At 65.4% G+C, this 113,833-nt stretch carries 104 protein-coding genes and 2 pseudogenes (2 of these 106 running past the window's edge); 63 read left to right on the top strand and 43 right to left on the bottom strand.

Features of this window, described 5'->3' with window-relative positions:
- Positions 1–2,041, bottom strand: partial view of a DNA topoisomerase IV subunit A gene (gene parC / locus GGQ64_RS20090; RefSeq protein ID WP_183807101.1) — the 5' portion only. 239 nt of this gene lie to the left of the window's left edge; the window shows 2,041 of its 2,280 coding nt (coding positions 1–2,041); its start codon is at positions 2,039–2,041; its stop codon lies off the left edge, out of view.
- 213 nt (positions 2,042–2,254) lie between these two features.
- Between parC and GGQ64_RS20085 the strand changes: the two genes are divergently transcribed.
- On the top strand, positions 2,255–3,442 hold the full coding sequence (locus tag GGQ64_RS20085) for a hypothetical protein (protein ID WP_183807100.1): 1,188 nt from the start codon (positions 2,255–2,257) through the stop codon (positions 3,440–3,442).
- A gap of 97 nt (positions 3,443–3,539) precedes the next feature.
- Here GGQ64_RS20085 and GGQ64_RS20080 read toward each other — a convergent pair whose 3' ends face one another.
- The 4 genes from GGQ64_RS20080 to GGQ64_RS20065 all read right to left on the bottom strand — a co-directional run bounded on the left by GGQ64_RS20080 (position 3,540) and on the right by GGQ64_RS20065 (position 9,427).
- A complete protein-coding gene (locus GGQ64_RS20080; protein ID WP_183807099.1) occupies positions 3,540–5,675 on the bottom strand; it encodes a methyl-accepting chemotaxis protein in 2,136 nt (711 codons plus the stop codon).
- Between the two features lie 109 nt (positions 5,676–5,784).
- Positions 5,785–6,261, bottom strand: a complete 477-nt coding sequence (locus GGQ64_RS20075; protein WP_183807098.1) for an FUSC family protein — start codon at positions 6,259–6,261, stop codon at positions 5,785–5,787.
- A 5-nt stretch (positions 6,262–6,266) separates the two neighbouring features.
- Positions 6,267–8,057: an aspartate--tRNA ligase gene (gene aspS / locus GGQ64_RS20070; protein WP_183807097.1), complete on the bottom strand. Its 1,791-nt coding sequence runs from the start codon at positions 8,055–8,057 to the stop codon at positions 6,267–6,269.
- Positions 8,058–9,082: 1,025 nt separating this feature from the next.
- Positions 9,083–9,427: a hypothetical protein gene (locus tag GGQ64_RS20065; RefSeq protein WP_183807096.1), complete on the bottom strand. Its 345-nt coding sequence runs from the start codon at positions 9,425–9,427 to the stop codon at positions 9,083–9,085.
- A gap of 277 nt (positions 9,428–9,704) precedes the next feature.
- Here GGQ64_RS20065 and GGQ64_RS20060 point away from each other — a divergent pair, with 277 nt between their 5' ends.
- The 4 genes from GGQ64_RS20060 to GGQ64_RS28120 all read left to right on the top strand — a co-directional run bounded on the left by GGQ64_RS20060 (position 9,705) and on the right by GGQ64_RS28120 (position 13,872).
- Positions 9,705–10,955 carry an MFS transporter gene (locus tag GGQ64_RS20060; protein ID WP_183807095.1) on the top strand — a complete coding sequence of 417 codons (1,251 nt, stop codon included), beginning with the start codon at positions 9,705–9,707 and terminating at the stop codon, positions 10,953–10,955.
- 88 nt (positions 10,956–11,043) lie between these two features.
- The gene (locus tag GGQ64_RS20055) at positions 11,044–12,441 is read left to right on the top strand and encodes a multicopper oxidase family protein (RefSeq protein WP_183807094.1); all 1,398 of its coding nucleotides are present in this window, start codon (positions 11,044–11,046) and stop codon (positions 12,439–12,441) included.
- Positions 12,442–12,534: 93 nt separating this feature from the next.
- A complete protein-coding gene (gene rnd, locus GGQ64_RS20050; protein WP_183807161.1) occupies positions 12,535–13,680 on the top strand; it encodes a ribonuclease D in 1,146 nt (381 codons plus the stop codon).
- Between the two features lie 66 nt (positions 13,681–13,746).
- A complete protein-coding gene (locus tag GGQ64_RS28120) occupies positions 13,747–13,872 on the top strand; it encodes a hypothetical protein (RefSeq protein WP_281380568.1) in 126 nt (41 codons plus the stop codon).
- A 78-nt stretch (positions 13,873–13,950) separates the two neighbouring features.
- On the opposite strand, the gene GGQ64_RS20045 is transcribed toward GGQ64_RS28120, so the two are convergent.
- Complete coding sequence (locus GGQ64_RS20045) at positions 13,951–14,544, bottom strand: M10 family metallopeptidase C-terminal domain-containing protein (protein WP_343059524.1); 594 nt, start codon at positions 14,542–14,544, stop codon at positions 13,951–13,953.
- Positions 14,545–14,728: 184 nt separating this feature from the next.
- On the opposite strand from GGQ64_RS20045, the gene GGQ64_RS20040 reads away from it, so the two are divergent.
- The 4 genes from GGQ64_RS20040 to GGQ64_RS20025 all read left to right on the top strand — a co-directional run bounded on the left by GGQ64_RS20040 (position 14,729) and on the right by GGQ64_RS20025 (position 17,455).
- The gene (locus tag GGQ64_RS20040) at positions 14,729–15,229 is read left to right on the top strand and encodes a phosphatase domain-containing putative toxin (protein WP_183807092.1); all 501 of its coding nucleotides are present in this window, start codon (positions 14,729–14,731) and stop codon (positions 15,227–15,229) included.
- 150 nt (positions 15,230–15,379) lie between these two features.
- Positions 15,380–16,738 carry an esterase-like activity of phytase family protein gene (locus GGQ64_RS20035; RefSeq protein ID WP_183807091.1) on the top strand — a complete coding sequence of 453 codons (1,359 nt, stop codon included), beginning with the start codon at positions 15,380–15,382 and terminating at the stop codon, positions 16,736–16,738.
- Positions 16,739–16,898: 160 nt separating this feature from the next.
- Positions 16,899–17,144, top strand: coding sequence for a BrnT family toxin (locus GGQ64_RS20030; RefSeq protein WP_183807090.1), 246 nt, complete (start codon positions 16,899–16,901; stop codon positions 17,142–17,144).
- Positions 17,144–17,455 (top strand): BrnA antitoxin family protein, encoded by a 312-nt coding sequence (locus tag GGQ64_RS20025; protein WP_183807089.1) that lies wholly within the window; start codon positions 17,144–17,146, stop codon positions 17,453–17,455. Before GGQ64_RS20030 ends, GGQ64_RS20025 begins: the two co-directional genes overlap by 1 nt.
- A gap of 36 nt (positions 17,456–17,491) precedes the next feature.
- Here GGQ64_RS20025 and ppx read toward each other — a convergent pair whose 3' ends face one another.
- The 4 genes from ppx to GGQ64_RS20005 all read right to left on the bottom strand — a co-directional run bounded on the left by ppx (position 17,492) and on the right by GGQ64_RS20005 (position 23,139).
- A complete protein-coding gene (gene ppx / locus GGQ64_RS20020) occupies positions 17,492–19,012 on the bottom strand; it encodes an exopolyphosphatase (protein ID WP_183807088.1) in 1,521 nt (506 codons plus the stop codon).
- A 12-nt stretch (positions 19,013–19,024) separates the two neighbouring features.
- Positions 19,025–21,226 (bottom strand): RNA degradosome polyphosphate kinase, encoded by a 2,202-nt coding sequence (locus GGQ64_RS20015; protein ID WP_183807087.1) that lies wholly within the window; start codon positions 21,224–21,226, stop codon positions 19,025–19,027.
- 66 nt (positions 21,227–21,292) lie between these two features.
- Positions 21,293–21,994, bottom strand: a complete 702-nt coding sequence (gene hdaA, locus GGQ64_RS20010; protein WP_183807086.1) for a DnaA regulatory inactivator HdaA — start codon at positions 21,992–21,994, stop codon at positions 21,293–21,295.
- Positions 21,995–22,005: 11 nt separating this feature from the next.
- Positions 22,006–23,139 carry an AI-2E family transporter gene (locus tag GGQ64_RS20005; protein ID WP_343059526.1) on the bottom strand — a complete coding sequence of 378 codons (1,134 nt, stop codon included), beginning with the start codon at positions 23,137–23,139 and terminating at the stop codon, positions 22,006–22,008.
- A gap of 314 nt (positions 23,140–23,453) precedes the next feature.
- On the opposite strand from GGQ64_RS20005, the gene purM reads away from it, so the two are divergent.
- The 3 genes from purM (at position 23,454) to GGQ64_RS19990 (ending at position 26,878) form a co-directional block, all read left to right on the top strand.
- Positions 23,454–24,527, top strand: a complete 1,074-nt coding sequence (purM, locus tag GGQ64_RS20000; protein WP_183807084.1) for a phosphoribosylformylglycinamidine cyclo-ligase — start codon at positions 23,454–23,456, stop codon at positions 24,525–24,527.
- On the top strand, positions 24,524–25,237 hold the full coding sequence (gene purN / locus GGQ64_RS19995; RefSeq protein WP_183807083.1) for a phosphoribosylglycinamide formyltransferase: 714 nt from the start codon (positions 24,524–24,526) through the stop codon (positions 25,235–25,237). The genes purM and purN overlap by 4 nt, the downstream gene beginning before the upstream one ends.
- Before the next feature lie 324 nt (positions 25,238–25,561).
- On the top strand, positions 25,562–26,878 hold the full coding sequence (locus tag GGQ64_RS19990) for a phospholipase D-like domain-containing protein (RefSeq protein WP_183807082.1): 1,317 nt from the start codon (positions 25,562–25,564) through the stop codon (positions 26,876–26,878).
- A 194-nt stretch (positions 26,879–27,072) separates the two neighbouring features.
- On the opposite strand, the gene GGQ64_RS19985 is transcribed toward GGQ64_RS19990, so the two are convergent.
- Positions 27,073–27,657, bottom strand: coding sequence for an NUDIX domain-containing protein (locus GGQ64_RS19985; protein ID WP_183807081.1), 585 nt, complete (start codon positions 27,655–27,657; stop codon positions 27,073–27,075).
- Positions 27,654–29,774 (bottom strand): molybdopterin-containing oxidoreductase family protein, encoded by a 2,121-nt coding sequence (locus GGQ64_RS19980; protein ID WP_183807080.1) that lies wholly within the window; start codon positions 29,772–29,774, stop codon positions 27,654–27,656. Before GGQ64_RS19980 ends, GGQ64_RS19985 begins: the two co-directional genes overlap by 4 nt.
- Positions 29,775–29,877: 103 nt before the next feature.
- Between GGQ64_RS19980 and GGQ64_RS19975 the strand changes: the two genes are divergently transcribed.
- The 5 genes from GGQ64_RS19975 to GGQ64_RS19955 all read left to right on the top strand — a co-directional run bounded on the left by GGQ64_RS19975 (position 29,878) and on the right by GGQ64_RS19955 (position 33,179).
- A complete protein-coding gene (locus tag GGQ64_RS19975) occupies positions 29,878–30,741 on the top strand; it encodes a 23S rRNA (adenine(2030)-N(6))-methyltransferase RlmJ (RefSeq protein WP_183807079.1) in 864 nt (287 codons plus the stop codon).
- Positions 30,742–30,862: 121 nt separating this feature from the next.
- On the top strand, positions 30,863–31,333 hold the full coding sequence (locus GGQ64_RS19970) for a hypothetical protein (RefSeq protein WP_183807078.1): 471 nt from the start codon (positions 30,863–30,865) through the stop codon (positions 31,331–31,333).
- Positions 31,334–31,335: 2 nt separating this feature from the next.
- Positions 31,336–32,127, top strand: a complete 792-nt coding sequence (locus GGQ64_RS19965) for a ribonuclease T2 family protein (RefSeq protein ID WP_343059523.1) — start codon at positions 31,336–31,338, stop codon at positions 32,125–32,127.
- A gap of 34 nt (positions 32,128–32,161) precedes the next feature.
- On the top strand, positions 32,162–32,752 hold the full coding sequence (locus tag GGQ64_RS19960) for a glutathione S-transferase N-terminal domain-containing protein (RefSeq protein ID WP_183807077.1): 591 nt from the start codon (positions 32,162–32,164) through the stop codon (positions 32,750–32,752).
- A 136-nt stretch (positions 32,753–32,888) separates the two neighbouring features.
- Entirely contained in the window at positions 32,889–33,179 is a 291-nt protein-coding gene (locus GGQ64_RS19955) for a GIY-YIG nuclease family protein (protein WP_183807076.1), read from the top strand.
- A gap of 217 nt (positions 33,180–33,396) precedes the next feature.
- Here the strand turns inward: GGQ64_RS19955 and GGQ64_RS19950 are convergent, their stop codons facing one another.
- Positions 33,397–34,038 carry an outer membrane protein gene (locus GGQ64_RS19950; RefSeq protein ID WP_183807075.1) on the bottom strand — a complete coding sequence of 214 codons (642 nt, stop codon included), beginning with the start codon at positions 34,036–34,038 and terminating at the stop codon, positions 33,397–33,399.
- 364 nt (positions 34,039–34,402) lie between these two features.
- Between GGQ64_RS19950 and GGQ64_RS19945 the strand changes: the two genes are divergently transcribed.
- Together GGQ64_RS19945 and uvrC are read left to right on the top strand one after the other, a co-directional pair.
- The gene (locus GGQ64_RS19945; protein WP_183807074.1) at positions 34,403–35,167 is read left to right on the top strand and encodes an SDR family oxidoreductase; all 765 of its coding nucleotides are present in this window, start codon (positions 34,403–34,405) and stop codon (positions 35,165–35,167) included.
- 140 nt (positions 35,168–35,307) lie between these two features.
- Positions 35,308–37,209: pseudogene (gene uvrC, locus GGQ64_RS19940) on the top strand (excinuclease ABC subunit UvrC); the annotation flags it as partial.
- Positions 37,210–37,213: 4 nt separating this feature from the next.
- On the opposite strand, the gene GGQ64_RS19935 reads toward uvrC, so the two are convergent.
- Positions 37,214–40,363 (bottom strand): cadherin-like domain-containing protein, encoded by a 3,150-nt coding sequence (locus GGQ64_RS19935; protein ID WP_183807072.1) that lies wholly within the window; start codon positions 40,361–40,363, stop codon positions 37,214–37,216.
- Positions 40,364–40,711: 348 nt separating this feature from the next.
- Between GGQ64_RS19935 and pgsA the strand changes: the two genes are divergently transcribed.
- Genes pgsA through GGQ64_RS19920 form a run of 3 tightly spaced genes read left to right on the top strand, consistent with a single transcriptional unit; the run spans position 40,712 to position 42,045 of the window.
- Positions 40,712–41,296, top strand: coding sequence for a CDP-diacylglycerol--glycerol-3-phosphate 3-phosphatidyltransferase (gene pgsA / locus GGQ64_RS19930; RefSeq protein ID WP_183807071.1), 585 nt, complete (start codon positions 40,712–40,714; stop codon positions 41,294–41,296).
- Complete coding sequence (moaD, locus tag GGQ64_RS19925; protein ID WP_183807070.1) at positions 41,293–41,553, top strand: molybdopterin converting factor subunit 1; 261 nt, start codon at positions 41,293–41,295, stop codon at positions 41,551–41,553. The genes pgsA and moaD overlap by 4 nt, the downstream gene beginning before the upstream one ends.
- A 3-nt stretch (positions 41,554–41,556) precedes the next feature.
- Positions 41,557–42,045, top strand: coding sequence for a molybdenum cofactor biosynthesis protein MoaE (locus GGQ64_RS19920; protein ID WP_183807069.1), 489 nt, complete (start codon positions 41,557–41,559; stop codon positions 42,043–42,045).
- Between the two features lie 17 nt (positions 42,046–42,062).
- Here the strand turns inward: GGQ64_RS19920 and GGQ64_RS19915 are convergent, their stop codons facing one another.
- Entirely contained in the window at positions 42,063–42,959 is an 897-nt protein-coding gene (locus tag GGQ64_RS19915) for a branched-chain amino acid ABC transporter permease (protein WP_183807068.1), read from the bottom strand.
- A gap of 66 nt (positions 42,960–43,025) precedes the next feature.
- Between GGQ64_RS19915 and GGQ64_RS19910 the strand changes: the two genes are divergently transcribed.
- Both GGQ64_RS19910 and GGQ64_RS19905 read left to right on the top strand, forming a co-directional pair.
- On the top strand, positions 43,026–43,595 hold the full coding sequence (locus GGQ64_RS19910; protein ID WP_183807067.1) for a CGNR zinc finger domain-containing protein: 570 nt from the start codon (positions 43,026–43,028) through the stop codon (positions 43,593–43,595).
- Positions 43,592–44,158, top strand: a complete 567-nt coding sequence (locus tag GGQ64_RS19905) for a hypothetical protein (RefSeq protein ID WP_425488527.1) — start codon at positions 43,592–43,594, stop codon at positions 44,156–44,158. The genes GGQ64_RS19910 and GGQ64_RS19905 overlap by 4 nt, the downstream gene beginning before the upstream one ends.
- A gap of 10 nt (positions 44,159–44,168) precedes the next feature.
- On the opposite strand, the gene pdxR is transcribed toward GGQ64_RS19905, so the two are convergent.
- Positions 44,169–45,617 carry a MocR-like pyridoxine biosynthesis transcription factor PdxR gene (gene pdxR, locus GGQ64_RS19900; RefSeq protein WP_183807066.1) on the bottom strand — a complete coding sequence of 483 codons (1,449 nt, stop codon included), beginning with the start codon at positions 45,615–45,617 and terminating at the stop codon, positions 44,169–44,171.
- 38 nt (positions 45,618–45,655) lie between these two features.
- Between pdxR and GGQ64_RS19895 the strand changes: the two genes are divergently transcribed.
- Entirely contained in the window at positions 45,656–46,390 is a 735-nt protein-coding gene (locus GGQ64_RS19895) for a pyridoxamine 5'-phosphate oxidase family protein (RefSeq protein WP_183807065.1), read from the top strand.
- A 134-nt stretch (positions 46,391–46,524) separates the two neighbouring features.
- On the opposite strand, the gene ndk is transcribed toward GGQ64_RS19895, so the two are convergent.
- Complete coding sequence (gene ndk / locus GGQ64_RS19890; protein ID WP_183807064.1) at positions 46,525–46,947, bottom strand: nucleoside-diphosphate kinase; 423 nt, start codon at positions 46,945–46,947, stop codon at positions 46,525–46,527.
- 240 nt (positions 46,948–47,187) lie between these two features.
- On the opposite strand from ndk, the gene GGQ64_RS19885 reads away from it, so the two are divergent.
- From GGQ64_RS19885 to GGQ64_RS19865, 5 genes are all read left to right on the top strand, one after another.
- Complete coding sequence (locus tag GGQ64_RS19885) at positions 47,188–47,703, top strand: DinB family protein (RefSeq protein WP_183807063.1); 516 nt, start codon at positions 47,188–47,190, stop codon at positions 47,701–47,703.
- A gap of 126 nt (positions 47,704–47,829) precedes the next feature.
- On the top strand, positions 47,830–48,099 hold the full coding sequence (locus tag GGQ64_RS19880) for a hypothetical protein (RefSeq protein ID WP_183807062.1): 270 nt from the start codon (positions 47,830–47,832) through the stop codon (positions 48,097–48,099).
- Between the two features lie 229 nt (positions 48,100–48,328).
- Entirely contained in the window at positions 48,329–49,396 is a 1,068-nt protein-coding gene (locus GGQ64_RS19875; RefSeq protein ID WP_183807061.1) for a GGDEF domain-containing protein, read from the top strand.
- An 87-nt stretch (positions 49,397–49,483) separates the two neighbouring features.
- Positions 49,484–51,373 (top strand): ABC-F family ATP-binding cassette domain-containing protein, encoded by a 1,890-nt coding sequence (locus GGQ64_RS19870; protein WP_183807060.1) that lies wholly within the window; start codon positions 49,484–49,486, stop codon positions 51,371–51,373.
- Positions 51,374–51,653: 280 nt separating this feature from the next.
- On the top strand, positions 51,654–52,760 hold the full coding sequence (locus GGQ64_RS19865) for a TRAP transporter substrate-binding protein (RefSeq protein WP_183807059.1): 1,107 nt from the start codon (positions 51,654–51,656) through the stop codon (positions 52,758–52,760).
- 253 nt (positions 52,761–53,013) lie between these two features.
- On the opposite strand, the gene GGQ64_RS19860 is transcribed toward GGQ64_RS19865, so the two are convergent.
- On the bottom strand, positions 53,014–54,810 hold the full coding sequence (locus GGQ64_RS19860) for a TRAP transporter large permease (RefSeq protein WP_183807058.1): 1,797 nt from the start codon (positions 54,808–54,810) through the stop codon (positions 53,014–53,016).
- Positions 54,807–55,385, bottom strand: a complete 579-nt coding sequence (locus GGQ64_RS19855) for a TRAP transporter small permease subunit (RefSeq protein WP_183807057.1) — start codon at positions 55,383–55,385, stop codon at positions 54,807–54,809. The genes GGQ64_RS19860 and GGQ64_RS19855 overlap by 4 nt, the downstream gene beginning before the upstream one ends.
- Before the next feature lie 249 nt (positions 55,386–55,634).
- On the opposite strand from GGQ64_RS19855, the gene GGQ64_RS19850 reads away from it, so the two are divergent.
- The gene (locus GGQ64_RS19850; protein WP_183807056.1) at positions 55,635–56,561 is read left to right on the top strand and encodes a Gfo/Idh/MocA family protein; all 927 of its coding nucleotides are present in this window, start codon (positions 55,635–55,637) and stop codon (positions 56,559–56,561) included.
- 7 nt (positions 56,562–56,568) lie between these two features.
- Here the strand turns inward: GGQ64_RS19850 and GGQ64_RS19845 are convergent.
- Positions 56,569–58,014 (bottom strand): annotated as a pseudogene (locus GGQ64_RS19845) (aminotransferase-like domain-containing protein).
- Positions 58,015–58,132: 118 nt separating this feature from the next.
- Here GGQ64_RS19845 and GGQ64_RS19840 point away from each other — a divergent pair.
- Positions 58,133–58,996, top strand: coding sequence for a DMT family transporter (locus GGQ64_RS19840; protein WP_183807055.1), 864 nt, complete (start codon positions 58,133–58,135; stop codon positions 58,994–58,996).
- 10 nt (positions 58,997–59,006) lie between these two features.
- On the opposite strand, the gene GGQ64_RS19835 is transcribed toward GGQ64_RS19840, so the two are convergent.
- The 3 genes from GGQ64_RS19835 to GGQ64_RS19825 are packed head-to-tail and all read right to left on the bottom strand — an operon-like array spanning position 59,007 to position 61,208.
- Positions 59,007–59,456, bottom strand: a complete 450-nt coding sequence (locus GGQ64_RS19835; protein ID WP_183807054.1) for a DNA polymerase III subunit chi — start codon at positions 59,454–59,456, stop codon at positions 59,007–59,009.
- Between the two features lie 6 nt (positions 59,457–59,462).
- Positions 59,463–60,953, bottom strand: a complete 1,491-nt coding sequence (locus GGQ64_RS19830) for a leucyl aminopeptidase (RefSeq protein ID WP_183807053.1) — start codon at positions 60,951–60,953, stop codon at positions 59,463–59,465.
- A gap of 54 nt (positions 60,954–61,007) precedes the next feature.
- Positions 61,008–61,208, bottom strand: coding sequence for a hypothetical protein (locus GGQ64_RS19825; protein ID WP_183807052.1), 201 nt, complete (start codon positions 61,206–61,208; stop codon positions 61,008–61,010).
- Positions 61,209–61,264: 56 nt separating this feature from the next.
- Between GGQ64_RS19825 and lptF the strand changes: the two genes are divergently transcribed.
- The 6 genes from lptF (at position 61,265) to rsmA (ending at position 68,968) form a co-directional block, all read left to right on the top strand.
- Positions 61,265–62,452 (top strand): LPS export ABC transporter permease LptF, encoded by a 1,188-nt coding sequence (gene lptF / locus GGQ64_RS19820; protein ID WP_183807051.1) that lies wholly within the window; start codon positions 61,265–61,267, stop codon positions 62,450–62,452.
- Positions 62,449–63,528, top strand: a complete 1,080-nt coding sequence (gene lptG, locus GGQ64_RS19815; protein WP_183807050.1) for an LPS export ABC transporter permease LptG — start codon at positions 62,449–62,451, stop codon at positions 63,526–63,528. Before lptF ends, lptG begins: the two co-directional genes overlap by 4 nt.
- Positions 63,528–65,870, top strand: a complete 2,343-nt coding sequence (locus tag GGQ64_RS19810; protein ID WP_183807049.1) for an LPS assembly protein LptD — start codon at positions 63,528–63,530, stop codon at positions 65,868–65,870. Before lptG ends, GGQ64_RS19810 begins: the two co-directional genes overlap by 1 nt.
- Positions 65,871–66,093: 223 nt before the next feature.
- Positions 66,094–67,038: a SurA N-terminal domain-containing protein gene (locus GGQ64_RS19805; protein ID WP_183807048.1), complete on the top strand. Its 945-nt coding sequence runs from the start codon at positions 66,094–66,096 to the stop codon at positions 67,036–67,038.
- Between the two features lie 59 nt (positions 67,039–67,097).
- A complete protein-coding gene (gene pdxA, locus GGQ64_RS19800; RefSeq protein ID WP_183807047.1) occupies positions 67,098–68,138 on the top strand; it encodes a 4-hydroxythreonine-4-phosphate dehydrogenase PdxA in 1,041 nt (346 codons plus the stop codon).
- The gene (rsmA, locus tag GGQ64_RS19795; protein WP_183807046.1) at positions 68,138–68,968 is read left to right on the top strand and encodes a 16S rRNA (adenine(1518)-N(6)/adenine(1519)-N(6))-dimethyltransferase RsmA; all 831 of its coding nucleotides are present in this window, start codon (positions 68,138–68,140) and stop codon (positions 68,966–68,968) included. Before pdxA ends, rsmA begins: the two co-directional genes overlap by 1 nt.
- Before the next feature lie 51 nt (positions 68,969–69,019).
- On the opposite strand, the gene gmk is transcribed toward rsmA, so the two are convergent.
- From gmk to fabD, 7 genes are all read right to left on the bottom strand, one after another.
- The gene (gene gmk / locus GGQ64_RS19790; RefSeq protein ID WP_183807045.1) at positions 69,020–69,685 is read right to left on the bottom strand and encodes a guanylate kinase; all 666 of its coding nucleotides are present in this window, start codon (positions 69,683–69,685) and stop codon (positions 69,020–69,022) included.
- Positions 69,686–69,688: 3 nt separating this feature from the next.
- Positions 69,689–70,576 carry a YicC/YloC family endoribonuclease gene (locus GGQ64_RS19785; protein WP_183807044.1) on the bottom strand — a complete coding sequence of 296 codons (888 nt, stop codon included), beginning with the start codon at positions 70,574–70,576 and terminating at the stop codon, positions 69,689–69,691.
- Between the two features lie 154 nt (positions 70,577–70,730).
- A complete protein-coding gene (gene mltG / locus GGQ64_RS19780) occupies positions 70,731–71,915 on the bottom strand; it encodes an endolytic transglycosylase MltG (RefSeq protein ID WP_183807043.1) in 1,185 nt (394 codons plus the stop codon).
- A gap of 317 nt (positions 71,916–72,232) precedes the next feature.
- Positions 72,233–73,492 carry a beta-ketoacyl-ACP synthase II gene (gene fabF / locus GGQ64_RS19775; RefSeq protein ID WP_183807042.1) on the bottom strand — a complete coding sequence of 420 codons (1,260 nt, stop codon included), beginning with the start codon at positions 73,490–73,492 and terminating at the stop codon, positions 72,233–72,235.
- Positions 73,493–73,598: 106 nt separating this feature from the next.
- Positions 73,599–73,835, bottom strand: coding sequence for an acyl carrier protein (locus tag GGQ64_RS19770; protein ID WP_097139127.1), 237 nt, complete (start codon positions 73,833–73,835; stop codon positions 73,599–73,601).
- A 278-nt stretch (positions 73,836–74,113) separates the two neighbouring features.
- Positions 74,114–74,851, bottom strand: coding sequence for a 3-oxoacyl-[acyl-carrier-protein] reductase (gene fabG, locus GGQ64_RS19765; protein ID WP_183807041.1), 738 nt, complete (start codon positions 74,849–74,851; stop codon positions 74,114–74,116).
- 54 nt (positions 74,852–74,905) lie between these two features.
- Positions 74,906–75,850, bottom strand: a complete 945-nt coding sequence (fabD, locus tag GGQ64_RS19760) for an ACP S-malonyltransferase (RefSeq protein WP_183807040.1) — start codon at positions 75,848–75,850, stop codon at positions 74,906–74,908.
- Positions 75,851–76,070: 220 nt separating this feature from the next.
- On the opposite strand from fabD, the gene GGQ64_RS19755 reads away from it, so the two are divergent.
- The gene (locus GGQ64_RS19755) at positions 76,071–77,462 is read left to right on the top strand and encodes a tetratricopeptide repeat protein (protein ID WP_183807039.1); all 1,392 of its coding nucleotides are present in this window, start codon (positions 76,071–76,073) and stop codon (positions 77,460–77,462) included.
- 263 nt (positions 77,463–77,725) lie between these two features.
- Positions 77,726–78,769, top strand: coding sequence for an aldo/keto reductase (locus GGQ64_RS19750; protein ID WP_183807038.1), 1,044 nt, complete (start codon positions 77,726–77,728; stop codon positions 78,767–78,769).
- Between the two features lie 49 nt (positions 78,770–78,818).
- On the opposite strand, the gene GGQ64_RS19745 is transcribed toward GGQ64_RS19750, so the two are convergent.
- Together GGQ64_RS19745 and GGQ64_RS19740 are read right to left on the bottom strand one after the other, a co-directional pair.
- Complete coding sequence (locus GGQ64_RS19745) at positions 78,819–80,510, bottom strand: peroxidase family protein (protein ID WP_183807037.1); 1,692 nt, start codon at positions 80,508–80,510, stop codon at positions 78,819–78,821.
- Positions 80,511–80,845: 335 nt separating this feature from the next.
- On the bottom strand, positions 80,846–81,181 hold the full coding sequence (locus GGQ64_RS19740; protein WP_183807036.1) for a hypothetical protein: 336 nt from the start codon (positions 81,179–81,181) through the stop codon (positions 80,846–80,848).
- Between the two features lie 368 nt (positions 81,182–81,549).
- Here GGQ64_RS19740 and rpsF point away from each other — a divergent pair, with 368 nt between their 5' ends.
- From rpsF to GGQ64_RS19710, 6 genes are all read left to right on the top strand, one after another.
- A complete protein-coding gene (gene rpsF, locus GGQ64_RS19735) occupies positions 81,550–82,005 on the top strand; it encodes a 30S ribosomal protein S6 (protein WP_183807035.1) in 456 nt (151 codons plus the stop codon).
- Between the two features lie 24 nt (positions 82,006–82,029).
- Complete coding sequence (rpsR, locus tag GGQ64_RS19730) at positions 82,030–82,278, top strand: 30S ribosomal protein S18 (protein ID WP_097139135.1); 249 nt, start codon at positions 82,030–82,032, stop codon at positions 82,276–82,278.
- 222 nt (positions 82,279–82,500) lie between these two features.
- The gene (locus GGQ64_RS19725; RefSeq protein ID WP_183807034.1) at positions 82,501–83,478 is read left to right on the top strand and encodes a DUF2232 domain-containing protein; all 978 of its coding nucleotides are present in this window, start codon (positions 82,501–82,503) and stop codon (positions 83,476–83,478) included.
- Positions 83,479–83,500: 22 nt separating this feature from the next.
- Positions 83,501–84,079 carry a 50S ribosomal protein L9 gene (rplI, locus tag GGQ64_RS19720; RefSeq protein ID WP_183807033.1) on the top strand — a complete coding sequence of 193 codons (579 nt, stop codon included), beginning with the start codon at positions 83,501–83,503 and terminating at the stop codon, positions 84,077–84,079.
- 174 nt (positions 84,080–84,253) lie between these two features.
- Positions 84,254–85,540, top strand: a complete 1,287-nt coding sequence (locus GGQ64_RS19715) for a cyclopropane fatty acid synthase (protein ID WP_183807032.1) — start codon at positions 84,254–84,256, stop codon at positions 85,538–85,540.
- A gap of 312 nt (positions 85,541–85,852) precedes the next feature.
- A complete protein-coding gene (locus GGQ64_RS19710) occupies positions 85,853–87,355 on the top strand; it encodes a replicative DNA helicase (protein ID WP_183807031.1) in 1,503 nt (500 codons plus the stop codon).
- A gap of 38 nt (positions 87,356–87,393) precedes the next feature.
- On the opposite strand, the gene GGQ64_RS19705 is transcribed toward GGQ64_RS19710, so the two are convergent.
- The 4 genes from GGQ64_RS19705 to GGQ64_RS19690 all read right to left on the bottom strand — a co-directional run bounded on the left by GGQ64_RS19705 (position 87,394) and on the right by GGQ64_RS19690 (position 90,010).
- Positions 87,394–87,699 carry an AzlD family protein gene (locus tag GGQ64_RS19705; RefSeq protein WP_183807030.1) on the bottom strand — a complete coding sequence of 102 codons (306 nt, stop codon included), beginning with the start codon at positions 87,697–87,699 and terminating at the stop codon, positions 87,394–87,396.
- Positions 87,696–88,349, bottom strand: a complete 654-nt coding sequence (locus tag GGQ64_RS19700; RefSeq protein ID WP_425488529.1) for an AzlC family ABC transporter permease — start codon at positions 88,347–88,349, stop codon at positions 87,696–87,698. Before GGQ64_RS19700 ends, GGQ64_RS19705 begins: the two co-directional genes overlap by 4 nt.
- Before the next feature lie 124 nt (positions 88,350–88,473).
- Complete coding sequence (locus GGQ64_RS19695) at positions 88,474–89,331, bottom strand: AraC family transcriptional regulator (protein WP_183807028.1); 858 nt, start codon at positions 89,329–89,331, stop codon at positions 88,474–88,476.
- A 73-nt stretch (positions 89,332–89,404) separates the two neighbouring features.
- Positions 89,405–90,010 carry a hypothetical protein gene (locus GGQ64_RS19690; protein ID WP_183807027.1) on the bottom strand — a complete coding sequence of 202 codons (606 nt, stop codon included), beginning with the start codon at positions 90,008–90,010 and terminating at the stop codon, positions 89,405–89,407.
- Between the two features lie 170 nt (positions 90,011–90,180).
- Here GGQ64_RS19690 and alr point away from each other — a divergent pair, with 170 nt between their 5' ends.
- From alr to GGQ64_RS19655, 7 genes are all read left to right on the top strand, one after another.
- Entirely contained in the window at positions 90,181–91,359 is a 1,179-nt protein-coding gene (alr, locus tag GGQ64_RS19685) for an alanine racemase (protein WP_183807026.1), read from the top strand.
- Between the two features lie 49 nt (positions 91,360–91,408).
- Positions 91,409–91,675 carry a type II toxin-antitoxin system ParD family antitoxin gene (locus GGQ64_RS19680; RefSeq protein ID WP_183807025.1) on the top strand — a complete coding sequence of 89 codons (267 nt, stop codon included), beginning with the start codon at positions 91,409–91,411 and terminating at the stop codon, positions 91,673–91,675.
- Positions 91,581–91,988, top strand: a complete 408-nt coding sequence (locus tag GGQ64_RS19675) for a type II toxin-antitoxin system RelE/ParE family toxin (RefSeq protein WP_183807024.1) — start codon at positions 91,581–91,583, stop codon at positions 91,986–91,988. The genes GGQ64_RS19680 and GGQ64_RS19675 overlap by 95 nt, the downstream gene beginning before the upstream one ends.
- Complete coding sequence (radA, locus tag GGQ64_RS19670; RefSeq protein WP_183807023.1) at positions 91,988–93,391, top strand: DNA repair protein RadA; 1,404 nt, start codon at positions 91,988–91,990, stop codon at positions 93,389–93,391. The genes GGQ64_RS19675 and radA overlap by 1 nt, the downstream gene beginning before the upstream one ends.
- A gap of 192 nt (positions 93,392–93,583) precedes the next feature.
- Positions 93,584–94,210 carry a CvpA family protein gene (locus GGQ64_RS19665; protein ID WP_183807022.1) on the top strand — a complete coding sequence of 209 codons (627 nt, stop codon included), beginning with the start codon at positions 93,584–93,586 and terminating at the stop codon, positions 94,208–94,210.
- Between the two features lie 258 nt (positions 94,211–94,468).
- Positions 94,469–95,965 carry an amidophosphoribosyltransferase gene (gene purF / locus GGQ64_RS19660; RefSeq protein WP_183807021.1) on the top strand — a complete coding sequence of 499 codons (1,497 nt, stop codon included), beginning with the start codon at positions 94,469–94,471 and terminating at the stop codon, positions 95,963–95,965.
- 95 nt (positions 95,966–96,060) lie between these two features.
- Positions 96,061–96,801 carry an SDR family NAD(P)-dependent oxidoreductase gene (locus GGQ64_RS19655; protein WP_183807020.1) on the top strand — a complete coding sequence of 247 codons (741 nt, stop codon included), beginning with the start codon at positions 96,061–96,063 and terminating at the stop codon, positions 96,799–96,801.
- Between the two features lie 301 nt (positions 96,802–97,102).
- Here GGQ64_RS19655 and GGQ64_RS19650 read toward each other — a convergent pair whose 3' ends face one another.
- From GGQ64_RS19650 to GGQ64_RS19640, 3 genes are read right to left on the bottom strand one after another with little or no spacing between them, the layout of a single operon-like run.
- On the bottom strand, positions 97,103–98,182 hold the full coding sequence (locus GGQ64_RS19650) for an HlyD family secretion protein (RefSeq protein ID WP_183807019.1): 1,080 nt from the start codon (positions 98,180–98,182) through the stop codon (positions 97,103–97,105).
- Positions 98,183–98,220: 38 nt separating this feature from the next.
- Positions 98,221–99,972 carry an MFS transporter gene (locus GGQ64_RS19645; protein ID WP_183807018.1) on the bottom strand — a complete coding sequence of 584 codons (1,752 nt, stop codon included), beginning with the start codon at positions 99,970–99,972 and terminating at the stop codon, positions 98,221–98,223.
- A 2-nt stretch (positions 99,973–99,974) separates the two neighbouring features.
- Entirely contained in the window at positions 99,975–100,424 is a 450-nt protein-coding gene (locus GGQ64_RS19640) for a MarR family winged helix-turn-helix transcriptional regulator (protein WP_183807017.1), read from the bottom strand.
- A 185-nt stretch (positions 100,425–100,609) separates the two neighbouring features.
- On the opposite strand from GGQ64_RS19640, the gene GGQ64_RS19635 reads away from it, so the two are divergent.
- On the top strand, positions 100,610–102,079 hold the full coding sequence (locus tag GGQ64_RS19635) for a DUF1254 domain-containing protein (RefSeq protein ID WP_246422793.1): 1,470 nt from the start codon (positions 100,610–100,612) through the stop codon (positions 102,077–102,079).
- Positions 102,080–102,130: 51 nt separating this feature from the next.
- On the opposite strand, the gene GGQ64_RS19630 is transcribed toward GGQ64_RS19635, so the two are convergent.
- The 4 genes from GGQ64_RS19630 to GGQ64_RS19615 form a co-directional block, all read right to left on the bottom strand.
- Entirely contained in the window at positions 102,131–103,003 is an 873-nt protein-coding gene (locus GGQ64_RS19630; RefSeq protein ID WP_183807016.1) for a CDP-alcohol phosphatidyltransferase family protein, read from the bottom strand.
- A gap of 133 nt (positions 103,004–103,136) precedes the next feature.
- Positions 103,137–103,835, bottom strand: coding sequence for a phosphatidylserine decarboxylase (locus GGQ64_RS19625; protein ID WP_183807015.1), 699 nt, complete (start codon positions 103,833–103,835; stop codon positions 103,137–103,139).
- A gap of 296 nt (positions 103,836–104,131) precedes the next feature.
- A complete protein-coding gene (locus GGQ64_RS19620; protein WP_183807014.1) occupies positions 104,132–105,208 on the bottom strand; it encodes an NAD/NADP-dependent octopine/nopaline dehydrogenase family protein in 1,077 nt (358 codons plus the stop codon).
- 51 nt (positions 105,209–105,259) lie between these two features.
- A complete protein-coding gene (locus GGQ64_RS19615; protein ID WP_246422792.1) occupies positions 105,260–105,736 on the bottom strand; it encodes an Lrp/AsnC family transcriptional regulator in 477 nt (158 codons plus the stop codon).
- Between the two features lie 354 nt (positions 105,737–106,090).
- Between GGQ64_RS19615 and GGQ64_RS19610 the strand changes: the two genes are divergently transcribed.
- The 9 genes from GGQ64_RS19610 to GGQ64_RS19570 form a co-directional block, all read left to right on the top strand.
- Entirely contained in the window at positions 106,091–106,831 is a 741-nt protein-coding gene (locus GGQ64_RS19610) for an aspartate/glutamate racemase family protein (protein WP_183807012.1), read from the top strand.
- 65 nt (positions 106,832–106,896) lie between these two features.
- The gene (locus GGQ64_RS19605) at positions 106,897–107,997 is read left to right on the top strand and encodes an extracellular solute-binding protein (protein WP_183807011.1); all 1,101 of its coding nucleotides are present in this window, start codon (positions 106,897–106,899) and stop codon (positions 107,995–107,997) included.
- An 84-nt stretch (positions 107,998–108,081) separates the two neighbouring features.
- On the top strand, positions 108,082–109,065 hold the full coding sequence (locus GGQ64_RS19600; RefSeq protein WP_183807010.1) for an ABC transporter permease: 984 nt from the start codon (positions 108,082–108,084) through the stop codon (positions 109,063–109,065).
- 11 nt (positions 109,066–109,076) lie between these two features.
- Complete coding sequence (locus tag GGQ64_RS19595) at positions 109,077–109,868, top strand: ABC transporter permease (RefSeq protein ID WP_183807009.1); 792 nt, start codon at positions 109,077–109,079, stop codon at positions 109,866–109,868.
- A 2-nt stretch (positions 109,869–109,870) separates the two neighbouring features.
- Positions 109,871–110,941 carry an ABC transporter ATP-binding protein gene (locus tag GGQ64_RS19590; protein WP_183807008.1) on the top strand — a complete coding sequence of 357 codons (1,071 nt, stop codon included), beginning with the start codon at positions 109,871–109,873 and terminating at the stop codon, positions 110,939–110,941.
- 84 nt (positions 110,942–111,025) lie between these two features.
- A complete protein-coding gene (locus GGQ64_RS19585) occupies positions 111,026–112,489 on the top strand; it encodes an NAD(P)-binding domain-containing protein (protein WP_183807007.1) in 1,464 nt (487 codons plus the stop codon).
- A gap of 9 nt (positions 112,490–112,498) precedes the next feature.
- Positions 112,499–113,089 (top strand): 2-hydroxychromene-2-carboxylate isomerase, encoded by a 591-nt coding sequence (locus GGQ64_RS19580; RefSeq protein WP_183807006.1) that lies wholly within the window; start codon positions 112,499–112,501, stop codon positions 113,087–113,089.
- Positions 113,090–113,093: 4 nt separating this feature from the next.
- Positions 113,094–113,600, top strand: a complete 507-nt coding sequence (locus GGQ64_RS19575) for a CMD domain protein (protein WP_183807005.1) — start codon at positions 113,094–113,096, stop codon at positions 113,598–113,600.
- 1 nt (position 113,601) lies between these two features.
- A protein-coding gene (locus GGQ64_RS19570) for a peroxidase-related enzyme (protein ID WP_183807004.1) crosses the window boundary here: on the top strand, positions 113,602–113,833 show its start. 344 nt of this gene lie beyond the right edge of the window; the window shows 232 of its 576 coding nt (coding positions 1–232); it begins with the start codon at positions 113,602–113,604; its stop codon lies beyond the right edge, outside the window.

Below are 113,833 nucleotides of genomic sequence, written 5' to 3'. Positions count from 1 at the left end.
GGAAGATCAGCATCTTGCGGTTCTCGCCGACGACGGCGACGTGATCGCCGCGCACCGGCACCACGAGTTTGGCCTCGTCCGGCATGCCGACGTTCATGACCTGCTTGCCCTTGCGGGTATTGGCGACCATCTCCGTCTCGGCGATGACGAAGCCGTTGCCGGCCTGCGAGGCGAGGATCACTTTGCGGGCCGAGTCGTGCACGAAGGCCGTCAGCACGTCCTGGTCGTTTTCCATGTCGACCATGATGCGCAGCGGCTCGCCGTGCCCGCGCCCGCCCGGCAGCTTGTCGGCGCCGAGCGTGTAGGCCTTGCCGCCGGTGGTGACGATCAGGATCTTGTCCGTCGTCTGCGCCGGGAAGGCGACGTTGAGCGCATCGCCCTCCTTGAACTGCAGGCCGGACGTATCGGCCATGTGGCCCTTGAGCGCGCGGATCCAGCCCTTCTCGGAGATGACGACGGTCACCGGCTCCTTCTCGATCATCGCCTGCTGGATGGCCTCGATGTCGGTCTCGGGCGCGTCCGAGAACTGGCTGCGGCGACGGCCGATCTCGGTCGCCTTGGCGAATTTCTTCTTCACCTCGCCGATCTGCCAGGCGACGGTCTGCCACTGCTTGGCTTCCGACTCCAGCAGCGACTGGATCTCCGCTTTCTCCTTGGTCAAACCGTCGAACTCGGTGCGGATCTCGAATTCCTCGAGCTTGCGCAGCGAGCGCAGCCGCATGTTGAGGATCGATTCAGCCTGCAGGTCCGTGAGCGTGAAGCGCACCATCAGGGCGGGCTTCGGCTCGTCCTCCTCGCGGATGATGCGGATGACCTCATCGATGTTGAGATAGGCGACGAGGTAGCCGCCGAGGATCTCCAGCCGGCGCTCGATCGCGGCGAGCCGGTGGCGCGAACGGCGCAGCAGCACCTCGCGGCGATGCGCCAGCCATTCCGACAGCACCTCGTTCACCGCCATCACGCGCGGTACACGCCCCATGGAAAGCACGTTCATATTGAGCGGAATGCGGCTTTCCAGCTCCGACAGCCTGAACAGCGATTCCATCAAGAGCGCAGCGTCGACGCTGCGGCTCTTCGGCACGAGCACGATGCGCACGTCCTCTGCGGATTCGTCGCGGATATCCTCCAGCAGCGGAACTTTCCGCGCCAGCAACAACTCGGCGATCTTCTCGATCAGCCGCGACTTCTGCACCTGGTAGGGAATTTCGGTGACGACGATCTGGTAGCCGCCGCGGCCGAGATCCTCGATCTCCCACTTCGCCCGCACGCGGAATCCGCCGCGGCCGGTGCGATAGGATTCCAGCATGCTGGCGCGGCTCTCGACGATCACGCCGCCGGTCGGGAAATCCGGGCCCTCGATGCCGCCCTTCTGCGGGTTGGCCGGGTCGAACATCAGTTCATCGACCGTCGCGTCCGGGTTCTTGATCAGGTAGAGGGCCGCGTCGCAGAGCTCGTGCGCGTTGTGCGGCGGGATCGAGGTGGCCATGCCGACCGCGATGCCGGACGCGCCGTTGGCGAGCAGGTTGGGGAAGGAGCCCGGCAGCACGACCGGCTCGTCGTCCTCCTCGTTGTAGGTCGGGCGAAAATCGACCGCATCCTCGTCGATCCCTTCCAGGATCAGCGTGGCGACGTCGGTCATGCGCGCTTCGGTGTAACGCATCGCAGCCGCGTTATCGCCGTCGATGTTGCCGAAGTTGCCCTGCCCGTCCACGAGCGGATAGCGGATGGCGAAATCCTGCGACAGGCGCACCAGCGCGTCGTAGATCGAGGCATCGCCGTGCGGGTGGAACTTACCCATCACGTCGCCGACGATACGAGCGCATTTCTTGTAGGCCTGTCCCGGATCGAGCCTAAGCGCGCGCATGGCGTGGACGATGCGGCGGTGGACCGGCTTGAGGCCGTCGCGAACGTCGGGCAAGGCCCGGTGCATGATGGTCGACAGCGCATAGGCGAGATAGCGCTCTTCGAGCGCCGCCTTGAGGTCGACCGGAAGGATATTGTCGTCGTCTCCGCCACCGGGCGGCAAAATCTCTTGTCCCATGGGACTTGACTAGCGAACAAGCCGATTCGCAGCAAGAAATCCGGGCGATTGCGCTGTGGATAGCCGCCCGGTCCTGGTCACATTTCCGGGCCCTTCGCCCTCTAGATTGGCCCTGCACAGATGCTTAACCGCGCGCGAATATTGTCCGCACGCCACACGTTTAAGTGCGGGAGACGGCACCCGTCATCATATTGCCAGACAAGAGGAATTCCGATGTTTCATTACCGCACTCTCCGCACGATGCTGACAGGCGTTGCGCTTGCAGCCCTCGCAAGCCCCGCCTTCGCGCTCGACGGCGCCGACCTCGTCGCCAAGCTGAACGCGGCGAACGGCGCAAGCGGGCTGACCGTCTCCTTCGGCAGCATCGTCACCGACGGCGACAACCTCACCCTGCAGGGCACGAAGGTGACGCCGACCGGCGGCGAGCCGACGGAGATCGGCGACGTCAGGCTCGAGGGCGTGGCAGAGGACGGCGACGGCGGCTACACGGTCGAGACGGTCCGCTTTGCCGACGTCAACCGCACCGAGGGCGACATGACCATCACGGCGAGCGACATGCAGCTCGGCGGGCTGGTCATCCCGGCGAATGCCGATGGCAAGTCGCTCGACACCATGCTCTTCTACGAGCGCGCCAGCTCCGGCCCAGTCACGGTCGCAAGCAAGGGCACCGAGGTCTTCTCCCTGTCGGGCATGGAGGGCAATGTCGTGCGCCGCGCCGACAATGCCGGGCTCGATTATGACGGCACCGTCTCCGGCATCAAGGCGGACCTCAGCCAGGTCGAGGACCCGAAGAGCCGCGAGACCATCCAGAAGCTGGGCCTGACCACGATCAGCGGCAAGGCCAGCATGAAGGGCGGCTGGGCGCTCGACACCGGCCTGATGTCGGTCGACGAGTACGCGCTAGACTTCGCCGATATCGGCAGGCTCGACCTCTCCTTCGCCATTTCCGGCTACACGCTGGATTTCATCAACGCGATGCGCGAGGCGGTCGAGGCGAGCCAGGCCAATCCCAACAAGGATGAAGCCAACAACGCGCTCGGCATGTCGATGATGGGGCTAATGCAGCAGCTGACCTTCAACAACGCCAAGATCAGCTTTGCCGACGCCTCGCTGACCAAGAAGGTGCTGGACGTCGTCGGCGCCGAACAGGGCGTCAGCGGCGAGCAGATGGCGCAGTCGCTGAAGGGTCTGGCGCCGCTGATGATCGCGCAGCTCAACATGCCCGAATTGCAGAACCAGATCGCGCAGGCGGTCAACACCTATCTCGACGACCCCAGGAGCCTGACGATTATCGCCGCACCGGCAGCCCCGGTCCCCTTCCCGATGATCATGGGCGCCGCCATGGGCGCACCGAACACGATCCCGCAGGTGCTGGGCGTGACGGTGAAGGCGAACGAGTAAATCGGGCGGCTCAAGAACCCGAAATTGAACGACCCGGCGGCGATCCCGCCGGGTTTTTCTGTGCAGGCTCCGTCCGCTATCCGGGGCGACACGCCCCTCAGCGGCCCTGGCCGCCGAAGCGCAAGACCTGCCCCGGCCGGGTTGTGGCTACCTCCCGGATCTCGACTGCTGCCGGCAGCCGGAAGCCGGCGACGAGGTCGCGCAACCGCTCCGCCTGGGCGGCGAGAACGGCGCTGGCGGCCGTGTTCTCCTCGACCATGGCGGCGTTCTGCTGGGTGCCCTGATCCATCTGGTTGACGGCCTGATTGACCTCCTTCAGGCCCAGCGACTGCTCGCGGGCGGAAACGGCGATCGCCTCCATGAGGGCGTGGATCGCCTTGACCTCGCTGCCGATCGCTTCCAGCGCCGTGCCGGTGTTGCGGACGATGCCGACGCCGTCCTCGACCTCGGTGCTCGATTGGCGGATCAGTTCCTTGATTTCCCTCGCGGCCACCGCGGAACGCTGGGCGAGTTCGCGTACTTCCTGGGCCACGACGGCGAAGCCCCTGCCCGCTTCGCCGGCGCGTGCGGCCTCGACGCCGGCGTTGAGCGCCAACAGGTTGGTCTGGAAGGCGATCTCGTCGATGACGCCGATGATGCTCGATATCCGCCGTGACGACTGCTCGATCCGCTCCATCGCGCCGACGGTGCCGCCGACGAGCTCTGCCGTGCGCTCGGCATTGGCGTTGGCGCGGGTGGCGACGTCGCGGGCCTCCTGTGCCCGTTCCGCGGCCTGGGTGACGTTGGCCGTAATCTCGTCGAGCGCGGCCGCCGTCTCCTCCAGTGCTGCCGCCTGCCGCTCAGTGCGGCCCGACAGCGTCTCGGCGCTGGCGCTGATCTCGCGGCTGCCGCCGTCGATGGTGATGCCGGCGGTGGCGATCTGCGCCAGCGTCCCGCCGAGTTGCCCGAGCGCCTGGTTCAGATCGTGGCGCAGTCCCTCGAATTCGGGGGAGAACGGCTCCGCCAGCGCAAAGTCGAGGTCGCCGTCGGCGAGACGCCGCAGGCCGGTGGCCAAGCCGCCGGTCGCCTGCATCAGCCGCTCGTTCGCCTCGGCCTCGGCCGCCGCCTGGATGGCGATGCGCTCGGCTTCGGCTTTGCCGCGTTCGGCCTCCGCCTGCTCCTCGAGCCGCCGGTTGTCGATTGCCGCCTTCCGGAACACCTCCAGCGCGGCCGCCATGGCGCCGATCTCGTCGCGCCGCTCCAGTCCCGGTACGGCGATCTCGGTCCGGCCGCCGGCGAGCGCGCGCATGGCCGCCGTCATCCGCCCTATCGGGCGCACGATCGACCGGCCGACCAGCCAGACGGCCAGCAGCAATGCCATCGCGGCGCCGGCGATGAGTGCCGCGACCACCTTGATCGTCCGGGCCGCCGACGCGTCGGTTGCGGCAACGTGGCCGGTGCGCTCGGCCGCAAAAAGCACCGTCGCGCGCTCCTTCGCCGGCTCGATGGCCGCATGGGCGGCGGTCACCGCCGCACGGGCAGCGGTCTCCTTCAGGCTCGCCTCGGCATAGAGGCGGAAGGCGTTTCTATAGACGTCGAACCGCTCCATCACCCGCTGGCGCTGGGCGCCGGGCCGGTAGAGCTTGCGCACCAGGCCGGTGAAGATCTCGGCCTCGCCGGCGTGGCGGTCGATGTATTCCGGATCGCGGCGCAGGATGAAGTCCTTCTCGTGGCGGCGCAACATCAGCATGCTGGCGACTACGCCGGTATCGTCCACGCCCTGCAACTGCTCCTCGATGTCGTGCACGGCGGAGCGCATCGCGCCTTCCAGCCCCGTGGACTGGTCGAGACCCAGTTCCTCGTTGATCGCGACGAGCCCGGCAAAGGCGGTGCGATAGGCCGCAAAGCGCGCCTCGATCTCCTCGAGCTCGGCCGATAGCGTCGGGGCGGCCGCGGCGCGGAGGTTTTCGAGGCGGGTCGTCGCCGCATCGGCGGTCGCCTCGAAAGCGGCACTTGCGGCCATCTCGCGGGCGAGCAGGAAATCCTTTTCGTTCAGCCGGGCGGCCAGGAAATCGGCAGAGAGGCTGACGAACTCGGCCTCGCGGGCGGCGAGCCGGTAACCGACCTCGCGACTTTGCGCCTCGACCTGCCGCTGGACGAGCAGGATCCCGGCAATCACCGCGATGCCGGTCACCGCAAGTGCGCCGAGCAACATCACGCGGTGGGCGATTTTAAGTTTTGACAACAGGAACATGGGACGCGCCATCGAAACGGGAACGGAGCCTGACCTATGACCGTAAGATATTTAACGTAAACTCAATCGCTTATGAACGTTTTGTGACAATTCACACGAGCAAGCTCGTTCAGTCCTCCCGCTTGGCCCTAAAGAACACGACGGCCACCGTGACGCCGATCACCACGCCCAGGATGACGTCGAGGAAACGGGCGAGCCCTGCGGATTGCGGGCCCATCAGGAGGACGAGCATGGCGGAGACGCCGGCCTGGATGGGGACGACCGGCGCGAGGCCGAACAGCGAGGCGAGGATCATCGCCAGGAACGTGGCGCTGGCGAGCCTGACTTCGCCCCATTCGTAGGGGATCAGGAACGCCAGTTCGCCGACGAGGATGCCGACCGTCACGCCGACAAGCAGGTTGGCGCCCTGGCGCAGGTGGTCGGGGATGCCGGGCGCCAGGCAGATCAGCGCGCTGATCGCGGCGAAGAGCGGCTGCGGCTGGCCGAACAGCAGATGCGCCAGCCAGTAGGCCAGGGCGGCGGACAGAGCCGCCGCCAGGGCACGGGAGAAAGCTGCGCGGCCGCGTTCGAGCAGCGTCTGCAGCAAGGCCCTTAGTCCTTCTTCGGCGTCGGGGTCACGCGCAACGCCAGTTCGCGTAGCTGTGCCGGGGTTGCCGGGGACGGCGCGCCCATCAGCAGGTCCTGCGCCTGCTGGTTCATCGGGAACAGCGAGATCTCGCGCAGGTTCTTGGCGCCGACCAGCAGCATGACCACGCGGTCGATGCCGGCCGCCATCCCGCCATGCGGCGGCGCGCCGTACTGGAAGGCGCGGTAGAGGCCGCCGAAGCGCTCTTCCACGTCCGCCTGGCTGAGGCCCACCTTCTCGAACGCCTTGACCATCAGTTCCGGCGACTGGTTACGGATCGAGCCCGAGGCGATCTCGAAGCCGTTGCAGACCATGTCGTACTGGTAGGCCTTGATCGTCAGCGGATCCTGGTTCTCGAGTGCCTCGAGGCCGCCCTGCGGCATGGAGAACGGATTGTGGGCGAAGTCGATCTTCTTCTCGTCCTCGTTATACTCGAAGAACGGGAAATCGACGATCCAGCAGAGCTCGAAGCGGTCGCGGTCGACGAGGTTCAGTTCCTCGCCGGCCCGCGTGCGGGCCTCGCCTGCGAACTTGTAGAACTTGGCCGGGTCGCCGGCAACGAAGAAGCAGGCGTCGCCCGCTTCGAGACCCAGCTGGGTGCGCAGGGCTTCGGTCCGCTCTTCGCCGATGTTCTTGGCGAGCGGCCCAGAGCCTGCGATGTTGCCGTCCTCTTCCTTCCAGAAGATGTAGCCGAGCCCCGGCTGGCCGGTCGACTGCGCCCAGGCATTCATGCGGTCGCAGAAGGCGCGGCTGCCGCCGGTCCTGGCCGGGATCGCCCAGACCTCGACCTTCGGGTTCGAGGCGATCATGTTGGCGAACACCTTGAAGCCGGAACCGGCGAAGTGATCGGTGACGGTCTGCATCTCGATCGGGTTGCGCAGGTCCGGCTTGTCGGAGCCGTAGGCGCGGATGGCGTCGTCATAGGCGATGCGGCGGAAGGTCTGGGTGACCGGCTTGCCGTTCGAAAACTCCTCGAAGATGCCGCGGATCACCGGTTCCATCGTGTTCCAGACGTCTTCCTGCTCGACGAAGCTCATCTCCAGGTCGAGCTGGTAGAACTCGCCCGGCAGGCGGTCGGCGCGCGGATCCTCGTCGCGGAAGCAGGGGGCGATCTGGAAGTAGCGGTCGAAACCGGCGACCATCAAAAGCTGCTTGTACTGTTGCGGCGCCTGCGGCAGGGCGTAGAACGTGCCCTCGTGGATACGGCTCGGCACCAGGAAGTCGCGCGCGCCTTCCGGCGAGGACGCCGTCAGGATCGGCGTCGAATATTCCGTGAAGCCGACATTGTTCATCTCGCGGCGCATGGAAGCGATGATCTGCGTACGCTTGACGATGTTCTTGTGCAGCGTCTCGCGGCGCAGGTCGAGGAAGCGGTACTTCAGGCGCACGTCTTCGGGATAGTCCGGCTCGCCGAACACCGGCAGCGGCAGTTCCCTGGCGGCCGAGAGCACTTCGATCTCGTGGGCATAGAGCTCGATCTCGCCGGTGGGCATGTTCTTGTTGACCGTCTCGTCCGTGCGCGCCTTGACGAGCCCGTCGATGCGGATGACCCACTCGCCGCGAACGGTCTCGGCGACCTTGAAGGCGGGGCTGTCCGGATCGGCGACGACCTGGGTGATGCCGTAGTGGTCGCGCAGGTCGATGAAGAGCACGCCGCCATGGTCGCGGACGCGGTGGACCCAGCCGGAAAGACGGACCGTCTGGCCGACGTCGGACTTGCGGAGGGCGGCGCAGGTATGGCTGCGGTAACGGTGCATTGTTCTATCCTGGAATGCGGCGCGGCCAGATCGGGAAAGCGGGGCCGCGCGTCTTCAAAATCGGGCGGAAAAGCGCATGACCGGTCCGATTTGTCAAGGCTTGCGGCGGGAACGCCCGGGGCAATCGCATAGGAATGAAGACCCCACCCCACCCTCCCCACAAGGGGGAGGGCTTAACCCGGACGCTTGGCCGAGGCTCCATTTGAGCAGCGCGTGCGGCGGGTCCTCTCCGGCAGGCGTGGTGAAAAAGGACACAGGACCTGCAAAACAGTATGTGAACAACTTCTTGAGGACTTGCCCGCCGGCCGGAGAGCGAGCATGAAGACTTCATTAACCCTGTCTGCGCCGCGCCGCGATCCGAACGGCGGCGCGGAAACGCCCGCCAGTCCCAGAGCGATCTCATGCCTGAACTCGTCCCTATGTGGCCCCTGCTCGTCACCTCGGTCGCGATCTATTATTTCTACCGCTGGGTCGTCACCGACCTGAACGGCCGATAGGCCGGCAGCTTATCCGTCTTTCCCGGGAGCTTCTCCGCGATCACCTCGTGGCCATCGGACAGCAATGGGCGTGCGCGCGACGGAAGCTCCGCCCGCGTTGTGTGCCCTGGGTCATGTGTCATGCGCATGGTTCGGACGGGGCGCTGGAAGCTGCCTCATCTGAGTATAGTTGTGTGGCACCTTTCAGCGCCCCGTTCGACGGTTTTTGTCCGCAACTCCGCCAATCTGCTCCAGCCGCAGGCGGTTTGCGCCGGCAACTGACCTGTGTGCCACCCGGACACGTCCGGAGCGCAACTCGGGATTATCCCGCCGTCTCCAGAGGAAGGCCTTTCTGCGGACCCCTCCATGCGAGGAAACGCGTCCCTCCCTCGCACAAGGCGTCGGCTCCGCCTCGCCGCGACGCCTCGCGGTGTATCCGTGACGGAACGGCCATCAGTATGACCCGGCGGTGGCTTGCGGGCATGGCCGGCGGCGCCAGCCTTTGAATCGATTGCCGAAATTCCATCCGTCGTCCCGACGGTCAGCGCTTCATCTCCGACCTGCTGCAAGCAGGACAGTGAGAACGGCATGAAAGACGACGGCGGGCCACAGGAAGACGCCGACGAAGGTGCCGGCAAGGCCGAGCCAGGCCAGGTAGAGCGTGGCGGCGGCATTGTAGAAGAGCATGGCCTGCAGCGGCGAACCGCGCCAGCTGGCGATCGCCAGCGCAATCAGGGCGATACCGGCCACCCGCGCCGCCGGAACGCCCGCACCGCCGATCTCCGCACCGAACAGGAACCGCCCGACAGTCGACGGTGCGGCCAGAAATGCCAGCCCGGTCGCCGCTTCCGCTGCGGCTGCGACCGCCAGTGTCCAGTGCCTCGACAGGATCATCGCTTGCCTTTCATCCTGCCCCGTTGGCCGTATCCGTCCGGGGCCCCGGCGACCCCCTGCCATCGACCGGGATCGTTGCAGCCGATACTCGTGCCTAAATCTCCCGAAGGCAAGGACCCGTCGCTCTTGGTCCATGCCAATATCAGGTTCGTTGCCGAGCCTGGCCGGCCTCAAATATTTCTCCGCTGTCCCGAATTGCCCTGTCGCCGGGTCAGTTTCGCCTGTAGACATCACTATCCATTGCGCGGCGCCCCCGATTCCCCTCCCCGGCAGCAGAATGAGCCATATCCGCCCCCTCGTCCCCCTGCTGATCACTGCCGGAATCCTGATCGGCGGCAACGGGCTGCAGGGGACCTTCATCTCGCTGCGCGCCTCGCACGAGGGGTTTTCGACCTCGCTGATCGGCCTCGTCGGCGCCGGCTACAACATCGGCTTTGCGGTCGGCTGCATCTACGTGACCCGGGTGCTGAGAGCGATCGGGCATATCCGCACGTTTTCGGCAATGGCGGCGATCGCATCGGCCTCGGCGATCGCGATGCTGCTCGTGATCGACCCGACCTTCTGGTTCTTCATGCGCCTGCTCGCGGGGCTCTGCTTCGCCTGCCTGTTTGCAACCGTCGAGAGCTGGCTGAACGCCAGCGTCACCAATGCCAACCGGGCGCGCACGCTCTCCCTCTACCGCCTCGTCGACCTCGGCTCGGTGACGGCGGCGCAGTATCTGATCCCGGGCGTCGGCATCGGCGGCTTCCAGCTGTTTGCCATCGTCTCGATGGCGCTGTCCTTGTCGCTCGTCCCGATTTCGCTCGCCGACCGGTCCGCACCGGTCGCGCCCGAGGCGATCCGCTTCGACGTGAAGAAGCTCTGGAACATCTCGCCGCTGGCGACGATCGGCTGCATTGTCGTCGGCCTGACCAATGCCGCCTTCCGCTCGCTCGGGCCGATCTACGGCGAGCAGATCGGACTGTCGGTGACGGAGATCGCAAGCTTCATGAGCGCCGGCATCATCGGCGGCGTGGTGCTGCAATATCCGCTCGGGCTCTATTCGGACAGGTTCGACCGGCGCGTGATCATCCTGGTCGCGACCCTCGGGGCCACGCTCGCCGCCCTGTTCCTGGCGATCTTCGCCGGCGGCGACGAGTGGATGAACCTCGCCGGCATCTTCGTCTTCGGTGCCTTTGCCATGCCGCTCTACTCGCTCTGCTCGGCGCATGCCAACGACCATGCGGGCGAAGGCGAACATGCGCTGGTCTCCGCCGGCATGCTGTTCTTCTGGTCGATCGGCGCGATCATCGGCCCGCTGTTCGCCTCGGTGCTGCTCGACATCTTCGGACCGGACGCGATGTTCATCTACACGGCCGTCATCATGGTGATGTTCATGGCCTACACGGTGCTGCGCATGGGCGCACGGCCGGGCGTGCCTGCGGAGCAGCGGCACGGACGCTTCCGCAACCTGCTGCGCACCTCGGCCTTCTTCAACAAGCTCGCCGGCGCGGAGCGCAACGGCAAGGGACCCGACGGGGGGCGATGAGCCTGCGACATCAGGTTCCGATCCGCCGTATTGATGAGTGCGACGATCAGGATTATGCAGGGGCGTCGTTTCAGACCGGGACCCGCCCATGCCGATCAGCCGCCGTACGCTTCTGAAGAGTTCCGCGATTGCCGCCAGTGCTTACGGGGCAGAACTGGCCTTGCCCTCGGTGGGCCGGGCGCTCGCCGGTGCGCCGAAAGAACTCATAGCCTATGAGGGCAACGCGCTGCTGACCGGGGAGACCGCGACCGGGGGGATGATGTCCTATCGCCTCGGCACGGCGGGCGAAGGCGCGCCGCCGGTGCTGCGGATGCGCAAGGGCGAGGAATTTTCGGCAAGGCTGGTGAACCGGCTGAAGGAGCCGACGACCGTGCACTGGCACGGCTTGCGGATCGCCAACGCCATGGACGGCGTCCCGGAGATGACGCAGCCCTATGTCTATCCCGGCGACACGTTCGACTACCGCTTCACCCCGCCCGACGCAGGCACCTTCTGGTATCACCCCCACTGCAACACGCTGACGCAGATGGGCCGCGGCCTGACCGGCGTCATCGTCGTCGAGGACCCGGCCGATCCGGTGTTCGACGCGGAGATCGTGCTCAACCTGCGCGACTTCCGGCTCGGCGGCGACGGGCAGTTCATCGCCCCATTCAAGCCGCGCGACGCCGCCCGCAGCGGCACCTTCGGCACGGTGCGCACCACCAACTGGCGCGCCGCACCCGCCTATGACGCGCCGGCGGGCGGATTGGTCCGCGTCCGCATCGCCGCCACGGACGTGACCCGCGTCTACCGGCTCGCTCTCGAAGGCGGAGCGGGCAAGGTCATCGCCCTGGACGGCAATCCGCTGCAGGCGCCCATCCCGCTCGACCTGCAGGACGTCGGCCCCGGCCAGCGGCTGGACTTCGTGCTGCGCATGCCCGACACCGAGGGCGAGATCGCCACGCTCACCAACGTCAAGGGCAGCACGCCCTGGACCGTCGCCAGTTTCCGCGCAGTCGGCGCGAGCGCCGGGCGGTCGCTGGAGGACGTCGGGCCGCTGCCGGCAAACCCGATACCGGTGGCCGACCTGAAGGCTGCCGAGATCATCCCGATGGACTTCACCGCCACCGCCGAGCACGGGGCGAAGGAGAGCATCTGCGGCTCGCTCGGCTACACGTTCTGGGCGATCAACCGGGTCGCCTGGCCGGGCGACACGGCCGACGGCGTCGCTCCGCTCGCCGAACTGAAACGCGGCAGGAGCTACATCTTCCGGGTCGCCAACCGCACGCCGCATACCCACCCGGTCCACCTGCACGGGATGAGTTTCCACATCGTCGCCTCCAACCAGCCGCGGCTGATCGGCCATGCCACCGACACGATCCTGCTGCAGCCTGACGAGACGGCCGACCTTGCGCTCGTCGCCGACAATCCCGGCGCCTGGATGCTGCATTGCCACATCATCGAGCACCAGAAGACCGGCATGAGCAGTTACGTTACGGTAACCTGAGCGCCATCCGCAGTTTTTGATTGTGGCAAAATGGTGGAGCAGGTAAATCATCTGATCTTTGAAACCAGCCGTCGCTTGAGCACATTGATGCAAATCATCGAAACAACCGCAGCCCTGGCCGAAGCCTGTGCGCTGCTCGCAAAGTCCGACTACCTGACCATCGATACGGAATTCCTGCGCGAGACCACCTTCTGGCCGGTGCTCTGCCTGGTCCAGCTGGCAGGCCCGGAGACGGCTGTGATCGTCGATCCGATGGCCAAGGGCATCGACCTTTCGCCGTTCTTCGCACTGATGGCCGATACGAGCGTGGTCAAGGTGTTCCATGCCGCCCGGCAGGACCTCGAGATCATCTACAATCTCGGCAAGCTGATCCCGCACCCGATCTTCGACACGCAGGTCGCCGCCATGGTCTGCGGCTTCGGCGACAGCGTCTCCTACGACCAGCTCGTGCAGAAGACCAAGGGCGTGCAGATCGACAAGTCGTCGCGCTTCACCGACTGGAGCCGACGGCCGCTGACGGACAAGCAACTCGAGTATGCGCTTGCCGACGTCACCCACCTGCGCGACGTCTACCAGTTCCTGAACGCCAAGCTGGAACAGGAAGGGCGCAACCTCTGGGTCGCCGAAGAGATGGCCGTGCTGGAGGCGCCCGGCACCTACGACATCCACCCGGACGACGCCTGGAAGCGGTTGAAGATGCGGGTGAAGAAACCGGTGGAACTGCTTGTCCTGCAAAAGGTCGCGGCCTGGCGCGAACGCGAGGCGCGCGCGCGCAACGTGCCGCGCTCGCGCATCCTCAAGGACGACACGATCTACGAGATCGCCCAGCAGCAGCCGGCCGATGCCGAGGCGCTCGGACGGCTTCGCACGATCCCCAAGGGCTGGGAACGCTCGCAGTCGGGCACGGCCCTGCTGGAGGCGATCCGGGAGGCGTTGGACACGCCGAAGACGGACCTTCCCCGCCTGCCCCGCCAGCCACACGTGCCCGAGGGCGCTGCCGCCGCAAGCGAGATGCTCAAGGTCCTGTTGAAGCTCGTCTCGGAGAAGCAGGGCGTCGCCGCCAAGATCATCGCCAACAGCGACGACCTGGAAAAGATCGCCATCGACGGCGAGGAAGCCGACGTTCCCGCCCTGCACGGCTGGCGGCGGGAACTGTTCGGCGCCGTCGCCCTCGACCTGATCGGTGGCAAGGTGGGCCTGCGCTTCGTCAACAAGAAGATCGAGGCCGTCGAACTCTAAGCGCTACCCTTGGATAGCGGGATGAATGGGGGTAATGCTTGTTCATCAACCAGAGGAGTTCAGGTGATGGCTAAGGGTCAGGTACGCAGCAACAAGGAGGCTCGCAAGCCGAAGAAGGACAAGGCCGATAAAACGGCACCAACCCTCGGCTCGCAGGTGAAGAGCAGCGAGAGCACGATCAAGAAGAAGTGACGCTGTCGAATAGAACCCCACCTCCCGGGGACGGGGGACGTGCTCTAGTGGGGCCGGAGGTCCGGCCCCTCCTCTTCGTCAGAGAAGGAAATCGCCCGACTTGAGTGTGAGGCTCGCGTCGATGGTGATGGTGAAATCGGCAGCGCCGTCGCCGTTGATGTCACCCTGGATGCGGGTGTCGCCCGACTTCACCTCGTAGCGCAACTCGCCCGCCTTGTCGTGGAAAGCCGCCTTGCCGATGAAGGCAAAGGCCTGACCGCCGCCCGCCTTCGTGTTGGCGTCGATGGCGGAGAGGTCGATCCGGTCCTTTTCGGTCTGGCTGAAGTCCAGGATCCTGTCACCATTGGCAGCGGTTCTCGTTTCGAACACGAACGTATCAGCGCCCTCGTCACCGGACAGGACGTTGACGTCGCCACTCGCGATGATCGTGTCCTTGCCTGACCCGCCCATGGCGTTTTCGAAGTTGCGGATGTGGAAGTCGCCGCTTCCCGTCTTCACCGCGTGCTGGCCGTTCAGGTCGATGGTGAGGGCCTTGGTGAAGGCGGCAAAGACGATGCTGTCGGAATCCTTGCCCGTGGAATCGGTGACGCCCTCGCCGCCATTCAGAACCACCTGCTGGTATTTGTCGGCGAGCAGCGCGACCTTGATCCAGTTCGCGTTAAGCAGACCCACCGGACGACCGGCTTCAGAGGCTGGATGCCCACTACATTCCATTTCCCCCCCACCCATGCTTCCGCCAGGGGGCGGACCGCAATCGCGGACCTGGAATGGCACAGTCCCGGTAGCGCCCATCCCCGCCCGATCGGCGTAGGCGAAGGGGGATGAATTTATCCGGCTCCAGGCATAAAATGCCGCCATGGACACGCTGGAACCCTTCAGGATCGCGACCATAGCGCTTGCGGGCGGCGGGCGGATCGGCATCAGCCGCATCCCGGGCCGCAACGATTCCTATGACGGCGACCTGCAGGCGATCTCGGACTGGGGCGCACACACAGTCGTCTCGATGACCGACCGCAGCGAGATGGTGGCGCGGGGCTGCGAGGACCTCGGGCTGAGACTCGCGGCCCGCGGCATCGGCTGGTTCCACTTCCCGATCCGCGACTTCGGCGGCCCGACCGGCGGCGGGCTCGTGGAATGGCCTGGCCTCTCGGCGCAGTTGCACGAGATCCTCGACGACCGCGGCGCGGTGCTCGTCCATTGCCATGGTGGCCACGGCCGCGCCGGCATGGTGGCGCTGCGGCTCCTGGTCGAGCGCAGCGAGGCCCCCGAGGCGGCGCTGAAGCGCATCCGCGCGGTTCGGCCGGGTGCCGTGCAGACCGACGCGCAGTATCGCTGGGCGGCTTCCGCGGCCGAGTGAGAAGCGCCGGCCGGTCAAGGCCCGGTGCGGCCAGCCTGTCACTGCCCGGTTTTGGGGACGGTCATGAAAGCTTCAACCAACTGTCAAGCCGCGTTCACGCGGCCCTCCTATCGGGTTGCTCGCAATGCCAACCCATGGGGGATCATTTCGATGACCAGAACCTTGCTGACCACCGCTGCCCTTTCGCTTCTGATGGCGGGCGCCGCCCTTGCCGACGAGAAGGAATTTCCGGCCACGCTGAAAGCCCACGCGATCCTGCCGGCCAACACGATCATTGCCGCCCCGGTGGACGCCGCCGACTACCTGAAGACGTCCGGCAAGTTCTCCACCGCCGACCGCAAGCGCGCAGACGCGCTCGGCACCGTCATGGGCAAGGACGGCGTGCGCGAGACGGGTCTTGCACTGCCCTTCGACGGCCAGCCGATGCAGGGCTTCTCCGGCATCAAGACCATGGACGACGGCACCTTCTGGTCGCTGTCGGACAACGGCTTCGGCAGCAAGATCAACTCCACCGACGCCATGCTGATGATCCACAACATCCGCCTCGACTGGGACAAGGGCACGCTGGAGCCGGTCAAGACCGTCTTCCTCTCCGACCCGGACAAGAAGGCGCCCTTCCCGATCGTCATGGAAGGTGCGGCAACGCGCTACCTGACGGGCGCAGACTTCGACGTGGAATCGATCCAGCCGGTCGCGGACGGCTTCTGGATCGGCGAGGAATTCGGCCCCTACATCCTCAAGTTCGACCTCGACGGCAAGCTGACCGACGTGATCGCCACGGAAGTCGACGGCAAGCCGGTGACCTCGCCTGACAATCCGACGCTCACGGTCCAGGCCGATCCGTCCAAGAAGATGCCGGCCTTCAACGTCAAGCGTTCCGGCGGCTATGAGGGCCTCGCGCTGTCGAAGGACGGTTCGAAGCTCTACGGCCTGCTTGAAGGCCCGCTCTGGGTGGACAACGAGAGCGTCGAGCAGGCAGACGGCCGCCCGGCGCTGCGCATCATCGAGCTCGACGTCGCCTCCAAGGCCTGGACCGGCCGCAGCTGGCTGTATCCGCTGGCCGAAGGCGGCGAGGCGATCGGCGACTTCAACATGCTGGACGAGACGACGGCGCTGGTGATCGAGCGCGACAACGGTGTCGGTACGGCCGACAAGGCCTGCGCCGATCCGAAGGACCCGAAGCCCGACTGCTTCGCCGTCGCCTCCAAGGTGAAGCGGATCTACAAGATCGCCATGACCGAGGAGAACGTCGGCAAGGCCGTGCGCAAGATCGGCTACATCGACCTCCTCAAGATCGCCGACCCCGACAACAAGAAGCGCCAGGGCGGCGGCGACGGCTTCTACGACATGCCGTTCGTCACGATCGAGAACGTCGACCGGGTGGACGAGACCCACATCGTCGTCGGCAACGACAACAACCTGCCCTTCTCCGCCGGCCGTGCGCTCGACAAGGCTGACGACAACGAGTTCGTGCTGATCGAAGCGGGCGAGTTGCTGAAGGCGGAGTGACGGTGACAGCAGGCCCCTGCGCCTGTCGCCGGGGCCTCTTCCTCATGCCGGGAAGCGCAAATGTGTGCCGTGGTTTTGCGCGACATGCTTCAAGTACGAAACAAATCCCGTACATACAAATATTCATTGCTCGATGGCATGAATTATCGTACATACATTTATGAAGATCGTATGGGACGAACCGAAGCGCATTGCCAACTTCGAAAAGCACGGCCTCGACTTCGCCGAACTGTCCTTCGAGTTCTTCCTTGCCTCGGTCGTGATCCCGGCAAAAGACGGGCGCTCCAAGGCGATCGGCCGTCTACGGGACGGCACCGTTGTCGTGATCTTCCTGACTCTCGGCACTGAGGCGCTTTCCGTCATTTCGATGCGCCCTGCCCGCAAGGACGAAAGGAGCCTGCTCTGATGGCCAGCAAAGACCAGACCCAAAAGGAATTCCAGCCTGGACGAGGCTACGCGAGAGAGGACTGGGATGCCGTCTCCGACAATCCGCCACTGACGGAGGAGGAGATGAAGCGGGCGCGGCCCTTCAAGGATGTCTTCCCCGAAATCGCGGAGAAGATGGAGCGGGCGATCCGCGGCCGCCCCAAAGCAGAGCAGACGAAGACGCCTGTCACGATCCGGCTCGACCCTGATATTGTCGACCACTACAAAGCCACCGGAAAAGGCTGGCAGAGCCGGATGAACGACGATCTGCGCAAGGTGGCCGGACTCTGAAGCACGTCAAGGCTCAGCAGGAACAGGTCCGCACCTTCACTCGAACCGGAACGCCAGCTTCAGCCCGGTGAGCTTGGCCAGTTGCTGCAGGCGGCCCTCGATGCGCTCGCCGGAAAAATCCGCGTATTCGGCCGGGACGACGAAGTCGAGGTCGGTGTCCTGGGCGGTCGACGGGCGGACTTGCAATCTCGGGACGACGCCGGGCATGGAGGCGGAGAACAGATAGACGATGCGCAGAAGGCCGCCGAGCAGCTTGGCCAGCATCAGCATGCGCGGTGTGGCGATCGCCGCCAGCGGGCTCGTGGCGCCGTCGTCGTAGAGACCCTCGAAGCGGTAGTAGTTGGCCAGCGCGATATAGGCGCGGCCGGAATGGGTGATGCCGGTGAAGGTGCCGTGCGAGATGATGTTGAGCGCCTGCAGGCCGCGGTAGTCGGGATGGGCGCGCCAGCTGATGTCGGCGAGCAGGCAGGCGGCCTGGCGATAGCGCGCCTCCTGCGCGGTTTCCTCGATGCCGAATTGCGGCATGACCCGGCCGGTCCAGTCCGCGAGTTCGCGCGCGTGCTCGGGCGAGCGGGCGCGCAATATCGCCAGTTCCTCGGCGGCAGCCAAGAGCGGATCGCGCTGCTTCTCCCGTTCGGGCAGCAGCGAATAGAGATAGCCCTCGCGCACGCCCTGCGAGGAAAACGATACTTTCGACGGGCGCATCAGCGCGATCGTCTCCTGCATGGCGACGGCGCCATAGGGCAGCAGGTTGCGGCGGTTCTTGGAAATGGTGGCGTAGGCCGGATCCTTCGTGTCCTTGGTGGTGACGACATAGGTGAGGAAGTCCATCGCCTGGTCGTAGGAGATCTCGTAGCCCTGCATCATGTGCAGGGGATAGTTGTTCAGCTCCATATGCAGCTTGGCGAGCGAGCGCCAGGTGCCGCCGACGGCATAGAAAGTGCGCCCCTGACCGCGCTTGAGCAGGCCCGCCGTCTTCAGGTGCCTGCGGGCGATGACGCGCGCCTGCGCGACCGAGCCGCCCGAGCTTTCCGACAGGCGGATGCCGCCGAGCGGCAGGGTCATTCCGGTGCCGATCGTGTCTCCCGAGACGTCGACCACCTCCAGCGAGCCGCCGCCGAGGTCGCCGACGATGCCGTCGGGATCGTGAAAGCCGCTGATGATGCCGAGCGCGGAGAAATAGGCTTCCTCGTCGCCGGAAAGCACGCGCACCTTGTGCTCGAGGATCTCCTCGGCGCGCTCGATGAAGGCCGGGCCGTTTTCCGCCTCGCGGGCGGCGGCGGTCGCAAGCGCATACATCCTCGTCGCCCGCGCCTGGTGCGACAGCGCCTTGAAGCGATGCAGCGCAGCCAGCGCCCGCTCGACGCTGGCGTCATCCATGCGGCCGGTCTTCGCGAGCCCCTTGCCGAGGCCGCACATCACCTTTTCGTTGAAGAGAATGGCCGGCGCGCGGCTCATCCCCTCGTAGATGACGAGCCGGATGGAGTTGGACCCGATATCGACGACAGACACCGGGGCGATCCCAGGCAGACGCCCCTGCGCTTCAGATTCAACCATGCAAATCCAATTTTACCGTTTGCGCTGGCTCTTCCAGCCGGCGATCGCCTTGGGCGCGCTCGACTTGAGAGCTTCCCCCCGCCCCGAAAGGCTGGGGTTCGTCATGAAATATTGCTGCGCATTGAACGGTTCGGCCCCCTGCTGCACCTGCATTCGCCGCGAGGTGCCGTCGGAGAGAATCTCGTAGCTCTGCTGATTGTCGATCAGATTGCCCAGCATGATCTGCGATAGAACCTGTTCGTGCACAGTATGATTGGTCAGCGGAACGAGCGTCTCGACACGCCGGTCCAGGTTGCGCGGCATCAAATCCGCGGAGCCTATATAGACGAGCGCCTTGTCGGAGGGAAGCCCGTGACCATTGCCGAAGCAGAAGATGCGGGAATGTTCCAGGAAGCGGCCGACGATGGACTTGACGCGGATGTTGTCCGACAGGCCCGGAACCTGGGGACGCAGGCAGCAGATGCCGCGCACGACGAGATCGACCTCCACGCCCGCCTGGCTGGCGCGGTAGAGCGCATCGATGATGTCGGGGTCCACCAACGAGTTCATCTTCATCCAGATCGATGCGGGCATGCCGCCTTCCGCATGCGCGATCTCCTCCTCGATGTGCTGGAGGATGCGCGGGCGCAACGTATGCGGGGAGACGGCGATCTCCATGTCACGCTCGGGCTCGCCGTAGCCGGTGATGAAGTTGAAGATGTTGGCCATGTTGTGGGCGATCGACGGGCTGCAGGTGAAGAAGGACAGGTCCGTGTAGATCTTCGCCGTGACCGGGTGGTAGTTGCCGGTGCCGAGGTGGCAGTAGCTGCGCAGCCTCCCCTCTTCGCGGCGGACGACGAGCGACATCTTGGCGTGCGTCTTGAGCTCGATGAAGCCAAAGACGACCTGGACGCCGGCGCGCTCCAGATCGCGCGCCCAGCGGATGTTGGCTTCTTCGTCGAAGCGGGCCTTGAGCTCCACCAGGGCCGTTACCGACTTTCCGGCTTCCGCCGCGTCGATCAGGGCGCGCACGATCGGGCTGTCGTTGGAGGTGCGGTAGAGGGTCTGCTTTATCGCCACGACCTCAGGATCGCGCGCAGCCTGGAGCAGGAACTGGACCACCACGTCGAAGGACTCGTAGGGGTGATGGACCACCATGTCCTTTTCGCGGATGGCGGCGAAGCAGTCGCCGGCGTGCTCGCGGACGCGCTCGGGAAATCGGGCATTGTAGGGCTCGAACCGAAGGTCGTTGCGCGGGGCCTTGGTGATTTCCGACAGCGTGTTGAGCGCCAGCAGGCCCGGCAGCACCGCCACGCGGTTCTCCGGGACGCCGAGTTCGTTGACGACGAACTGGCGCAGTGACGCCGGCATCTCCGAATCGGTCTCGATGCGGATCACCGACCCGCGGCGGCGGCGCTTCAGCGCCGTCTCGAAGAAGCGCACGAGATCCTCGGCCTCTTCCTCGACCTCGATATCACTGTCGCGGATGATGCGGAACGTGCCCGAGCCCTGCACCTCGTAGCCCGGAAACAGCCGGTCGATGTGGAGGCTCACCGCGTCTTCCAGCGTGATGTAGCGGATCGTCGCGCCGTCATCGGGCAGGCGGATGAAGCGATCCAGCGCAGGCGGCAGGCGCAGCAGCGCCGTCATCGGCTCGCGCTCGCTCTTGCTTATGAGCTGCAGCCCCATCGAGAAGCCCAGATTGGGGATGAACGGGAACGGATGGGCCGGATCGATCGACAGCGGCGTCAGGACCGGGAAGATCGACTGCTCGAACTCCTGGGCGAGCCAGCGGCGATCGTCGCCCTTCAGCGCCGAGGGCCGCACGATGACGATATCTTCCTTGGCGAGGTACTGCTGCAGCACGGCGAGCGAGGCCTGCTGTTCCATCTGCAGATTGTCGATTTCCTTGAGGATACTGTCCAGCTGCTCGGCGGACGTCTTGCCGTCCGGGCTGCGGACGGCGATGCCCTGGCGGACCTGGCCCTCCAGCCCGGCGACGCGCACCATGAAGAACTCGTCGAGATTCGCAGCCGAGATCGACAGGAAGCGGACGCGCTCGAGCAGCGGGTGGGCCGTGTTCAGCGTTTCCTCCAGGACGCGCCGATTGAACTGGAGCCAGGAGAACTCGCGGTTCACGAAGCGCTCGGGGCTTTTCATCAGCTCCGCGACGGCGACAGAAAGGTCGTCCGCCTTCTGCTCCAGCTCTTGTGCTTCCGAGATAACTGCATCCATTTCGACCACCGCCCTGTTGTTTTTGTTTGTGGCTCGTAAAGCAGTTTGACGACGCTTCTATGACAGTCAATCCCCGGGGTCAGACGTGGCGGCCCCGGTCATCTCTCCGAGGACCTCCTGGGCGAGCGTGCGGGTGATGCGGCTGCCGCGCGAAAGCGCCAGCCGGTCGAGCCGGTCGACCGCCTTCTGGGCGGCATCGAGCGAGCGTTCCATCCGGGCAACCATGTAGGCGACGAGGCGGTCGTCGACGAAGAGCTGGCGGTCGGCGAAGAGCTTGACGATCACCTGCGACAGCAGTTCGTCGTCGGGTTCGCCGATCTCGACGACGGTCGCCGCCTTCAGCCGCGAGCGCAGGTCGGGCAGCGTCACCGGCCAGGACATCGGCCACAGCCGCGAGGTCATCAGCAGCGTGTGGCCGTTCTGGCGGACGTAGTTGATGACGTGGAAGAGCGTGCGGTCGTCGAAGCCGACACGGTCGACGTCCTCGAACAGCACCGGACCGGCCTCGGCCGCCGCCTCCGCCCCCCTGCCTTCGAGCGCGTGGATTTCCGAAGCCCCCGAGCGTTCCCGCCAGATGGCGGCAAGGTGCGTCTTGCCCGAGCCGATGGGGCCTGCGAGGATCACCACCGGAGAGGGCCAGTTCGGCCAGGAATCGACCACCGATATCGCCGCGCTCAGCGGATCCGATACCAGGAGGTCGTCCCGCCCGGACGAGGGGACGTGCTGGAACTCCAGCGGCAGCTGTTCTGCGGGCTTCGGCGGTTTCATGCGGCTACTCGTTACGGCTTGCGCCCGGTTGCCGCTTCCTTCTTGCGGATGGCGGGCTTGCGGACGACGGGCGGACTGCCCTGACCGTGATAGAGGTCGCTGTCAAGGTACCGCCGCAGGCCGAAGCGGACAAGCACGCCGATCGCGGCCGAGGCGGGGACGGCGACAAGCAGGCCGACGAAGCCGAACAGTGCACCGAAGGCAAACAGCGCGAACATCAGCCAGACCGGATGCAGCCCCACCTGCGAGCCGACCAGCTTCGGCTGCAGGATGTTGCCCTCGATGAACTGGCCGGAGAAGAAGATCGCCAGAACCGCGCCGATCCACAGGTAATCGGGCCAGAACTGGACGATGGCGACGCCGACGGACAGCACCAGGCCGACCATGGACCCGACATAGGGGATGAAGCTGATGAGGCCGGCGAAGAGACCGATCAGCAGGCCGAAGTTCAGTCCCACCCCAGTCAGCCCGACGCCATAATACAGGCCGAGGATGATGCAGATCGAGCCCTGGCCGCGCACGAAGCCGGCGATCGCCGTGTTCATCTCGGTCGCGAGCTCGCGCACGGTTGCGACGTGCTCGCGGGGTATCCAGCTGTCGACCTTGGCGATCATGCGATCCCAGTCGAGCAGCAGGTAGAAGGCGACGACGGGCGTGACGACCAGCAGCGAGGCGATGTCGACCAGCGCCAGGCCGGAGTTCCAGATCTGCTTGAACACCGTACCGAGCAGGCCGGCGCCTTCGGCGAGCACGCTGCCGAACCCTTCCTTGATCGTGCCCATCTGGCTGTTGATCCAGGGCGGCAGGATCTCGGGGTTGAAGCTCGTCACCAGCGACTGCAGCTGCGTGATGTATTGCGGCAGCTTGGAGAGAAAGTCCGAGGCCTGCGTCGCCAGAAGCGGGATGATGATCATCAGCGACAGGGCGAAGATGATGACGAAGGCGATCAGGATGACGACCGTGGCCATGGTGCGGCTGAGACCGAAGCGCTCCAGCCGGTCGGCGACGGGATCGAGGAAATAGGCGAGCGCCATGCCGGCCACGAAGGGCAGCAGGATCGAGCTGAACACCATCAGGAAGACAACGACGGCGGCCAGCGCCAGCAGCCAGAAGATCACCTGCCGCTTCAGCCCGGCGCCGCTGATGTGGCCCGCGCCGGAACGGACAGTCTCCGCAGGCGCTGCCTCGACGGGTACGACCTTGCTCTTCTGCCGCGCGCTTTCGTAAGCCTTCACCGTGCCGTCTTCCCTTGCATGAGATCTTTTGTCGTACTGAGATAGGCCGTTGCGCAGAGCATGGTCAAGCTTGCGGCGGCCGGGAACGGCTGCGGGCCGGTTTCGCGAACGGCCGGCAGCATGCCGCAAAACCGTGAAAAAGGCCGTCGGCCCGGGCATTGCGCTTGCACTTGTCGCCCCGACGTGCCAATCGGGCGCAATTGCCAGAAAGCGGAGAGCGGACGATGAGCCAGTCTGACAAAAACGGCCTGACCTACAGCGATGCGGGCGTCGACATCGACGCGGGCAACCTGCTGGTCGAGAAGATCAAGCCGGCCGTCCGCTCCACCCGCCGCCCCGGCGCCGACGGCGAAATCGGCGGCTTCGGCGGCCTGTTCGACCTCAAGGCGGCAGGCTTCACCGATCCGGTCCTCGTCGCCGCCAATGACGGCGTCGGCACCAAGCTGAAGATCGCGATCGACGCCGACAGGCACGACACCGTCGGCATCGACCTCGTCGCCATGTGCGTCAACGACCTCGTCGTGCAGGGCGCCGAACCGCTGTTCTTCTTGGACTACTTCGCCACCGGCAAGCTCGATCCCGACCAGGGCGCTGCGATCGTCGGCGGCATTGCCGAGGGCTGCCGCCAGGCCGGCTGCGCGCTGATCGGCGGCGAGACGGCCGAGATGCCCGGCATGTATGCCGGCGGCGACTACGACCTTGCGGGCTTTGCCGTGGGTGCAGCCGAACGCGGAAAACTGCTGCCGGCCGGCGACATCGCCGAGGGCGACGTGATCCTCGGGCTTTCCTCTTCCGGCGTGCACTCCAACGGCTATTCGCTGGTGCGCAAGATCGTGGCGCTCTCCGGCCTTGCCTGGGACGCCCCTGCCCCATTTGCCAAAGGCGAGACGCTGGCCGAGGCGCTGATGACGCCGACGAAGATCTACGTGAAGCCGCTGCTGAAGGCGATCCGCGAGACCGGTGCGATCAAGGCGCTGGCCCACATCACCGGCGGCGGCTTTCCCGAAAACATTCCGCGCGTGCTGCCGAAGCACCTCGCAGCCGAGATCGACCTCGACGCGGTCAAGCCGCCGGCGGTGTTCTCCTGGCTCGCCAGGACTGGCGGCGTGGCGGCCAACGAGATGCTGCGCACCTTCAACTGCGGCGTCGGCATGATCGCCGTCGTGCAGGCCTCCGACGTTGAACGGGTGAGCGCCGTGCTTTCGGCCGAGGGCGAGAGCGTCTTCACGCTCGGCCGCATGGTCGCGCGTGAAGACGGCGCGTCCGGCACCAGCTACAAGGGCACGCTCGCCCTATGAACGCAGGCGCTGTCAGTCCGGCCGCATCGGGTGCCGCACCCGCCGGCGAACGCAGGCTGCGCAAGCGCGTCGTGGCCTTCATCTCCGGCAGCGGCTCCAACATGGTCAGGCTCGCGGAGGCCTGCGCCGATCCGGACTTCCCGGCCGAGATCGTCGCCGTCTTCTCCGACAAGCCGGAGGCGGGTGGGCTCACCAAGGCTGAAGCCTTCGGCATCCCCACCTTCGTCTTTCCGCGCAAGAACTACACCTCGAAAGACGCGCACGAAGAGGCGATCCTCGACGAGCTCGAACGGCAGCAGCCGGACATCGTCTGCCTCGCCGGCTACATGCGGCTGCTTTCGGGACGGTTCATTTCGCGCTACGAGGGCAAGATCCTCAACATCCACCCCTCGCTGTTGCCGCTGTTCCCCGGCCTCGACACCCATCGCCGCGCCATCGAAGCCGGCATGAAGATCGCCGGCTGCACAGTCCACTTCGTCACCGAGGGCATGGACGAGGGCCCGCAGATCGTCCAGGCGGCCGTGCCGGTGCTGGCCGGCGACACCCCGGCGGACCTCGCTGCGCGGGTACTGACGGTGGAGCACCGGGCCTATCCGCTGGCGCTGCGGCTGTTTGCGGAGGGCAAGGTGCGGATGGAGGACGGCCGGGCTGTGGTGGTTGGCGCTGCGGTGGGTAAGACCGTGGGCTCGCTGATTTCGCCGGGCATTTGAGGCACCGGCCACATACGCAGCGTGAGAGAATTTACAGTCTTGCGCCGCAGAGACTACCAACGGCGGAAATGGGGCCGGGGACGGACTGGCGGGTTTGGGTTTGCTGTTCCGCTGAAGTGGACGTTGATCAGCGTTGTGCCTTGCTGTGGGCACGGCGAGAGGCAGCCCTTTGCTGACCTTGGCGTTCGGCGCGGCAAAGCCCAAGAGCATCCGAAAAATGCCAATCGGTCAACGTCTCGCCGCGCTATAGAAAGCCGTTCCACCGCCTACGGTAGTTAAGTAGTTTAGCGACGACATTTCACATATACGGAGATTGATTCTGCAATGGCGCTTTCAGAATTATACGCGAACACTGGCGCAACAGGTTTCACCATCAATTTCTTTATGAACGCAGGGCCATACCCCAGGTTGGGGCTGCTAGCTGCGCCGTTCTTCACGACAAATGACCCCATAAAGGCTCTGACCGACAAAGGATGTGATGTCCGGCTGATCGTCCGGTTTTCGCCGATTACAACGCCGGAAGCGCTACGGCAGGCCCTTGAGAATCCCCGGGTCAAAACCCGCTATTTCACCGACGCCAAGTTTCACACGAAGCTCTATATCATCGACGATAGCGCGCTCGTCGGCTCCGCCAACCTCACCGATAGCGGCCTGAAAGCAAATCGGGAACTTTCTGTCCTATTGAAGCAGGAACGCGATGAGGCCTTCTACGCGCTGCCCGGCCTATTTGACGAGTTGTGGAACGACGCAGACGTTTTGAACGAAGAAGTGCTCCGCGAATATGGAAAGGCGTTCAAATCCAAAGAGAAGCCGCAGGATGAGGACGCCTTCGAGAAGTTCATCCACAAATTTGTAAAGCCTGCCGCCCCCAAGAGCATCGTCGTTGGCAGCGAAAAGAAATCGAAAGAGCGTGCCTTCATCCAAGGGTTTCGCAGAAAATATGATGAAATTCTGGTGCCTGCGCACCATGAGGTCCTCGAAGTCGCCCAACAGCACGGCTTTGGGCGGCCAGAATATGCCGGGCAGGATCCCCAGATCGAGATGGCAAGGTTCCTCGGGTGGCTGCGTCTGACACAAGGCAGCGGTGATGGTTGGCGTGAGACATCGTTGCTCAGCGACTCGAAGGACCGGGCCGCGCGGATTGCCGAATATGTGCAGATCTGGCAGTCCACAGACGATACCGTAAAAGGCGATATGTATCACGCTTCGGCAGAGATCGAGAATATCGCGAACATACGGACTTACCTCTGTGATCCGAACGAGTTGGACCGGCTGAGTTTTGACGAACTGTTCCGACACCTCACGGGCTGCCACGCCTTTCTCGAACGCTTGCCCTTTGTTTCCAAGGATATCGGGGATAACCTGTCCGGCCTTGAACGACTGCGCATCGACTTCCAAAAGAAAAATACGCTCGAGGCCGTTGTGCGAACCGTTCGCTACCTGCTGGCAGGCTCCGGCGATGCGATTGAGCGTGCCTATGACTGCGTATACGGCAGCTATAAGCTCAAAGGCTTCGGTGAAGCGTGTGTAATGGAGTTGCTCGGCTGGGGAGACACCAAACGTCCTCCGTTCAATAATCGCTCCATTCGAGGCATCCGCTTGTTAGGGTTTGACGTGGAGCACTTGGTCGCTGGTGAGTAGCGAAAATCTATGTGGCGGCTTGCTGCACATAGGTGACAATGCGCCACAACAAAAATCATGTCCACGTTGAGGAAAGGATGAAGGCGACACAATGTCCGAAATGGCGGCGCGAAGCGGACATGGTTGCGCTCCTACCGCACCGGCGTGTCGACCGCACAATTCGGAAGCTTCAACCTGCGCCGCCGCGCCCCTGGCTACCGCCGCCGCGCCAGCGCCCATTGCACCAGCATGATCGTCTTGCCGTCGCAGATCTCGCCGGTCTCGATCATGCGGGCGGCCTCGTCGAGGGCGAGTTCGACGACCTCGATGTCCTCGTGCTCGTGGTCGGCGCCGCCGCCGTTGCCCTCGCGGACGGAGGCGTCGATCTCGGCTGCGAAGAAATGGACGAGTTCGGTGACGGCGCCGGGGCTCATGAAGGCGCGGAACAGCGACTTCACCTCGCCGATGCGGTAGCCCGTCTCCTCCGTCACCTCGCGGCGGATAGCGTCGGCCGGATGGTCGCCGTCGAGCAGGCCTGCCGGCGTCTCCAGCAGCCAGCCGGAATGGCCGTTCTGGAAGGCCGGCATGCGGAACTGGCGCACGAGGATGATCGTGTCGCGCTTCGGATCGTGCAACAGGATCGTCGCGCCGTTGCCGCGGTCGTAGACCTCCCGCTCCAGGCGGGCGGTGTGCCCGTCGGAGCCGGTATAGTCGAAGGTGACCTTGCGCAGGTGGTACCAGTTGTCGGAGAGCGTCTCGTCGGAGACGACCTCGATCTTCGCGTCACGGAACTTCGTCATGCAATCTCTTTCCTGAGCCAGACGCGGTTGTCGTGCACGGCAGCACCTCCATAGGGGGCGACCGGATCGGCGCCTGTGAGGACATTGATGCCCTCGCCGTCGAGATGGGCGTCGTTCGGCCAGATTCCCTCGGCGATCAGCACGCCCGCCTTGGCCTCCCCGGTCACCTTCGCATGCAGGCGGATCTCGCCGCGCGTGTTGCCGAGCCGGACGATGTCGCCGCCGGCGATTCCGCGGGTCGCTGCGTCATCCGGATGGATCATCACCTCCGGCCGGCCCTCGCGCTCCCGCGACCACTTCATCTCGGTGAAGCTCGAATTCAGGTAGGTGCGCGCCGGCGGGGTGGCCAGGCGGAAGGGGTGGTCGGCATCCACCGCCTCGATCACCTCGACATAGTCGGGGAAGTCCGGCAGCGACTGGTGCGGGCCGAGCGGCCCGACGGAGACCGGCGGCCGGTTCGGCGCGGGCGTCGTCGTCCAGCCGGGGCGGAAGCGGAATTTTCCGTCCGGGTGGCCGAAACCGTTGCGATAGTGGGCGGTCTCGAAATCCGGCTGGCAATCGATCCATTTGGCCTCGGCCAACCCGTCGTAGTCGATCCCGTAGTGCGGCAACATGCGGGTGATGTGCTCGCGTTCCGACAGGCCGAAGCCCGGCAGGTTGGAGACGCCGAGACGCCGGGCGAGTTCGTCGATGACGAAGAGATTGGTGCGCACGGTCGCAGGCGGCTCGACGAGCTTGGGGCCGAGCAGGATGTGCTGGTGGCCGCCGGCGCGATAGAGGTCGTCGTGCTCGACGAACATGGTGGCGGGCAGGACGATGTCGGCGAGCTTGGCCGTATCGGTCATGAACTGCTCGTGCACGGCAACGAACAGGTCGTCGCGCATAAAACCCTGCTTCACCAGCCGCTGCTCGGGGGCGATGCTGACCGGGTTGGTGTTCTGGATCAGCATGGCCGTCACCGGCCCGCGATGGCGCAACGCGACGGGATCGCCGGTCAGCACGCGGCCGATCTGCGACTGGTCGAGCTCGCGGATGTCGGGATCGACCATGTCGAGGCCCATCAGCTCGCGCTTGTCGAGCCGGAAGATGCCGCCGTTGTTATGAAAGGCGCCGCCGCCCTCGTACTGCCAGGAGCCGAGCACGGTCGCGACCGAGCAGGCGGCGTGCATGGAGACCGAACCGTTGCGGCTGCGGGTGAAGCCGTAGCCCAGGCGGAAGAAGGTTCGTTTCGTCTCGCCGACAAGGCGGGCGAAGGCCTCGATCTCCTCGACCGAAAGCCCGGTGATGGCTGCGGCCCATTCCGGCCCGCGGGTGACAAGATGCGCCTCGAGGCCGGCCGGATCGTCGGCGAACTCGGCCATATAGGCGCGGTCAGCATGGCCGTCGCGGAAGGCTACGTGCATGACGGCGCAGGCAAGGGCCGCATCCGTGCCGGGGCGCAGCTTCAGCGCCATGTCGGCCTGCTTCATCGTCGGGTTGTCGTAGATGTCGATGACGACGAGCTTGGCGCCGCGCTCCTTGCGCGCCTTGACCGCATGGGCCATCACGTTGACCTGGGTGGCAACCGCATTGGTGCCCCAGATGACGACGCAGTCGGCTTTCGCCATCTCACGCGGATCGGGGCCGCTGAGACTGCCGGTGCCCATCACGTAGCCGGTCCAGGCGGTGTTGGTGCAGATACTGTCGAAGAAGCCGGAATAGCGCTTGGCATGGCGCAGGCGATCGATGCTGTCGCGCTGCACCTGGCCCATCGTGCCGGCATAGTAATAGGGCCAGACGGCTTCGGTGCCATGGGTCTGCTCGGCCTTGACGAAGGCGTTCGCGATCTCGTCGAGCGCGTCCTCCCAGGAGACCTCCTGCCAGCCCCCCTCGCCCTTGCCACCCTTGCGGCGGAGCGGCTTCATCAGCCGGTCGGGGTGATAGAGCCGGTCGGCATAGCGGGCGACCTTGGCGCAGATGACGCCGGCCGTGTAGCTGTTGTCGGCGCTGCCGCGCACCTTGCCGATGCGCCCGTCGGCGCCGATCTCGATGTCGAGCGCGCAGGCGGAGGGACAGTCGTGCGGACAGACGGAGTGGCCGGTCCGGGATTTGCCGAGAAGGGGGGTCGCAACGTTCATGGCATTTGTATATTGCAGAGGCGAAGCGCCAAGAAGGCAAAAATTTCTCCCATCGCAACAATTCATCGGCCCATCACGCAAACGCAGGGTCAGGACCCGAGATATGAATTACCGCCACATCTATCATGCGGGCAATTTCGCCGACGTGCTCAAGCATGCCGTGCTGGCGCGGCTCGTCACCTACATGCAGGGCAAGGACAAGGCGTTCCGCGTGCTCGACACTCATGCAGGGACCGGTCTCTACGACCTCTCCAGTGAGGAGGCGCAGAAGACCGGCGAGTGGCTGGACGGGATTGGCCGGCTGCTCGAGGGCGAGTTGCCGGCGGACATGGCCGAGCTGCTCGCGCCCTATCTCGACACTGTGAAGGCGCTCAATCCGGACGGCGGCGTTCGGCTCTATCCCGGCTCGCCGAAGCTTGCACGCATGCTGTTCCGGCCGCAGGATCGCCTGTCGGCGATGGAACTGCATCCGGACGACTACGAGAGCCTGCACCGGCTGTTCGACGGCGATTTCCAGAGCCGCATCACCCATCTCGACGGCTGGCTTTCGCTCGGCGCCCACCTGCCGCCGAAGGAGAAGCGCGGGATCGTGCTGGTCGACCCGCCCTTCGAGGAGGAGGGCGAGTACGAGCGGCTCGCCGATGGCCTGGCACGGGCCTGGCGGCGCTTCCCCGGCGGCGTCTACTGCCTCTGGTACCCGCTGAAGAAGGGCACGCCGATCGCCGATTTCCACAAGGCGCTGAAGGATCTCGGCATTCCCAAGATGCTGTGTGCAGAGCTTGCCGTGAAGAGCGACCGGGAGACGACGGGGCTGACCGGCTCCGGCCTGATCGTCGTCAATCCGCCCTTCACGCTGAAGGCGGAACTCGGCCGGCTGCTGCCGTTCCTGAAAGAGAAACTGCGGCAGGACCGCTTCGCCTCGTCGCGCTGCTTCTGGATCTCCGGCGAGACACAACTCGCCTCTTGACCGCAGGCCCCTGCGGGACGCAATCTCGACTGTACGGCGCGACCCGCAACCTTGCGGATTCGCGACCGGATTGGATGCGCCCGGTCGCCTGTCGGACCGGACCACGCCGCCGGAGGGGATCATGACCGTCGCCAGAGTCACAAGGAGGGCCGCAAGCACGGCTTTCTGCCTTCTCGCCGCCGCGCTGTTTGCCGCGCCGGCGCCGGCCGCCGACTACGAGCGCGGTGCCGCGGCCGGCCCGGCCCATGTCGAAGGCGTGCCCGCCGGTGCCTGCGCCGATCCGGGCGTGCTCCGTTTCATCACCAACCGCTTCGAATACAAGGCCGCCAACTACATCCGCCGCGACCTGTCGATCTACGAGATCGGCCGGATGCGGCTCAGCCGCTACGAGCCTTTCAACGAATACATGTCCTCCGTCCAGCGCGAGTACTGCCTCGCCTATGCGACGCTCACCGACGGCAGCCGCCGCCCGCTCGTCTACCTCATCGAGACACCCTTCGGCTTCGCCGGCGTCGGCCGCAGCATCGAGTTCTGCATTCCGGACCTCGATCCCTGGTATGTCTACGGGGCTGCCTGCGCTTCGCTTCGCTAGACGTGACCGCCCGAACCTCCCCTGCCCGGCGCCGCGCCGCCCGCCTTGCCGCGCTCCTGCTTGCCGCATCGCTGCCGCTTGCGGTTTCCGGCTGCGGCGAGGAGCAGACGGGGGCGGGCGACGGCAAGACCGTTCAGCAGGGTGAAGCGCCAACCGCCCCGGCACCGACGGCCGGCGGACAGCGAACCGCTTCGCCTGCGGCCAGACCAACCTCCGTGCCGATCGGGCACGGCTTCGATTTCTACGTCCTTTCGCTCTCCTGGTCGCCGACCTGGTGCATGGACAACGACGCCTCCGGCCGGAGCGAGCAGTGCCGCACGGGGCGCAACGCCGGCTTCATCGTGCACGGCCTCTGGCCGCAGAACGAGCGCGGCCATCCGGAATTCTGCCGCGCGCGCGAACCCGACCGGGTGCCGTCGTCGCTCGGAAGAAGCTATCTCGACATCATTCCTTCCATGGGCCTGATCGGCCACCAGTGGCGCAAGCACGGCAGTTGCTCCGGGCTATCGCAGGGCGACTATCTCGCCGTGACGCGCGCGGCGTTCGAGCGTATCGAGCTGCCGGACGAGATCGAGGATGCCGGCGGCGGACGTATCGGCGCGGCCGAGACCGAGGCGGCGCTGGTTGCGGCCAATCCGGGCTTAAGCGAGCGCGGCATCGCGGTCACCTGCGACGACGGCCGGCTCGACGAGATCCGCATCTGCATGACGCCCGGCCTCGGCTTTCGCGATTGCCCCGAGGTGGACCGCGCCGCCTGCCGGACCAAGACCATCACCCAGCCGCCGATCCGATGAACCGGACCCGGCTGCACCAGACAGGAGAACATGCGTGAAGATTTTCTATTCCTCGTCGTCGCCCTATTCCACCAAGGTGCGCATGGCCGCCCACTATGCGGGGCTCGACGCCGAACATGTCGCCACCGACACCAATGCCGATCCGGCCGAGCTGATCGGCGCCAATCCACTCGGCAAGATCCCGACGCTCCTGACCGACGCGGGGCTCGCGGTCTATGACAGCCGCGCCATCATGCATTTCATCGACCGCGAGACCGGCCGCAAGCTCTATCCGCGCAGCCCCGCCAAGCGCACCGAGGCGGACGTGCTGGAGGCGACCGCCGACGGCGTCTGCGACTGCCTGCTCGCCATCGTCTACGAGCGCCGCTTCCGGCCGGAAGAGAAGGTCCACCAGGCCTGGATCGACCGGCAGTGGTCGAAGGTCGAGCGCACCCTCGACCACCTGGAAAAGACGCTGCCCCGCCTCGGCAAGAAGCCCCACGGCGGCCACTTCGCCCTCGCCGCCATGCTGCGCTACATCGAGCTGCGCTTTGCCGGAAAATGGCAGAAGGGCCGGCCGAAGCTGAAGCGCTATCTTTCGCGCTTCGAGGCAGTGTTCCCGGACTATGCGAAGTTCAAGGACTGAGGAACACGGCCAAATGGCTTTCTTTCACCGCGCCGACGCGCGGTGACTGGATGCCGGATCAAGTCCGGCATGATGGCTGATTGGGGAATCGGCTATCGCTTCTTGCAATTCCAGATTGCGACGTCACAATTACAGAATGAAAGGCTATGTCTACATTCTCGCGTCAGGACGCAATGGGACGCTCTACACCGGCGTGACCAGCAACCTTTCCCGACGACTGTTTGAGCACCAGAACAACCTGACACCCGGATTTACCAGCCGATATAACGTGAAGACATTGGTGTGGTTCGAGGAATACGATCTCGTGACCGATGCCATTGCTAAGGAAAAGATGATCAAGAACTGGCCGCGAAAGTGGAAGCTGGAGTTGATCGAGGCATTCAATGCGGACTGGGCAGATATTGCCCACTATCTACACGGCATATGAGGTACCTGCGGCGTTAGTCGCTTCGATGCGCGTGCATGCCATTCTGGCGTGGGCGCCCTCCCCGAATCCGTCATGCCGGACTTGATCCGGCATCCAGCCACCGCGCGTCCGCGCGGTGAACGATGACCTCTTCAACATTTGGAGTACCTGCACGCACCACGCAAAAGGCCGGGCACTTGCGCGCCCGGCCTTTTCTTCACTCAGCTGATCGGGAGGATCAGAACTTCACGCCCATACCGACGCGGACGCTCTGTTCGTCCTGGCCGGCGGAGACCTTGCCGCTGTCCAGGCTGAAGTCCTTGCTGCCGTAGTCGGTGTAGCGGTATTCGACGCGGGCGGTGATGTTGTTGGTGACGAAGGTTTCGGCACCGACACCGGCTGTCCAGCCGAGCATCGTCTTCTTGTCGGACGAGGTCGAGTCCTCCATCTTGGCGCGCGATGCGGCGACACCGCCGGTGCCGTAGAGCAGGACCGGGTTCAGGTCGACACCCACGCGGGCACGCAGCGAACCGTTGACGCCCTGCTTGGCCTCGCGGGTGGAGTTCTCCGAATCGATGCCCGAGTAGTTGACGTCGGCTTCACCACCGTAGACCAGCTGGCCGCTCTGCATGTTGTAGCCGCCGTAGACGCCGCCGCCGAAGCCGTTGGCGCCGTTGCCGCTCTGCTTTTCGAAATTCCCGTGCTGCCAGGTCACGGTACCACCGGCATAGCCGCCGGCCCAGCTGCCGCTTGCGACCGGCTCGGCGTATTCGGCCGCCGGGGCCTGGGGGATCTGATCGACGGCGTCGGCCGCATGAGCGGACTGGAAGGCTGCGAACGACATGGCAGAGGCCATCAGGGTGAGGATCAGGGTACGCATATGAATTCTCCTTTGCATTTCATGCCGCCGGCAAATGCACGCGCCAACTCGGCATCACTAAGTCACGGATCAGATCGCCCGGTTGCGTTGAAATTGAATAAAGATTGAGGATTTGGAAGAGCCAAAATGTGAAATCTTTGTGGCCGCTGCGTGACTGGATTGAGATGTTGCTTTTGGACAACATGGTATTTGTTAACCATATTTTCAAACAACGCAAATATACTTCTCTGCCGGCGAAAAACTACACGGACAGCACGCATCTGTTAATTATTCCGAAAACTTTTGCGGGACCCAGTTTAAGGCCCGGCGTTAATCTCTATATCTGTGGGAGGTTAAGCAAAGGCAACGCGACGCGGGCATATCATTGAGAATTCTTCATCGAACAGCGCTGGTGACGGGGGCGGCACAGAGGATCGGCCGCGCGATCGCGGAGGACTTGGCCGCGCATGGTTTTTCCGTCGCCATCCATGCCAATTCGTCGATCGATACCGCCCGGCAGATCGCGGCCGAAATCACCGGCAACGGCGGAAAGGCGACGGCGCTGGACTGCGATCTGACCGATGCCGCCGCCACCGCCCTGCTCGTCGGGCGCGCGGTCGAGGCCCTCGGCCCGCTCGGCGTGGTCGTCAACAACGCCTCCCTGTTCAAGCCGGACAACCTGCGGCGATTCGACAGCGCGCTCTGGGACCGGCATTTCGATGTCCACGTCCGCGCGCCGTCGATCCTGGCGCGCGACTTCGACCGGCAGCTGCCGGCCGATTCGGGAGGGCTGATCGTCAACATCATCGACCAGCGCGTCTGGAACCCGACGCCGCGCTACTATTCCTACACCCTGTCGAAATCGGCCCTGTGGATGGCGACCCGCACCATGGCGCAGGCCCTGGCGCCGCGCATCCGCGTCAACGCCATCGGTCCCGGGCCGACGCTGCCGAACGAGCGGCAGAGCGAGGCGGACTTCAAGGCCCAGACCGAGGCGCTGCTGCTGCACTCCGGGCCGGGGCTGGACGAATTCGGCCGGACGATCCGTTTTCTGGTCGACACGCCTTCGATTACGGGGCAGATGATCGCGCTTGACGGCGGCCAGCATCTCGCCTGGGAAACGCCGGATGTCGCGGAGAACACGGAATGACCACCGGCCGGCCGGTGCAGGATGGCGGCATCCTGTATGACGAAACGGAACGGGACGACGAGGACGAGGTTGCCGAGGCTTCCCCCGCCCCCGCATCCCTGCCGGCGATCGAGTGGTCGGAGACGATCGAGCGCAACGACGGACTGCGCGGGACCGAACTGATCCAGGCCTTCGTCAAGCGGCTGCCGAACAGCCCCGGCGTCTACCGCATGTTCAACGAGGCGGGCGACGTGCTCTATGTCGGCAAGGCCCGCAGCCTGAAGAAGCGCGTCAACAACTACGCGCTCGGACGCGGCCATTCCAACCGCATCGGCAAGATGATCCGCGAGACGGCGAACATGGAGTTCGTCACCACCCGCACCGAGACCGAGGCGCTGCTTCTGGAAGCCAACCTTATCAAGCGCTTGCGCCCGCGCTTCAACGTACAGCTTCGCGACGACAAGTCGTTTCCCTATATCCTGGTGACCGCCGACACCCGCGCGCCGGCGATCTTCAAGCATCGCGGCGCGCGCAGCCGCAAGGGCGCCTATTTCGGCCCCTTCGCCTCTGCCGGCGCCGTCGGGCGGACGATCAATTCGCTGCAGCGCGCCTTCCTGCTGCGCACCTGCACCGACAGCGTCTTCGAGAGCCGCACGCGGCCGTGCCTGCTCTACCAGATCAAGCGCTGTTCGGCGCCCTGCACGCACGAGATCAGCGACGACGGCTATGCGGAACTGGTGGCCGAGGCGAAGGACTTCCTGTCCGGCAAGAGCCAGAACGTGAAGGGCCAGATCGCAGCCGCGATGAACGAGGCGGCGGAAGACCTCGATTTCGAACGCGCGGCCGTCTATCGCGACCGGCTGGCCGCGCTCTCCCACGTCCAGAGCCACCAGGGGATCAACCCGGCCGGCGTGGAGGAGGCGGACGTCTTCGCGGTCCACCACGAGGGCGGCATCTCCTGCATCCAGGTGTTCTTCTTCCGCACCGGGCAGAACTGGGGCAACCGCGCCTATTTCCCCAAGGCCGACCCGCAGCTTTCAGGGGCTGAGGTGCTGAACGCCTTCCTCGCCCAGTTCTACGACGACAAGCCCTGTCCCCGGCAGATCCTTCTTTCGGAGAAGATCGAGGAACTGGACCTGCTTTCCGATGCGCTGAGCGAGAAATCGGGGCACCGGGTCGCGATTCTGGTGCCGCAGCGTGGCGAGAAGAAGGATCTCACCGACCAGGTGCTGCAGAACGCCCGCGAGGCGCACGGGCGCAAGCTCGCCGAGACGGCCTCGCAGTCGCGGCTGCTGGAGGGCTTCGCCGGGACCTTCAAGCTTGCTTATGTGCCACGCCGCATCGAGATCTATGACAACTCGCACATCATGGGCACCAATGCGGTGGGCGGCATGGTGGTCGCGGGGCCGGAGGGCTTCGTCAAGGGGCAGTATCGAAAGTTCAACATCAAGTCGACCGAGATCACCCCGGGCGACGACTTCGGCATGATGCGGGAAGTGATGACGCGCCGCTTCTCGCGGCTGCTCAAGGAGGACGGGTTGCCCGACCGCACCGTCGAGGCCAATGCCGAGGCGGGCGCGGATGCGGCGGACCTGCCCTTCCCCGCCTGGCCGGACGTGATCCTGATCGACGGCGGCCAGGGGCAGATGACGGCGGTGCGGGCGATCCTGGCCGAACTCGGCATCACCGACCACGTCGTCGCCATCGGTGTCGCCAAGGGCGCCGACCGCGAGGCGGGACGCGAGCGCTTCTTCGCCGCCGGCACGCCGGATTTCTCGCTGCCGCCGCGCGATCCGGTTCTCTACTTCATCCAGCGCCTGCGCGACGAGGCCCACCGCTTCGCCATCGGCTCGCACCGGGCCCGGCGCAAGAAGGAGATGGTGAAGAACCCCCTGGACGAGATTGCCGGCATCGGCCCGACGCGCAAGCGCGCGCTGCTGCAGCACTTCGGCACGGCCAAGGCGGTCTCCCGCGCCGGCATCTCCGACCTGATGGCCGTGGAGGGCATTTCGGAGAGCGTCGCCCGGCTCGTCTACAACCACTTCCACGAGGACGCGCGATAGGCGCTCAGAGCAGGAAATCGCCCTTCTGCAGCCCGACATGGCCGGAAAACAGGATGGCGAAGTCCGCCTTGCCGTCGCCGTCCGTATCTCCCGAGAGCAGCGTATTGGCGCCGGACTTCGTATAGCGCAGTTCGCCGGCGTGCTTGCCGAAGCCCGACGTGCCGATGAAGACGAAGGCGTTGTCGGCGCTGCTCGCCTCGCGCGCATCGATGCCGCGCAGGTCGATCACGTCGCCTGCGGTACGGGAGAAGTCGGAGATGGTGTCGCGGCCGGAACTCCAGGCCGTGCTGTCCGACACGTCGCGGAAAACGAACACGTCGCGTCCGGAGCCGCCCGTCAGCTTGTCCGCACCGGCGCCGCCATCCAGCACGTCGTTGCCCCAGCCGCCGGAAAGCGTGTCGTTGCCCTTTCCACCGTCCAGCGTGTCGTTGCCCTCGTTGCCGCGCAAGGTGTTGTTGCCCGTATTCCCGGTCAGGCGGTTCGAAGACGCGTTTCCGGTGCCCCATGCGTTCGCCGAACCGGTCAGGATCAGCCGCTCGACATGGTCGGACAGCGTGTGGCTGTGGCTGGAGTAGACGGTATCGGTCCCGCCGCCGGCATATTCGATCACCTTGTCGGAACTGCTGCCCACCATGTAGACATCGTTGCCGGCGCCGCCGTAGAGCCGGTTCGTGCCGCTGCCGCCATCCAGCGTGTCGTTGCCGTTGCCGCCGTTGAGCGTGTCGTTGCCGGTCCCCCCTTCCAGCTTGTCGTTGCCGTCGCCACCGGAGAGGCTGTCGTTGCCGGCGCCGCCGTAAAGCTTGTCGTTGCCGCCCATGCCCTTCAGCGAATTGGCGCCGGCGTTGCCGGTGATGGTGTTGGCGAGCGCGTTGCCGGTGCCGCTGTAGCCGGCCGCACCCAGCAGGGTCAACTTCTCGATGTTGGCTGTCAGGGTGTAGCTGCAGCCGGCCTGCACGATGTCCGTTCCGCCGTTGACGCCTTCGGTCACCTTGTCGCTGGAGCAGTCGACCACGTAGGTGTCGTTTCCGCCCTCGCCCTTCATCGTGTCGGTGCCCGTTCCGCCGTCGAGCAGGTCGTCGCCGCCGCTTCCGGCCAGCGTATCGTTGCCGGCCCTGCCGTACATCAGGTCGCCATGGGCGCTGCCGGAGAGTCGATCGCTGCCGTTGGTCCCCGAGAAAACGTCGGCCGACACGCCCTTGACGGTCAACGTGATCGTCGCCGTCGTCGTGCCGCCCCTACCGTCGGACACGGTGTAGCTGATCACGACCTTGCGGCTTTCGCCGTCGCCGATGTTCGGGTTGGGGCCGGCCATCGGGTTGTAGATCAGCATCTTCTTCGCATCGATCATCACCGAGCCGAAGCCGGAGACGATCTTCGCATTGATCATCGCCAGCTTGTCGTCGTCGACGTCGACGGCTGCGTCCTTCAACTCGACGCGGTAGACTGCGTTCTCATAGGTCGTGCCGCGGATCTCCCTGGCATCGGGCCTGTCGTTGACGGCGTCGACGTTCAGCGTGATCTTGCGGGTGATCGGATCTGTGTTCTTGCCGCCGAAGTCGGTGCCCCCGTCGTCGATGACGTTGAAGGACAGGGCGCCGACCGCCGTGCCGTTCAGGTTGGCGGCCGCCTTCCAGACGAGCTTGCCGTCGGCGATGTGCGACGCCTTGACCTCCTGGCCGGGCACGACCGGCACTCCGTCGAGGGTAAGGGTGCCGTTTACCGGGACTGCGCTGACACGAATCGCCTGCATCTCGTCGCCGTTGACGTCGGAGAAGCCGAAGTCGCCCACCTTGAAGGCGTAGCTGCCGTCCTCCTGCAGGTAGCGCGTGGCGCTTTGCCCCGTGGGGGCGTCGTTGACCGTATGGAAGACCTTTTCATAGAGGTGGACGCCGTCCTCCTCCTCGGCCTGCCAGGTCAACGCCAGCCCGCCGTTTTCGAGTGCGGCGATCTTCGGCGCACTCTGCGGCAGGGCGGTGGTGCCGGTGACATATTCTTCGGCCACCATGCGGGGCGTGCCGTCCGCATTGAAGAGGCGGAGCGCGATGGCGTAGCCTGCCGTGCTCTTCGTGGTCCAGGCGACCGCGAAACCGCCGCCGGCAAGGGCTGCCACGTGCGGGTCACCCTGGATGCCGTCGATGGCGAGATTGACCGGGATGTCGCCCGATACGCGGGTCTTGCCGTCCGGGTTGTAGACCTGCATGGCCAGGCCGTCTTCGTCATGCCAGGCGTTGCCACTCCACAGGACGACGAACCCGCCATCCTTCAGCGCTGTCACCATCGGGCTGCGCTGCTCGCCACTCGTATGGATGTTCACGGCGAAATCTGTGTTGGCGCGGGCCTTGCCGCCGGCGTCGTAGATCTGCATAGCGACACCGGCTGTGTCTCCCTGCCGCTCCCCGTCCCAGGCGACGACGAAGCCGCCGTCGGCGAGCGCGGTGACTACCGGATGGTGCTGGACGGCGTCCTTGTCCGCGCCGATCGCAACAATGGCGTCCTCTACGAGCGATCCCCTGGCGTCGTAGATCCGCATGCGCACGGGTCCGTCGGTCCCCTCGCCTTCGGAGACGCCGTTGTGAACGAGCACGAAGCCGCCGCCGGTGAGTGCGGTGATCTCGAAGGCCCCGGTCGAAACGTCGATGCGGATGTCGGTGGGGCCTGAACGGAGGGTACCGTCCTTTTCGAAGACCCGCAGCGCCAGAGCGGTCTGCGCGCCGGCGCCGACGCGCCAGGCAGCAACGAGGCCGCCGTCGGCCAGCGTCGTGATCATGGCCGAGGACTGGACACCGGCGGTCTGCGCATTCGCCGGCAGGTCGAAGGCGACGCGCGGCGTGCCGTCGGCCTCAAACAGCCGGAAGGCGACCCCCTGGTCGTCGGAGGCGGTCGCGCCGCTCCAGGCAACAGCAAAGCCGCCATCGGCAAGTGCGGTCACCTGCGGTGCCGCCTGGTCGCCCCTGGCATCGGCGGCAACCGGGATCTCGACCGACGCGCGAAGGCTGCCGTCCGCGTTGAACACGCGCATGGTGACATCGGTCGTGCCGTCGGCCGCGCCGGCGCTCCAGACGAGCACGAAGCCGCCGTCCGCCAGCGTGACGATATCGGACTGAACCGGCCCCTTTGCCCGGTAGCCGTTCAACGGCAACAAATCTCCACCCATGATCCCCATCTGGAGGACCCGCCTTTCCCAACTACAGATTTGAATTTTGCATACGCACCAATGGCGGCCTTGCAACTGCAGGTCGCCGGAATGCGGCTGGCGGTACGCGATTTCTGTTTCAATACGAACAAAAAAGGCGTTCTATTCGTCAGAAATGAAAATTTTTATTCACCCTGTGTCGGGCAGGTTACAGACTGGGTACTGGACTGCGCGGTAGCGCACGCAACCCTCTTTTCATGACAGCGATCCGAATATTGCCTTGTTCGCGTAGAAAAGCTCTCGCAAACGGTTGACGGACCTGTCACAAAGACCGCAACTACCCGCAAACACAGCAGAGACTGCGAATCCATGGCCCGCCGCGCTTACAGCATCCCGAACCTCCTCACCTACGGCCGCATCCTTGCCGTTCCGGTCATCGTCCTCTGCTTCTTCGTCGAGGGCCGGTTGCAGTCTTCGGACTTCGCCCGATGGACCGCGCTCGGCCTGTTCGTCGTCGCCTCGATCACCGATTTCCTCGACGGTTATCTCGCCCGTATCTGGAAGCAGACCTCCAACATCGGCCGCATGCTCGATCCGATCGCCGACAAGCTGCTGGTGGCTTCGGTGCTGCTTCTGATGGCCGCCGACGGCACGATCGCCGGCTGGACCATCTGGGCGGCGATCATCATCCTGTGCCGCGAGATCCTGGTCTCGGGCCTGCGCGAATATCTCGCCGAACTGAAGGTCAGCGTGCCGGTGACGCGCATTGCCAAGTGGAAGACGACGATCCAGATGCTCGCGATCGCCTTCCTGCTCGCCGGTCCGGCCGGCGACAAGGTACTGCCCTACACGACCGAATTCGGCATCGGCCTGCTGTGGATCGCCGCCGCGATCACCATGTATACGGGGTATGACTACTTCCGGGCCGGCCTGAGGCATATCGTGGACGAATGATGACGACCAAGCTTGTCTACTTCGCGTGGGTGCGCGAGCGGATCGGACGGGGCGAGGAAGAGATCGAGCTTCCCGGCCACGTCAGGACTGCCGGCGACCTTTTGCGGCATCTGAAGACGCTCGGCGAGGAATACGAGATCGCGCTCGAGCACGAGAACGTCATCCGGGTCGCTGTGAACCAGGAGCATGTGGAACACGACGAGTCGATCGCGGGTGCGCGCGAGATCGCGCTGTTCCCGCCGATGACCGGAGGCTGAGCCATGGCTGCCGCCGCCTCTCCCGTCGCCCCCTCTCCCGTCACCGTGCGCATCCAGCGCGAGGATTTCGACGTGGCGGCCGAGACTGCGGCCCTTGTCGCCGGGCGCACCGCCATCGGCGCGATCGTCACCTTCACCGGGCTTTGCCGCGACGAGGGCGGCGCACTTTCGGCGCTGGAGCTCGAGCACTATCCCGGCATGGCGGAGGCCGAGATCCGGCGCATCTGCGACGAGGCCGTCACGCGGTTCTCGCTGCAGGGAGTTGCTGCGATCCACCGGTTCGGCAGGATGGCGCCGGGCGAAAACATCGTGCTCGTCATCGCCTCCGCCCCGCATCGCCACGCAGCCTTCGACGGCGCCTCCTTCGTGATGGACTACCTGAAGACCTCCGCCCCCTTCTGGAAGAAGGAACACCGGGCCGACGGGACCGACGGCGGCTGGATCGCGGCGAAGGATGCCGACGACCGGGCCCGGGACAAGTGGAAGCCGTAGGTCTGCGGCCTGGCCGTTCAGGGGATTGCGCGCTCGCGGCGGAAGACGACGAGCAGCAGCACCAGCGCGGAATAGATGACGAGGTCGCGCCAGAGGAAATCGCCATAGGCGTTCCAGAGCGTCTCCGCGGTGCCCAGGGCCGCCCCGCCGAGCGCAGAGAGGGCCGGGCTGGCGTAGCCGCCGATCGCGGCGATGAAGAGGATCTTGACCCCGAAGTTGAGCCCCGCGCCGAAGTCCATGTTGCCGTAGTAGCCGGAGGCCAGGATGCCGGCGATGCAGGCGATGAGGGCTGCCAGCGCGAAGGCTGTGAGGAAGACGCGGGCGCCGTCGATGCCGCAGAGCTCGGCGGCCTGCCTGTCGTCGCAGACCGCCCGCCAGCGGCGCCCCCACTGCGAACGTGCCAGATAGACATGACCCGCGGCGACGATTGCGACCATCAGTGCGGAATTGACCATCTGCAGCACGGTCAGCGTCACCGGGAATGACGGATCCCCCCAGAGCTCGACCGGCCGGCTGAGTAGCGGCGGCAGCCAGAGGCTGCGCGTATCCGAGGCGAGCCGCGCCGTCTCCATCAGCACCAGCACGACGCCGAGGGCGGCGACGACCACAGTATTGTCGGAGGAGAACGCGAGCGGGCGCATGACATGGCGGCCGACGACCAGACCCACCCCCATGCCGTAGACCAGCGCCATGACCGCGCCGAAGCCGAGGGCAGCCGGCAGGACAAGCCAGAGCCGGTTCCAGCCGATATCGGCGAACAGGATGAACATCTGCCCGGCGAAGGCGAAGATCGCGCCATAGCTGATATCGGCCCGCCGCGTCACCGAGAACGCGATCGCATAGCCAAAGGCGAGCACGGCATAGAGAGCCGCGACCGGGACGGCATTGGCGATCTGCTGCAGGAAATAGGCCATCGTCTTCCAACTGGTGATCCGGATATCATAACTGGTAAAATTGCTTTTACCAGTTAGTATGGGTTCATGATCTTTGCCTGGACCCCGCATCGTTTCGCCGGCGGCGCGCTCGCGCTGGACGTCGCCAATTCCGTCGTTCTGCGGGGCGCCCCGGAGCGCCGGATCGACCGCTATGCGGACCCGAAGACGATGGACGCGTTTGCCGCCGGGGCCAACGCGCACTGTGCGGAGCGCGCGCAGACGGGCCCGCTCGCCGCTGTTGTTCCGGAACGCCGCGCGGCCTTCATTGAGCTCCGCGAGGCAATCGACGGCCACTTCCGTGCCGAGGCGTCGGGCGAAGGGACACCCGCGCTGCTGGCACGACTGCTGGAGGCGATCGCCGGCACGCTGCGCCAGTCCGGCCAGGTGCAGCACGCGCTGGATACCGCCACCGCGCATTCGGCGCTGCGGCTCACCGTCCATGCCGAACCGGAACGGCTGAAGATCTGCCCCAATTGCGGCTGGCTGTTCCTGGACAAGAGCCGCAACCGCTCGCGCGCGTGGTGCGACATGGCGGTTTGCGGCAATCGCGTCAAGGCGAGCCGGCACTACCGTCGCCGCAGGCCGGAAGGCATCGCAACGGAGGATACGCCATGAGATGGCCGCTCCCGATGTTCCAGGCCTCGATATCCAGGGCCTCGAAATTCCACGGCTGCCGGGTTGCCACGGCATCCCTCGCGGTCGTCCTCGCCCTTTCGCTTGCCGCCTGCCAGCGCGAGACCGGCCCCGATCCGCTGCAACTGACCGGCAAGATGTTCGTGTTCAACTACCGCCTCGCCTATGCCACCTATGTCGTCACGCTGAACCGGACGGAGCCGCTGCCGGACGGAGCGACGGTGACCGCCGAGTTCGAGAACCCGGCCGGCGGGGCGCCGCTGGTGACGACGCGCAAGCTCTTCCCGAAGCTGGAAAAGGTGGTGCTGGAAAGCCCGGAGATCGCCTGCGTGAAGAAGGCGAGGCCCTATCGCGTGGCGATCCGGGTCAACGGGCCCGACGGCACGCAGTTGCAGGCGCTGGAAACGACCGTCGTCTCCGATCTCGACCAGAGCGTGCTTCCCGCGCAGGCGCTGGTGGTCGGCCCGGCCTACGACAAGAACCCGGAGATGTTCAAGGACGGCAAAGCGCCTGCGCGGTTCGAGACGGCGAAGTGCCCAGTGTGAACCGAGGTTTTCAGCCTTGGACATGGCGCTCCAGCAAAGCCCGGAAAGCGCTGGCCGCCTCGAAGAGCACATCCGGCGTAAAACCGGAGAAGCCGATCACCAGGCCCTGCCGCGGCGGCTCGGACACCGCCATGGACGACAGCGAGCGCACGCCGAGCCCGGCCGAGGCCGCAAGCTCGACAAGTGCGGTGTCGCGCATCCCCGGCGCCAGTCCGGCCAGCAGATGCAGGCCCTGCTCGGGAACATCGACGCCAAGCCCGCGGCCGCCCTCAAGGCCTGCGACCAGCGCATCGCGGGCGGCCGCCATCCGGCGGCGGGCGCGGCGCAGGTGGGCGGCGAGATGGCCCTCGCGGATGAACTCGGTCAGGGCCGCCTCCGCCAGCGTGGCCGGAAAGCGGTCGGTGCGGGCGCGCAGCGCCACCACCTTTTCCATGATCGCCTCCGGCAGCACCGCATAACCGATGCGGAGGCCCGGCAGCAGCACCTTGGAGAAGGTGCCGAGATAGACGACGCGGCCGGTGGCATCGAGACCCTGCATGGCGGTCAGCGGCGGGCCGGCATAGCGGAACTCGCTGTCGTAGTCGTCCTCGACGATCCAGGCATCGTTTCGGCGCGCCCAGTCGATCAGCGCCAGCCGGCGGCGCATGCTCATGGCCACGCCGAGCGGGAACTGGTGCGACGGCGTGACGTAGACGGCCCGGGCATCGGGCATCAGCGCCTCGCCGCGCTCCGTATCCAGCCCCTCGGCATCCACCGGCACGCCTTGCAGCCTGATGCCGTTGCCAGCGAAGGCGGCACGGGCGCTGGGATAGCATGGATCCTCGATCCAGGCGCCGTCGCCGGGGTTCAGCATGGCGCGAACGAAGAGGTCGAGGCCCTGCTGGGTACCGGCGGTGACGACGATCTGCGCCGCGTCGCAGCGCACGCCGCGCGCGGTGCGCAGGTAGGCGGCGATGGCCTCGCGCAGCGCCTCCCCGCCGCGCGGGTCGCCATACTGGAAGTGCTCCGGTCCCGGCCGAGCCAGGTGCCGCGACAACAGCGCGCGAAAGATCTTCAGCGAACGGGCGTCGGCGGTCGCGACCCCGAGCGTACCCGGCAGCGGCATCGCCGGCTGCTGGCGGCGACCCTGAAGGACCGGGCGGGCGCCGACCAGCGGCACCGCGTCGCTGACGAAGGTGCCGGCGCCGACGCACGCGACAGTGAAGCCATCGGCTGCGAGGCGCTCGAAGGCGGCGACCACGGCGATGCGCGACATGCGCAGCCGCGTCGCCAGATCGCGCGTCGGCGGCAGCTTGGCGCCCGGCGGCACCGTTCCCGTCTCGATCAGCTGGCGGATCGCCGCGTAGAGCGCCTGTGTGTGCGGTCCCTCGCCCGGCAATACCGGAACGAGCGCCGACCAGTCGGGCAGATTGGCCTTCTTTTTTAGGATTGAATTGGAGCTATTTCGAACCAATGGCATGACGCATGTAAGCGCTGCACCAGACGAAAGGCAAGCCCGTGACCGTCCATCCGCAGCAACCAGACCCATCGCACATCTATCCGGTGTCGGACCGCAACAGGCTGAAACGCCGGCACGACCGGGGAAGCTACGATCATGCCTCGGTGCATGCGATCCTCGACGCGTCCATGCTCTGTCACATCAGCTATGTCATCGACGGCCAGCCCTACTGCACGCCGACGCTGTTCTGGCGCGAGGGCAACCGGCTCTACTGGCACGGTTCGTCGGCAAGCCGGATGCTGCGGCATCTGAAGGCGGGGACGCCGGCCTGCCTGACCGTCGCCCATCTCGACGGACTGGTTCTTGCCCGCGCCGGCTTCAATCATTCGGCCAACTACCGCTCGGCCATGTGCTTCGGCACCGCCCGGATCATCGACGATCCGGAAGAAAAGGCGGCCGCGCTCGTCGCCGTCGTCGACCGGTTCTATCCCGGCCGCTCCGCAGGCTTGCGGCCGATCACGGCGCAGGAGATCAAGGCGACCACCGTCATCGGCATGGAGATCGAGCAGGCCTCGGCCAAGGTGCGGGCCAAGGGCGTCGCCGACGACGAGGAGGACTACACGCTGCCGATCTGGGCCGGCGTCGTCCCGGTCACGACGGTTCTCGGCGAAGTCGAGCCCTGTCCGCGGCTGATGGACGGGGTGGAGGTACCGGTGGAACTCGGGCTCTATGCAGCGGGCAACGCGCTGGACCGGAGCCTGACCGATGCCCAGAGGGCCTACGAGGAGGGCTGACGTCCGCCCGAAGCCCTTCGGAAAACAAAAACGCCCGGGGCGTAGGCCTCGGGCGATCTTTGGTTTCAGGTCCGTTGCGGTTCCGCTTTACCGAGTCCCATCAGGGGCCTGGCTGCGGAACCTGCCAGACTGAATCAGCCGACGATTTCGGTGTCGGAGAACCAGTACCTGATTTCCTCGGCAGCGGTTTCCGGGGCGTCGGAGCCGTGGACGGAGTTTTCGCCGATGGAAAGGGCGTGGACCTTGCGGATCGTGCCTTCGTCGGCGTTGGCCGGGTTGGTCGCGCCCATGATCTCGCGGTTCTTCAGGATGGCGTTGTCGCCTTCCAGCACCTGGACGATGGTCGGGCCGGAGGTCATGCCCTCGACGAGTTCGCCGAAGAACGGGCGCTCCTTGTGGACGGCGTAGAAGCCTTCGGCTTCGCGGCGGCTCATCCAGACGCGCTTGGAGGCGACGACGCGCAGGCCGGCATCCTCGAGCATCTTGGTGATAGCGCCGGTCAGGTTGCGCTTCGTCGCATCCGGCTTGATCATCGAAAAGGTGCGTTCAATCGCCATAGTCTCGTTTCCCTTGGTGTACGGTGTGGCGGTTCCTTACCCGCCAACGCGCCGCAAAACAAGGGGGCCGGCTCAAGGCGATCGATGCGGTGAGCGCTCAGGCGATGCCTCCATTCGCGACGAGACGGCCTGCGGGATCAAATCAGAAAAATTCATGCGACCCATCACCGCACCTCCGGTAAGGGAGTGCTAGACTTGCCACCCACTTGCCACCCTTCGCAACACCATCCGGAATCCGACATGCTCGATCACTACAGGAACCTGGCCGCCTACAATGCCTGGGCCAATCGCGTCGTCTATGCCGAGGCCGCCTCGCTCTCGCCGCAGGCCTATCGCGAAAACCGCGGCGCCTATTTCGGCTCGCTGCACGGAACGCTCAACCACCTGCTCGTCGCCGACCGCATCTGGATGAGCCGCTTCACCGGCTCGAGCGATGCGCCGACCCGGCTCGATGCGATCCTGCACGAGGACGTCGACAGCCTGCGCCAGGCCCGGGTCGCCGAGGACCAGCGGATCATCGACTGGCTCGGTTCGCTCGACGAGGCCAGGCTCCGCCAGGAGGTCACCTACAGCCCGATCACGCATCCGACCCCGGTAAAACACCCGCTCAGCATGGGGCTTGCACATTTCTTCAACCACCAGACCCACCATCGCGGCCAGTGCCATGCGATCCTGACCTCGATGGGCAGGCCGAGCCTCTCGCTGGATCTCGTCTTCTTCATGCGCAACGAGGGCGCGAGCCTGCCCCGCGTCTGACATCCGCCGCGCGGGTCGGTTCTCTCCCTGTTACCCAAGTGACAGAGTTGCCCCGGTTGTGGTGCCATAATCGTTTCGCCGGAAAGCCGAAAGGCGCTTCCCCCACCCCGGCGATGAGGACGTGACATGGCGAGAAAAAGCGAAGAGTGGAGCGCGCTGCTGGGCAGCACGCTGTCGAAGATGGCGCTCGTGCGGGGCACGGACAGCCCGGACGCCTACCTGCCGGACGACTGCTTCGACGTGATCGAGAAGCTGCTTGCGGTGGCGATGGAAGAGGCGCGCGCGGAAGGCTATGCCGCAGCGGTCCGCGACACGCAGCAGGCGCGGGCGCGCGCCAAGGACGGCACCATCCGGCAGATAATCCGGGCCCTGCCGACGGTGCGGCTGTTCGCCTGATCCATGCGCGGCACCGGCGCGGCAGGCGACCGGTGCCCGCGGCCCTTCTCGGCCTAGCGAGTGTCGTCGCCGTCCCCTGTGATCGCGCAGGCGGGCGAGGATAGTGCCCGCGGCCATGGCAAGCAGGGCCGCAAGCAACGGGTTCTTAAGGCTTATCAGCTAGTGATTGTAGACGCCGGCCCTGATAAGGATCGGCGCGCCCCGCACGCTGCCCAAACACTGGTGAGCCATGACCGCAAAGGCGAATGCACCGGATACGCTTGCCCGATCGGCCGCCGTTTTGGCGAAGATCGCGCAGTTGATGACGCGGCTGGAGATCCCCGCGATCCCGCGCAACTACTCGCTGCTGCACGAGGCGCTGACGGGAAGCAACACAGCACTCGGCCGCGAGATCACAGCGCTCGGCAAGGCGCCGACGCAGGAGGCGCTGGACGCCATCGGCGTGCGCAACGGCCTGCCGGACCACAATTCGCTCGTGCTCGGCCACAGCGCCACCGACCTGATGCGCACCATCGCAGCCCTTGCGAGCGAGGCGGAGAGCGAGCGCCAGAAGCGCTCCAATGCGGTGACGCAGATCAACCAGTTGCTCGGACGCCTCAGGGCCGATCCGGTGATGGCCATGACGGATTTCGCAAGCCAGGCCGGCCTGCTCGTCACCTCCGTCGAAGCGCTGATCGGCAGCGAGAGCGTTCATTGCCAGCGGCTGGATGCGCTTGTCGCCCGGCTGGAGAACGTGGCAGCGGGTGCTGCGGCCAGCGAAACCGCGCTGCTGCACGACCCGATCACCGGACTTGCCAACCGCACCGCGCTGATGAACCGGCTGGTGGCGGCCTACGACGCCGAGGACAGCTCCGGCAGCGCGCTGCTCCTGATGCGGGTCGAGCGGCTGAAGGGCCTGTCCGACAGCCATGCGGCCGGCGCCAGCGAAGAGGCGTTGAAGCAGATCGCCACCATCTTCCGCAAGTCGATCAAGAAGCTCGACTACGTCGCCCGCGTCGGCGGCGACGGCTTCGCCTTCCTGTTCGACAAGGTCGACCACGACAGCGCCGTTCTGATCGCCGAGCGGATCCGCCATCGCCTCGAGACCGAAGTGTTCCGCATTTCGGGCCGGGACTACCTGCCCGGCACCCTCTCGCTCACCGTCGGCGCCGCGTTCACCGACGATGCGCAGAACGGCAACGAGCTCTACCGGCAGGCGATGCTGGCGCTGGAGGCCGCAAACGAGAGCGGCACCTGCGTCTATTCGGTCGAACTGACCGAACTCGCCGGGCGCAACTACCGCCGCGACGTCGCCTGAAGTCACGCTGAAGTCAGGCCGAAGTCAGGCCGAAGCCGGGCGGCGCCTCTTGCGCAGGTGCGGTTCCCCACCCTATAGACGCCGGTCATGATCACGATTTCCGGCCTCTCCGCCCGTATCGCCGGGCGCCTGCTTCTCGACAATGCGTCCGTCTCGCTGCCGTCCGGCACGAAGGCGGGCCTGGTCGGACGCAACGGCGCCGGCAAGTCGACGCTGTTTCGCATCATCACCGGCGATCTCGCCGCGGAAGCCGGCTCGGTTTCCCTGCCGAAGAACGCCCGCATCGGACAGGTGGCGCAGGAGGCGCCGGGGACGGACGATCCGCTGATCGAGATCGTCCTTGCCGCCGATAAGGAGCGCGCGGCCCTTCTGCAGGAGGCGGAGACCGCCACCGACCCGCACCGGATCGCCGAGATCCAGACGCGGCTCGCCGACATCGGCGCGCATGCGGCCGAAGCACGCGCAGCCAGCATCCTCGCCGGCCTCGGTTTCGACCACGAGGCGCAGCAGCGGCCCGCGAAGAGCTTTTCCGGCGGCTGGCGGATGCGCGTGGCGCTGGCGGCCGTGCTCTTCTCCGAGCCGGACCTGCTGCTCCTCGACGAGCCGACCAACTATCTCGACCTCGAAGGGACGCTGTGGCTGGAGGACTACGTGCGGCGCTATCCGCATACGGTGCTCATCATCAGCCACGACCGCGACCTGCTCAACACCGCCGTCAACGCGATCGTTCATCTGGACCAGAAGAAGCTGACCTTCTATCGCGGCGGCTACGACCAGTTCGAGCGGCAGAAGGCGGAAGCCGACGAATTGCAGATGAAGGCAAAGGCCAAGAACGAGGCCGCAAGGAAACACCTGCAGAGCTTCATCGACCGCTTCAAGGCCAAGGCCACCAAGGCGCGGCAGGCGCAGAGCCGCGTCAAGGCACTGGAGCGGATGGGAACGGTCGCAGCCGTGATCGAGGATCACGTGCAGGGATTCACCTTCCCCGAGCCGGAGAAACAGCCCGCATCCCCGATCATCGCCGTCAGCGGCGGGGCCGTCGGCTACGCGCCCGGCAATCCGATCCTGAAGCGGATGAACCTGCGTATCGACAACGACGACCGCATCGCGCTCCTCGGCTCCAACGGCAACGGCAAGTCGACCTTCGCCAAGTTCATCTCCGGCAAGCTTTCAGCCGAGAGCGGCGAGGTGAAGACGGCGCCGGGGCTGAAGATCGGTTTCTTCGCCCAGCACCAGTTGGACGACCTGGTCCCGACCCAGAGTGCTGTCGAGCACGTGCGCCGGCTTATGGTGGACGCGCCGGAAGCGAAGGTGCGCGCGCGCGTCGCCCAGATGGGGCTTGCGACCGAGAAGATGGACACGCCGGCGAAGGACCTTTCCGGCGGCGAGAAGGCGCGGCTGCTGATGGGTCTTGCCGCCTTCGACGCGCCGAACCTCCTGATCCTCGACGAACCGACCAACCACCTCGACATCGACAGCCGCCGGGCGCTGATCGAGGCGCTGAACGACTATCAGGGCGCCGTCATCCTGATCTCGCACGACCGCCACCTGATCGAGGCGACCGTCGACCGGCTGTGGCTGGTGAAGGACGGCACGGTCGCAAGCTTCGACGGCGACCTGGAGGAATACCGCACGCTGATCGTCGGCGGGCCGAAGCCGAAGGAAGACAAGGCGCGTCCCGTCCTGACCGACGACGGCCTGTCCAAGGCCGACCAACGCAAGGCCAATGCCGACCGGCGCGCCTCGCTGGCGCCGCTGAAGAAGAAGATCAACGACGTCGAATCGCTGACGGCGAAGCTCGAGAAGCAGATCCAGGTGCTGGACGGGGAACTTGCCGACCCGCAGCTCTACGAGAAAAGCCCCGCCAAGGCGGCACAGAAGGCGAAGGAGCGCTCTGACGCAGCCGACAGGCTCGCAGCGGCCGAGGAGCACTGGCTGGAGCTCTCGTCCGAGTACGAAGAGGGCATGGCCGGATAGGCCCGCCTGCCCGGTCTTGCGTGGGCGAGGCGGCACACCCTCATAGCCGGCATCAGCGCCTGCGCACTCCCCCGCCAGGCCGTCGCCGTGGGCCCCGTTTCCGAAGCCGGAAACGCCCAAAAAACATGCAGATGGGCGCGGCCACACCGATTAGACCAAAGTCGTACGGCCCGGCATCGGGGTAAATCGCGCCGCGCGCTTGAAACGCGTGATCCGCCATGGTTAGGTTCGCGACGAAAACGAAGGGGCTCGGGAGGCCCCTGCAATCGGGAGGAAGATAATGGATCGTCGCTCATTCATGAGAAAGGCCGGTGCTGCCGGCGTGGGAGCTGCTGCGGCAACCGCACTCGCCGCGCCTGCGCTGGCGCAGACAGCCCCCAAGATCAACTGGCGGCTCGCCTCGTCGTTCCCCAAGTCGCTCGACACGATCTACGGCGGCGCCGAGGTGATCTCGAAATACGTTTCCGAAGCGACCGACGGCAATTTCCAGATCCAGGTCTTCGCCGCCGGTGAACTCGTCCCCGGCCTGCAGGCGGCGGACGCCGCTTCCGCCGGCACGGTCGAGGCCTGCCACACGGTATCCTACTACTACTGGGGCAAGGACCCGGTCTGGGCGCTCGGCGCCGCGGTTCCCTTCGCCCTCAACGCGCGCGGCATGAACGCCTGGCAGTATCACGGCGGCGGCATCGACATGTTCAACGAGTTCCTGGCGACCCAGGGCCTCGTCGGCTATCCCGGCGGCAACACCGGCGTGCAGATGGGCGGCTGGTTCCGCAAGGAGATCAAGACCGTCGCCGACCTGCAGGGCCTGAAGATGCGCATCGGCGGCTTCGCCGGCAAGGTTGTCGAGCGGCTCGGCGTCGTGCCGCAGCAGATCGCCGGCGGCGACATCTATCCCTCGCTGGAAAAGGGCACGATCGACGCCGCGGAATGGGTCGGCCCCTATGACGACGAGAAGCTCGGCTTCTACAAGGTCGCCCCCTACTACTACTATCCCGGCTGGTGGGAAGGTGGCCCGACGGTCCACGCGATGTTCAACAAGGCCGCCTATGACGGCCTGCCGAAGAACTACCAGTCGCTGCTGCGCACCGCCTGCCAGGCAGCCGACGCCAACATGCTGCAGAAGTACGACTGGCTGAACCCGGCGGCGATCAAGCGTCTTGTCGCTGCAGGCGCCAAGCTGGCCCCGTTCTCGCCCGAGATCCTCTCGGCCTGCTTCGACAAGTCGAACGAGGTCTATGCGGAGATCGAGGACACCAACCCGACCTTCAAGAAGATCTGGGACTCCATCAAGGCCTTCCGAGGCGAGTACTTCCTCAACGCACAGATCGCCGAATACAACTACGACACCTTCATGATGATCCAGCAGCGCGGCGGAAAGCTCTGACGCTGTTCGCAGATGCGGCACGAGGGAACCCCGGGGCGCTTCGTCGCCCCGGGGTTTTTCGTTGGTAAATCAGGACCTCCCGGCGAGCAGGCGTGCCCCGGCCTCTCCATGAGACGCGACGCCCCGGTCGCGGCCTTGGCGTGATCCTTCGAGCCGATCGGAAGATTGAAAATCGCCATCAGGCCGTCGCCGGTCGACAAACGAGAACGGGCCGGCTTGCACCGGCCCGTCCCGCCATGTCCATTCGCTGCCGTCAGTTGAACGACGGTGGCTGGCTCAGATCATTGGCCGGCGGGGTTTGCGGCTGTGTCTGCGGCTGACCACCATCGGGAGCTGCCGGCGGCTGTTCGAGCGGGTTGCCGCCCGGAAGCTGCAGGCCGCCGGGAAGGCCGAGGCCGCCGCCGTTGTCGGGCAAGCCGAGCCCGCCGCCCTGCCCGCCGAAGCCCGGCACCTCGATCTTGATCGTCGAGGGGTCGACCACAGCGGCGTCGCCCTTGTAGTGCAGGACCATCTGCGGGAACATGATCGTCAGCGCCACCATGACGATCTGGATGCCGACGAAGGGAACCGCACCCCAGTAGATCTGGCCCGTGGTCACCGGCGCCGTCATCTTGCCGGTCACCTTGTCGAGATAGGGCACGCGGGCGGCCACCGAGCGCAGGTAGAAGAGCGCGAAGCCGAACGGCGGATGCATGAAGCTCGTCTGCATGTTGATGCCGAGCAGCACGCCGAACCAGATCAGGTCGATGCCGAGCTTGTCGGCGGCCGGCGCGAGCAACGGCACGATGATGAAGGCGAGCTCGAAGAAGTCGAGGAAGAACGCCAGGAAGAAGACCAGCACGTTTACGGTGATCAGGAAGCCCGTTTCGCCGCCCGGCATCGAGACGAGCAGGTGCTCCACCCACAGATGGCCGTTCACGCCGTAGAAGGTCAGCGAGAACACGCGGGCGCCGATCAGGATGAACATCACGAAGGCCGAAAGCCTGGTGGTGGATGTGAGCGCGGATCGAACCACATCGAGGCTGAGCCGCCCCTTTGCCGCGGCCATGACGAGCGCGCCGACGGCCCCCATGGCGCCGCCTTCGGTCGGCGTCGCAATGCCGAGGAAGATCGTGCCGAGCACGAGGAAGATCAGCGCCAGCGGCGGGATCAGCACGATGATGACCTGCTGCGCAAGCCGGGACATCGCGTTGATCTTCAGGGTCTTGTCGAGGAGCGCCACGACATAGATGAAGGCGACCCCGACGGTGCCGCCGAGGATGTCGGCGTTCTCGCCCTGGGTCGGGTAGAGAAAGACATGGGCGACGTAGGCGATTGCGACGGCAACGACGAGCGCGATCAGAAGCGACGTCACCCCCGAGCCCAGCGAGCGGGCCTCGGGCGGTAGCGCCGGCATCGCATCCCGCTTGAGGAAGGTCATGAGCAGGATGTAGAGCATGTACAGGCCGGTGAGCACCAGACCGGGGATCAGCGCGCCGGCATACATGTCGCCGACCGACCGGCCGAGCTGGTCGGCAAGAACGATCAGGACGAGCGACGGCGGAATGATCTGGGCGAGCGTGCCGGATGCGGCGATGACGCCCGAAGCGATGGAACGGTCATAACCGTACCGCAGCATGATCGGCAGCGAGATCAGCCCCATGGCGATGACTGAGGCCGCCACGACACCAGTCGTTGCCGCCAGCAGCGCGCCGACGAAGATGACCGCGTAGGCGAGACCGCCACGAATCGGGCCGAAGAGTTGGCCGATCGTATCCAGCAGGTCCTCCGCCATGCCCGAGCGTTCGAGAACGATCCCCATGAAGGTGAAGAAGGGAATGGCGAGCAGCGTGTCGTTGGACATCACCCCCCACAGCCGCTCCGGCATGGCGTTCAAAAGCGGCCAGGACAGGTTGATGGAGTCGGATAGCGGCGCGAGTTCCACGCCGATGACGAAGAAGAGCAGGCCGTTCGCAGCCAGCGCGAAGGCGACGGGGTAACCCAAGAGCAGGAACACGATCAACGACACGAACATGATCGGCGCGAGGTTCTGCGCGATGAATTCGATCATGGACGGGTCTCCTGTGCGGGAATGTCGATGTCGAGCGGCGCATGCGTCGGAACGAAGGGCGTCGGATCGTCCATGTCGCCGCGCATGATGGCGATCTTCTTGATGATTTCGGACACGCCCTGGGCTGCGAGCAGCACGAAGCCTGCGAGCAGGATGGCCTTGGCCGGCCAGACGATCAGGCCGCCGGCACTGGACGAACCTTCGCCGGAGCGGAAGGACATCGTCACGTAGGGAACGAGATAGTAGACCATCAGCAGGACGAAGGGCATCAGGAAGAAGCAGTGACCGAAGAGGTCGATCCAGTGCTGCGTCCTGCGCGAGAATTTCCCGTAGACCACGTCGATGCGGATGTGCTCGTTCTGGCTCAGCGTATAGGCGGCCGCGAGCATGAACGCGCCGCCGAACAGATACCACTGGGCCTCGAGCCAGGCGTTCGACGAGACGTTGAAGACCTTGCGCACGACAGCGTTTCCGGCGCTGACGAGGACGGCGACCAGAATCAGCCAGGACACCGCCTTGCCGATCCTTTCCGTAACAATATCAATAATTCGGCTGAGGCCGAGCAGCGCTCCCATTGCATTCCTCCCCGCATGGCTTTGTTGCTTCACTTCTTCGCCTTGCACAGCCAGAGTGCGCATTTCAAGCCCGGGTTCAAGCGCAAAGGCCGGTTTTCCCGGCAGGAAGAGCTGGATTAGACGAAAGGCGAATAGAGCGGCGGCGCCATTGCACAATGGTTAGGCAGCCATCGGAAAAAGACGCTCTTGCCGCTGCCGTTCATTCTGTTAAAACACGCCACAATCATCATACAAATCGAGCGAAACACCATGTCCCCGATCCATCTCGCCATCGTCGGCGTCGGCAAGATCGCCCGCGACCAGCACCTGCCCTCGATCGCCAAGAACCCCGACTTCAAGCTCGTAGCCGCCGCCAGCCGCCACGGCACCGTCGACGGCATCGACAACTTCAAGTCGATCGACGAGATGCTGGAGAAGGTTCCCGCCATCCAGGCCGTCTCGCTCTGCATGCCGCCGCAGAACCGCTACGAGGCCGCCCACAAGGCGCTTTCGGCCGGCAAGCACGTGTTCATGGAGAAGCCGCCGGGGGCGACGCTGAGCGAGGTCGCCGACCTAGAGGCGCTCGCCGACGCCAAGGGCCTGTCGCTGTTCGCCAGCTGGCATTCTCGCTATGCGCCGGCGGTCGAGGCGGCAAAGGCGTTTCTCGATTCCACGATCATCCGCTCGATGAAGGTCGTCTGGAAGGAGGATGTCCGCCACTGGCATCCGAACCAGGAGTGGATCTGGCAGGCGGGCGGCCTCGGCGTCTTCGATCCCGGCATCAACGCGCTGTCGATCGTCACCCACATCCTGCCGCGGCCGGTGTTTATCACCAAGGCCACGCTGGAGTTCCCGGAAAACCGCGACGCGCCGATCGCAGCCGGCATCACGTTCACCGACGCGCACGGCCTGGACCTGACCGCCGAGTTCGACTGGCGCCAGACCGGCAAGCAGAGCTGGGACATCGTCGCTGCGACCGACGACGGCGAGATGGTTCTCTCCGAAGGCGGGGCGAAGCTTTCGATCGACGGCGTGCTGAAGCACGAGGAACCGGAGCAGGAGTATCCGATGCTCTACAAGCGCTTCGCCGAGATCGTGCAGGCCGGCAAGTCCGACGTCGACCTCGCGCCGCTGCGCCACGTCGCCGACGCCTTCATGCTCGGACGGCGCAAGTTCGTGGATGCATTCTACGACTGAGGCTGCTTCAATCCGGGCCTGGTACGGCGGTTGGGGAACGGCTCACCCCCTTCCGAGGTGCGTTCTTCAGGACGTCCGCAAGGACCCGGTAAATGCGTGGATCGAGCGTGTGGGCTACGTTGAACCGCATGAAGTTCGCAGCGCCGTGCGACACGCTGAACACATTTCCCGGCGCAAGCACGATGCCTTCCTCGCGTGCGGATTGGGCGATCTGCGTCGAATCCAGGTCCTCCGGAAGCCGGCACCAGAGATTGAAGCCGCCCCGCGGCAGGAGCCAGGGTTCCATGCCGAGTCCATGTAGCCGGTCTGCCACCTCCCGGCGTGCCCTCACCAGTCTCTGTCGCACCTCCTCCATGTGCTTTCGATAGCCTCCGCCCGCCAGCACATGAGCGATCAACTCGGCTGCGACAGGGCTCGGACCTCCGAAGTTCGTCGCGACCTGCAGGTCCACCAGGCCCTCGATCCAGTCGGCACGCGCGGCGATTTATCCGCAACGCACCGAAGCCGACAGCGTCTTCGAGAAGCTGCCGATTCGGATCACGCGGTCCAGGCCGTCGAGCGTGGCAAGGCGCGTGGACGGCGCCGGTTCGAAATCGGCGAAAATGTCATCCTCGACGACAATCAGATCGTGCTGGACGGCCAGGTTCAGCAGTCGGTGAGCGCACTGGGGAGAAAGCGTCGCACCCGTCGGGTTGTGAAGCGCCGAATTGGTGATGTAGAGGCGCGGACGTTCGGCGCGCAACAGGGCTTCGAACGCCTCGACATCCGGCCCGGACGGCGTATAGGGCACGCCCCTGACCTTGACCTGATGCGCGCCGAGCAAAGCCCGGAAATTGAAATAGCAGGGATCGTCGACCACGACAGTGTCGCCCGGACGCAGCACGAAGCGGCAGACCAGGTCGAGCGCCTGCGTCCCGCTGCCCGCCAGCATCAGGTGCGCCGGTTGCGCCCCGATCCCCTCCTCCGCCAGATGGTTCAGAAGAATGCGGCGCAACGCCGGAGAGCCGCGCGTGCTGCCATAGTACGACAGGAGTTCGTCAGCGCCGCGCGCCAGGGACCGCATGGCGCGCCGGAGCGCCTCGTTCGGCATCCAGTCCGAGGGAAGCCAGCCGCATCCCGGTTTCAACACCGCCTCGTCGGAATCGAGCGATTGCCGCGACACCCAGAACGGGTCAACCGCTCTGGCACGCGGCGACTGGGTGTCCGCAAGCCTGAGCGGCGGCAGGGCATTGCTGGATACGAAGAAGCCCGAGCCCCTCTGGGCGCGGATCAACCCTTCGGCGGCAAGACGATCATAGGCCTCGACCACCGTGGAGGGCGAGACGCCCATCGTTGCGGCAAAGCTGCGGACCGATGGCAGGCGATCTCTTGCAGCAAGGGCACGGGCGGCGATCCTCGTCCGGATCGCCTCCATGAGATCCAGCGTCCGTTTTCCCGCAACTCGACGCGGCATGGCTAGCTCCGATCAATTGTACTGGTCATTTTACTAATACAGTTTCCCGCAATCGTACTGATCTGTGCCTGTCCTTGCCAGTGCCTTGCGCCTAGAAGAGGCAAGAAAGCGAGGCGGCATGAGAACATCCATGGCAGGTTGGGGGAGCGGGCTGATCGGCGTGATCATCTTCAGCGGATCGCTGCCTGCGACACGTGTCGCCGTATCGGATTTCTCTCCGCTGTTCCTGACGTCGGCGCGGGCGGTTATTGCCGCATTGCTGGGTGCTGCCCTGCTCCTCGCGCTTCGCCAGTCCAGGCCCGCCGCCGGCGATCTGCTGTCGCTGGCGCTGGTCGCTCTCGGCGTCGTGGTCGGCTTTCCGCTGCTGACGGCGCTGGCGCTGCAGCACATCACCTCTGCCCATTCGATCGTCTTCATCGGGCTGCTTCCACTGGTAACGGCGATATTCGGCGTGCTGCGTGGCGGCGAGCGACCCAAGCCGGCCTTCTGGCTGTTCTCCGGGCTCGGCAGTGCCATGGTGGTCGGCTACGCCGCGACGTCCGGCATCGAGGTGTCGATGACCGGCGACCTGCTGATGATTGGCGCGATCGTCGCCTGCGGGTTGGGCTATGCGGAAGGCGCGAAGCTGTCGCGGAGTTTGGGAGGATGGCAGGTCATATCCTGGGCCCTCATTCTTTCGCTGCCACCGATGGCGGTCATCGCTCTGGCCACACTTCCGCACACATGGCACCGCATCGCCGGCCTGTCGTGGATCGGCCTCGCCTACGTGTCCGTGTTCAGCATGCTCATCGGCTTCGTCTTCTGGTATCGCGGCCTTGCCGTCGGGGGCATCGCGGGGGTCGGGCAACTGCAGCTGCTCCAACCCTTCTTCGGCCTGCTGCTGGCGGCAGGGCTCCTGCATGAACAGGTGAGCGGGATGATGTTCGTCACCACCCTCGCCGTCGTGCTGTGCGTCGCGGGCGCACGACGATACGCTCGCTGACGCCCTCGCCTTACGCCTTCTTCACCCAGCGCCCGTCGCTGTTCTGCTGCCAGTAGGTCAGCTGGTGCCCCTCGGCTTTCAGGCGCTTCCAGTGGCCGCGGGCGGCGTCGAGTTCAGGCTGGTCGTGGCCGTCGAACATGAAGATGACGCGATCGTAGGCTTCGAGCGGGGGCGGCTCGGCGCCATCGACGAGGAAGCGGACGGTTGCGGCATTGGCATTGTCGGGGCCTGTCGTCAGCAGCACCGGCTGGTCGGCGGGGTTCGGCTGCTCGTCGGTGCCGTGCGGCAGGAAACTCTCCTCGCGCCAGGTCCACAGGTGCGTGTCCAGCGCGTCACGCCGCTCCGGCGTGCCGGTCTGGACGACGACCCGCCAGCCGCGTTCGAGGCTCTTGTCGAGCAGCGGCGGCAGGGCGTCTTCCAGCTTCGATTCGGTCAGGTGGTAGAACAGGATCTCGCTCAACGCGGGTCAGCTCTCGTACTGCGACCGCACCAGTTCGTCGAGCAGCCGTACCCCGAAACCCGACCCCCAGGACTGGTTGATCTCGTCGGTCGGCGAGCCCATGGCGGTGCCGGCGATGTCGATGTGCGCCCAGGGCGTGTCCTTGACGAAGCGGTGCAGGAACTGGGCGGCGGTGATCGAGCCGGCAGAGCGTCCGCCGGTGTTCTTCATGTCGGCGAACTTGCTGTCGATCATCTTGTCGTATTCCTTGCCGAGCGGCAGGCGCCAGACCCGCTCGTTGGTGACAAGGCCGGCCGCCGTCAGGCGCGACGAAAGCGTGTCGTCGTTGGAGAACAGGCCGGCATGATGGCTGCCGAGCGCGACCATGACCGCACCCGTCAGCGTCGCCAGATCGATCATGAACTGCGGCTTGAAGCGGTCGTTGCAATACCAGAGCGCGTCGCACAGGACGAGCCGGCCCTCGGCATCGGTGTTGATGACCTCGATCGTCTGCCCGGACATGGAGGTGACGATATCGCCGGGGCGCTGGGCGTTGCCGTCCGGCATGTTCTCCACCAGGCCGATGATGCCGACGGCATTGACCTTGGCCTTGCGGGCGGCGAGCGTGTGCATCAGGCCGATGACGGCGGCCGCGCCACCCATGTCGCCCTTCATGTCCTCCATGCCGGCCGCCGGCTTGATCGAGATGCCGCCGGTGTCGAAGACGACGCCCTTGCCGACGAAGGCGATCGGCTTGTCCTTCGGCTTGCCGCCGTTCCACTGCATGATCCCAAGCCGCGGCGGGCGGACGGAGCCCTGGGCCACGCCCAGCAACGCCGCCATGCCGAGCCGCTTCATCTCGCGTTCCGTCAGAATCTCAACCTCGACGCCGAGCTTTTCCAGCGCCTTCGCCTTTGCGGCGAACTCGACGGGACCGAGAACGTTGGCCGGCTCGTTGACGAGATCGCGCGCAAGCAGGACGCCGCCGGCAATCGCCTCGCTCTCGTCATAGGCCTTCCTGGCCGCAGCCGCAGCCGCCGTCACGATGGTGACCTTGATGGCCTTCTTGCCGTTGGCCTTCTGCTCGTCGTCGTCCTTCTTCGTCTTGTAGGTGTCGAACCGGTAGGAGCCGAGCAGCAGGCCGAGGGCGAAATCGGCAGCCGCCTGGCCGCCGACCTCGACGCCCGCCGCATCGAGATAGATCGACACCGATTCGGCATCGCGGACCTTCCCCGCCGCAACGCCGCCGGCCCTCAGCCAGTCGTGCGCGGCAATCTTTTCGGGATCGCCGAGGCCGATCAGGATGATTCGGTCGAACGGCGAGCCGTGCGGCGCGACGATATCGAGGCTCTTCAGCGCCTTGGCCTTGAAACGCCCGACATCCGCGGCCCGCGCGACGACGCCGGCCGGATCGACCTCGGGTGCGGCCCCGATCGCGTCCGGCGCCTGCAGGACGATCGCAGTCCCGCCGGTCGGCTTTACCGCCTTTACAAAATTGACATCGAACTTCTGGGACATGGTCTGCTCCAAGGGTATGCGATCGGGCGATCCGGTCGCCGGCGGCCTGAATTCTCAGGTTGCGAAGATGACTGTCGGCAATTCCTTGTCGCTTTTGCGGCGCTTGGCAAGATGCAGCGCCCGGTTTAAAACCGGACGTGCGGGTTTGTTCGCGGCAAATTTCCATGGCATAGGGGCCGCGCCGGTCTGGCGTCGGCCGAATGACGGCCTATATGCGTCGAGCGTTTTCGCGATCGGCGGATCGATCGGCTTCAACCGGGTGACCGGACGACCAAGACACAACAGGAACGGGACTCCGGTTCGGAACAGATATGAAGCTGATTGAACGCTACATCCTGCGACGCACGTCGCTGATGTTCCTCGCCACGCTCCTGCCGCTGCTCGGCATCGTCTGGACGACCCAGGCGCTGACGAACGTCAACCTCGTGACCGACAGCGGCCAGTCGATGCTGGCGTTCCTGAAGCTCGCCACCCTGATCCTCCCCTCGGTCATCCCCATCATCCTGCCGTTCGCCTATGTCATCGGCGTGTCGCAGACGCTGACGGCGATGAACGCCGATTCGGAGCTGACGGTGCTGAACGCGGCGGGCAGTTCGCGGATGATGATCATCCGCCCGGTCATGTATCTCGGGATCGCGCTCAGCCTCATTTCCTTTGCGGTCGACAATTTCGTCGAGCCCTATTCGCGCATGGCCGTGCGCCAGATGGTCGCCACCGCGCATGCCGACATGCTCTCCTCGGTGATCCAGGAGAACGCCTTCCGCAAGGTGACAGACGGGCTCTACGTGCAGGTCACCCGTCGCAAGGGCGGCGGCGTGCTCGAGGGCCTGTTCGTGGCCGACACCCGCGATCCGAAGGTGGAATACGTCTACTACGCCCGCGAAGGCGCCATCGACGAGAAGACCTCGGCGCTGGTGATGAACGACGGCGAGGTGCACCGGAAGCTTCCGAACGGCGACGTCTCCGTCATCAAGTTCGATTCCTACGCCTTCGACCTCGCAGACCTGACCGAACGCGCCGGCGAGGCGACCATCCGCGCCAAGGACCGCGACCTGTGGTTCCTCATGAACCCCGATCCGGAAGACGACCAGGTCAAGCGCAACCCCGGCGCGTTTACGGCCGAGCTTCACCGCCGCTTCACCGAGTGGACGCTGCCGATCCTGTTCGGCCTGGTGGCGCTCGTCGGGAGCGTCGACGCCCGCTCCCACCGCGAGGCGCGTGTCCACCCGATGATTTCGGCGCTGCTGGTCGCACTCGCCATCCGCTGGGCGATCTTCTACGCCGGAAGTGCGGCCGAATCGTCGCTGCTGGCGATACCCTTCATGTACCTGATCCCGGTCGGCGTAGCCGCGCTGGCTGTCCGCCAGCTGTCGCGCCACAAGAGCCTCGAATTGCCCGCCTCCTGGCGGACGCGGCTGGTCGACCTGAGCGACAGGCTGACGGCGCGCCTGCCCGGGCGAGCCGGCGCCGCGCCCACGAGCAACGGACCGCAGCCATGATCCCTACCCTCGCCCTCTATTTCTTCCGGCGCTACATCGTGACGACGATCTGGTTCCTGATCGGGATCTTCGCGCTCGTCTTCATCATCGATTTCAGCGAAACCGCCAGCCGCATGGGGGGCCTGCCGAAGTATACCGCCTTCAGCGGGCTGGTGATGACAGTGCTGCGCATTCCGATGATCCTGATGCAGACCATCCCCTTCGTCGCGCTCTTTTCCGGCATGGCGGCGCTGATCTCGCTGAACCGGCGCTACGAACTGGTGGTGACGCGGGCGGCCGGCGTCTCGGTCTGGCAGTTCCTGCGCCCCTTCGCCATCGGCGCGTTCCTGTTCGGCGTACTGGCGGTGACCGTGCTCAACCCCATCGCCGCCTGGGGCACGCGCCAGGCGCAGGTGCTGGAGGCGGAGTGGGGCTCGAACAAGAAGTCGTCCGGATCCGGCATCCCCTGGATCCGCCAGCGCCACGACGGCGACGATGCGATCATCGGCGCAAAGGCGGTCGAGGACGAGGGCACGCGCCTGCTCAATGTCAGCATCATCCATTTCGACAAGGACGGCCGCATCAGTTTTCGACAGGACGCCGATTCGGCTATCCTGAAAGATGGTTACTGGGAGCTTAACAACGTGCTGGAGACTCGCAGCGGCGAGTTGCCCAGGCGTTCCCCTTCGGCACAACTCGAAACCAATTTGAGACAGGAGTTCGTCCAGGAGTCCCTCGAAAAACCTGATTCCGTTTCGTTTTTCAGCCTGCCGCGGAAGATCGAAGCCGCGAAGTCGTTCGGTTTCGCCACCGAGCCGCTCGAAACGCAGCTCCATTCGATGCTTTCGCTGCCGCTTCTCCTGGTTGCAATGACCCTGATCGCCGCTAGCGTATCGTTAAAATTTAGTAGGTTTAATCAATCACGTGCGGTGATTCTGGGTGGCATACTCTCCGGCTTCATGCTTTATGTCGTCACCGTGCTTGTGAAAGCATTCGGAAGCAGTGGAATAGTCCCACCGTTTGTTGCGGCCTGGCTCCCAGTTGTCGTAGCAATGTCGCTGGGTGCAACGATCCTGCTGCACCAGGAGGACGGCTAGTGGCGGCAGGCAACCGCGAACGTAAGACTTGGATCGCGACCGCGCTGCTTGCCGGTGTAGCCCTGTGCGCGCTTGCGCCCATGGCTTCGCTGCCGGCGCGCGCGCAGTCTCCCAATGTCGATCAGCTCGCACCCAACATTCCGCCGGATGCCAAGCTCATCCTGGCAGCCAACGAACTCGTCTACAACCGGGACGCCGACACGGTGACCGCGCGCGGCGCGGTGCAGATCAACTATGGCGGCTACCAGCTCGTCGCCAAGCAGGTGATCTACGACCAGACGACCGGCCAGTTGCGCGCGGTGGGCGACATCGAGTTCATCGAGCCGACCGGCAACAGGGTCTTTGCGCAGGAACTGACCCTTTCCGACGATTTCGCCAACGGTTTTGCCAACTCCCTGCGCATCGAGACGACCGACCTGACGAAGATCGCGGCGACCAGCGGCGAACGCGTCAATGGCGAGGAGATGATCCTCAACCACGGCGTCTACACCGCCTGCACGCCCTGCGCGACCGACCCGACGCACCGCTCGCTCTGGCAGATCAAGGCCGAGCGCGTTGTGCAGAACGGGCGCACGCACACCGTGCGGCTCGAGCATGCGCGCTTCGAGATGTTCGGCAAGCCAATCGCCTATTTCCCGATGCTCGAGGTCCCCGACCATACGGTCAAGCGCAAGACCGGCGTGCTCTTCCCCAAGTTCAGCTTCACGCAGAAGCTGGGGCTCGGCGTCGGCGTCCCCTACTACATCGCCATCGCCCCCGACATGGACGCGACGATCACGCCCAACGTCTATACGAGCCAGGGCTTCCTGCTCGAGGGCGAATTCCGCAAGCAGTTCCACAGCGGACTCGTGACATTGCGCGCGGCCGGCATCAGCCAGATGCAGCCCGAGCGCTTCACCGACGGGACGAGCGACCGGGAAGTGGACGGGCGCGCGATGATCGCCACGCAGGGCGACTTCCAGATCAATCCGCGCTGGGCCTTCGGCTGGGAAGTGATGTCCCAGACCGACAACAACTTCGCCCGTACCTACGACCTGTCGGGCTATGACGACCGCATTATCCGCAACCAGGTCTACCTGACCGGGCTCGGCAAGCGGAACTTCCTCGATCTGCGCGCCTTCTACTTCGACGTCCAGGACGCCGATCCGGACGATGTCGCCGAGCGCCAGCAGGCGATCCCGCAGACGCTCGACTACGAGTACATCGCGCCCAATCCGGTCCTCGGCGGGCAGCTCAGTGCGACCGTGAACCTGACGAATGTCGAACGTGATCGCCTGGATCGCGATCACATAGGCACGTCCTGGCGCTTCCCCGGCCTTGAGGGCGGGACGTCGAGGCTGACGGCCGAACTGGAATGGAAGCGTCAATACGTGGTGCCCGGCGGCCTGGTGGTGACGCCGCTGGTCGCAGCCCGCGGCGATGCGCTGCGCCTCGACATGAGCGATCCGGGCTTCCGCTACGACGGCAATTTCGACACCGACGACAGCGCGACGCGCGGCATGGTGACCGCCGGCCTCGAGGCGCGCTACCCGATCCTGGTGACGACCGACAACAGCAGCCACGTGTTCGAGCCGATCGCGCAGGTCTATGTCCGCCCCGACGAGCAACTCGCCGGCGGCCTCCCCAACGAGGATGCGCAGAGCTTCGTCTTCGACGCGACCTCGCTGTTCGAGCGCGACAAGTTCTCCGGCTTCGACCGGATCGAGGGCGGCACCCGCGCCAATGTCGGCATCCGCTACACGGGCAGCTACGACAACGGCTACACGTTGCGCAGCCTGTTCGGCCAGTCCTACCAGTTGGCGGGCCAGAACTCGTTTGCGACCGACGATCTCGTCAATGCGGGCGCAAATTCCGGCCTCCAGTACGACAGCTCCGACTATGTGGGGATGGCCGGCATCGACACGCCGCTCGGCTGGGCCGTCTCCTACAGCGCCCGCATGGACCGCAAGGACATGTCGGTGCGCCGCACCGACGCACGGGTCGGCTTCCAGGACTATCGCCTGCAGGCAGCGATGACCTATACGCGCATCGCAGCCCAGCCGGACTACGGCTTCCCGGAAGACAACGACGAAGTGCAGACCATCGGCGCGCTGAAATTCCGCGACTACTGGTCGGTGTTCGGTTCGCTGACCTACGACATCAACAACAGCAACCTGGCGCGCAGCGGCATCGGCCTGACCTACGACGACCGCGACACGATCTTCTCGATCGTCTACGAGAACACCCGCGACACCGGCTCGACGATTGCGAACGACTGGTCGATCGGTGCCCGTCTGAGCTTCCGCACGCTGGGCGACATCAACGTCGGCGATACGACCCTCGACGGGTTTGACGATTACTGAGCAGACAAGCCCGCTCAGACCGCACTTGTCATCGTTTGGCCGCATGTATTATGCAAATGGCCGCGAGAAGGACGTGACGCGCGGGAAAAGTTCATTTGCGCAATCTCGCGTAGAGGAAATTGCGGGAGCAGCGCGCAGCGGCACACTGCAGCGCTCTCCGGACCGGTACGCCGGCATCCCGACAGGATGCGGACGGCAAGCCGAGCCACGGAAAGGGACGGGCATGACGAACATGATGTCAATGATGCGGGCAATGGCACTCGGCACGGTCATCCTTGCGACCGCCGCAGCCGTCGCGCCGCCCTTCGCAGGTCCGGCCGCCGCTGCGGCCACCGGGGTCGAGGCCGTCGTGAACGGTTCGGCCATCACCTCGGGCGACGTCGCCCGCAGGGCAGCCTTCCTGAAACTCCAGCGCACCAAGAGCACGCGCGATATCGCGCGCCAGCAGTTGATCGACGAGACGCTCAAGCGCAGCGAGATCGCCCGGCAGCGGATGTCGGTCAGCACGGCGGACGTCGACGCGTCCTATGCGCGCTTTGCCGCCAGCAACAAGATGACGACGGACCAGCTCAACAAGATCCTCGACCAGGCCGGCGTCGGCTCGGATCACTTCAAGCAGTACATCGCCGTGCAGATGAGCTGGCCGCGGGTGGTCAATGCCCGCTACGGCAACGGCCCCGGCGGCAAGTCGCTGGTGGAGCGCATGCAGGAAAGCGGCGGGCAGAAGCCGTCGACCACCGAATATTTCCTGCAGCAGGTGATCTTCGTTGTGCCGGAGAAGCGCCGAAACGCCATCCTCGGCAAGCGCCAGGCCGAAGCGGAAGCCTCGCGCTCGAAATATCCGGGCTGCGACGACGCCAAGATCTTCGCCGCGACCATGCACGACGTATCGATCAAGGAGCTCGGTCGCGTGCTCGCGCCGCAGCTGCCGGAAGACTGGAAGCCGCTGATCGAGAAGGCCCAGGGCAACACGACCGGCACGCGCGTGACGCCGCGTGGCGTCGAGTATCTCGGCATCTGCAAGAAGCGCGAGGTCAACGACGACATGGCTGCCGAAATGGTTTTCCGCGCCGAGGAACTCGGCAAGAGCGGCGGCGAGAAGGACGACAGCAACAGCCAGAAATATCTCGACGAGCTGCGCAGCAAGGCGCAGATCGTAAACCGCTGACCCCTTAGAGCATCGGTGCGCACCGTCGCGCCGGCGCGCCCTGGACAGAAACCGCATCCATGACCGCTGTGACCGCTCCCCCGCTGGCCCTGTCGATGGGCGATCCATCCGGGATCGGTCTCGACATCACGCTTGCCCTGTGGGGTTCGCGTCGCGCCCTCGGCCTGCCGGCCTTCCTTTTCATCGGCGACCCTGATGCGCTTGCAGACCGAGCGAAGGCCCTGGGAACAGAGGTGTCGATCGCCGAGGCTGCGCCCGAGACCGCCGCGTCCGTATTCGACGATGCCATTCCCGTCCTGCCGGTCCGCCTGGCCGAGCTGGCTGTGGCCGGAGCGCCGTCGTCGCGCAATGCCGGCGCGATCATCGGCGCGATCGAGACCGCGGTGACGCTGGCCATGGCGGGACGGTGTTCGGCGGTCGTGACGAACCCGATCGCCAAGGCGGTGCTGTACGAATCCGGCTTCGCCTTCCCCGGACACACCGAATATCTCGCCGACCTTGCCGCGCGCGCGACCGGCCGGCCGGTCCTGCCGGTCATGCTGCTTGCCGGACCGAAGCTGCGCAGCGTTCCGGTGACGATCCACATCCCGCTCAAGGACGTTCCCGCTGCGCTGACCGAGGATCTCGTCTTCGAGACCGCGCGGGTGACCGCGCAGGATCTCCGGCAGCGCTTCGGCATCGCCTCGCCGCGGCTGGCCGTGGCCGGCCTGAACCCGCATGCCGGCGAAGGCGGGGCGCTGGGGCTGGAGGACAACGCCGTGGTGGCGCCGGCGATCGCCCGGCTGAAGGCTGCGGGCATCGATGCCTTCGGACCGCTGCCGGCCGACACCATGTTCCACGAGGCCGCCCGCGCCACCTATGACGTGGCGATCTGCATGTATCACGATCAGGCACTGATTCCGGCCAAGGCGCTCGGCTTCGACGATTCGGTGAATGCCACGCTCGGCCTGCCCTTCATCCGCACCTCGCCCGACCATGGCACCGCGTTTGCGCTGGCCGGGACCGGCCGCGCCAAGCCCGACAGCCTGCTGGCCGCGCTCCGGCTCGCCCACGAGCTCGCCCTGCACGAAGGCGCAGCCGTTGCGCGAGGCGAAGGCTGATGGCCGCAATCGACGGGCTGCCGCCGCTGCGCGAGGTGATCCAGCGCCACGGGCTGGACGCAAAGAAATCGCTGGGGCAGAACTTCCTGCTCGACCTCAACCTGACCCAGAAGATCGCCCGCACCGCCGGGCCGCTGGACGACTGCACCGTCATCGAGGTCGGTCCCGGACCGGGCGGGCTGACGCGCGCGATCCTGTCGCTCGGGGCGAAACGGGTGATCGCCATCGAGCGCGACGCCCGCGCCCTGCCGGCTTTGCAGGAGATTTCTGACCACTATCCGGGCCGCCTGACCGTCATCGAGGGCGACGCGCTGAAGGTCGATTTCGAGGCGCTGGTGCCGGCGGGTGAGCCCGTCCGCATCATCGCCAACCTGCCCTACAACGTCGGCACGCAACTGCTCGTGAACTGGCTTTTGCCGAAGGCATGGCCGCCGTTCTACCGGTCGCTGACGCTGATGTTCCAGCGCGAGGTGGGCCTGCGCATCGTGGCGCAGGAGGACGACGACCACTACGGCCGCCTGGGCGTGCTCGCCGGCTGGCGGACGCAGGCGCGGCTCGCCTTCGACGTACCGCCCCAGGCCTTCGTGCCGGCGCCGAAGGTCACCTCGTCGGTGGTCCATCTGGAGCCGATCGAACACCCCCTGCCCTGTGCGGCCCAGGCGCTGGAACGTGTCACCCAGGCCGCCTTCGGCCAGCGCCGCAAGATGCTGCGCCAGAGCCTGAAGCCGCTCGGCGGCGAGGTGCTGCTGGCGAAGGTGGGAATCGACCCGCAACGGCGCGCCGAAACGCTGTCGGTGCAGGAATTCGTGACGCTGGCGAATGCGATCTGACGGGTGGCCCGCCGCGCCTGTTCTGACGAGCACTGCCGCAGGGGCGGGGCGTCATTGCACAGGTTCCTCCGTCAAAAGCCTGGAGACGAAGTCGAACATGCCGTGACGGCGGTCGCGGCGCAGGCGCTCGGCCTTGACGATGCTCTGCACGGCGTCGAAGGCGGCCGTCAGGTCGTCGTTGAGGATCACGTAGTCGTATTCGTGCCAGTGCTCGATCTCGGCGCGCGAATTGGCCAGGCGCGTCGCGATCACCTCCTCGCTGTCCTCGGCGCGGCGATGCAGGCGCGACTGCAACTCGGTCATCGACGGCGGCAGGATGAAGATCGAGACCACGTCGGCCGCCATCTTCTCCTGCAACTGCTGCGCGCCCTGCCAGTCGATGTCGAACAGCATGTCGCGGCCGGCCGCCATCGCCTCCTCGACCGGCTTGCGCGGGGTGCCGTAGAAATTGCCGTGCACCTCAGCCCATTCCAGCAGCGCGTCGGAATCGCGCAGCATGTCGAATTCGCCCCGGTCGATGAAATGGTAGTGGCGGTCGGCGATCTCGCTCGGGCGGCGCTGGCGCGTGGTCACGCTGATCGACAGGTCGATGCCGCTATCGCCTTCCAGCAGGTTGCGCGCGATCGTCGACTTGCCGGCGCCCGAGGGCGAGGAAATCACCAGCATCAGCCCGCGCCGGGCAATCTGGATCGGTTGGGACTTCTGCGGCGCGGTCATGGCCTACTCCAAATTCTGTATCTGCTCGCGGAACTGGTCGATCACGACCTTGAGTTCGATTCCCGCGGCCGTGACGGCGGCGGCGTTGGACTTGGAGCAGATGGTATTCGCTTCCCGGTTAAATTCCTGTGCAAGAAAATCCAGCTTTCGCCCTACCGGGTGGTCTGCGGCCAGCAGATCGTCCGCCGCACTGACATGGGCGCCCAGCCGGTCGATCTCCTCGCGCAGGTCCGCCTTGGTGGCGAGCAGCACGGCCTCCTGGTAGAGCCTGTCGCGGTCGAGCCCGCCGTTGCCCTGCATCAGCATCTGCACCTGCAGGGCAACCCGCCCGGCGATCGCCTCGACGCTGCGGCTCTCGTCAGCCTCTATGAGGGCGGCAAGCTCGGCGATCCGGTCGACCTGGCCGGCAAGCACCTGCTGCAGCGCCCCGCCCTCTCCCTGCCGCATGGCCAGCAGGCGCTCGATGGCGGCATTCAGGCCGCCGGAAATATCGGCGTCGCGGCGCGCACGCTCGTCCTCGCTCTCCTCGGCTTCGCGGAAATCGACCACGCCGCGCACCGAAAGCAGCGTGTCCAGCCGCAGCGGCGCCGGGTCGACGATGCCGGCAAGCTGCTCGCGCAGCGCCAGGATCGCCGACAGTGCCCCCTGGTTGACGACCGGCTGCACCTGGGGCTCGGCGATCGAGACCGAAAGGCCGATCTGCATGTTGCCGCGGGTGAAGACGGCCGCCGCCTTCTGCCGTACGGCCGGTTCGAAATGCTCGAAGCCCTGCGGCAGGCGGATGCGCAGGTCGAGCCCCTTGCCGTTGACCGAGCGCAGCTCCCAGGCCCAGCGACAACGGCCGCTCGTTCCCTCGCTTCGCGCGAACCCGGTCATGGATTGCAAAGGCATGGCGATCTCCGCTCGAGCTGGATGCGGCGCCTCGCGGAATCAGCCGCAGCGCGCTCCCTTTCTTATAGCTCTTTCCAGGAGGAAAAGCGTGGGTCGCGTCGATAACACACAGCGGATGACGCGGACGGGGGCGAACGCGCCGCCCCCGATCCGGTCACTGATTGGTCGTCTGCCCGGCGTCCGGCGCTTCCTTGGCTGCTTCGGCAGCCTTCTCGGCCTCCAGCTTGCGCCACCGGCGGACGTTGGCGTTGTGGTCGTCGAGCGTTTCGGCAAAGGCGTGGCCGCCGGTGCCGTCGGCGACGAAGTAGAGGTCCTTGGTCCTTGACGGGTTGGCCACCGCCTCGAGTGCTGCGCGGCCCGGATTTGCGATCGGCGTCGGCGGCAGGCCCCTGATGACGTAGGTGTTGTAGGGCGTCTGCTTTTCGATGTCGGATTGCAGGATCGACCGGTCGGCCGGCTTTCCGTCGCCGCCGAAGATCCCGTAGATGATCGTCGGGTCGGACTGCAGGCGCATGTTCTTCTCGAGACGGTTGATGAACACCGAAGCGACGCGCGGGCGCTCGTCAGCCCTGCCCGTCTCCTTCTCGACGATCGAGGCGAGCGTCATCAGTTCGGCCTCGGTTGCGATCGGCAGACCGTCGTCGCGCCGCTCCCAGATCTGCGTCACCAGCGCCTTCTGGGCGCCCAGCATCTGCTGGAGGATGTCGGCGCGCTTGGTGCCGCGGGAGAACTTGTAGGTATCGGGCATCAGCGAGCCCTCGGCCGGAAGCTCGGCGGGAAGGTCTCCCTCCAGCACCGGATCGTCGGAAAGACGTTGGAACACCTGCTTGACGGTCAGGCCCTCGGGAACCGAGACGCTGTAGAGGATGGACTTGCCCGACTTCAGCAGTTCCAGGACGTCGTGCATCGAGGCGTTGGCGCGGATCTCGTATTCGCCGGCCTTCAGCACCTCGTCCTGCAGATAGATGCGGCTCATGCCGCGGAAGACGCGGCTGTCGGAGATGACATTGTTGCGCTCGAGACTGGCTGCGATCTCGTTGAGGCCGGCGCCGCTGCGAACGATGAAATTGGTGTTGGTCTCCAGCGGACCGGGCCTCTCGTAGGTGTCGAGCGCGTAGTAGAAAATTCCGGCCGCCGCCACCGTGACCAGCACGACGACGGTCATGAGGAAATTCAGGAAGATGATCAGCTGGCTGCGCGCCTTGCGCGAGCGGCGCGGCGGGTGCGGGACCTGCTCCGGACGCAGCACCTCGTTCGCGGACTTCGGGATGATCGGACCCTTGTTGGCACTGTCGCCGCGACCGAAGGACATGTCGCTGGAATCGTTGTTGTCGCTCACGAACACTCCTCGAATGATCTGGCCATGTTGGTCCGTTTCTCCCTGCCCGCGCGCACCCCGCGACATTCGGGCGGGGAAGAATCATGCGCAGATCTTTATTTTATCAGCGTCCCGATGACCCCACACGAACGCGTGATGCAATAGGGCAGACCAATACGGCAAAAACAGGAACGGAACCCACCCGGCAGGCGGGATCCGCAGTCGTCGGTGGTGGTGCTGCCGGCGAGGCGAATGCATCGCCCGCACCGGAATTCGCCCGGCATCCTATGACCGAACGGCCCAACGCCGCGGCCTATTCGCCGCGACGTGGAGACGGATCAGGCATAGCGGCGCAGGACCAGCGAAGCATTGGTGCCGCCGAAGCCGAAGGAATTGGAGAGCGCCACGTTGATCTCGCGACTGCGTGCCTTGTGCGGCACGAGGTCGATGGCCGTATCGACCTCCGGATTGTCGAGGTTGAGCGTCGGCGGTGCGATGTTGTCGCGGATGGCGAGTGCGCAGAAGATCGCCTCGACGGCGCCGGCAGCACCGAGAAGATGCCCGATCGCCGACTTGGTCGACGACATCGAGATATTGGCCGCATGGTTGCCGACCACCCGCTCGACTGCGCCGAGTTCGATCGTGTCGGCCATGGTGGAGGTGCCGTGGGCGTTGACGTAGTCGATGTCGCCCGCCGACAGGCCCGCGCGCTTCAGCGCCATCTGCATGCAGCGATAGGCCCCGTCGCCGTCTTCGGAAGGCGCGGTGATGTGATAGGCATCGCCCGACAGGCCATAGCCGACCACCTCGGCATAGATCTTGGCGCCACGGGCCTTGGCGTGTTCGAGTTCCTCGAGGACGACGATGCCGGCGCCCTCGCCCATGACGAAGCCGTCGCGGTCGCGGTCATAGGGGCGCGACGCCCTGGTCGGCTCGTCGTTGTACCGGGTCGACAGCGCCTTGCAGGCGGCGAAGCCGGCAAGCGCCATGCGCGAGATCGGCGATTCGGTGCCGCCGGCAACCATCACGTCGGCATCGCCCAGCGCGATCAGCCGGCTGGCGTCGCCGATGGCATGCGCGCCTGTCGAGCAGGCGGTGACGACGGAATGGTTGGGGCCGCGCAGCTTGTGGCGGATCGAGACCTGGCCGGAGGCGAGGTTGATCAGGCGGCCGGGAATGAAGAAGGGCGAGACGCGGCGCGGGCCCTTGTCGCGCAGGATGAGGCCTGCCTCGACGATGCCTTCGAGGCCACCGATGCCCGAGCCGATCATGACGCCGGTGGCGATCTGGTCCTCGTCGGTCTTCGGATGCCATCCGGCATCATCGAGCGCCATCTCGGATGCAGCCATCGCATAGATGATGAAGGGATCGACCTTGCGCTGTTCCTTCGGTTCCATCCATCGGTCAGCGTTGTAGGTGCCGCCGGTTCCGTCGCCGGTCGGGATGTAGCACGCGATCCGGGCGGGAAGATCCTCGAATTCGAAACCGGATACCTGGCGCGCACCGCTCTGGCCATCGAGAAGGCGTGACCAGGTTATTTCGGTACCACAGCCCAAGGGAGATACCATGCCGGTACCTGTGATAACGACACGTCTCATCGTCTATGACCACCCTATGTCATTTCCTGGACCGAGGCGGCGCGCACGGGTGCATACCGCAAGCGGGGTCGCGACGGGCCCTGTTCGGGCCCGTCGAAAAATGCAATCAGGCCTGGGCCTTCTCGATAAACTTGACGGCGTCGCCGACCGTCAGGATCGAGTCTGCGGCATCGTCCGGGATTTCGACGCCGAATTCCTCTTCAAAGGCCATGACCAGTTCGACGGTGTCGAGCGAGTCCGCGCCGAGGTCATCGATGAAGCTTGCGCCTTCGCTGACCTTATCGGCGTCAACGCCCAGATGATCGATCACAATTTTCTTTACGCGTTCTGCGATATCGCTCATGTCGGATTCCTCGACCTTTGTTTTTTATCGATGCCTTCACGGCATCGGGGCACTCAACCAAGCCCGGCTGCAAGAGCCATACCGGGCAATTCTTTTCAACCGTAGATGCGCCCGGGCGCCATTGACGAGCGCCGCACAAAGCCTGCATTGTCCGGTCGACTGCTGACAGTCATGGCCGATTAACACGGTTTAAGTCTGCCGCAAAGTCCGAAAATCGCCGGGCAAGGCGCGGTCAACATGCTATTTTCGCGCGACAACCCGGTCTTTTCGCCACCGCGTCAGATCATCGCCATGCCGCCGTTGACGTGCAGGGTCTGGCCGGTCATGTACGCTGCTTCCGACGATGCGAGGTAGACGACGGCCGAGGAGACCTCCGCGCCGGTGCCCATGCGCTTCATCGGGATGGCCCCCATGATCGCTTCCTTCTGCTTGTCGTTGAGCTTGCCGGTCATGGCGCTCTCGATGAAACCGGGCGCCACGCAGTTGACGGTGACGTTGCGGGTGGCGATCTCCTGGGCGAGCGACTTGGAAAAGCCGATCATGCCCGCCTTGGAGGCGCAATAGTTCGCCTGGCCCGGATTGCCGGTGACGCCGACGATGGAGGTGATGTTGATGATGCGGCCATAGCGGCGGCGCATCATCGGATGGGTCAGTTCCCGCGTCAGGCGGAAGACGGAGGTGAGGTTCACCTCCAGCACGGCGTCCCAGTCCTCGTCGCTCATGCGCACGAACAGGCCGTCCTTGGTGATGCCGGCGTTGTTGACGAGGATATCCACGCCGCCGAGCTCGGCTTCCGCCTTCTCGCCCAGCGCCTTGACCTCGGCGCGGTCGGCGAGATTGGCGGGGAAGACATGCACCCGCTCGCCGAGCTCGTTCGCCAGGGCCTCGAGTTTCTCGACGCGCGTGCCGTGCAGGCCGACGATCGCGCCCTGCGCATGCAGCGACCTGGCGATTTCCTCGCCGATACCGCCGGATGCGCCGGTTACCAGTGCCTTGCGGCCAGAAAGATCAAACATGGTTGTCGTCCGTTTTCCTTGGCGCGGGACCCGTGGGCCCGCTGTCCCGGGGTGTCAGCCGCAGAGCGTCTGCAGCAGGTTCTCGATGTCGGTCGCCGTGTTGACGGCGTAGCCGGTGACGGATTTGTCGATGCGACGCGCAAGCCCCGTCAGCACCTTGCCAGAGCCGATCTCGTAAAGCGAGGTCACGTCGTTGCCGGCAAACCATTCGACCGTCTCGCGCCAGCGCACCTGGCCGGTGACCTGCTCGACGAGCAGCCGGCCGATTTCCTGGGGATCGGTGACGGGCTGGACGGACACGTTGGCGACGACCGGCACGACCGGCTCGCGGATGGACACGGCCGCCAGGGCCTCGCGCATCGCTTCTGCAGCCGGCGCCATCAGGGCCGAATGGAAGGGCGCCGAGACCGGCAGCATCAGCGCGCGCTTGGCGCCCTTCTCGGTGGCGGTGCGCGCCGCCAGCTCGACGGCCGGCCTGGCGCCGGAAATCACCAGCTGGCCGCCGCCATTGTCGTTGGCGATCTGGCAGGAGCCGTGCACCAGCGAGGCGTCGCAGATCGCCTGCACCTCGTCATGCTCGAGGCCGATGATGGCGGCCATGGCGCCCTCGCCGACCGGGACGGCCGCCTGCATGGCGTTGCCGCGGATGCGCAGCAGGCGAGCGGTATCGGCAATGGTGAAGGAGCCGGCGGCACAGAGGGCGGAATACTCGCCGAGCGAATGGCCGGCGACGTAGGAGACCGTGTCGCGCAGGATCAGGCCGCGGGCCTCCAGCACGCGGACGATCGCCATCGAGACGGCCATCAGCGCCGGCTGGGCGTTTGCCGTCAGCGTGAGTTCGGCCTCCGGCCCTTCGAAGATGGTAGCAGACAGCTTCTCCCCGAGGGCGTCGTCCACCTCGGCGAAGACGGCGGCTGCTTCCGTATAGGTCTCCGCCAGTTCCTTGCCCATGCCGACAGCCTGGCTGCCCTGGCCAGGGAAGGTGAAAGCAATGGTCATTGGGCTTCTCCCGTCGTTGTTTTCCCCTCCATTCACGGAATGCCGCATCGAGTCAAGATTTGCGCACGCGCCAAGAGTCACCCCTATTGCGTGTATATTACCATTCTGTAATTATAGATTGCAGATGGAGGGAGCCAACATGCCTGTTCCGCCGCGATCCGCAGTACCGTCGCCTTCCGGTTCCATGGCCGCACCGGCAGGAACCTCTCACGAAGGCATCATGAAGGACAATCTGCGCCAGGTGGAGGTGCTGACGTTCCGCTTTCTCCTGTTTTGCGCCGCAGTCATCTTTCTCTATTCGGTCTCGGTAGCCCTGATCGCCCCGCTCGCCGCCCAGCAAGTAAAGTTCGGCGGTCAGTTCGCGCCCGCCCTTGATGCAACGCGCGGGCTCCTGCTCGGCGCGGGGAGCTATCTGGCGGTACTGACGGCCGCCGTAGCAGTCGGAGGCTTTCTCGGCTTCCTGTTCGGCATTCCCCGATTGCTGCAGCGGGCGCCGCAGGTCGAGCCGGTTTCCCCCTCCCCGCCTTCCGTCAACGAGAAGCTGGCCGGGCTTCCGGCCGAGACGGGACAGATCTCCCGGTTTGCAGGCAACACCAACCTGGAGGACATATCCGACTGGCTGACCAAGATCATCGTGGGCCTCGGCCTGACCCAGGCGCACAACATCTATGACGCCTTCGTTGGCGCGCAATCACACTTCGCAAGCTACGCGATGGACAACACGGCCGGAGCCAGCGCGATGTTCGCCGCCATCGTGTTGAGCGGCCTGGTCGCAGGCTTCCTCTTCTTCTACCTGGAGACGCGTACCCGGCTGACCATCCTCCTGGCCTCGGCGGACCACTTCGAGCGCAATCTTTCACCGGCTCACAAGGCACTGGCCTACACCGTCCACACCGTCGAGAAGGATGCCCTCCTCGACAAGGTGAGAATTACCCGCGAATCGCCGGATCCCGGCCAGCCGACGGACCTGGACCGGCAGGTCGCCAAGGTTCCGTTCACCGAATTGCGGACGGTCGGCGAACTGACGGCCTGGGGTGCGGCGCAGGAACGGATCGGCAATGCTGCGGAAGCGGAGAGAGCATTTCAGGCCGCCCTCACGCTCGACGCCGAAAATCCCAAGCTCTACCTTGCCCTGGCATCGGTCAGGCAAAGGCGCGGCGAGAACGAACAGGCCGCCAAGGTCCTCAACGATGCCACGGAAAAATTCTCAGACAATGCCGCGGTGCTCAAGGATACCCTGCTGACGGCTCTCTATGTCCCCGCCCCCACCGGCTATACGACGGCGCTTTCGGCAGCCGAGCAGCTGAAGCGGAACTTTCCGGCCTCGATGGAGGATCCGCAGGTCCAGCTTTGGATCGCAGCCGCGAACGGGCAGAAATACGCCAATCTGAAAGATGGTCCGGAGAGCGAAGTCGCCAGAACCGCGGCGCTCGAGGCCGTCCGGCGTGTCACAGAACTCGCGCCGGATCCCGAGAACCGTACGCGGATCACTTTGCGCAAGATCTTCAATCCGGCTGCAGAGGGCTCGAACCCGACCGAGAACGACCTCGAAGTGTTCAAGGACGATCCGGCGTTTCAGGAATTTATAAAGCCGAAGCCCCAAAATCTGTAGTTCCAAGAGCCGCAACCTCAGAAGCCGCAGTCCGAAAACTAGCGCCGCATTCTATAGGCTCGCGATGGGTCTCGCGGTCAGGCGCGGTTGGGCACAATCAGCGATCGTCTCGGCACCGGCTTGAATTTGCCCGCCCAGCGTCTACCTTCTGCCGCGGCGCAGATCCGTGCCGCCGGCTTTTCGCGTCGGCGGCACAGGCGCGCATTCCTTCCAATTCGCCGCGCCACCCAAGGGCGCGTGGCCCACGCACAGAAATTCCGCTCATGAAATATAATCTTCTCGGCAGGACCGGCATCAAGGTCTCCGAAATCTGCCTCGGCACCATGACCTGGGGCTCACAGAACAGCGAAGCCGAGGCGCATCTTCAGCTCGACTATGCCCTCGACACCGGCGTTAACTTCATCGACACCGCCGAACTCTATCCGACCACGCCGGTTTCGCCGGAGACCTTCGGCGACACGGAGCGCTTCATCGGGTCCTGGCTTGCTGCGCGCGGAAACCGCGACAAGGTGGTGCTCGCCTCCAAGGTCGCGGGTCCCGGGCGCTCCTATATCCGCGGCGGCCGGCCAACGACGCGCGCCGGCATCCTCGAGGCGATCGAGGGCAGCCTGCAGCGGCTGCGCACCGACTATCTCGACCTCTACCAGTTGCACTGGCCGAACCGCGGCCACTACCATTTCCGCAATTCCTGGACCTACGACCCGTCGCGGCAGGACCGCGCCCGGGCGGCAGAGGAGCTGGTGGAGATCCTGGAGACGCTCGGCGAACTGCACAAGGCGGGCAAGATCCGCGCCGTCGGGCTCTCCAACGAGACCGCCTGGGGAACGATGCAGTTCCTGAAGCTCTCCGAAAAGCTCGGCCTGCCGCGCATGGCCTCGATCCAGAACGAGTACAACCTGCTCTACCGCAGCTTCGACCTCGACCTCGCCGAGCTTGCCCACCACGAAGACGTCGGGTTGCTGGCCTATTCGCCGCTGGCCGCCGGCCTGCTGACGGGCAAGTATCTCGGCAGCGCGCGTCCGGACGGATCACGGCTGACCATCAACGGCGACCTCGGCGGCCGCTACCAGCCGCTGCAGGAGCCGGCGGTCGCGGCCTATGCGGCGCTGGCGCGCGAGCACGGGCTGGACCTCTCGCAGCTTGCGCTCGCCTTCTGCCTGACCCGCCCCTTCATGGCCTCCGTCATCATCGGCGCGACCACGATGGAGCAGTTGAAGACCGACATCGCCGCGGCAAACGTTACGCTGTCCGACGACGTGCTGGCCGGCATCGGCCGGATTCACAGGCAATATCCGGCTCCGATCTGAGCCTGCCCCATCCGGGGCCCGGGCGGAATGCGTCCCGGGCTCCATGGGGCTAGCCGGCGGCCGCCACCGCCGCGGCAGCGCCCTCCTCCGTCGCCGGAACCACGGTGATGTCGCCGAAGGGAGGGCCGTCGATCGGAAGCCGCGACAGCCTGATGATCGCAGGCAGGCCCCATTCGTTGTTGCCTTCCTCCTTGTTGTCGGCGTCGATCGTCGGTTCTGCCGAATCCTCGCCGAAGTCGATCGGCGTGCCGTCCTCAGTCCTTCCCGTCAGCAGGGGATCGCGATCCGGCCGCCATGTCGGCTGCTGGTTCAGCCAGGACAGCGGATCGCCCTTCAGGATCCCGGCAAAGGTGGCCGCGACGATGATCGAGCCGACCGTACCGAGCCTGCCGCCCCCCAGGGCCTCCGCTTCCTTCAGCACGTAGTACCACAGCGTCTTCGGCTCATCCTCCGCAAGTGCTACGGGGGGAAGGCCGAACAGGCGGGCAACGTCGTCGCCGGCCGGCAGCTTCATCCGCACGCCGCGGACCAGGTTTCTCGCCGCCAGCACGTTCAGCAGTTTCTTCGGGTTGCCGGGGGCATCCGGGTCCTCGTGCAGGTGCAGCAGCGCATTGGCGAGCTTCGTATCGATCCTGCGGGCGCGCTGCGGGAATGGAGGCCGAGAGGTCTTCAGTTTCAGGAACCAGTCCCACTGCAGCACACGGGCGAGATCGAACGGGACGCCGCCCCGGAGACTCGACCGGCCGTGATCGTCGAAGATCGGAAAGAAGACGCCGAAGCCCGCCACGGGCCTGTTGACGTTGGTCTGGTAGGCGTTGCGGACCATCGAGTGGCCGAAGCGATAGGCCGCGACGGAGAACTCGACCGGCATGAACGGGTCCTGCTTCCAGTCGTAGACGTCGTCCTTGTATCCCACCTCCCAGAGGAGCCGGCCATCGGGCTGGGTCTTTTCTTCCAGCGCCGTCGCGTGGACGACAGGATCGGTGACGCGCCTGACGAAGTCGTTCCAGACGATCCACTGGTAGAGCCAGCGGAGCGTCTTTCGCGCCGCCTCGAAACGCTCGTTGACCGTGGCGCCCGGCATGGCGCGCGTGGCCCGGTCGAAGAGCCGGTTGTGGGCCAGCAGGAAGGCCAGGTGAATCTGGGCGACGATGACGTTCTCGTCGTTGCGGGGGTCACCGATCAACGCCCTGTGTTCCGAATTCCGTGGAAGGTCGTGCAAGGTTTCGGGGACGTTGGCAAAGCCATCCGGCGCCACGTCGAACGTGCCGGGATCGAAGGGGGCGACGAGGAATTTTCCCGTAAACGCACCTCTGGCGTCGTGCTCGTAGAGATGCGGCTGGGCGGCCGGTCCCTGTCCGTAAAGACAGTCCAGATCGAGGCGGGGTGTGCGGAAGTTGTGCAGCCGGTTGGGATCGACCTCGGCGGAACTGAGCGGCGTCACGTCCAGCGTCATGTCGTGATCGACGAACTGGCCGAAATAGACATAGCCCGACGGGATGTCCGAATCGAAGGGCTCGACGACGGTCGGGTCGGCAGCCTGCAGGAGATCGGAGATCGACCGGCCGGGAAACTCCACCATGCTCTCGGAGGCGAACTTCAGGAAATGCTCCTCGAGCTTGTGCTCCGGCACGCCGACCGGGTACCAGGGGGCGAGATCCGGAAAGAGCCGGCCGAAACCGCCCTGATAGGATCGCGAGCGGGGTGCACTGACTTCAAAATTCTTGCTGCCATGGTCCATTGGAAGCCCCCTGGTCTGAGATCGGGATAGCAACTCCCTTTATTGGTGTATTATTTCTTTACACAACCATGATGTGCTTGCGATGGCCGGTTGGCAATCGACCGTCGCATCAGGCAAAAGGCTTAGGAGGGTTAGACGGCAGGGATCCGGTTCTGGAACACCGGATGGGACGCCATTCTATCGATGTCTGGAATTTGCCCTGCGGGCAGCGACAGGCGGATACGACAAAGCCCGCCACAGGGGCGGGCTTTGCGCTGTGCGGACTGCTTTTACGCTGAACTTCGTCCGCGACCGGCGGGCGCCAGGAAAGGCTCCCGCCGCGTGGCGTGGTCCCTTTACTGGGCCGGCGCCGGGGCGGTCGGGGTGACGGGTTCCGGCTGAACCGGGTCAGCGGCGCCATCGGTCGGGGCGGCTGCCGGCGGCGTTGCCGGAGCCGGCTCCTGCGTGCCGATCGACGAGGTGTTGGCGTTCGGATCCACGCTGTCGCCGGTGCCGCTACCCATGAAGTAGAAGGCGCCGACGGCGACCAGCACGGCGACGATCGCCGCTACGGCCCAGCCACCGGCTCCGCTTCCACCCGTGTTGACCACGGTGGTGCGGTCTTCCGGCGGACGGTTTTCATGAATGGGACGGGTCTCTTGAATGGGACGGGTCTCAACAGGATCTTGCATGTTTCCTCGCTCCTATCTGGTTGCGTCGGGAAGAACAACGCACCTTTCGGCATCTTGTTCCCTGCCGATAGGCCGCATGCAGTCACCGCCCTCCATCTGACCTCTGGCTCCGGCCCCTTGCCTTCTGCGGAAAAATCCGTATAAGCGCGCTGTTCAATACACCCGGTCGCTTCGGCTGGTGGCTGGACGGAGGGCCGTTTCCCGAAAGGGCAACGACAGGAACGGAAGCGTTCCGGCCTCCCGTGTCTCCGCTCTCGACCGTATAGATGAAACGCTTTTCTTGCCCGGCCCTCTGGCCTCTAAGATCAGTCGTTGAGGCTTGGCGCCGGTTTCCGGGTGTGGATCAAACGCAAGAAAGGCAAAGCCACATGGCTCTCTACGAACATGTATTCCTGGCCCGCCAGGACGTGTCCGCCCAGCAGGTCGACGCTCTCGTCGAACAGTACAAGGGCGTGATCGAAGCACACGGCGGCAAGATCGGCCGGGTCGAGAACTGGGGCCTGAAGTCCCTCACCTACCGCATCAAGAAGAACCGCAAGGCGCATTACGCGCTGATGGACATCGATGCCCCGGCTGCCGCCATCCAGGAGATGGAACGCCAGATGCGCATCAACGAAGACGTCCTGCGCTACATGACCATCGCCGTCGAAGCCCATGAAGAAGGCCCGTCCGCGATGATGCAGAAGCGCGACCGCGACGACCGCCCGCGCCGTGACGGCGACGACCGCGGTCCGCGCCGCGACTTCGGCGATCGTGGCCCGCGCCGCGACTTCGGCGACCGTCCGCCCCGCGGCGACCGTCCGCCCCGCGAAGACCGCGCGTAACCGAAGCCGAAGGAGACTAAGACAATGGCTGATATTTCTTCCGCTCCGGCACGCCGCCCGTTCCACCGCCGCCGCAAGACCTGCCCCTTCTCCGGCGCCAACGCACCGAAGATCGACTACAAGGACGTGCGTCTGCTCTCGCGCTACATTTCCGAGCGCGGCAAGATCGTTCCGTCCCGCATCACGGCCGTTTCCCAGAAGAAGCAGCGCGAACTCGCCAAGGCGATCAAGCGCGCCCGCTTCCTGGGCCTGCTGCCCTACGTCGTAGCCTAAATCTGGCGGACCCTGCGTGCCGGCCCTCGGCCGGCATGCAGAGCACATGAGGGGAAGGCGGATGCCGCCTTCCCTCTTCCCTTCCGCGTTGGGCGCGGATCGGAAATCATCGGCGGGAGCTGCCACAGGCCGCACCCGGCCAAAATCCCATGTTGGGGAACCGTTCCTGAAGCAATTTGGCAGGAAACTCCTCTAACTGTCTTCAAAGACAGGACAGCGCAAGTGAAGAACCTGAACTGGACCTCGATCGCCACCGGGCTCGTCGCCGGTGTGACCGCCACTCTGCTTTCGCTGAGTGCGAACGTCCAGTCGACTCTTTCGATCTTCTTCTTCGCAGGCTCGGCGCTGCCGATCCTCATTGCCGGGCTCGGCTGGGGCAATGCCAGCGCGCTGATCGCCGTCATCGCCGGCGGCTGCGTCGCCGCCGCCATGGCGTCCTCGCATTTCGCGCTGCTGATCGTCATCATCACGCTGATCCCGGCCGGCTGGCTCAGCAACCTCGCCAACCTCGCCCGCCCGGCCTCCGAGATCGGCGGCCCGAAGGATGCGCTCGCCTGGTACCCGATGTCGAACATCCTGACGCATCTGGCGATCATGGTGACGCTCGGCATGATCGCGGTCGGGATGATCATCGGCTACAGCGGCGAACTCGCAAGCCAGATGGTCGACGTGATGCTGGCGGCGCTCAAGGAACAGGAACCGCTCTACAATCCCGACGCCGCCACGATTGCGCAGATGAAGGCCCTTTTCGGCCTTGGCCTGCCGCTCATCCAAGGAGCGCTGTGGGTGCTGCTGCTGTTTGCAGCGTTCTACATCGCATCCGCCATCGTGCGCCTGTCCGGCAGGGGACTGCGGCCGCGCGAGGACATGCCGATGGCCGTTCGCATGCACCGCAACGCCGTCTTCGTCTTCCTCGGTGGCCTGCTCCTGTGCTTCCTCGGCGGGCTGCCAGCGATCATCGGCGCGCTGATCTGCGGCACGTTCGGCGCCGGCTTCGTGCTGTCAGGCTTCGCCGTCCTGCACTACCGCACGCGCGGCAAGCCCTGGCGGCTGGCGGCCCTCTGGCTCGCCTACGCCTCGGTGCTGCTGTTCGCGCTGCCGGTCCTCCTCATCCTCGTTCTCGGTCTGACGGATACGCGGCGCACCATCGCGCTGAGCCCGACGGACCCCAAGCCTGATACGAAATCCACCAAAACCTGAACGTCACGAAAGGAACTTCAACATGGACGTCATTCTCCTCGAACGCATCGCCAAGCTCGGCCAGATGGGCGAAACCGTAAAGGTCCGCGACGGCTTTGCCCGTAACTACCTGCTGCCGCTGGGCAAGGCGCTGCGCGCCAACGAAGCCAACAAGAAGCGCTTCGAAGCAGAGCGCGCGACGCTGGAAGTCCGCAATCTCGAGCGCAAGTCTGAAGCCCAGCAGGTTGCCGACAAGCTCGACGGCAAGGCCTTCGTCATCGTCCGCTCCGCCGGCGAAACCGGCCAGCTCTACGGTTCGGTCGCCGCTCGCGACATCATCGACGCGCTGGCTGCCGAAGGCTTCAACGTCGGCCGCAACCAGGTCGAGCTGAACACCCCGATCAAGGCGATCGGCCTGCACAAGGTCGTCCTGCACCTGCATGCCGAAGTCGAGATCACGGTCCAGATCAACGTCGCGCGTTCGGCCGACGAAGCCGAGCGCCAGTCCAAGGGCGAGACCCTGACCTCGGCAGACGCCATCTACGGCGTCGACGAGGATGCCCTGAAGCCGGAAGACTTCTTCGATCCGGAAGCCGACGGCGAGGAAGAAGAGCAGGCCTGAGGCCTGCGGCGGAACTCCGACGCAAGACCACAACTCAAACGTACAAAAACCCGGGTTGAAATCCGGGTTTTTTTGTTATTTGTTATTGTAATCAGACTGGAAAGGCGGTCGGGCCGCTCCCAGGCCGGATTCCGACCAGACCCGCTCCGCCGCAGCCTGCGATGGAGTCCACTGATGAAGAAGATCTTTTCGGCGACCATTTCGCGCCTGGTACGACGCGGCAACCTGAAACTGACATTTCCCGACGGCACGACGATGGAGGTCGGCGACCGCACCGGCAAACCGGTCCACGTCCGGCTGAACAGCAAGCGCGCCCTGAGGGGGCTCGTCTTCGACCCGGCCTACTATCTGGGCCATTACTACGGCACCGGCGATATCGACCTCGTCGAAGGCGACATGTACGACCTTCTGGAGACGGTCTTCACCGGCAACCCCGACTTCAAGTATTACGACAGCCGCTGGAACCGGCTTTTGGAGCGGGTGCGCTATCCCTTGCGCTGGCTGCGGGAGAAAAACAGCATCCGGCGCTCGCGTGACAACGTCCAGCATCACTACGACCTCACGGGTGCGCTCTACGACCTGTTCCTGGACGAGGACAAGCAATATTCCTGCGCCTATTTCGAGACGCCGGAACAGAGCCTCGACGATGCGCAACTGGCCAAGAAGCGGCACATCGCCTCGAAGCTGACGATGGGGCGGCCGGGGCTTTCGGTTCTCGACATCGGCAGCGGCTGGGGCGGCATGGCGCTCTATCTCGCCCGCAATCTCGGCGCGCGCGTCACCGGCGTCACGCTCTCGGACGAGCAGTTCGCGGTATCGCGCAAGCGCGCGAAGGCCGTCGGCCTCGACGACGAGGTGCGCTTCCTGCTGGAGGACTACCGCAACGCGCCCGATACCTACGACCGCATCGTTTCGGTGGGCATGTTCGAGCATGTCGGGCGGCCGAACTACCTGACCTTCTTCCGCAAGGCGGGCTCGCTCCTGAAGCGGGACGGCGTCATGCTCCTGCATACGATCGGCAGGACCGACGCGCCGACGACCAACAACCCGTTCATCGAGAAATACATCTTCCCCGGCGGCTACATCCCGGCCCTGTCGGAGGTGATGCGGGCGGTGGAGAAATCGGGGCTCGCGATCACCGACATCGAGATCCTGCGGGTGCACTACGCCGAGACGCTGCGGCACTGGCGCCAGCGCTTCATGGCGCGCCGCGACGACGCCAAGGCGCTATACGACGAATGCTTCTGCCGGATCTGGGAATTCTACCTCGCCGCCTCCGAGAGCGCATTCCGCTGGCAGAACCTGGTGGTGTTCCAGTTGCAGCTTGCCCACGACCAGCAGGCCGTGCCGCTCACCCGCGACTACATCGAGCACGGCGAAGGCTGCCTGAAGGCCAGGGAGGGAGACGGCAAGGCGCGCGCCGGCGGCCCACGGAAATTCCCGCAGGAAGCCTCCATCTGAGGGCATCCGGGGGCGGCGGGAAAGTCGCCCCCTTTCTATTCCGCGGAACTGCTTCCCCTTTTGAAGAAGCGACCGATTCGCCTGCGAAGCCCGTCAAGGCTGCCGGAGCAAATCGGCGCTGCGGCGGGCTGATTTTTCGTCACTGTGGGCTTCGCGCACGGCAGCGGCTGTGGATAGGTCGAAGAGCGTGTCCAATCTCCCACGCACCGGGCGCGATTGCCGGCGGCACGAAGAGTAAGCTTGACCCTTGCGCGGCATGGAGTGAAAGCAGGACACTTCAATGCAGAATGGGATTCGGGAGATTCGGGCCAGATGAACGACGCCGTGCGAAAGCTTGCCAATCCGGGCCGCGACGATCTCGGGGCGCACCACCGCGAAGCACCGAGCAACATCGAGGCCGAGCAGGCGCTCTTGGGCGCGATCCTGGTCAACAACGACGCCTACTATCGCGTCTCCGATTTCCTCAAGCCGATCCATTTCCAGGAGCCGCTTCATCGCAAGATCTTCGAGCTTGCCGGCGACACGATCCGCATGGGCAAGATCGCGACGACGATCACGCTGAAAACGCATCTTCCGGCAGACGGCCGCGTCGGCGACCTGACGATCCCGCAGTATCTCGCCCGCCTTGCGGCCGAGGCCGTGACCATCATCAACGCCGAGGACTACGGCCGCGCGATTTACGATCTGGCGCTGCGCCGTTCGCTGATCACCATCGGCGAGGACATGGTCAACATCGCCTATGACGCGCCGCTGGACATGCCCCCGCAGAGCCAGATCGAAGACGCCGAGCGCCGCCTTTTCGAGCTCGCGGAAACCGGTCGCTACGACGGCGGCTTCCAGTCCTTCAACGACGCGGTCGCACAGGCGATCGACATGGCGGGTGCTGCCTTCGAGCGCGACGGATCGCTGTCGGGCATCTCTACCGGCATTCACTCGCTTGACGCCCGCATGGGCGGCCTGCAGCGCTCCGACTTGATCGTGCTCGCCGGTCGTCCCGGCATGGGCAAGACGTCGCTTGCCACCAACATCGCCTACAACATTGCCGCGGCGTACGAGCAGGAGGTGCAGGCGGACGGTTCGTACAAAGCGAAGAACGGCGGCGTCGTCGGCTTCTATTCGCTCGAAATGTCGTCCGAGCAGCTCGCCACCCGTATCATTTCCGAGCAGACGGAAGTGTCCTCGTCGAAGATCCGCCGTGGCGAAATCTCCGATGCCGATTTCGAAAAGCTCGTCGCCTGCTCGCAGATGATGCAGAAGGTGCCGCTCTTCATCGACCAGACCGGCGGCATCTCGATCGCCCAGCTTTCCGCCCGCGCCCGGCGCCTGAAGCGCCAGCGGGGCCTCGACTGCCTGGTGGTGGACTACATCCAGCTGATGACCGGCTCGGGCAAGTCGAACGAAAACCGCGTGCAGGAAATCACCCAGATCACCACCGGCCTGAAGGCGCTCGGCAAGGAACTGAACGTGCCGATCGTTGCGCTGTCCCAGCTCTCCCGTCAGGTGGAAAGCCGCGAGGACAAGCGCCCGCAACTCTCCGACCTTCGCGAATCGGGCTCGATCGAGCAGGACGCCGACGTGGTGCTGTTCGTGTTCCGCGAGGAATACTACGTCAAGAACGGCGAGCCGCGTGACGAGTTCGACCCGAAGTACGACGAGTGGAAACAGAAGTTCGAGAGCGTCAAGGGTACGGCCGACGTGATCATCGCCAAGCAGCGTCACGGGCCGACCGGTACGGTGAAGCTCGCCTTCCAGTCCGAGTTCACCCGGTTCACCGACCTCGCCGACCCGTCCTTCTCGCAATACGAGGAACACTGATCGGCTGGCCTTGCGGCCGATACAGTGCAGATCGCACCTCAGGCGCCGATGACGGCGCGCAAAGCTGCCGCGGTTGCGACGCCGACCGCCACCGCCGCCAGCAACGGCAGCCGCATGGCGGCAAGCGCCGTTGCGGCAGCGGCTGCGGTCTCGGCCGGCCCCGTGACGAAGGCGGTGGGCGCGATCACTGCCATCAGCACCGCCGGCGGGATGGCTTCCAGCGCGCGGCGCTGCCGCCCGCCGAGCTTGACGAAACGGATCAGCACCAGACCGCCGAGGCGCGTCGCCACCGTCGCGAGCGCCATCGCCAGGATCGCAGCCAGCGTATCCGGATCCATCGTCATGCCGGCACCGTCTCTGCGCGGCCGACCACGAGAGCGGCTGCGACGCCGGCGGCTGCCCCGGCGGCTATGTAGAGAACGCCCGGCAGCAGGGCATGCGTGATTACGGCAGCAGCCGCGCTGGCGGCAAGGACGGCGCCCGTCTCCCTGCCCTTCCAGAAGCCCATGACGAGCACGATGAAGACCGCGGGAAAGGCGAAGTCGAGGCCGGTCATGCGCGGATCGCCGAGGAAGGCGCCAAGCAGGGCGCCGCCGAGGCTCGCAAGGACCCCGACGGCGTAGAACGGGACGGCGGCGCCGGCATACCAGCCGGGCGTGAGCGGCCTCCTCGCCGCCCGCGCCTCGGCCATGGCCCAGATCTCGTCGGCCAGCAGCAGCATGGCAGCATGGCGGGAGGGGCCGGAAAAGGCACCCATCTTCGTGCCGAGCGAGGCTCCCATCAGCACATGGCGGATGTTGACCAGAAAGGCCGAGAGGCCGAGTGCCGCCCAGGAGGCCGGCTCGCTCCAGATCTCGAGCGCGACGAATTGCGCGCCGCCGGCAAAGACCAGCGCGCTCATGGCTGCCACTTCGGCCGCAGACAGCCCCTTGCCGGCCGCGACCGCGCCGAAGACCAGGCCGATCGGCATCACCGCCACGATCAGCGGCGCCATCGTCATCGTGCCCGCCTTGAAATCCTCGATAGATGCTTTTTCGCTCATCACCACGTACCACTCCGGATGCCATCAGAGGGGCACATCTAGGCGGGCGCAGCCACCCGGTCTTGAAGGAAAGTGATCAGCCGGCGCGAAAGGCGCCCGGTGTCACGCCCGTTCGCGCCTTGAAATGGCGGCTGAAATGGGCCTGGTCGGAAAAGCCGCAGCGATAGGCCACCTCCGCCGGGGCACAGCCGCGCCGCAGCAGCGATCTCGCCTCGCGCACGCGCTTGTCGGTCAGATAGGCATGCGGCGTGATGAAGAACTCACGGCGGAAGGCGCGGATCAGATGGGCGCGGCTGAGGCCGGCGACGCCGGCCAACTCCTCGAGCCCGATGTCGGCAGCGTAGTTCTGCTCGAGATAGTCCCGCGCCCGGTGGACGGCCGTGGCCTCGCGCGTCGCAACGGGTGCGATGATCGTGCTGCCGTGCCGTTCGAACATGGTGGCAAGCACGCCGTACATTCGCTCCTCGGCCTCCAGCGTGCCGCCGTTCTCCTCCAGCGTCCGGTGGGCACGATGGAAGGCGGGCGCGAGGGCCGCATCGTGCAACACGTGCCGGGAGAAGGACGGCGTTCCCGAAAACGGCCTTCCCGTCACGTCCTCGATGATGCCGGCGAGCAGGGCCGCATCCGGATAGATCATCCGGTAGCGATAGCCGCTGCCGCCCGGGGCGCCGTCGTGCATCTCGTCGGGGTTGATGAGGTAGAAATAGCCGGAACCGGCCTGCGAGCGCTCGCCGCGGATATTGCTGATCTGCGATCCGGCCTCGATGGCGCCGATGCTGAAGGTCTCGTGCGCGTGCGGCGGGAACTGGTGGGTGACGAAGGTCGCCGACAGGCACTCCATGCCCTTGAAGCGCGGATCGCGCCAGAAGCGCGAACGCTCGCCCCCTTCCAGCGGCATCGCCTCCAGCGCCTGTTCCTGTGAAATCGTATGCATGCCGATAGATTAACCGCGAAGCGGCCCACCGTCTTGCACGAAAGTGCTCCCAGTGCCGGCGCCTGGAAACGCCCTACGGCCGAAGGGCATCGATGTCGCACATCCGCGTCATCAGGGCGACCGCCTTCTGGACGCGGGCCACCTGGGCGTCGTCCATCATCGAGATGTCGAGCCGGTCGTGACAGCTGCTGACGAGCGCGCCCGCCTCGTCGGCGAGCGAGAGTCTGCTCGTGCATTGGAGGTGGTTGCCCCGCAGCACGAGCTGTCGCGCGGACGGATCGCCGGGCCGCAGCGGGTTCTTCCCGGCGATCAGGTCGTCGATCGATCCGTAGGCGACGGCGCCGTCGATCCGCTTCAGGTCCATCATCGTCAGCGAAAGAACCGCCCAGCCGCCAGGGGACTGGAGTGCCGATGTGGTGCGCACGCGGCATTCGTTGCCGCTCACCTCCAGCCGGGTCACGAGACGCGGAGCGTCGGGGTTGTCCAGGTTCGAGCGATAGATATCGGTGCGGCCGTCCCTGACCGGCTGTTCGCCGTCAAGGTCGAGGCCGAGCAGCGTCGCATAGGCGTCGCGCAGCTCCAGCGACGGGTCCGGCGTTTCCTGCGCGCGGAGCGGCCCGACGAACGACGCGGTGGCGAGAAGGAGCGCCAACGCGGCAGTGGCGATACGTCTTGGCATGCTCGCTGTTCAACCTCTCGATTTCTCAACCGCTGACTTGGCCTACACGCAAAACGGAGGCATACCCGACCATATCGCCTCAGAATTGTCCTTCGGCGCAAAGCTCTAGCGGAAATTCGCACAGACGCAATCCTGTTGCTGCCGGAAGCCGGAGACTGTATTCCAGAAATATGACGAACAACGGTTTTCCCTCCTCCGCGTCAGTCTCGTCGGACGATTTTCCCGGCGAAGAACCGGCACGTGTCACCATCGACCTCGGAGCGCTCGCCGACAACTGGCGCCTCATGGCCCGCAAATCGGGAAAGGCACGCACGGCGGCCGTGCTCAAGGCGAATGCCTACGGAACCGGGCTGGAGCCGGCTGCGCGCACTCTCTACCAGGCCGGCGCGCGCGACTTCTTCGTGGCGACCCCGCAGGAAGGCGCCGCCCTTCGGCCGCTGGTTCCCGATGGCAGGATCTACGTCCTCTCCGGCATGTGGGCCGGCTCGGAGCGGCTGTTCTTCGCCTTTGACCTCGTGCCCGTCATCGCGTCCAGCGAACAGCTTGCCGTCTTCATGGCGGCGATTTCCGAACATGGCGATCACCCTTGCGTCCTGCAGATCGATACCGGCATGAACCGTCTCGGGCTCACGGTCGCCGAGGCCGTCGCCCTTGCCGACGACCCGGCACGCCCCGCGAGCTTCTCGCCGGTGCTGATCATGAGCCATCTGGCCTGCGGCGACGAGCCCCTGCATCCGATGAACCGCATGCAGCTCGACCGCTTTCGCGCCGCCGCGAATGCCTTCCAGGGGGTCGAGGCGAGCCTTGCCAATTCCGCCGGCGTCTTTCTCGGGGCGGATTTCCACTTCGACATGACCCGCCCGGGCATTGCCGTCTATGGCGGCGCTGCGGTCAACGGCGAGCCCAACCCGATGAAGCCGGTCGTGAAGGCGGAGGCGCGGATCCTGCAGGTGCGCGAGGCGAAGATCGGCGAAGGCGTCGGCTACGGCGCCTCGGCACTGCTTTCCCGGGACAGCCGGATCGCGGTGGCTGCGATCGGCTATGCCGACGGCTACCTGCGCAGCCTCTCCAGCGCCGGCGTGCCGCTGCGCCAGGCGGTCGTCTCCGGCGCCAGGGGCTACCTGCACGGCCACCATGTCCCGCTGATCGGCCGCGTCACCATGGACCTGACCCATTTCGACGTGACCGACCTGCCTTCGGGCACAGTCCACGCCGGCGACTTCATCGAACTGTTCGGCCCGCACATGCCGATCGACGTCGTCTCGCGTGCCGGCGGCACGATTGACTACGTGCTTCTGACCAGCCTCGGCCCACGCTACCGCCGGGACTACATCGAGGCGGCGCGGTAGGAATTGTTCTCCCTGCGTGATAAGATCGCCGCAAATCGCGGAGGTAGGCATGTCAAACGCAAAGAAATCCATCGTGGTCGGCGATCATTTCGAGCTCTTCATCGACGAGCAGGTCAGCTCTGGCCGCTACAACAATGCCAGCGAAGTCGTCCGGGCCGGCCTGCGCCTGCTCGAGCGCGACGAACTGCAACTGAGCGAACTGCGGCGGCTGATCGACGAGGGTGACGCCGACGTCCGCGCGGGCCGCGTCCACGAATACGACACGGCCGAGAGTCTGCTGGAGGATATCGTCCGTCGGGCGGAGTCCGACCATTAACATTAAGCGGCGTCGCGTCGCCTATACCACGACGGCGCGGGCCGATCTGCGCGCCATCCACCGTTATATAGCGCAACAGGACCCGCTCGCCGCCGATCGTTTCGTTCTCGACGTCCATGCGAAGCTGCTCCAGCTTGCCGATCTCGGCCTTACCGGGGTCAAGCGGGACGAGATCAGCGCGGGATTGCGTTCTTTTGCCTATCGCGACCGGGCGGTATATTTCCGGCTGACTGATTCCCGTCTCCATATCATCCGCATCCTCCACGGCCGACAGGACCTGTCGCCTGACGACTTCACCGAAAGCGAGACCTGATGGCCAAGGCCCGGACCCAATTCGTCTGCCAGAGCTGCGGCACCATCCATGCGCGCTGGGTGGGCAAGTGCGACGCCTGCGGCGAGTGGAACACGGTCGTCGAGGAAGACCCGATGGGCGGCATCGGCGGCGGGCCGGGCAAGACGCCGAAGAAGGGACGCGTCGTCGCGCTGACCGCACTTTCCGGGGAGATCGAGGAGGCGCCGCGAATCGAGACCGGGATCGGCGAATTGGACCGTGTCACCGGCGGCGGCTTCGTGCGCGGTTCGGCCGTGCTCGTCGGCGGCGATCCGGGGATCGGCAAGTCGACGGTGCTGATGCAGGCTGCCGCCGCCCTTTCACGCAAGGGACAGCGCGTCATCTACGTCTCCGGCGAAGAGGCCGTGGCGCAGATTCGCCTTCGCGCCCAGCGACTGGGGGCGGCCGACACCGACGTGCTGCTCGCCGCCGAGACCAATGTGGAAGACATCCTCGCCACGCTTGCGGACGGCAAGCGCCCGGACCTTGCGATCATCGATTCGATCCAGACGCTGTGGAGCGATATCGTCGAATCCGCGCCCGGCACGGTGACGCAGGTTCGCACCGGCGCGCAGGCGATGATCCGGTTCGCCAAGCAGACGGGCGCCGCCGTCGTGCTCGTCGGCCACGTCACCAAGGACGGGCAGATCGCCGGCCCCCGCGTCGTCGAGCACATGGTCGATGCCGTGCTCTACTTCGAGGGCGATCGCGGCCACCACTACCGTATCCTGCGCACCGTCAAGAACCGCTTCGGCCCGACCGACGAGATCGGCGTGTTCGAGATGTCGGACAAGGGCTTGCGCGAGGTCGCCAACCCGTCCGAACTCTTCCTCGGCGAGCGCAACGAGAAGTCCCCCGGCGCCGCCGTCTTCGCCGGCATGGAGGGCACGCGCCCGGTGCTCGTCGAGGTGCAGGCGCTGGTGGCGTCGACCTCGCTCGGCACCCCGCGCCGTGCCGTCGTCGGCTGGGATTCGGCCAGGCTGTCGATGATCCTCGCTGTGCTGGAGGCCCATTGCGGCGTCCGTCTCGGCCAGCACGACGTCTATCTCAACATCGCCGGGGGCTTACGCATCTCCGAACCCGCCGCCGATCTCGCCGTCGCAGCCGCGCTCGTTTCGTCGCTGGCCGGCCTTGCCCTGCCCGCCGATTGCGTCTATTTCGGCGAAGTCAGCCTTTCGGGTGCCGTCCGGCCGGTCTCGCACACCGGCCAGCGCCTCAAGGAGGCGGAAAAGCTGGGCTTTTCACAAGCGGTCCTGCCCACGGGCTCGGCCGAACTGCCCAAGGGCAACGGCGGGCGCTGGCAGGAGATCGACAGCCTGCCGGACCTGGTGGCCCGGATTGCCGGCTCGAAGGGCGCGCTGATGCGCGGCGAGGACGGCGACTGAGGGGACGGGGATTGAGAGAACGACGATACGACAGGCCGCCGGTCCGGCGGGCTGCCGTGAAATTGGCAAAGCTTTGTGGAAACAGTTCGTTGCCGATGAACCGAATTGAGACGCCGCAAACGCGATCGGCTAGAGTGCCGCGACAAAACGCGTCCGGGTCGCAAGACATTCCTGGTCTGGAGTAAGACAAACATGCCCATCACTCTTCTCGACGGCATCGTCCTCGGCGTCGCGCTGTTCTCGGCGGTGCTTGCGATGGTGCGCGGCTTCTCGCGAGAGGTCCTGTCAGTCGCAAGCTGGGTCGGCGCCGCTGCGGCCGCCTACTTCCTCTATCCCGTGCTGGTCCCCTACGCCAAGGAATACACGACGAGCGACACGGTGGCGATCATCGGCTCGGCCGGGGTCGTGTTCCTGCTGGCGCTGATCATCATTTCCTTCATCACCATGCGGATCGCCGATTTCATCATCGACAGCCGCATCGGCGCGCTCGACCGCACGCTCGGCTTCCTGTTCGGCGCGGCCCGCGGCATCCTGCTCGTCGTCGTCGCCATGCTGTTCTTCAACTGGCTGGTGGCGCCGCAGCAGCAGCCGTCCTGGGTCGGCAGCGCCAAGTCCAAGCCGCTGCTCGACAACCTCGGCACCAGGCTGATCGCGCTGCTGCCGGAGAACGCCGACACCGAGATCCGCGACCGCCTGCTCGGCCGCAGCGCGCCTGCCGAAGGCACCGACACCCCGGCAGACGGCGCCGACGGAACCACCGGCCAGGCGCCCGCGACCGACGAAGAGCCGGCGGAAGACGCACCGGCCACGAACGGATGATGCACGGATGACAATGCAGGGCTGCCCCGCAATATTCGAAAGGGCGGCCGCAACGGAAATCTGGTAGAGTGACTTTCGCTGCCACTGAAGCCCTCGGACTTCGGTGGTAAAGTCGTTCAGGCTTCCATATATAGGCGTCGCGGTCGCGCAAGTGAGAGGACCGCGCCATGGCAGTTCCGGCCCGCGGGCCCGCTCCCTGCCTTCAGAGACACGAACATCGCGCAACCCCGTACCGTCCCGACCAAAGGCTTGCAGCACATGACCGAACTTTCCGTTTCCGACCACCGCTCCGAGCATGATGCGGACGGCGATACGCTGCATGAGGAATGCGGCGTCTTCGGCATTCTCGGGCATCCGGACGCGGCAACGCTGACCGCACTCGGCCTGCACGCCCTGCAGCACCGCGGACAGGAGGCGGCCGGCATCGTCTCCTTCGACGGGCTGCGCTTCCATTCGGAGCGCCGCATGGGCCTGGTCGGCGACCACTACACCGATCCGGCCACGCTGGCGAAGCTGCCCGGCAGCATGTCCATCGGCCATGTCCGCTATTCGACGACCGGCGAAGTGGCGCTGCGCAACGTCCAGCCGCTGTTTGCCGAACTCGAGGTCGGCGGCATTGCCATCGCCCACAACGGCAACTTCACCAACGGCCTGACCCTGCGCCGGCAGCTGATCGCCGGCGGCGCCATCTGTCAGTCCACCTCGGACACGGAAGTGGTGCTGCACCTGTTCGCCCGCTCCCGCTATACCTCGACCGGCGACCGCTTCATCGACGCGATCCGCCAGATGGAGGGCGGCTACTCGATGGTGGCCATGACCCGCACCAAGCTGATCGCCGCGCGCGACCCGACCGGCATCCGTCCGCTGGTCATGGGCGAGCTCGACGGCAAGCCGATCTTCTGCTCGGAAACCTGCGCGCTCGACATCATCGGCGCCCGGTTCGTCCGCGACGTGGAGAACGGCGAGGTCATCATCTGCGAGGTCCAGCCCGACGGCTCGATCTCGATCGACGCCCGCAAGGCCGGCAACGGCCAGCCGGAACGCCTCTGCCTGTTCGAATATGTCTATTTCGCCCGGCCGGATTCGGTGGTCGGCGGCCGAAGCGTCTACGTCGCCCGCAAGAACATGGGCATCAACCTCGCCAGGGAAGCCCCGGTCGAGGCCGACGTCGTCGTTCCCGTGCCCGACGGCGGTACGCCGGCTGCTCTGGGATATGCGCAGGAAAGCGGCATCCCGTTCGAATACGGCATCATCCGCAACCACTATGTCGGCCGCACCTTCATCGAGCCGACGCAGCAGATCCGCGCCTTCGGCGTCAAGCTCAAGCATTCGGCCAACCGGGCGATGATCGAGGGCAAGCGCGTGGTGCTCGTCGACGATTCGATCGTGCGCGGCACGACGTCGCTGAAGATCGTGCAGATGATCCGTGATGCGGGTGCCAAGGAAGTGCACATCCGCGTCGCCAGCCCGATGATCTTCTATCCGGACTTCTACGGCATCGACACGCCGGACAAGGACAAGCTGCTCGCCAACCAGTATACCGATATCAAGGCGATGGCCGAATACATCGGCGCCGATTCGCTGGAGTTCCTGTCGATCAACGGCCTCTACCGCGCCGTCGGCGGCGAGGACCGCAACGACGCCCGGCCGCAGTTCACCGATCACTATTTCACCGGCGACTACCCGACCCGCCTGCTCGACAAGGATGGCGAGACGATGGGTCGCAAGGTTTCCGTGCTCGCCAGCAACGGCTGAACCGGTCGGGACGGTTTTCAATTCGGCTCGAACATTCTAGAAGGCTGCGGGAACGCAGCCTTCTTTTTTGGGCGGCAACAGATGGGAAGAGAATGATGGACATCGACCTGAAGGGCAGGATCGCGCTGGTCACCGGCGCCTCGCGCGGCATCGGCTATTTCACCGCACTGGCGCTCGCGAAGCGCGGCGCGCATGTGATTGCCTGCGCGCGCACCGTCGGCGGGCTGGAAGAGCTCGACGACGCGATCAAGGCGGTCGGCGGCACGGCGACGCTGGTGCCCTTCGACCTTGCCGACATGACGGCGATCGACAAGCTCGGCGGCTCGATCTTCGAGCGCTGGGGCAAGCTCGACATCCTCGTCGCCAATGCCGGCGTGCTCGGCACGATCTCGCCGATCGGCCATGTCGAGGCGAAGGTGTTCGAGAAAGTGATGACCATCAACGTCAACGCCACCTGGCGGCTGATCCGCTCGGTCGAGCCGTTACTCCTGAAGTCCGACGCCGGCCGCGCGCTGATCCTGTCGTCGTCCGCAGCCCACAAGTGCAAACCCTTCTGGGGCCCCTACTCCGCCTCCAAGGCCGCCGTCGAGGCCTTGGCGCGCACCTGGGCCGGCGAGACGCAGCGCACGCCGCTGCGCATTCTCTCCATCGATCCCGGCGCCACCCGCACGGCGATGCGCGCGCAGGCCATCCCCGGCGAAGACCCGGCCACCGTGCCGCATCCTTCCGAAGTCGCCGAAACGCTGATGCCGCTCCTCGGCCCCGACGTGACCGAGACCGGCAAGCTCTTCATCGTCCGCGAGAAGAAGATCGTCGATTACCGGTTGCCGGAGTGAAAGAACGCGCCCTTGGCTCGCCTTGGTGTTGGCGATCGGTCATGGGTGCCGGATGCTGGACTGGACCTCGCGTCGGCGCGAATTTTGGGTGAACCATCTCTCCACCGTCATCCCGGCCCCCGAGCCGGGATCCAGCGGCGCCGCGTCGGCGGCGCGAAAAATGCTTTATCGCGCAAGGACTTGCGCGGCTGGATGCCGGCTCGGGGGCCGGCATGACGGAGAGTGGGACCGGCGCGCCCGTCGGAGGCCCCATCTCCACAAATCCGAATGCGCTGTACTCATATACCCCTCCGCGGGTGCCTCAGCCATTCGTCCGCGCGGCGGCCTGAACCGTGGCCGTCCCGCTGCCGTCCACCACCGTGCGAACCACGACCGACAGGCCGGGCGCCAGGCGGGAAACCTGTTCCTGGCCGGGGTCGATCGAGATGCGGACGGGGACGCGCTGGGCGACCTTGGTGAAGTTGCCGGTGGCGTTGTCGGGCTTGATGACGCTGAACTCCGAGCCGGCAGCCGGGGAGAAGCGCTCGACATGGCCGTGCAGTTGCAGGTGGTCGAGCGCGTCGACGGTGAAGGTCACCTTCTGGCCGGGCTGGATGCGGCTCAGCTGCGTCTCCTTGAAATTGGCGATGATCCAGGTGCCGTTCGGCACGACCGCCATCAGTTGGGTGCCGGCTGCGACGTATTGGCCGAGCTTGACGCCGACCTCGCCGACAGAGCCGTCCTGCGGGGCGGTGATGCGGGTGTTGGCGAGGTCGATCTCGGCGAGCTGGACGGCCGCCTTCGCCCCGTCGACGGCCGCCTTCAGCGAATCACGGTTGACGATGATCGACTGCAGGTCCTGCCGCGAGACCTCGAGCTGCGCCTTCGCCTGGTCGACGGCGGCCTGCGCCTGGTCGAGCGTGGTGCGGCTCTGCTCGCGGTCGCTTTCGGCCATGATGCCCTTGGCGGCGAGATTCTCCACGCGGGTCGAGTTTTCCCTGGCGCGCCGCAGGGCGTAGGTGGCGCTGTCAACGGCCGCCTCGCTGGCACCGATCTTGGCAGTGGCCGACTTCTCCTGCTGGATCGAATTGGTCAACGCGGCTTCCTGCGCGGCCTGCGTCGCCTTCGCCTGCTCCACCTTCTGGCTGAAGATGCGGTCGTCGAGCCTCGCGAGCAGCTGACCGGCCCTGACGTGCTCGAAGTCCTTGACCGGGACCTCGACGATGTAGCCGGAGAGCTGCGGGCTGATCAGGGTGACGGAGCCGCGCACATAGGCGTTGTCGGTCGTCTGTACTGCGCTCTGGAACGGCGGCAGGTCCCAGGCATAGAGGACGAGGGTGACGCCGGAGACGCCGATGGCGACGGCGGCGGCGGAGGCGATATTGGTGATGAGCTTCTTCATGGTCGTTTCTCGGGTGTGTGCGTGGTCGCGACCGGCCGTCAGGCCGTCGCGGGATCCTGCTGTGTGCGGATCCTGATGGTGTCGAAGGCCAGGTGCAGCACCAGGCAGATGGCGGCGAACAGCGAGAGCGCGGCGATCAGCACGAACACGTCGTTGTAGGCCAGCACGTTGGCCTCGCGCGTGATCTGCTGGGCGAGCATGCTGGTGCCCTCGACGTTGAGCAGCGCCCTGTCGGTCAGCCTGTGGCCGTAGGTCGCCGAAAGCTGGCTGAGGCGGTTGGCGACGACCGGGTCGGTAAGCGTGATCGACTGGGCGAGCACGTTGGAATGAAACTTCTCGCGCAGCGTGATCATCGTCCCGAACACAGCCGAACCGAGTTGCCCGCCGATGTTCTGCGTCGCCAGGAAGACGAGGATGAAGGTGAGGAAGTGGTTCGGTCCGCGCTTGAACGCCTCGGCTATGCCCTTTGCCATCGCCGGCGGCAGGAACATCGCGCTGGCAAGGGCCATGAGCGCCTGGCTGACATAGATGTCGTGCGGGCGGGTCAGGTTGGTGGCGTGGCTGTCCATGAAGGCGCCGACGGCGATCAGCAGCAGGCAGACGAAGTGGATATAGGGCTCGCGTCCCGGCCGGTTCAAAAGCGCGCAGGCCACGCCGCCGGTGACGGCCGCCAAAGCGATGACGACGTAGAGCCCGGTCAACTGGTCGCTCTGGAGGCCGAGCACGAGGAAGAAGTTGGTGGCCGCAGCCGTCTGCTCCGTCAGAAGCAGCCTGAACAGCAGCAGCACGGCGGTGAAATGCAGCATCGACGGGCTCAGCAGCCAGCGGAAATCGATGAAGGGCTGCTCGCGGTTCAGGTCGATCACGATCGCAAGCGTCAGGCAGACGATGGAAAGGACCAGCAATTCGCCGAGCCAGGGGGCCTCGAACCACCAGTAGAGCCGGCCGGTCGACAGCACGACCGCCATGGAACCTAAGCCAAGGGCAATCAGCGGATAGCTTATGAAATCCAGCCGCTCGATGGCCCGGATCCGCGGCGGCGAGGTCAGCGGCAGCAGGTAGATTGCACCGAAGCTCGCCATGGCGAGCCCGAGCTCGAAGATGTAGAGCCCGTGCACGCCGCCGAGATCGAAGAGCGTGGGGAACGTGATGCGGGTGAGCGAGGGCATCACCGCGATCAGGGTCAATGCGGCGGGAATGCCGTAGCGAAGTTTCTTCTCCGGCGGCAGCTTCTCGATCATGTAGAGGAAGCCGAGGCTCGAAAGGGGGGCTGCGGCGAAGCCTGCGACGAAGCGCACGGCGATCGCGCCCGAAAGGTCGGTGACGAACAGGTGCAGGATGCAGACGAGCATGAAGAAGAGAATGCTGCATTCCGCAAACCGGCGCAGGCCATACTGGTTGCGCACCTTGACGAGGGCGATCGACAGGCTGACGTTCGGGGCCAGGTAGGCGGCGATCAGCCAGGCAGCCTCGTTCTGCGTGGCGCTGTAGGCGCCCTGCAACTGCGGCAGATTGCCGGCGATCATGTTCATGCCGAAACCCTGCGTCAGAAGCAGGAGCGCGGAAGCGACGAAATAGGGGTAGGACGGCAGATTCGGAGACGGGTTCTCGACGGACGCGGCCGGGGGTTCGGGGATGGCATCGGCGGGTACTTCGGCGCGCCCGGCAATCCGCACCGGCGGGTCGTCATTCGCAGCGACGGGGGCGGCGGCGGGACCAGTGGCCGGGATCGTGCCGGACGGGGCACCGACGGTGCGGCTCTCCCCGTCGTTTCTGATGGCGGTGCGCATCGCTACACGCCTTCCCGGCAGGAGGTCGTGGCACAACTGGAAATCCGCTGCAGGACGCGCACGGCGGTGGCGATGTCCTTCTCGCTGACATCGGCCAACAGGTCGTGGCGCAGGTCCTGGGCGAGCGCGACCATCTCGTCGGCCGCCTTTTCGCCTTCGGGCGTCATGACGATCTGCTTGGCGCGGCGGTCGCCCTGAACGTTGCGGCGTTCGATGAAGCCCTGCTTCTCCATGCCGTCGAGCAGGCGCACCAGCGTCGGCGTCTCGATGTCGAGCTCGTCTGCCAGTTCGCGCTGGTTGAGCCCCGGCGTCCGGCGCAGGATCAGAAGCGTGCGCGCCCGCGACAGCGTCACCCCCCTCGCCCGCACGCGCGCATCGAACAGCGCCCGCATCTTCCTTCCGGCGCGGGAGAGTTCTTCAAGGACGACGTCCCGGGGGGTCTCTGCTGACATTTCTTAGCTCAACCATAATTAGCACACTAGTAATTACCGTGTTAAATAACATCGTCGGGCCGGGAGTGCAACCCGGCGAGAGTTGCGTTTACGCAAGGCTGGGACGCGACGAGCGCATGCCGCGCGGAATCCGGCGCGGTCGCGGGTGAACTGGTCGCGCCCGTCGGCGTCGGCGGAAATCAACGATGTCGCAGTTGACCGCTTTTGCGAATGTGCAAGCATGTTCCCGTGTCAAATTGCGGGGGGGTCTTCAAATGCTCAAGTATTGCCTTGTCACAATCGCCGTGCTTGCGGCTTCCTTGGTACCAGCCAAGGCGCAAGACAACGCTCTCACCGGTGATGAGGCGTACGCGATCGCCAAGGACGCGTACGTCTATGCCTATCCGCTTATGCTGACCAACGCGACGCTGCAGAAGCTGAGCAACTTTTCCGAACCCGTCGAAGGCGATGCCTTCGGGCCGCCCAATCAGTTCCATCATGTGCGCCAGTTCGCGGATCCGGACGCGAAGGTCGTTATCCGCACGAATGTCGACACGCTCTACTCCGCCGCTACCCTTGACCTGAAAAGCGAGCCGATGGTTCTGTCCGTGCCCGCGACCGATCGTTACTTCATGCTGCCGATGCTCAGCCTCTGGACCGACGTGTTCGCCGTGCCCGGAACGCGCACGACCGGCAGGAACACAGCGAGGAACTTCCTGGTCACGGGCCCACAGTGGAGCGGCGACGTGCCGGCGGGTCTCGAAGTCATCAAGAGCCCGACCCGCCATGTCTGGATCATCGGCCGTACGCAGACCAATGGCGTTGCCGACTACGAGACCGTCCACAAGGTCCAGGACGCCATGAAACTCGTGCCGCTCTCGGCCTGGGGCAAGAGCAGTTACATCCCGCCCAAACATGAAGTGAACCCTGCCATCGACATGAAAGCGGACCCGCCGAAGGTTGTCGATGGCATGGACGCCAGGATCTTCTTCGGCCGCTTTGCCGATCTTCTTGGCGATAACCCGCCGAACCAGATCGACTATCCGATGGTCCATCGCCTCGAGCGGATCGGCTTCAAGGTCGGCGACAGCTTTGACCTTGCGTCTGTCCCGGCCGACATCCGCCAAGCAATCGAGCGCGGCTATGCCGACGGTCGGGCGCTGGTGCTCGCCGAAGGTCAAAAGGCGGCCGGAATCGGCGGCAAGGGATGGGTCTACACCCTTCGAAGCGGCGCGTATGGCGCGGACTACCTGTACCGCGCCGCGATCGCGCAATGCTGCGTTGGCGAGAACCTGCCGCAAGATGCGGTCTATCCGGCACTGTCCAGCGACAGCGAAGGCCGGGCGCTGGACGGCAGAAGCAACTATGTCCTGCATTTCGACAAGGGGGACTTGCCGCCGGTGGACGCATTCTGGTCGGTGACCGCCTACGACAGCAAAGGCTATTTCATTCCGAACCCGCTGAAGCGGCAGGCGATCGGAGATCGCGACAAGCTCGTTGCCAACGCCGACGGATCCGTCGATCTCTATGTCCAGGCTGAATCGCCCGGCACGGACAAGGAAGCCAACTGGCTGCCGGTCGACAAAGCACCGTTCACCCTGTTGATGCGCCTCTACTCGCCGCGCGAGACGTTCCTGGAAGGCGGATGGGAGCCGCCGGCGGTCGTCAGGCGCTGAGATTTCCTCCACCCGACGCGAAGTGCATGACGATGTGGATGCGAGGCGGAGCTAGCGTCCGTCGCGGGCCTCGGGCTCGTCCTCTTCCTCGCCGGGGAAATGGTTTTCCACCGAGGTGTCTGCCGAAGGCCAGCCGCCATATTTGCGGTACCAGGCGCGGGCGCCGAAGGGCAGCGAGATGAGATAGATCGCGACCGTCACCACCATGGTCTCCCAGGTGAAGCTCATCAGGGTGGCGACATAGATGACGACGATCAGCATCACCGGCAGGACGAGATCCCGGCGAATGCGGCTGCCTTCGGACTTGCCCGACCAGACCGGCACGCGGCTGACGAGGAGGAAGGCGATCAGCACGGTATAGGCAGACGAGACCAGGGCGAAAGGCAGGCTTGGAGCGAGGCCCAGGAAGCCGACATAGACCGGCAGCAGCACCAGCATGGCGCCGGCCGGTGCCGGCACGCCGACGAAATATTCCGACTGCCAACTGGCCTTGGTTTCGCGCTCCGACATGACGTTGAAGCGGGCGAGCCGCAGGCCGGCGGCGATCGCGAAGATCAGGGCGGCGATCCAGCCGACCGAGCGCGCCTGGTCGAGGATGAACACGTAGAGTACCAGCGCGGGTGCGACGCCGAAATTGACGATGTCGGCCAGAGAATCCATCTGCACGCCGAATTTCGACGAGGCTTTCAGCAGCCGGGCGACCCGGCCGTCGATGCCGTCGAGGAAGGCTGCGAGCAGGACCATGCCGACGGCGAGCTCGTAGCGGTTCTCGAAGGCCAGGCGAATGCCGGTCAGCCCTGCGCAGATCGCCAGAATCGTGATCATGTTCGGAATGATCACCCTGAGCGGAATCTGCCGCAGGCGCGGCCCGCGCGCCTCGTCGTTGGGGCCGTTCGGGTCGTAGGGGTGAAACGGCGTCTTCATCTCGGCTCGCTTTGCTGACAGAACAGGGGCTGGCAGGTCAGGAACTGGCAGAACACGGGCTGGCAGAACTGGGCGCACGAATTCTCGTTTCGACGAAACAGAAGAACCGGAATCGTGCGATCCGCGCCGCCTGTCAACCCCGGCGCCCCAGAACCGGTCCCTTCGCCGTGCCGAATTCGGCCAGCACCGTCTCGCCGGCAATCGCCGTCTGGCCGACGGCGACGCGCGCTTCCGCACCGGCCGGCAGGAAGACGTCGAGGCGCGAGCCGAAGCGGATCAGGCCGAAGCGCTCGCCGGCCTCCAGACGATCGAAGGTAGAGGTCCAGCAGACGATGCGGCGGGCGACGAGGCCCGCGATCTGGACCACGCCGATCTCGCCATGGGCGGTGTCGATGACGAGGCCGTTGCGCTCGTTCTCCTGGCTCGCCTTGTCGAGTTCGGCATTGAGGAAGCGGCCGGCGCGATAGGCGATGCGGCGCACGCTGCCGCGCATCGGCGAGCGGTTCACATGGCAGTTGAAGACGTTCATGAAGACGGAGATGCGCAGCATCGGCTCGGAGCCGAGCTCCAGCTCGAGCGGCGGCGTCACCATGGCGATGGCCGAGACGCGGCCGTCGGCCGGGCTGATGACGAGATCGGGATCCTGCGGGGTGACGCGCTCGGGATCGCGGAAGAAATAGGCGCACCAGGCGGTCAGCACGAAGCCCAGCCACATCAGCGGCTCCCACAGGAAGCCGAGGATGACGGACACCACGAAGAAGATGGCAACGAATTTCCAGCCGTCACGATGGACCGGAACCAGCGTGTTGCGCACCGTATCGACCAGACTCATGCCATTTCTCCGTTTCAAGTGCCCTGCAACTAGCGCGAAACCGCGGCCGGGGCAATGTGCGTGGCATGATGCGGCGGGGCATATGAAAGGAACACCCCTCCCCACCCTCCCCACAAGGGGGAGGGCTTAACCCGCCGCTCCATTGTAGTTCCACATTGGGCAGACGGATGCGGCGCGTCTTCTCCCCCCGTGTGGGGGAGATGGCCGGCAGGCCAGAGGGGGCGGCTCCAGATGCAATTGCCCTTCATTGAGCCGCCCACCGGCGCAGCGAAAGAAAGCGCCGGACATCCGAAGCCTCAGCCGAAGCCCTTCTCGCACAGGGCCTTCAGGTCCGCAGGCGACAGCCGGTCGAGGCCCAGATCGGGCAGGAGATCGTTCTGTGCGGCGAGATCCTGCCCCATCGTGCCGGAAAAGAGCGCGATGCCGGCGTCGTGCAGTGGCGTGGGGCGGCCGGAGATCCGTCCCAGCAGGCTCGTCGGCACGAGGCCGAAGGGCACGTCCTCGTGGATGTAGCGGCTGTCAACGGTCGACGGACCGAAGCCGCCCCGTCCCTCGCGATGCATCTGCTGGTTCATCTCGGCAACCGACGCCATGGGGACGTGGAAGGACAGGGAGAAGTGCTCCCTGACCGTGCGCACCGACAGGCCGAAGCTTCCGGCGATCGCCAGCCGCTCGGCGTCCAGCGCCTCGATCAGGCCTCCGACGCAGGGCGTCACGTGCTCGCCCTGCCCCCATTTCTCGCCCTTCTCCATGCGGGTCAGGTTGAGCAGGGCGATGGCGAGATGGTTCTGCGGGTTCAGGTTGGAGAGCGCGATCGCCAGCATTCCGTCGCGCTCGACGAAGTGGTCGCCGAACAGGGTCGTGCAGAGCGACTTGCCAAGGGCCGCCTCGCTCTTCGGCAGGGTAGCGAAATCGATTTTCTCGCGCACCGTATTGACGATCACGCTTACGAGATCCGGCTGCTGGCGGCCGGTCAGGAGCGTCGTTCCCCACAAGATGATCGGCAGCTTCAGGCCGCGTTCGGCACAGCGCTTCGACAGATAGAGCGCACCGAACGAACTGTGCGAACTGACGATGACCGGCTGCCCCGGGCGCAGGTGCGGCAAGGCCTGGTCGAAGGCCAGGCGGTGGCCGTTGGTCGGCAGCGCGATGACGACGGCATCCGCCCCCGACACCGCTTCCGCGCAGTCTTTTGCGACCGCCACCCTGCCCTCGAATTCGACCGCACCGGTTGCGACCAGCGGGGCGCCGGCTGCAAGCCTTTCCGTCCGCGTGCCCGACGGCGACCACAGGACGGGCTCATGCCCTGCCTTGGCCAAAAAAGCGGCCATACCGAAGGCGATCGATCCGGATCCCAGAATTGCAATGCGCATGACGTTTCTTCCTGTCTTTTCGGTCTGTGGAACAAGGGCTGCCGGTCGTGGCTACATGTATTTGGTCGGCAGCGCGGTGGTGAATTTCATCTCCTCCATGGCGATGGAAGAGGAAAGATCGGAAAATTCCAGTCGGTTGATGAGGTTCTGGTAAACTTGGTCATAGACCTCGATGTCGGGAACGACGACCCGCAGCAGGTAGTCGGTCTCGCCCGTCAGCCGGTACGCCTCCATGATCTCCGGAATGTCGCGGATCTCCTTGCGGAAGGCATCCAGCCACACGGAATTGTGGCGCGGCACCTTGATGGCGATGAAGATCGTCATTCCGACGTTCGCCATGCGCCTGTCGACCAGCGCGACGCGGCTGCGAATCAGCCCCATGTCTTCCATGCGCTTGATGCGGCGCCAGCAGGGCGTGTGCGACAGGCCGACTTCGTTTGCAATGTCGACAACGGACTTGTTCGTGTCCTGCTGGAGAATATCGATGATCTTTCTGTCGATCTGGTCGAACATGCTGTCTCCGTTCATTTCGCCCGACCTTCGTCCCGCGAAGCGGTTTTCCCCAACCGGCACTTTTTGCGCCAAATTCGTTCTTCCCTTGCGCCGGATCCTCGACGAAATTCGCCGCCGAACGACGCAACACCGGGTCGGCTGTCTTCTTCATTGATCAAGAAAACGACGGCGCTGTAAAGTGTCAAAAAAGCAGGCAGTAGAGTGAAAATTTACGCAATGACGAATTTCGGTATTTTTGTCCCACCAAAGCGGCAAAATTGTAGGACAATAATGCCGATGCTTCGCCGACAAAGTGTAAAAACGCAATTTCACCGCATCCGCCCTGTCCTATCGTTTCTCCAGTCAGTAACAATGAGACGGAAGAAGCGCATGAAGAGGATTGGCTTGATAGGCGGCATGAGCTGGGAGAGCACCGCGGTCTACTATCGCCGCGTCAACGAGCAGGTTCGCGACAGGCTTGGTGGATTGAATTCCGCCGATGTGGTTTTGCGATCCCTAAATTTTGAGGGTATCGTGGCGCTCCAGAAGGCCGGGGCGTGGGACAAGGCAGCCGACGCGCTCGGCCAGGTCGCAAGAGAATTGGAGGGCGCAGGCGCGGACATGATCCTGATCTGCACCAACACGATGCATCTGCTCGCCGACGAGGTCCAGGCCAGCGTCGGCATCCCGCTGGTCCACATCGCCGACGTGACCGGCGCGGCGGTGGTCGCGGCCGGCTGCCGGCGCCCGCTGCTGCTCGCCACCCGCTACACGATGGAGCAGGAATTCTATCGCCAGCGGCTGAAGCAGGCGTTCGACATCGATGCGGTCGTTCCGGACGCAGCCGACCGGCAGGCCGTACACGACATCATCTTCTCGGAGCTCTGCTGCGGGATCGTCAGGCCGAACTCCAAGGAGCGCTACATCCAGGTCGTCGAGGCCGGCAAGGCGGCAGGCGCCGACAGCGTCATCCTCGGATGCACGGAGATCGGCCTGCTGGTCGGCCCGGACGACTTCGACATCCCGACATTCGATTCCACGCTGCTGCACGCGGACGCGGCCGTCGATCTTTCGCTCACGACAGGCATTGCCAAGGCCAGACCGGTTGGCCAACCTGCCGGGGTGCATTAGCGCAGCAGGCCGCGGGCCAAGCCCTGGACAGAGGGCGACCGGGAAAACTTCAACAGGAGAGAGACATGACAGACTTCACGCAGACCCGCCGCTCCACGCTCAAGCTCTTGGCCGCCGGCACCGGCATCCTGGCCGCGCCGTCGATCATCCGGCCGGCCTTCGCCCAGGAGAAGGTCGTCAACATCACGACCTACGACAAGTTCGTCCCGCAGGAATTCATCGACCAGTTCCAGAAGGACACCGGCATCGAGGTCCGCATCCGCCTGACCGATGACCAGGGCAAGCAGTACAACCTGTTGTCTGCGGAAGGCAGCGCCCCCTCCACCGACATCGTCACCGTGACCGGCCACCGCCTGTCGCAGTTCATCAAGGCCAAGCTGCTGGCACCGCTCGACACCGGCCGGCTGAAGAACTGGAGCAACCTGGCCTCGGCCTACAAGGGCGCGCCGCAGCTCACCGTCGACGGCTCGACCTATGGCGTGCCGCTGCTCGCCGGCTTCGAGGGCCTGGCCCGCAACACCGAATACACCAAGGCCTCCGACAGCTGGTCGATCATGTTCGACGAGGAATACAAGGGGCTCACGACCTACATCATCTCCGACTTCCTCTCCGTCACCATGCTCTACCAGGGCAATGACGGCGACTACGTGATCTACGAGGGCAAGCCGGAGGAGGCGCAGGCCGCCACCGACAAGGCGCGCGATTTCCTGATCGAGAAGAAGGGCCAGGTGCGCAAGTACTACGACGCCGGCTCCGAGGTGCAGCAGATGCTGGTCAACGAGGACGCCTATGTCGCCCAGGCATGGTCCGGCCCGGCCGCCAAGCTGATCATGGACGGTCACCCGATCGAGCTGACGGTACCGAAGGAAGGCACCTACGGTTTCCTCTACTCGTTCAACGTCGTCGAAAACGCGCCGAACGCCGAGGCCGCCTACACCTTCCTCGACGCCATCCTCTCCTCGCCGGAAATCGGCGCCGCGATGACCCGCCAGTCCGGCTTCGCCTCCGCCTTCGCCGGCGTGGAAAACGTCCTGAACGACCGCGAACGGGCGGCCAATGCGCTTCCCGCCGAGCAGATGGAGCGCATCAAGTTCTTCTCCCCTCTCAACCGCGACATGAAGAACGACATGGTCGACAAGGCTTCGGCTGAAATCAAGGCCGCCTGACCGGGCCGTCCCGACACCCAACGCAAGGAACCGGCCCACTCGGGCCGGTTCGACCAAGAGCTTGTCCAGAGCCGGGAACAGAGAATGGCAGAAAGCATAATGACACCGAGCCGAAAGACGTCGCCCGCTTCCGCGCCCCGCTATTCGGGATGGATCGGGCGCCTTGCCGGCAACCCGATCTATGCGGGAACGATCGGCCGCATCGCCAACAGCCGGGCCGTGCGCCTGACCATCCTGCTCGGCGTGCCGCTCGTCTGGATCGCAGCCCTGCATATCGGCCCGATCTACCAGATGCTCCGCATCAGCCTGCTGGAAAACTACCCGGCCGCGGCGGACGGGCAGAACGCCTACACGCTCTCGAACTACCGGCTGTTCTTCGAAGAGCCGCTCTATTTCATCCCCTTCATCCGCACCCTCATCTTCGCCGCCGTCGTGACGCTCTGTACGCTCCTGATCGTCTATCCGGTCGCCTATTATGTCGCCAAGGTGGTCAAGCCGAAGAACCGGGTGCGGGCGCTGCTGCTCCTGCTCATTCCGTTCTGGGCAGGCGAGCTCATCCGCACCTTCTCGGTGATCATGCTGCTCGCCAACCGCGGCGCGGTGAACGTGCTCCTGCGCGAGATCGGCCTGATCGACCGTCCGATCCCGATGCTCTACACCTATTTCTCGCTGAGCTTCGGCGTCGTCTACCTGATCGCGCTGTACATGCTGCTGCCGCTCTACTCGGCGATCGAGAAGATCCCGCCGCAGTTGATCCATGCCGCCGACGACCTCGGTGCCGGGCCCTGGCAGCGTTTCCGCCGGGTGATCCTGCCGCTCTCCAGGGACGGGATCGTGTCGGGCTGCAGCCTGGTCTATCTCACCACGGTCGGCGTGTTCGCAGCACCCTTGCTGCTCGGCGGCCCGGAGACCGTGATCTTCCCGGAAGTGATCGCAACGCTCTTCCACGGTTCCAACGACAAGTGGCCGGAAGGGGCTGCGTTCTCGATCATTATGCTCGTGGTCTCGCTTTCGACCGTCGGGCTGTTCATGAAGATCGTCGGCGGTCGCTCCGTCCGGCTGATGTGAGGGCAGCATCCATGCGCCACTATTTCAACGACCTCCCCAAGACTGCGCTGACGGCCGGCTACTGGCTGTTCGTCGCCTACCTGCTGCTGCCGCTGACGCTGATGATGTCGATGAGCTTCAAGGACGCGAACTTCATCGCCTTCCCGATCCAGGACTGGACGCTTCGGTGGTATGGAGTTGTGCTGCAGGACCGGCAGTTCCTCGACGCCGTCGCCTATTCCGCCTTCATCGCCTTCGCCACCACCATCTGCGCCACCGTGATCGGCGTCTGGATTGCGCTGGTGGTCGCCAACGAAGGTATCTGGGGGCGGGCGGCGATCTTCGCGCTCGCCTGCCTGCCGGCGGTCGTGCCGGGCCTGATCAACGCGATCTCGATGCGCATCTTCATCCGCGTGATCGACCTGCCGACCGGCACGGCGGCGATCATCCTCGCCCACACCGTGCATGCCGTGCCGTTCGTGGTGATCATGGCGCTGACCCGGCTGCGCTCGATGCCGAGGAACCTGACGGATGCTGCCCGCGACCTCGGCGCCGATCCCTTCATCGCCTTCGTCCGGGTGACCATCCCCTACCTGATGCCGGCGCTGCTCGGCGGCATGATCTTCTGCGTGCTGACCAGCATCGACGACTTCGTGCGCACCTTCTTCCTCGGCGGCTACAAGCCGACGCTGCCGATGCTGATCTTCGCCAAGGTGCAGGGGGGCATGTCGCCCCAGATCAACGCCATGGCGACGATCGTCCTCATCGCCACCGCCCTCATCGGCCTCTATGCCGAATATCTTACCCGCCGCGCAAGGAAATGACGATGCAGCCAGTCGTGCACTTCAAGAACGTCAACAAGTACTACGGCTCAGCGCTGGCCGTCGAAAACCTCGACCTGTCGGTGGAGCCCGGCCAGTTCGTCACCCTGCTCGGCCCGTCGGGTTGCGGCAAGTCGACGACGCTCAGGATGCTCGGCGGTTTCGAGGACCCCTCCTCCGGCGAGATCTTCCTCGACGGCAAGCCGATCACGAGGCTTCCGCCGAACAAGCGCAACGTCAACATCGTGTTCCAGGACTACGCGCTGTTCCCGCACCTGACGGTCAGCCGCAACATCGCCTTCGGGCTGGAACTGAAGGGGCTGGCGTCAGATGCGATCCACAAGCGCACCAGCGAACTGCTGTCGCTCGTCAAGCTGCAGGATTTCGCCGACCGCATGCCCGACCAGCTTTCCGGCGGCCAGCGCCAGCGCGTGGCGCTGATGCGGGCGCTCGCCCCCAATCCGCACGTGCTGCTGCTCGACGAGCCGCTCTCGGCGCTCGACGCCAAGCTGCGCCAGCAGATGCAGATCGAGCTCAAGTCGATCCAGCAGACGACCGGCAAGACCTTCATCTTCGTCACCCACGACCAGGAAGAAGCCCTGACCATGTCGGACGTGGTCGTCGTCATGAACAAGGGCCGCATCGAGCAGATGGGCGCGCCCGACACGCTCTATTCGCGCCCGCAGAGCCGTTTCGTCGCCAACTTCATCGGCGAGAGCAATTTCCTCGAAGCGAACGTCACCGCCGTGCACGGCACTGTCGCCACGCTCGACTGGGACGGGCATGTCATCCATGCCGACGTGAACGGCAACCGGGTCGTCGCGGGCGACCGGACGACCGTCGCGCTGCGGCCGGAATCGCTCTACTGCCTCCCTGAAAAGCCCAAGGACAGGCTGGCGCTCGAAGGCCACATCGAACGCCGCGTCTTCAAGGGCGCCCACAGCTCGCTCACCGTGCGGCTCACGAACGGCAAGGAACTCGTCGTGCAACTCGACCCGGTGGCGCTGTCGCAGCTTCATTCGGACGACGTCTGGATCGGCTGGCGCGAACAGGACGCCGTGCTTCTGCGCGACTGAGGGCCGACACGCAGGCAGACACGACCGCACCGGCCGCCCGCGGACGGCCGGACCGACCCGCATTGGACAAGGACAGGACAGACGATGACAAGCGCACAGGACCCGAGGCTCGCCGAGCTCAATGCGAGGGTGAAGCAGGATCTCGAATACCTGAACTTCCCGCCGGCCAACTGGAGCAAGCCTGTCGGCACGGAGGTCGGCCAGGACGTCAGCGACGCCGTCATCATCGGCGGCGGCATGTGCGGGCTGGTCGCCTGGCTCGCGCTGACGCGCGCCGGCATCCGCAACCTGCGCATCGTCGATCGCGCGCCGAAGGGCGCGGAGGGTCCCTGGGTGACCTATGCCCGCATGGAGACGCTGCGTTCGCCGAAGAACCTGCTCGGCCCGGCGCTCGGCATGGCCTCGCTCACCTTCCGCGCCTGGTACACGGCGCTCTTCGGGGTCGCCGCCTGGGAGGAGCTCTACCGCATCCCGCGCCCGATGTGGATGGACTATCTCAACTGGTACCGCGACGTCCTGTCGGTTCCGGTCGAAAACGGCATCGACGTCACGCGCGTCATCCCCCGCGACGACGGCCTGCTGGAGCTAGAGATCGCCGGTGGCGAGCGCCCCTCGATCGTCACCCGCAAACTCGTCATGGCGACCGGCCGCGACGGGCTCGGCGAGCCGGCCATTCCGGATTTCGTCGCTCCCCTCACCCGGCTGAAGACCTGGGGCCATTCCGCCGACATGATCGATTTCGCCGCTCTGAGGGGCAAGCGGGTGGTGGTGATCGGCGTCGGCGCCTCGGCGGTCGACAATGCGGCCGAAGCGCTGGAAGCGGGCGTCGGCGAAGTTCGCCTGCTGGCACGGCGCAAGTCGATGCCGACCATCAACAAGCTGATGGGCATCGGCTCCTACGGCGTCACGGCGGGGTTCCCGAAGATCGAGCCGGCATGGCGCTGGCGGCTGATGGACTACGCCACCAAGCAGCAGACGCCGGCGCCGCACAATTCGACGCTGCGCGTCAGCCGCCATCCGAACGCCTATTTCCATTTCGACTGCGGCATCAGGTCGATGCGCGAGGAGGACGGCGAGGTCGTCATCACTACCAACAAGGGCCGGATCTTCCGCACCGACTTCGTCATCCTCGGCACCGGCTTCAACGTCGATCCGCTGGCGCGCGCCGAACTCGCGCCGTTCCAGGACCGGATCGCCTGCTGGGAAGACCGCTACACCCCGCCCGAAGGCGAGGAGAACGCCCCGCTCGGCCGCTTCCCCTGGCTGGAGGAGGACTTCTCATTCACAGAGAAGGAGCCGGGTACCGCACCCTGGCTGAAGGACATCCATTGCTTCAACTACGGCTCCTCGATGAGCCTCGGCAAGGTCAGCGGCGACATTCCGGCGATCAGCGAGGGCGCGCTGTGGCTCGCCCGCGGCGTGTCCGCCTCGCTGTTCATCCGCGACATCGACCACCACTGGCAGGAACTGCTCGCCTACGAGAAGCCGGAACTGGACGGCTCGGAGTGGACGGATGCCGATGCCGTTCGGGAACAGAAGACAGCCTGAGGCGAGCACATGAAAAAGACCGTCACCTACTATCACGCGCTCAGTTCGCCCTGGGCCTATCTCGGCTGGCCGCAATTCAAGGCGCTGATCGAGAAGCACGATCTCGAGGTCGTGGTCCGGCCGACGCGGATCGTGCCGGACAATGGCGGGGTGCCGCTGCGCTCGCGGCCGCAGCCGCGGCAGGACTACCATGCCGTCGAGCTCGACCGCTGGCGCAAGCGGCTGGACATGCCGCTGGTGCTGAAGCCGAAGCACTACCCCACCAACAACGAATTCTCCGCCCGCATGGTGATCGCCGCCGACCGGTTGGGACTGCCGGCGCTGGAACTGAGCCACGCGCTGCTGCGGGCGCTGTGGAGTGAGGAGCAGGACGTGACCGCGCCCGAGGTGCGGATCGCGGTTGCCGACCGGCTCGGCCTCGACGGCCGCAGGCTCCAGGCGATGGAGGAGGATCCCGAGATCGTCCAGGCCTGGCACGACAGCCACGAAGAGGCAAAGCGGCGCGGCGTGTTCGGCACGCCCACATGGATCTACAAGGACGTGCTCTACTGGGGACAAGACCGGCTGAGCTTCCTCGACGAAGCGCTTTCGGAAGGATGAGGCAATGAGCGAGCAAACCACCTTCGACGTCATCGACAGCGTTCTCGGGCTTGGCGCGGGCTCCGAACTCAAGGCGCTGCGCGAGAAGCGCGATAAACTCAAGGCGCTGACCCAGTCGAGCTATCTCGCGGCCCTGCGCCCGAAGGAGCCGCGCAACTTTCCCTACGCCCTTCGCGCCGCGATCGCCGCCCGCATGTGCGGCCTCTGGAAGGTCGACGAACTCGCCGCGCACTACCGCGGGCTGCTCGAACAGGAAGGCGCGACGCCCGAACTCGGAAACGTGGCCGACGCCGGCTGGACGCCCGGCGACGCGCCATCGCGCCTCACCGCCATCCTGCGCCATGTCGATCTCGTCACGCTGAAACCGAAGGCTGCGACGCGCGCCAACATCGAGGCGCTCTATGCCGCCGGCCTGGACGATCGCGACATCGTCACGCTCGCCGGGCTGATCGCCTTCGTCAACTACCAGATCCTCGTGGTCGCCGGGCTCAAGATGCTGAGGGACAACTGACATGACCGTCGTACACGATTTCACCCTCGAGCCGCTCGACTGGCACCCCTACGTCAAGACGGTGGAGCTCTCGCAGGCGACGCCCGAGCAGCTCGACGCGCTGAAGGTCACGCCGTCCAACACCAAGGTCTCGGCCTATGTGCTGGTGCTCGCGCAGGAAGCCGAGACGCTCGCCGAGCGCACGCCGCTGTTCAACGACATCATGTACAGCGAGGGCGGGCTGTCGCGCGGCG

This window comes from Mycoplana azooxidifex, from assembly GCF_014196765.1.
GTDB lineage: Bacteria > Pseudomonadota > Alphaproteobacteria > Rhizobiales > Rhizobiaceae > Mycoplana > Mycoplana azooxidifex.
This window is presented reverse-complemented; position numbering and strand designations above follow the sequence as displayed.

Coding starts and splice junctions, on each gene's coding strand:
- GGQ64_RS19680 (WP_183807025.1), top strand. CDS start 91,409: ATGTCAAACGCAAAGAAATCCATCGTGGTCGGCGATCATTTCGAGCTC.
- GGQ64_RS20025 (WP_183807089.1), top strand. CDS start 17,144: ATGGCCAGCAAAGACCAGACCCAAAAGGAATTCCAGCCTGGACGAGGC.
- GGQ64_RS19770 (WP_097139127.1), bottom strand. CDS start 73,835: ATGAGCGATATCGCAGAACGCGTAAAGAAAATTGTGATCGATCATCTG.
- GGQ64_RS19650 (WP_183807019.1), bottom strand. CDS start 98,182: ATGAAGAAGCTCATCACCAATATCGCCTCCGCCGCCGCCGTCGCCATC.
- aspS (WP_183807097.1), bottom strand. CDS start 8,057: ATGCACCGTTACCGCAGCCATACCTGCGCCGCCCTCCGCAAGTCCGAC.
- GGQ64_RS19935 (WP_183807072.1), bottom strand. CDS start 40,363: ATGGGTGGAGATTTGTTGCCGTTGAACGGCTACCGGGCAAAGGGGCCG.
- purM (WP_183807084.1), top strand. CDS start 23,454: ATGAGCCAGTCTGACAAAAACGGCCTGACCTACAGCGATGCGGGCGTC.
- pdxR (WP_183807066.1), bottom strand. CDS start 45,617: ATGCCATTGGTTCGAAATAGCTCCAATTCAATCCTAAAAAAGAAGGCC.
- GGQ64_RS19740 (WP_183807036.1), bottom strand. CDS start 81,181: ATGCAAGATCCTGTTGAGACCCGTCCCATTCAAGAGACCCGTCCCATT.
- GGQ64_RS19880 (WP_183807062.1), top strand. CDS start 47,830: ATGGCGAGAAAAAGCGAAGAGTGGAGCGCGCTGCTGGGCAGCACGCTG.
- GGQ64_RS20030 (WP_183807090.1), top strand. CDS start 16,899: ATGAAGATCGTATGGGACGAACCGAAGCGCATTGCCAACTTCGAAAAG.
- GGQ64_RS19745 (WP_183807037.1), bottom strand. CDS start 80,510: ATGGACCATGGCAGCAAGAATTTTGAAGTCAGTGCACCCCGCTCGCGA.
- GGQ64_RS19640 (WP_183807017.1), bottom strand. CDS start 100,424: ATGTCAGCAGAGACCCCCCGGGACGTCGTCCTTGAAGAACTCTCCCGC.
- GGQ64_RS19885 (WP_183807063.1), top strand. CDS start 47,188: ATGCTCGATCACTACAGGAACCTGGCCGCCTACAATGCCTGGGCCAAT.
- GGQ64_RS19580 (WP_183807006.1), top strand. CDS start 112,499: ATGAAAAAGACCGTCACCTACTATCACGCGCTCAGTTCGCCCTGGGCC.
- GGQ64_RS19700 (WP_425488529.1), bottom strand. CDS start 88,349: ATGGCGCCGCTGATCGTGGCGGTGATGCCGATCGGCCTGGTCTTCGGC.
- fabG (WP_183807041.1), bottom strand. CDS start 74,851: ATGTTTGATCTTTCTGGCCGCAAGGCACTGGTAACCGGCGCATCCGGC.
- purF (WP_183807021.1), top strand. CDS start 94,469: ATGACCGAACTTTCCGTTTCCGACCACCGCTCCGAGCATGATGCGGAC.
- rpsR (WP_097139135.1), top strand. CDS start 82,030: ATGGCTGATATTTCTTCCGCTCCGGCACGCCGCCCGTTCCACCGCCGC.
- GGQ64_RS19715 (WP_183807032.1), top strand. CDS start 84,254: ATGAAGAAGATCTTTTCGGCGACCATTTCGCGCCTGGTACGACGCGGC.
- GGQ64_RS19645 (WP_183807018.1), bottom strand. CDS start 99,972: ATGCGCACCGCCATCAGAAACGACGGGGAGAGCCGCACCGTCGGTGCC.
- GGQ64_RS19990 (WP_183807082.1), top strand. CDS start 25,562: ATGGCGCTTTCAGAATTATACGCGAACACTGGCGCAACAGGTTTCACC.
- moaD (WP_183807070.1), top strand. CDS start 41,293: ATGATGACGACCAAGCTTGTCTACTTCGCGTGGGTGCGCGAGCGGATC.
- GGQ64_RS19865 (WP_183807059.1), top strand. CDS start 51,654: ATGGATCGTCGCTCATTCATGAGAAAGGCCGGTGCTGCCGGCGTGGGA.
- GGQ64_RS20015 (WP_183807087.1), bottom strand. CDS start 21,226: ATGGATGCAGTTATCTCGGAAGCACAAGAGCTGGAGCAGAAGGCGGAC.
- GGQ64_RS19610 (WP_183807012.1), top strand. CDS start 106,091: ATGAAGAGGATTGGCTTGATAGGCGGCATGAGCTGGGAGAGCACCGCG.
- GGQ64_RS19905 (WP_425488527.1), top strand. CDS start 43,592: ATGAGATGGCCGCTCCCGATGTTCCAGGCCTCGATATCCAGGGCCTCG.
- hdaA (WP_183807086.1), bottom strand. CDS start 21,994: ATGAAACCGCCGAAGCCCGCAGAACAGCTGCCGCTGGAGTTCCAGCAC.
- radA (WP_183807023.1), top strand. CDS start 91,988: ATGGCCAAGGCCCGGACCCAATTCGTCTGCCAGAGCTGCGGCACCATC.
- GGQ64_RS20085 (WP_183807100.1), top strand. CDS start 2,255: ATGTTTCATTACCGCACTCTCCGCACGATGCTGACAGGCGTTGCGCTT.
- GGQ64_RS20065 (WP_183807096.1), bottom strand. CDS start 9,427: ATGATCCTGTCGAGGCACTGGACACTGGCGGTCGCAGCCGCAGCGGAA.
- GGQ64_RS19870 (WP_183807060.1), top strand. CDS start 49,484: ATGATCACGATTTCCGGCCTCTCCGCCCGTATCGCCGGGCGCCTGCTT.
- GGQ64_RS19955 (WP_183807076.1), top strand. CDS start 32,889: ATGAAAGGCTATGTCTACATTCTCGCGTCAGGACGCAATGGGACGCTC.
- GGQ64_RS20055 (WP_183807094.1), top strand. CDS start 11,044: ATGCCGATCAGCCGCCGTACGCTTCTGAAGAGTTCCGCGATTGCCGCC.
- GGQ64_RS19840 (WP_183807055.1), top strand. CDS start 58,133: ATGAGAACATCCATGGCAGGTTGGGGGAGCGGGCTGATCGGCGTGATC.
- GGQ64_RS19585 (WP_183807007.1), top strand. CDS start 111,026: ATGACAAGCGCACAGGACCCGAGGCTCGCCGAGCTCAATGCGAGGGTG.
- GGQ64_RS19785 (WP_183807044.1), bottom strand. CDS start 70,576: ATGCCTTTGCAATCCATGACCGGGTTCGCGCGAAGCGAGGGAACGAGC.
- GGQ64_RS19875 (WP_183807061.1), top strand. CDS start 48,329: ATGACCGCAAAGGCGAATGCACCGGATACGCTTGCCCGATCGGCCGCC.
- purN (WP_183807083.1), top strand. CDS start 24,524: ATGAACGCAGGCGCTGTCAGTCCGGCCGCATCGGGTGCCGCACCCGCC.
- GGQ64_RS20080 (WP_183807099.1), bottom strand. CDS start 5,675: ATGTTCCTGTTGTCAAAACTTAAAATCGCCCACCGCGTGATGTTGCTC.
- gmk (WP_183807045.1), bottom strand. CDS start 69,685: ATGACCGCGCCGCAGAAGTCCCAACCGATCCAGATTGCCCGGCGCGGG.
- GGQ64_RS19850 (WP_183807056.1), top strand. CDS start 55,635: ATGTCCCCGATCCATCTCGCCATCGTCGGCGTCGGCAAGATCGCCCGC.
- GGQ64_RS19625 (WP_183807015.1), bottom strand. CDS start 103,835: ATGAGTCTGGTCGATACGGTGCGCAACACGCTGGTTCCGGTCCATCGT.
- pdxA (WP_183807047.1), top strand. CDS start 67,098: ATGACCGCTGTGACCGCTCCCCCGCTGGCCCTGTCGATGGGCGATCCA.
- GGQ64_RS19975 (WP_183807079.1), top strand. CDS start 29,878: ATGAATTACCGCCACATCTATCATGCGGGCAATTTCGCCGACGTGCTC.
- ndk (WP_183807064.1), bottom strand. CDS start 46,947: ATGGCGATTGAACGCACCTTTTCGATGATCAAGCCGGATGCGACGAAG.
- GGQ64_RS19590 (WP_183807008.1), top strand. CDS start 109,871: ATGCAGCCAGTCGTGCACTTCAAGAACGTCAACAAGTACTACGGCTCA.
- GGQ64_RS19615 (WP_246422792.1), bottom strand. CDS start 105,736: ATGAACGGAGACAGCATGTTCGACCAGATCGACAGAAAGATCATCGAT.
- GGQ64_RS19830 (WP_183807053.1), bottom strand. CDS start 60,953: ATGTCCCAGAAGTTCGATGTCAATTTTGTAAAGGCGGTAAAGCCGACC.
- fabF (WP_183807042.1), bottom strand. CDS start 73,492: ATGAGACGTGTCGTTATCACAGGTACCGGCATGGTATCTCCCTTGGGC.
- GGQ64_RS19655 (WP_183807020.1), top strand. CDS start 96,061: ATGGACATCGACCTGAAGGGCAGGATCGCGCTGGTCACCGGCGCCTCG.
- fabD (WP_183807040.1), bottom strand. CDS start 75,850: ATGACCATTGCTTTCACCTTCCCTGGCCAGGGCAGCCAGGCTGTCGGC.
- GGQ64_RS20035 (WP_183807091.1), top strand. CDS start 15,380: ATGACCAGAACCTTGCTGACCACCGCTGCCCTTTCGCTTCTGATGGCG.
- GGQ64_RS19920 (WP_183807069.1), top strand. CDS start 41,557: ATGGCTGCCGCCGCCTCTCCCGTCGCCCCCTCTCCCGTCACCGTGCGC.
- GGQ64_RS19750 (WP_183807038.1), top strand. CDS start 77,726: ATGAAATATAATCTTCTCGGCAGGACCGGCATCAAGGTCTCCGAAATC.
- GGQ64_RS19860 (WP_183807058.1), bottom strand. CDS start 54,810: ATGATCGAATTCATCGCGCAGAACCTCGCGCCGATCATGTTCGTGTCG.
- GGQ64_RS19970 (WP_183807078.1), top strand. CDS start 30,863: ATGACCGTCGCCAGAGTCACAAGGAGGGCCGCAAGCACGGCTTTCTGC.
- GGQ64_RS19600 (WP_183807010.1), top strand. CDS start 108,082: ATGGCAGAAAGCATAATGACACCGAGCCGAAAGACGTCGCCCGCTTCC.
- rpsF (WP_183807035.1), top strand. CDS start 81,550: ATGGCTCTCTACGAACATGTATTCCTGGCCCGCCAGGACGTGTCCGCC.
- alr (WP_183807026.1), top strand. CDS start 90,181: ATGACGAACAACGGTTTTCCCTCCTCCGCGTCAGTCTCGTCGGACGAT.
- GGQ64_RS19915 (WP_183807068.1), bottom strand. CDS start 42,959: ATGGCCTATTTCCTGCAGCAGATCGCCAATGCCGTCCCGGTCGCGGCT.
- GGQ64_RS19595 (WP_183807009.1), top strand. CDS start 109,077: ATGCGCCACTATTTCAACGACCTCCCCAAGACTGCGCTGACGGCCGGC.
- GGQ64_RS19985 (WP_183807081.1), bottom strand. CDS start 27,657: ATGACGAAGTTCCGTGACGCGAAGATCGAGGTCGTCTCCGACGAGACG.
- lptG (WP_183807050.1), top strand. CDS start 62,449: ATGATCCCTACCCTCGCCCTCTATTTCTTCCGGCGCTACATCGTGACG.
- GGQ64_RS19630 (WP_183807016.1), bottom strand. CDS start 103,003: ATGAAGACGCCGTTTCACCCCTACGACCCGAACGGCCCCAACGACGAG.
- GGQ64_RS19950 (WP_183807075.1), bottom strand. CDS start 34,038: ATGCGTACCCTGATCCTCACCCTGATGGCCTCTGCCATGTCGTTCGCA.
- GGQ64_RS20040 (WP_183807092.1), top strand. CDS start 14,729: ATGGACACGCTGGAACCCTTCAGGATCGCGACCATAGCGCTTGCGGGC.
- GGQ64_RS19755 (WP_183807039.1), top strand. CDS start 76,071: ATGAAGGACAATCTGCGCCAGGTGGAGGTGCTGACGTTCCGCTTTCTC.
- rplI (WP_183807033.1), top strand. CDS start 83,501: ATGGACGTCATTCTCCTCGAACGCATCGCCAAGCTCGGCCAGATGGGC.
- GGQ64_RS19695 (WP_183807028.1), bottom strand. CDS start 89,331: ATGCATACGATTTCACAGGAACAGGCGCTGGAGGCGATGCCGCTGGAA.
- GGQ64_RS19620 (WP_183807014.1), bottom strand. CDS start 105,208: ATGCGCATTGCAATTCTGGGATCCGGATCGATCGCCTTCGGTATGGCC.
- GGQ64_RS20060 (WP_183807095.1), top strand. CDS start 9,705: ATGAGCCATATCCGCCCCCTCGTCCCCCTGCTGATCACTGCCGGAATC.
- GGQ64_RS19705 (WP_183807030.1), bottom strand. CDS start 87,699: ATGACGATGGATCCGGATACGCTGGCTGCGATCCTGGCGATGGCGCTC.
- rsmA (WP_183807046.1), top strand. CDS start 68,138: ATGGCCGCAATCGACGGGCTGCCGCCGCTGCGCGAGGTGATCCAGCGC.
- GGQ64_RS19635 (WP_246422793.1), top strand. CDS start 100,610: ATGTCGCAGTTGACCGCTTTTGCGAATGTGCAAGCATGTTCCCGTGTC.
- pgsA (WP_183807071.1), top strand. CDS start 40,712: ATGGCCCGCCGCGCTTACAGCATCCCGAACCTCCTCACCTACGGCCGC.
- GGQ64_RS19605 (WP_183807011.1), top strand. CDS start 106,897: ATGACAGACTTCACGCAGACCCGCCGCTCCACGCTCAAGCTCTTGGCC.
- GGQ64_RS19710 (WP_183807031.1), top strand. CDS start 85,853: ATGAACGACGCCGTGCGAAAGCTTGCCAATCCGGGCCGCGACGATCTC.
- GGQ64_RS19910 (WP_183807067.1), top strand. CDS start 43,026: ATGATCTTTGCCTGGACCCCGCATCGTTTCGCCGGCGGCGCGCTCGCG.
- GGQ64_RS19665 (WP_183807022.1), top strand. CDS start 93,584: ATGCCCATCACTCTTCTCGACGGCATCGTCCTCGGCGTCGCGCTGTTC.
- GGQ64_RS19690 (WP_183807027.1), bottom strand. CDS start 90,010: ATGCCAAGACGTATCGCCACTGCCGCGTTGGCGCTCCTTCTCGCCACC.
- GGQ64_RS19805 (WP_183807048.1), top strand. CDS start 66,094: ATGACGAACATGATGTCAATGATGCGGGCAATGGCACTCGGCACGGTC.
- GGQ64_RS19980 (WP_183807080.1), bottom strand. CDS start 29,774: ATGAACGTTGCGACCCCCCTTCTCGGCAAATCCCGGACCGGCCACTCC.
- GGQ64_RS28120 (WP_281380568.1), top strand. CDS start 13,747: ATGGCTAAGGGTCAGGTACGCAGCAACAAGGAGGCTCGCAAGCCGAAG.
- ppx (WP_183807088.1), bottom strand. CDS start 19,012: ATGGTTGAATCTGAAGCGCAGGGGCGTCTGCCTGGGATCGCCCCGGTG.
- GGQ64_RS19855 (WP_183807057.1), bottom strand. CDS start 55,385: ATGGGAGCGCTGCTCGGCCTCAGCCGAATTATTGATATTGTTACGGAA.
- lptF (WP_183807051.1), top strand. CDS start 61,265: ATGAAGCTGATTGAACGCTACATCCTGCGACGCACGTCGCTGATGTTC.
- GGQ64_RS19575 (WP_183807005.1), top strand. CDS start 113,094: ATGAGCGAGCAAACCACCTTCGACGTCATCGACAGCGTTCTCGGGCTT.